This is a genomic window from Streptomyces sp. NPDC003697 (assembly GCF_053587115.1).
Map to the genome: position 1 here is coordinate 1 of NZ_JBSFNN010000016.1, position 108,042 is coordinate 108,042.

89 protein-coding genes and 5 pseudogenes are annotated in these 108,042 nt (G+C 73.4%); 35 read left to right on the forward strand and 59 right to left on the reverse strand.

Translation table 11 applies throughout. The features are described 5' to 3' along the window. Window positions 1-145 precede the first annotated feature (145 nt). From ACWDNY_RS09200 to ACWDNY_RS09215, 4 genes are all read right to left on the reverse strand, one after another. Window positions 146-2,233 (reverse strand): ATP-binding protein, encoded by a 2,088-nt coding sequence (locus ACWDNY_RS09200; RefSeq protein WP_451645094.1) that lies wholly within the window; start codon window positions 2,231-2,233, stop codon window positions 146-148. Further along, a complete protein-coding gene (locus ACWDNY_RS09205; protein WP_451645095.1) occupies window positions 2,230-2,925 on the reverse strand; it encodes a DUF4255 domain-containing protein in 696 nt (231 codons plus the stop codon). The genes ACWDNY_RS09200 and ACWDNY_RS09205 overlap by 4 nt, the downstream gene beginning before the upstream one ends. Then, window positions 2,922-6,152, reverse strand: a complete 3,231-nt coding sequence (locus ACWDNY_RS09210; protein WP_451645096.1) for a hypothetical protein — start codon at window positions 6,150-6,152, stop codon at window positions 2,922-2,924. Before ACWDNY_RS09210 ends, ACWDNY_RS09205 begins: the two co-directional genes overlap by 4 nt. 146 nt (window positions 6,153-6,298) lie before the next feature. Beyond that, on the reverse strand, window positions 6,299-6,988 hold the full coding sequence (locus ACWDNY_RS09215) for a LuxR C-terminal-related transcriptional regulator (RefSeq protein ID WP_451645097.1): 690 nt from the start codon (window positions 6,986-6,988) through the stop codon (window positions 6,299-6,301). Window positions 6,989-7,217: 229 nt separating this feature from the next. Between ACWDNY_RS09215 and ACWDNY_RS09220 the strand changes: the two genes are divergently transcribed. Continuing rightward, a complete protein-coding gene (locus tag ACWDNY_RS09220; protein ID WP_451645098.1) occupies window positions 7,218-8,552 on the forward strand; it encodes a COG1470 family protein in 1,335 nt (444 codons plus the stop codon). Window positions 8,553-8,691: 139 nt separating this feature from the next. Here ACWDNY_RS09220 and ACWDNY_RS09225 read toward each other — a convergent pair whose 3' ends face one another. From ACWDNY_RS09225 to ACWDNY_RS09235, 3 genes are all read right to left on the reverse strand, one after another. Then, window positions 8,692-8,847 (reverse strand): hypothetical protein, encoded by a 156-nt coding sequence (locus tag ACWDNY_RS09225; protein WP_451645099.1) that lies wholly within the window; start codon window positions 8,845-8,847, stop codon window positions 8,692-8,694. A 170-nt stretch (window positions 8,848-9,017) separates the two neighbouring features. Beyond that, the gene (locus ACWDNY_RS09230) at window positions 9,018-9,428 is read right to left on the reverse strand and encodes a VOC family protein (RefSeq protein WP_451645177.1); all 411 of its coding nucleotides are present in this window, start codon (window positions 9,426-9,428) and stop codon (window positions 9,018-9,020) included. Window positions 9,429-9,498: 70 nt separating this feature from the next. Continuing rightward, window positions 9,499-10,422 carry an alpha/beta fold hydrolase gene (locus ACWDNY_RS09235; RefSeq protein WP_451645100.1) on the reverse strand — a complete coding sequence of 308 codons (924 nt, stop codon included), beginning with the start codon at window positions 10,420-10,422 and terminating at the stop codon, window positions 9,499-9,501. A gap of 58 nt (window positions 10,423-10,480) precedes the next feature. Between ACWDNY_RS09235 and ACWDNY_RS09240 the strand changes: the two genes are divergently transcribed. Both ACWDNY_RS09240 and ACWDNY_RS09245 read left to right on the forward strand, forming a co-directional pair. Then, entirely contained in the window at window positions 10,481-10,969 is a 489-nt protein-coding gene (locus tag ACWDNY_RS09240; RefSeq protein ID WP_451645101.1) for a MarR family winged helix-turn-helix transcriptional regulator, read from the forward strand. Between the two features lie 479 nt (window positions 10,970-11,448). After that, window positions 11,449-11,637: a hypothetical protein gene (locus tag ACWDNY_RS09245; RefSeq protein WP_451645102.1), complete on the forward strand. Its 189-nt coding sequence runs from the start codon at window positions 11,449-11,451 to the stop codon at window positions 11,635-11,637. A 605-nt stretch (window positions 11,638-12,242) separates the two neighbouring features. Here ACWDNY_RS09245 and ACWDNY_RS09250 read toward each other — a convergent pair. Then, window positions 12,243-12,398 (reverse strand): annotated as a pseudogene (locus tag ACWDNY_RS09250) (IS1380 family transposase); the annotation flags it as partial. Between the two features lie 106 nt (window positions 12,399-12,504). On the opposite strand from ACWDNY_RS09250, the gene ACWDNY_RS09255 reads away from it, so the two are divergent. Together ACWDNY_RS09255 and ACWDNY_RS09260 are read left to right on the forward strand one after the other, a co-directional pair. Next, window positions 12,505-13,506 carry an alpha/beta hydrolase gene (locus ACWDNY_RS09255; protein ID WP_451645103.1) on the forward strand — a complete coding sequence of 334 codons (1,002 nt, stop codon included), beginning with the start codon at window positions 12,505-12,507 and terminating at the stop codon, window positions 13,504-13,506. A 196-nt stretch (window positions 13,507-13,702) separates the two neighbouring features. Continuing rightward, on the forward strand, window positions 13,703-14,065 hold the full coding sequence (locus ACWDNY_RS09260) for a DUF5335 family protein (RefSeq protein ID WP_451645104.1): 363 nt from the start codon (window positions 13,703-13,705) through the stop codon (window positions 14,063-14,065). Window positions 14,066-14,510: 445 nt separating this feature from the next. On the opposite strand, the gene ACWDNY_RS09265 is transcribed toward ACWDNY_RS09260, so the two are convergent. Together ACWDNY_RS09265 and ACWDNY_RS09270 are read right to left on the reverse strand one after the other, a co-directional pair. Next, window positions 14,511-14,594: a 50S ribosomal protein bL37 gene (locus ACWDNY_RS09265; protein WP_382923987.1), complete on the reverse strand. Its 84-nt coding sequence runs from the start codon at window positions 14,592-14,594 to the stop codon at window positions 14,511-14,513. A 324-nt stretch (window positions 14,595-14,918) separates the two neighbouring features. Then, window positions 14,919-15,731, reverse strand: coding sequence for a maleylpyruvate isomerase family mycothiol-dependent enzyme (locus ACWDNY_RS09270; RefSeq protein WP_451645105.1), 813 nt, complete (start codon window positions 15,729-15,731; stop codon window positions 14,919-14,921). A 344-nt stretch (window positions 15,732-16,075) separates the two neighbouring features. Between ACWDNY_RS09270 and ACWDNY_RS09275 the strand changes: the two genes are divergently transcribed. Together ACWDNY_RS09275 and ACWDNY_RS09280 are read left to right on the forward strand one after the other, a co-directional pair. Continuing rightward, window positions 16,076-16,741 (forward strand): response regulator transcription factor, encoded by a 666-nt coding sequence (locus tag ACWDNY_RS09275; protein ID WP_451645106.1) that lies wholly within the window; start codon window positions 16,076-16,078, stop codon window positions 16,739-16,741. After that, entirely contained in the window at window positions 16,738-18,123 is a 1,386-nt protein-coding gene (locus tag ACWDNY_RS09280) for a sensor histidine kinase (protein ID WP_451645107.1), read from the forward strand. The genes ACWDNY_RS09275 and ACWDNY_RS09280 overlap by 4 nt, the downstream gene beginning before the upstream one ends. Here the strand turns inward: ACWDNY_RS09280 and ACWDNY_RS09285 are convergent. Beyond that, on the reverse strand, window positions 18,104-18,994 hold the full coding sequence (locus tag ACWDNY_RS09285) for a COG4705 family protein (RefSeq protein ID WP_451645108.1): 891 nt from the start codon (window positions 18,992-18,994) through the stop codon (window positions 18,104-18,106). The two genes, ACWDNY_RS09280 and ACWDNY_RS09285, sit on opposite strands and share 20 nt — an antisense overlap. Window positions 18,995-19,145: 151 nt before the next feature. Beyond that, window positions 19,146-19,982, reverse strand: coding sequence for a COG4705 family protein (locus tag ACWDNY_RS09290; protein ID WP_451645109.1), 837 nt, complete (start codon window positions 19,980-19,982; stop codon window positions 19,146-19,148). A 234-nt stretch (window positions 19,983-20,216) separates the two neighbouring features. Between ACWDNY_RS09290 and ACWDNY_RS09295 the strand changes: the two genes are divergently transcribed. Continuing rightward, window positions 20,217-20,918, forward strand: a complete 702-nt coding sequence (locus ACWDNY_RS09295) for a class I SAM-dependent methyltransferase (protein ID WP_451645110.1) — start codon at window positions 20,217-20,219, stop codon at window positions 20,916-20,918. Between the two features lie 90 nt (window positions 20,919-21,008). Beyond that, the gene (locus ACWDNY_RS09300) at window positions 21,009-21,902 is read left to right on the forward strand and encodes a phosphorothioated DNA-binding restriction endonuclease (RefSeq protein ID WP_451645111.1); all 894 of its coding nucleotides are present in this window, start codon (window positions 21,009-21,011) and stop codon (window positions 21,900-21,902) included. Window positions 21,903-21,930: 28 nt separating this feature from the next. On the opposite strand, the gene ACWDNY_RS09305 is transcribed toward ACWDNY_RS09300, so the two are convergent. From ACWDNY_RS09305 to ACWDNY_RS09315, 3 genes are all read right to left on the reverse strand, one after another. After that, on the reverse strand, window positions 21,931-22,953 hold the full coding sequence (locus tag ACWDNY_RS09305; protein WP_451645112.1) for an ADP-ribosylglycohydrolase family protein: 1,023 nt from the start codon (window positions 22,951-22,953) through the stop codon (window positions 21,931-21,933). Window positions 22,954-23,179: 226 nt separating this feature from the next. Continuing rightward, window positions 23,180-23,734: a DUF2231 domain-containing protein gene (locus tag ACWDNY_RS09310; RefSeq protein ID WP_451645113.1), complete on the reverse strand. Its 555-nt coding sequence runs from the start codon at window positions 23,732-23,734 to the stop codon at window positions 23,180-23,182. Window positions 23,735-24,014: 280 nt separating this feature from the next. Beyond that, complete coding sequence (locus tag ACWDNY_RS09315) at window positions 24,015-24,863, reverse strand: DMT family transporter (RefSeq protein WP_451645114.1); 849 nt, start codon at window positions 24,861-24,863, stop codon at window positions 24,015-24,017. A gap of 256 nt (window positions 24,864-25,119) precedes the next feature. Between ACWDNY_RS09315 and ACWDNY_RS09320 the strand changes: the two genes are divergently transcribed. Further along, a complete protein-coding gene (locus tag ACWDNY_RS09320) occupies window positions 25,120-25,677 on the forward strand; it encodes a hypothetical protein (RefSeq protein WP_451645115.1) in 558 nt (185 codons plus the stop codon). A 136-nt stretch (window positions 25,678-25,813) separates the two neighbouring features. Here ACWDNY_RS09320 and ACWDNY_RS09325 read toward each other — a convergent pair whose 3' ends face one another. After that, window positions 25,814-26,581 (reverse strand): class I SAM-dependent methyltransferase, encoded by a 768-nt coding sequence (locus ACWDNY_RS09325; RefSeq protein WP_451645116.1) that lies wholly within the window; start codon window positions 26,579-26,581, stop codon window positions 25,814-25,816. A gap of 401 nt (window positions 26,582-26,982) precedes the next feature. Between ACWDNY_RS09325 and ACWDNY_RS09330 the strand changes: the two genes are divergently transcribed. Together ACWDNY_RS09330 and ACWDNY_RS09335 are read left to right on the forward strand one after the other, a co-directional pair. Beyond that, on the forward strand, window positions 26,983-28,095 hold the full coding sequence (locus ACWDNY_RS09330) for a hypothetical protein (protein ID WP_451645117.1): 1,113 nt from the start codon (window positions 26,983-26,985) through the stop codon (window positions 28,093-28,095). A gap of 185 nt (window positions 28,096-28,280) precedes the next feature. Next, window positions 28,281-28,441: pseudogene (locus tag ACWDNY_RS09335) on the forward strand (MerR family transcriptional regulator); the annotation flags it as partial. A 97-nt stretch (window positions 28,442-28,538) separates the two neighbouring features. On the opposite strand, the gene ACWDNY_RS09340 reads toward ACWDNY_RS09335, so the two are convergent. The 10 genes and pseudogenes from ACWDNY_RS09340 to ACWDNY_RS09385 form a co-directional block, all read right to left on the reverse strand. Continuing rightward, complete coding sequence (locus ACWDNY_RS09340; RefSeq protein ID WP_451645178.1) at window positions 28,539-28,736, reverse strand: hypothetical protein; 198 nt, start codon at window positions 28,734-28,736, stop codon at window positions 28,539-28,541. 579 nt (window positions 28,737-29,315) lie between these two features. After that, entirely contained in the window at window positions 29,316-30,107 is a 792-nt protein-coding gene (locus ACWDNY_RS09345; RefSeq protein WP_451645118.1) for an ABC transporter permease, read from the reverse strand. Continuing rightward, a complete protein-coding gene (locus ACWDNY_RS09350; protein WP_451645119.1) occupies window positions 30,104-31,111 on the reverse strand; it encodes an ATP-binding cassette domain-containing protein in 1,008 nt (335 codons plus the stop codon). Before ACWDNY_RS09350 ends, ACWDNY_RS09345 begins: the two co-directional genes overlap by 4 nt. A 62-nt stretch (window positions 31,112-31,173) precedes the next feature. Next, window positions 31,174-32,022, reverse strand: a complete 849-nt coding sequence (locus ACWDNY_RS09355; protein ID WP_451645120.1) for a DUF4097 family beta strand repeat-containing protein — start codon at window positions 32,020-32,022, stop codon at window positions 31,174-31,176. Between the two features lie 115 nt (window positions 32,023-32,137). Then, the gene (locus tag ACWDNY_RS09360) at window positions 32,138-32,662 is read right to left on the reverse strand and encodes a hypothetical protein (RefSeq protein ID WP_451645121.1); all 525 of its coding nucleotides are present in this window, start codon (window positions 32,660-32,662) and stop codon (window positions 32,138-32,140) included. Between the two features lie 272 nt (window positions 32,663-32,934). Beyond that, window positions 32,935-33,237, reverse strand: a pseudogene (locus ACWDNY_RS09365) (IS982 family transposase); the annotation flags it as partial. Between the two features lie 76 nt (window positions 33,238-33,313). Continuing rightward, complete coding sequence (locus ACWDNY_RS09370) at window positions 33,314-33,823, reverse strand: DinB family protein (RefSeq protein ID WP_345584165.1); 510 nt, start codon at window positions 33,821-33,823, stop codon at window positions 33,314-33,316. 172 nt (window positions 33,824-33,995) lie between these two features. Beyond that, on the reverse strand, window positions 33,996-34,364 hold the full coding sequence (locus ACWDNY_RS09375) for a hypothetical protein (protein WP_451645122.1): 369 nt from the start codon (window positions 34,362-34,364) through the stop codon (window positions 33,996-33,998). Window positions 34,365-34,481: 117 nt separating this feature from the next. Continuing rightward, the gene (locus ACWDNY_RS09380; protein ID WP_451645123.1) at window positions 34,482-34,838 is read right to left on the reverse strand and encodes a DUF1330 domain-containing protein; all 357 of its coding nucleotides are present in this window, start codon (window positions 34,836-34,838) and stop codon (window positions 34,482-34,484) included. 131 nt (window positions 34,839-34,969) lie between these two features. Then, entirely contained in the window at window positions 34,970-35,374 is a 405-nt protein-coding gene (locus ACWDNY_RS09385) for a hypothetical protein (RefSeq protein WP_451645124.1), read from the reverse strand. Between the two features lie 196 nt (window positions 35,375-35,570). Here ACWDNY_RS09385 and ACWDNY_RS09390 point away from each other — a divergent pair, with 196 nt between their 5' ends. After that, window positions 35,571-36,083, forward strand: coding sequence for a glutathione peroxidase (locus ACWDNY_RS09390; RefSeq protein ID WP_451645125.1), 513 nt, complete (start codon window positions 35,571-35,573; stop codon window positions 36,081-36,083). A 52-nt stretch (window positions 36,084-36,135) separates the two neighbouring features. Here the strand turns inward: ACWDNY_RS09390 and ACWDNY_RS09395 are convergent, their stop codons facing one another. Next, on the reverse strand, window positions 36,136-38,073 hold the full coding sequence (locus ACWDNY_RS09395) for an MFS transporter (protein ID WP_451645126.1): 1,938 nt from the start codon (window positions 38,071-38,073) through the stop codon (window positions 36,136-36,138). Window positions 38,074-38,259: 186 nt separating this feature from the next. Continuing rightward, the gene (locus ACWDNY_RS09400) at window positions 38,260-41,079 is read right to left on the reverse strand and encodes a D-alanyl-D-alanine carboxypeptidase (RefSeq protein ID WP_451645127.1); all 2,820 of its coding nucleotides are present in this window, start codon (window positions 41,077-41,079) and stop codon (window positions 38,260-38,262) included. Between the two features lie 378 nt (window positions 41,080-41,457). Between ACWDNY_RS09400 and ACWDNY_RS09405 the strand changes: the two genes are divergently transcribed. From ACWDNY_RS09405 to ACWDNY_RS09420, 4 genes and pseudogenes are all read left to right on the forward strand, one after another. Further along, the gene (locus ACWDNY_RS09405; protein WP_451645128.1) at window positions 41,458-42,210 is read left to right on the forward strand and encodes a GOLPH3/VPS74 family protein; all 753 of its coding nucleotides are present in this window, start codon (window positions 41,458-41,460) and stop codon (window positions 42,208-42,210) included. A 462-nt stretch (window positions 42,211-42,672) separates the two neighbouring features. After that, the gene (locus ACWDNY_RS09410) at window positions 42,673-43,533 is read left to right on the forward strand and encodes a helix-turn-helix domain-containing protein (RefSeq protein WP_451645129.1); all 861 of its coding nucleotides are present in this window, start codon (window positions 42,673-42,675) and stop codon (window positions 43,531-43,533) included. Window positions 43,534-43,800: 267 nt separating this feature from the next. After that, window positions 43,801-43,992 carry a DUF397 domain-containing protein gene (locus ACWDNY_RS09415; RefSeq protein ID WP_451645130.1) on the forward strand — a complete coding sequence of 64 codons (192 nt, stop codon included), beginning with the start codon at window positions 43,801-43,803 and terminating at the stop codon, window positions 43,990-43,992. A 309-nt stretch (window positions 43,993-44,301) separates the two neighbouring features. Beyond that, window positions 44,302-45,374 (forward strand): annotated as a pseudogene (locus ACWDNY_RS09420) (sodium:solute symporter family transporter). A 20-nt stretch (window positions 45,375-45,394) separates the two neighbouring features. Here the strand turns inward: ACWDNY_RS09420 and ACWDNY_RS09425 are convergent. Beyond that, a complete protein-coding gene (locus ACWDNY_RS09425; RefSeq protein WP_451645131.1) occupies window positions 45,395-46,513 on the reverse strand; it encodes an ADP-ribosylglycohydrolase family protein in 1,119 nt (372 codons plus the stop codon). Between the two features lie 267 nt (window positions 46,514-46,780). Here ACWDNY_RS09425 and ACWDNY_RS09430 point away from each other — a divergent pair, with 267 nt between their 5' ends. Then, entirely contained in the window at window positions 46,781-47,593 is an 813-nt protein-coding gene (locus ACWDNY_RS09430; protein WP_451645132.1) for a helix-turn-helix domain-containing protein, read from the forward strand. Next, on the forward strand, window positions 47,590-47,793 hold the full coding sequence (locus ACWDNY_RS09435) for a DUF397 domain-containing protein (protein WP_451645133.1): 204 nt from the start codon (window positions 47,590-47,592) through the stop codon (window positions 47,791-47,793). The genes ACWDNY_RS09430 and ACWDNY_RS09435 overlap by 4 nt, the downstream gene beginning before the upstream one ends. A 10-nt stretch (window positions 47,794-47,803) precedes the next feature. Here ACWDNY_RS09435 and ACWDNY_RS09440 read toward each other — a convergent pair whose 3' ends face one another. From ACWDNY_RS09440 to ACWDNY_RS09450, 3 genes are all read right to left on the reverse strand, one after another. Further along, window positions 47,804-48,361, reverse strand: coding sequence for a L,D-transpeptidase (locus ACWDNY_RS09440; protein ID WP_451645135.1), 558 nt, complete (start codon window positions 48,359-48,361; stop codon window positions 47,804-47,806). Between the two features lie 93 nt (window positions 48,362-48,454). Then, a complete protein-coding gene (locus tag ACWDNY_RS09445) occupies window positions 48,455-51,166 on the reverse strand; it encodes an ATP-binding protein (protein ID WP_451645136.1) in 2,712 nt (903 codons plus the stop codon). 92 nt (window positions 51,167-51,258) lie between these two features. Next, entirely contained in the window at window positions 51,259-53,844 is a 2,586-nt protein-coding gene (locus ACWDNY_RS09450; protein WP_451645137.1) for a bifunctional FO biosynthesis protein CofGH, read from the reverse strand. Window positions 53,845-54,227: 383 nt separating this feature from the next. Between ACWDNY_RS09450 and ACWDNY_RS09455 the strand changes: the two genes are divergently transcribed. Beyond that, entirely contained in the window at window positions 54,228-57,257 is a 3,030-nt protein-coding gene (locus ACWDNY_RS09455) for a BTAD domain-containing putative transcriptional regulator (protein WP_451645138.1), read from the forward strand. Window positions 57,258-57,518: 261 nt separating this feature from the next. After that, a complete protein-coding gene (locus tag ACWDNY_RS09460; protein WP_451645139.1) occupies window positions 57,519-57,698 on the forward strand; it encodes a hypothetical protein in 180 nt (59 codons plus the stop codon). Window positions 57,699-57,773: 75 nt separating this feature from the next. Here ACWDNY_RS09460 and ACWDNY_RS09465 read toward each other — a convergent pair whose 3' ends face one another. The 3 genes from ACWDNY_RS09465 to ACWDNY_RS09475 form a co-directional block, all read right to left on the reverse strand. Next, window positions 57,774-58,415 carry a hypothetical protein gene (locus ACWDNY_RS09465; protein WP_451645140.1) on the reverse strand — a complete coding sequence of 214 codons (642 nt, stop codon included), beginning with the start codon at window positions 58,413-58,415 and terminating at the stop codon, window positions 57,774-57,776. 289 nt (window positions 58,416-58,704) lie between these two features. After that, window positions 58,705-61,062, reverse strand: a complete 2,358-nt coding sequence (locus ACWDNY_RS09470) for an outer membrane protein assembly factor BamB family protein (RefSeq protein WP_451645141.1) — start codon at window positions 61,060-61,062, stop codon at window positions 58,705-58,707. Between the two features lie 189 nt (window positions 61,063-61,251). Next, window positions 61,252-61,977, reverse strand: a complete 726-nt coding sequence (locus tag ACWDNY_RS09475; RefSeq protein WP_451645142.1) for a VOC family protein — start codon at window positions 61,975-61,977, stop codon at window positions 61,252-61,254. Window positions 61,978-62,111: 134 nt separating this feature from the next. Here ACWDNY_RS09475 and ACWDNY_RS09480 point away from each other — a divergent pair, with 134 nt between their 5' ends. Continuing rightward, window positions 62,112-62,738 carry a TetR family transcriptional regulator gene (locus ACWDNY_RS09480; RefSeq protein WP_451645179.1) on the forward strand — a complete coding sequence of 209 codons (627 nt, stop codon included), beginning with the start codon at window positions 62,112-62,114 and terminating at the stop codon, window positions 62,736-62,738. Between the two features lie 147 nt (window positions 62,739-62,885). On the opposite strand, the gene ACWDNY_RS09485 is transcribed toward ACWDNY_RS09480, so the two are convergent. Next, window positions 62,886-63,365, reverse strand: a complete 480-nt coding sequence (locus ACWDNY_RS09485) for a nitroreductase family deazaflavin-dependent oxidoreductase (protein ID WP_451645143.1) — start codon at window positions 63,363-63,365, stop codon at window positions 62,886-62,888. A gap of 226 nt (window positions 63,366-63,591) precedes the next feature. Here ACWDNY_RS09485 and ACWDNY_RS09490 point away from each other — a divergent pair, with 226 nt between their 5' ends. Then, on the forward strand, window positions 63,592-64,257 hold the full coding sequence (locus ACWDNY_RS09490; protein ID WP_451645144.1) for a pyridoxine/pyridoxamine 5'-phosphate oxidase: 666 nt from the start codon (window positions 63,592-63,594) through the stop codon (window positions 64,255-64,257). Between the two features lie 25 nt (window positions 64,258-64,282). Here ACWDNY_RS09490 and ACWDNY_RS09495 read toward each other — a convergent pair whose 3' ends face one another. Next, complete coding sequence (locus tag ACWDNY_RS09495) at window positions 64,283-65,140, reverse strand: GNAT family N-acetyltransferase (protein WP_451645145.1); 858 nt, start codon at window positions 65,138-65,140, stop codon at window positions 64,283-64,285. Window positions 65,141-65,183: 43 nt separating this feature from the next. Continuing rightward, window positions 65,184-65,837, reverse strand: a complete 654-nt coding sequence (locus ACWDNY_RS09500; RefSeq protein ID WP_451645146.1) for a GNAT family N-acetyltransferase — start codon at window positions 65,835-65,837, stop codon at window positions 65,184-65,186. 401 nt (window positions 65,838-66,238) lie between these two features. Between ACWDNY_RS09500 and ACWDNY_RS09505 the strand changes: the two genes are divergently transcribed. Next, a complete protein-coding gene (locus tag ACWDNY_RS09505) occupies window positions 66,239-67,525 on the forward strand; it encodes a flavin-containing monooxygenase (RefSeq protein WP_451645147.1) in 1,287 nt (428 codons plus the stop codon). A gap of 194 nt (window positions 67,526-67,719) precedes the next feature. On the opposite strand, the gene ACWDNY_RS09510 is transcribed toward ACWDNY_RS09505, so the two are convergent. Further along, window positions 67,720-69,051: an MFS transporter gene (locus tag ACWDNY_RS09510; protein ID WP_451645148.1), complete on the reverse strand. Its 1,332-nt coding sequence runs from the start codon at window positions 69,049-69,051 to the stop codon at window positions 67,720-67,722. A gap of 84 nt (window positions 69,052-69,135) precedes the next feature. Between ACWDNY_RS09510 and ACWDNY_RS09515 the strand changes: the two genes are divergently transcribed. Beyond that, window positions 69,136-70,173, forward strand: a complete 1,038-nt coding sequence (locus tag ACWDNY_RS09515; RefSeq protein ID WP_451645149.1) for a GlxA family transcriptional regulator — start codon at window positions 69,136-69,138, stop codon at window positions 70,171-70,173. Window positions 70,174-71,187: 1,014 nt separating this feature from the next. On the opposite strand, the gene ACWDNY_RS09520 is transcribed toward ACWDNY_RS09515, so the two are convergent. The 3 genes from ACWDNY_RS09520 to ACWDNY_RS09530 form a co-directional block, all read right to left on the reverse strand. Beyond that, window positions 71,188-71,670: an ATP-binding protein gene (locus tag ACWDNY_RS09520; protein ID WP_451645180.1), complete on the reverse strand. Its 483-nt coding sequence runs from the start codon at window positions 71,668-71,670 to the stop codon at window positions 71,188-71,190. A 584-nt stretch (window positions 71,671-72,254) separates the two neighbouring features. Next, on the reverse strand, window positions 72,255-72,767 hold the full coding sequence (locus tag ACWDNY_RS09525; RefSeq protein ID WP_451645150.1) for an EF-hand domain-containing protein: 513 nt from the start codon (window positions 72,765-72,767) through the stop codon (window positions 72,255-72,257). A gap of 157 nt (window positions 72,768-72,924) precedes the next feature. Continuing rightward, window positions 72,925-73,293 carry an STAS domain-containing protein gene (locus tag ACWDNY_RS09530; protein WP_451645151.1) on the reverse strand — a complete coding sequence of 123 codons (369 nt, stop codon included), beginning with the start codon at window positions 73,291-73,293 and terminating at the stop codon, window positions 72,925-72,927. Window positions 73,294-73,723: 430 nt separating this feature from the next. Here ACWDNY_RS09530 and ACWDNY_RS09535 point away from each other — a divergent pair, with 430 nt between their 5' ends. Together ACWDNY_RS09535 and ACWDNY_RS09540 are read left to right on the forward strand one after the other, a co-directional pair. Further along, window positions 73,724-74,305, forward strand: a complete 582-nt coding sequence (locus ACWDNY_RS09535) for a sigma-70 family RNA polymerase sigma factor (RefSeq protein ID WP_451645152.1) — start codon at window positions 73,724-73,726, stop codon at window positions 74,303-74,305. Then, on the forward strand, window positions 74,302-75,567 hold the full coding sequence (locus tag ACWDNY_RS09540; RefSeq protein WP_451645153.1) for a maleylpyruvate isomerase N-terminal domain-containing protein: 1,266 nt from the start codon (window positions 74,302-74,304) through the stop codon (window positions 75,565-75,567). Before ACWDNY_RS09535 ends, ACWDNY_RS09540 begins: the two co-directional genes overlap by 4 nt. A gap of 92 nt (window positions 75,568-75,659) precedes the next feature. Here the strand turns inward: ACWDNY_RS09540 and purU are convergent, their stop codons facing one another. Beyond that, window positions 75,660-76,541: a formyltetrahydrofolate deformylase gene (purU, locus tag ACWDNY_RS09545; RefSeq protein WP_451645154.1), complete on the reverse strand. Its 882-nt coding sequence runs from the start codon at window positions 76,539-76,541 to the stop codon at window positions 75,660-75,662. A gap of 46 nt (window positions 76,542-76,587) precedes the next feature. Further along, a complete protein-coding gene (locus tag ACWDNY_RS09550) occupies window positions 76,588-77,088 on the reverse strand; it encodes an SCO4402 family protein (RefSeq protein ID WP_451645155.1) in 501 nt (166 codons plus the stop codon). Window positions 77,089-77,205: 117 nt separating this feature from the next. Between ACWDNY_RS09550 and ACWDNY_RS09555 the strand changes: the two genes are divergently transcribed. After that, a complete protein-coding gene (locus ACWDNY_RS09555) occupies window positions 77,206-78,516 on the forward strand; it encodes an ABC transporter substrate-binding protein (RefSeq protein ID WP_451645156.1) in 1,311 nt (436 codons plus the stop codon). 297 nt (window positions 78,517-78,813) lie between these two features. Here ACWDNY_RS09555 and ACWDNY_RS09560 read toward each other — a convergent pair whose 3' ends face one another. Both ACWDNY_RS09560 and ACWDNY_RS09565 read right to left on the reverse strand, forming a co-directional pair. Then, window positions 78,814-80,538: a hypothetical protein gene (locus tag ACWDNY_RS09560; RefSeq protein ID WP_451645157.1), complete on the reverse strand. Its 1,725-nt coding sequence runs from the start codon at window positions 80,536-80,538 to the stop codon at window positions 78,814-78,816. Between the two features lie 732 nt (window positions 80,539-81,270). Continuing rightward, window positions 81,271-82,656, reverse strand: coding sequence for a transcriptional regulator (locus tag ACWDNY_RS09565; RefSeq protein ID WP_451645158.1), 1,386 nt, complete (start codon window positions 82,654-82,656; stop codon window positions 81,271-81,273). A 433-nt stretch (window positions 82,657-83,089) separates the two neighbouring features. On the opposite strand from ACWDNY_RS09565, the gene ACWDNY_RS09570 reads away from it, so the two are divergent. The 3 genes from ACWDNY_RS09570 to ACWDNY_RS09580 all read left to right on the forward strand — a co-directional run bounded on the left by ACWDNY_RS09570 (window position 83,090) and on the right by ACWDNY_RS09580 (window position 86,277). Beyond that, on the forward strand, window positions 83,090-83,755 hold the full coding sequence (locus ACWDNY_RS09570; RefSeq protein ID WP_451645159.1) for a bifunctional DNA primase/polymerase: 666 nt from the start codon (window positions 83,090-83,092) through the stop codon (window positions 83,753-83,755). Between the two features lie 123 nt (window positions 83,756-83,878). Next, entirely contained in the window at window positions 83,879-84,652 is a 774-nt protein-coding gene (locus tag ACWDNY_RS09575; RefSeq protein ID WP_451645160.1) for an ABC transporter ATP-binding protein, read from the forward strand. Further along, window positions 84,649-86,277, forward strand: a complete 1,629-nt coding sequence (locus tag ACWDNY_RS09580) for a transporter (RefSeq protein ID WP_451645161.1) — start codon at window positions 84,649-84,651, stop codon at window positions 86,275-86,277. Before ACWDNY_RS09575 ends, ACWDNY_RS09580 begins: the two co-directional genes overlap by 4 nt. A gap of 15 nt (window positions 86,278-86,292) precedes the next feature. Here the strand turns inward: ACWDNY_RS09580 and ACWDNY_RS09585 are convergent, their stop codons facing one another. Both ACWDNY_RS09585 and ACWDNY_RS09590 read right to left on the reverse strand, forming a co-directional pair. Then, window positions 86,293-87,258: an alpha/beta fold hydrolase gene (locus ACWDNY_RS09585; RefSeq protein WP_451645181.1), complete on the reverse strand. Its 966-nt coding sequence runs from the start codon at window positions 87,256-87,258 to the stop codon at window positions 86,293-86,295. Between the two features lie 528 nt (window positions 87,259-87,786). Next, complete coding sequence (locus ACWDNY_RS09590) at window positions 87,787-88,479, reverse strand: iron dependent repressor, metal binding and dimerization domain protein (protein WP_451645162.1); 693 nt, start codon at window positions 88,477-88,479, stop codon at window positions 87,787-87,789. A 206-nt stretch (window positions 88,480-88,685) separates the two neighbouring features. On the opposite strand from ACWDNY_RS09590, the gene ACWDNY_RS09595 reads away from it, so the two are divergent. Together ACWDNY_RS09595 and ACWDNY_RS09600 are read left to right on the forward strand one after the other, a co-directional pair. Next, window positions 88,686-89,441, forward strand: coding sequence for an SIS domain-containing protein (locus ACWDNY_RS09595; protein WP_451645163.1), 756 nt, complete (start codon window positions 88,686-88,688; stop codon window positions 89,439-89,441). A 171-nt stretch (window positions 89,442-89,612) separates the two neighbouring features. Next, on the forward strand, window positions 89,613-91,082 hold the full coding sequence (locus ACWDNY_RS09600; protein WP_451645164.1) for a PAS domain-containing protein: 1,470 nt from the start codon (window positions 89,613-89,615) through the stop codon (window positions 91,080-91,082). Between the two features lie 548 nt (window positions 91,083-91,630). Here the strand turns inward: ACWDNY_RS09600 and pdxH are convergent. Next, the gene (gene pdxH, locus ACWDNY_RS09605; RefSeq protein ID WP_451645165.1) at window positions 91,631-92,308 is read right to left on the reverse strand and encodes a pyridoxamine 5'-phosphate oxidase; all 678 of its coding nucleotides are present in this window, start codon (window positions 92,306-92,308) and stop codon (window positions 91,631-91,633) included. Window positions 92,309-92,722: 414 nt separating this feature from the next. On the opposite strand from pdxH, the gene ACWDNY_RS09610 reads away from it, so the two are divergent. Then, a complete protein-coding gene (locus tag ACWDNY_RS09610) occupies window positions 92,723-93,823 on the forward strand; it encodes a citrate synthase 2 (protein WP_451645166.1) in 1,101 nt (366 codons plus the stop codon). Window positions 93,824-93,848: 25 nt separating this feature from the next. Here ACWDNY_RS09610 and ACWDNY_RS09615 read toward each other — a convergent pair whose 3' ends face one another. Beyond that, a complete protein-coding gene (locus ACWDNY_RS09615; RefSeq protein ID WP_451645167.1) occupies window positions 93,849-94,889 on the reverse strand; it encodes an isopenicillin N synthase family dioxygenase in 1,041 nt (346 codons plus the stop codon). Between the two features lie 562 nt (window positions 94,890-95,451). Between ACWDNY_RS09615 and ACWDNY_RS09620 the strand changes: the two are divergent. Continuing rightward, window positions 95,452-95,574, forward strand: a pseudogene (locus tag ACWDNY_RS09620) (IS5/IS1182 family transposase); the annotation flags it as partial. 224 nt (window positions 95,575-95,798) lie between these two features. Here the strand turns inward: ACWDNY_RS09620 and ACWDNY_RS09625 are convergent. The 9 genes from ACWDNY_RS09625 to ACWDNY_RS09665 all read right to left on the reverse strand — a co-directional run bounded on the left by ACWDNY_RS09625 (window position 95,799) and on the right by ACWDNY_RS09665 (window position 107,619). Next, the gene (locus ACWDNY_RS09625; protein ID WP_451645168.1) at window positions 95,799-96,404 is read right to left on the reverse strand and encodes a TetR/AcrR family transcriptional regulator; all 606 of its coding nucleotides are present in this window, start codon (window positions 96,402-96,404) and stop codon (window positions 95,799-95,801) included. Further along, window positions 96,392-97,141 (reverse strand): enoyl-CoA hydratase family protein, encoded by a 750-nt coding sequence (locus ACWDNY_RS09630; RefSeq protein ID WP_451645169.1) that lies wholly within the window; start codon window positions 97,139-97,141, stop codon window positions 96,392-96,394. The genes ACWDNY_RS09625 and ACWDNY_RS09630 overlap by 13 nt, the downstream gene beginning before the upstream one ends. After that, window positions 97,138-98,739, reverse strand: coding sequence for a 4-coumarate--CoA ligase family protein (locus tag ACWDNY_RS09635; protein ID WP_451645170.1), 1,602 nt, complete (start codon window positions 98,737-98,739; stop codon window positions 97,138-97,140). Before ACWDNY_RS09635 ends, ACWDNY_RS09630 begins: the two co-directional genes overlap by 4 nt. 158 nt (window positions 98,740-98,897) lie before the next feature. Further along, a complete protein-coding gene (locus ACWDNY_RS09640) occupies window positions 98,898-100,061 on the reverse strand; it encodes an acyl-CoA dehydrogenase family protein (RefSeq protein ID WP_451645171.1) in 1,164 nt (387 codons plus the stop codon). A 170-nt stretch (window positions 100,062-100,231) separates the two neighbouring features. Continuing rightward, window positions 100,232-102,088 (reverse strand): acetyl/propionyl/methylcrotonyl-CoA carboxylase subunit alpha, encoded by a 1,857-nt coding sequence (locus ACWDNY_RS09645; protein ID WP_451645172.1) that lies wholly within the window; start codon window positions 102,086-102,088, stop codon window positions 100,232-100,234. A 10-nt stretch (window positions 102,089-102,098) separates the two neighbouring features. Further along, the gene (locus ACWDNY_RS09650) at window positions 102,099-103,697 is read right to left on the reverse strand and encodes an acyl-CoA carboxylase subunit beta (protein WP_451645173.1); all 1,599 of its coding nucleotides are present in this window, start codon (window positions 103,695-103,697) and stop codon (window positions 102,099-102,101) included. Then, window positions 103,694-105,391: an acyclic terpene utilization AtuA family protein gene (locus ACWDNY_RS09655; RefSeq protein ID WP_451645174.1), complete on the reverse strand. Its 1,698-nt coding sequence runs from the start codon at window positions 105,389-105,391 to the stop codon at window positions 103,694-103,696. Before ACWDNY_RS09655 ends, ACWDNY_RS09650 begins: the two co-directional genes overlap by 4 nt. After that, window positions 105,388-106,182, reverse strand: a complete 795-nt coding sequence (locus ACWDNY_RS09660) for a TIGR03084 family metal-binding protein (RefSeq protein ID WP_451645175.1) — start codon at window positions 106,180-106,182, stop codon at window positions 105,388-105,390. Before ACWDNY_RS09660 ends, ACWDNY_RS09655 begins: the two co-directional genes overlap by 4 nt. 489 nt (window positions 106,183-106,671) lie before the next feature. Further along, window positions 106,672-107,619 carry an EamA family transporter gene (locus ACWDNY_RS09665; protein WP_451645176.1) on the reverse strand — a complete coding sequence of 316 codons (948 nt, stop codon included), beginning with the start codon at window positions 107,617-107,619 and terminating at the stop codon, window positions 106,672-106,674. Window positions 107,620-108,042 lie beyond the last annotated feature (423 nt).

Genomic DNA, 108,042 nt, shown 5'->3' on the forward strand with positions numbered 1-108,042 from the left:
GGACGCCCTCGTACTGGATGTACTCGGGCTTCCGGCCGGTGCGGCGAGTGGGGGTACCCCTGCTCGAGCGGAGCCGAGAGCTTGGGGGAGCGTGCCGGGCGTCGCGACGGGGCGAACGTTGCCTGCCGCGGCACTAGGCCTGTCGTCAAGCGCCGGTGGCCGCCGCCAGGTAAGGGCCGAACTCGCCCTCCAGGACCAGCCGACCCAGTTTGCGGTACTCCTGCGCGACCGCCGCCACCAGCTGCCGCATGGTGAGCGGGCTGCCGGACTCGGCCGCGAGGTAGGCCGCGGTGACGGCGCAGGCGCGGATGGAGCCGCCGGCGAGTTCGAAGCGGTCCGCGCAGAAGGCGAGGTCGAGGTCGGCGGCCCTCGGCAACCTGTCGCCCAGGCAGCGTTCCCACAGGGCGAGGCGCTGGCCGGCGTCGGGCACCGGGAAGTCGGCGACCACGTCGAGGCGGCGGGTGAACGCCTCGTCCAGGTTGGCCCGCAGGTTGGTGGTCAGCACCGCGATGCCGTCGAAGGACTCCATGCGCTGCAGCAGATACGCCGACTCGATGTTGGCGTGCCGGTCGTGCGCGTCCTTCACCTCCGAGCGCTTGCCGAAGATCGCGTCGGCCTCGTCGAAGAGCAGCACCGCGTTGACCGCGGAGGCCTCGGTGAAGATCCGCTCCAGGTTCTTCTCGGTCTCCCCGACGTACTTGTCCACAACTGTGGACAAGTCCACGACGTACAGATCCATGCCCAGGTCGGCGGCGACGACCTCGGCGGACATGGTCTTGCCGGTGCCCGACTCGCCCGCGAAGAGTGCGATGACGCCGCGGCCCCGGCCACCTCCCGGCCGCATCCCCCACTGCCCGAGCACCTGCTCGCGATGGCGGGCGCGCAGCGCCAGTTCACGCAGCCGTCGGTGGGTGATCGGCGGGAGGACGAGGTCGCCCCAGCCGACCCCCGGCTCCACCCGGCGGGCGAGCCGGTCGAGCCCCGCGCCGTTCTGGGCCCGCACGGCGGTCCGCAGATCGTCGGGGCGGACCGTACGGCCCGCGAGGGCGGCGGTCCGCACCGCCACGTCGGCGGCACGCCGCAACTGCCCGGAATCCAGCCGGTGCGCGGCGACCGCCTGCGCGAGCGCCTCGGCGTCGTCGACCACGGAGCCGTCACCGGCGGCCAGTTCGAGAGCGTGCCGCCAGCGTGCGGCCTGCCGCTCGGGGGCGGGCGCCGGCACGGTCAGGACCACGGGGGTGTCGGCCGCCCACGCCGGGTCCCAGCCGGCGGTGCCGTGCGTGAGCAGGGGGATTCCGCGCAGCGCCGCGCACAACGCCCTCAGCGTGCACGCCCGTTCGGCGGGTTCGCCGGGCAGCGCCTCCAGCGGGCCGAGGACGACCCCGGCACCGGTCAGCCGGGCCTCCAGCGCGGCGACCCGCGCCAGCGCCGGTACGTCGCCGGAGCGCCGGGCGAGCACCACCGCGTCCAGGACGAGCGGGCGCAGCCCGGCCGCATACAGGGCGGCGACCGCCAGCCCCTCGGCATCACCGCCCCGGCTGCGCAGCTGGACGAGACCGGCGCCGGTCCCGGCGGCGGCCGCCGCCCGCTGCACCTGCGCCGCCTCGGCGGTCGGGTCCTCGCGCGCCTCGCCGAGCACCCCGGCGAGCCTGGCGTCGGGCTGCGTGCTCCCCAGGAGGTGCGCGGTGACCCGGTCGGGCACCACCAACACCCGGGACAGCGGCGGCCGTTCCGGCTCGGTGACCTCCACCAGACCGCCCGCGACCAGCGGCGCCCCGGGCGCCAGCCGGAACCGGGCGGACGCCGCCCCGGCCAGCCCGCACAGCTCCAGGGCGAGCCCGACCGTGGGCCGCCGGCGTGTCAGGTCGTCGTTGAGATAGCCGTAGAGCCGCTCGAAGCGGCCATCCAGGTCCGGTGCCACCGCGATCAGGAGCAGGTCCAGATCCAGGGACGACAGGCCGAACCGCGCGGCCAGAGCGCCGAGCACGGAACCGGCCGGCGGCTGCCACGGCTCCCGCCCGGGTACGTCGAGCCCGCCCGGCTCGTCCAGGATGCGGGCCGCCGCTTCGGGCGTGAGGTACTGGCCGCGGTACGGATCGTCGGGATCGGGGTCACCGGCGCGCCGTGTCTGCACGGCGTGCCGCACCCGTTCCTCTACGGCGCGCAGGCGCAGCCAGAGGTGCTCCTCGGCACCGGGGAGGACGGCGGCCAAGGGTTCTGCGGTCTGTGTCACGGCTGCCGGTCCCCCCTTCGGCGGCGCCTGGCCGGCGGGGGACGGTCACGGGGGCCCGCGTAGCCGTGCGGACCGGGGTCGCTGGTCTCCGTGTAGCGCAGCCGGCGGCCCTCCTCCGCGTCCTCGGTGCGCGGGGTGGCGCGAACGACGAGGCCCTCGGTGACCGGCGGTGCGGTGGCCTTGGTGATGCCGGCGAGCGGTGCCCGTACCCGCACGTTGAGGGAGGCCTTCAGCTCACCGCCCATGGCCGACCACACGTCGGAGGCGGTCGGTGCGTCGGCCGACCCGGCGGTGTCCACGCCCACGGTCAGGCCGAGTTCGGCGAGCGTGCCGGTGAGCAGCCGCGCGGGCAGCGTGTCGGTGGCCACCAGGGTCGCCAACACCTGGGACAGCAGCCGGTGTTCGTCCTGCGGGCGGCTCGCCCACGCCGTGACCAGGTACGTCAGCTCGAACCAGCGCGGCGGGGTGCGCCGCGCCACGAGGTGGCCGTCCTCGTCGTACACCTCCCCGGCGCCACTGCCGCGCCGGCTCGCGTCCTCACGGATGTCGTACAGGAAGACGCAGACCGTCGGTGCGCTGCGGCGCGCGGCCCAGTCCCGGGTCGGGGCGTCGAGGACCACCTCGACACCCGATGCCTCAAGGCCGGACTCGCCGAGCAGCCGGCGCAGCCCCTCGTCGACCTCGTGGATCACCGGCGGGTCACCTCGTCCGGCGGCTGCACGCTGCCGTTGACCACCAGGAAGTCGGTCTTCACCGGGGAGAACCCGGGACCGCTTGCCGTGATGGTGCGCGGCCCCGTCTGGTCCTTGGCGAGGATCAGCAGCTGGCCGATGAACGTGCCGTCGGGCAGCGGGATCGTCGGCGCCGCCGCCGCGGTGATCCCCGGCTTCCACTTGAAGCGCACCGGCACGCCCGGCGGGAAGTCCTTGCCACGCACCGAGGTGACGAAGCCGGGCTTGCCGATCGGGGGCACCGCGATGATCCGCGGCTGGAGGATGCGCAGCTTCTGCCGGGTGGTGTTGTCGCTCTTGTCGGCGTCCGTACCGGTGGTGGTGAGCTTGCCGGTGACCTGGGTCTTCATCGCCTTCTTGGGGCTGAGGACCACCCGCACGACGGTGCTCGCGCGCGGCTTGAGGTCCGGCAGCGCGCACACCCAGGACGCGTCGCAGCCCTGCGGCCGCCCGTTGTTCGGGATGCCCTTGGGCAGGCCGATGTGCAGCCGCAGCCCGGTCGCGAGTGCGTTGCGGCCGTTGCGGACGGTGTAGGTCACCACGACTCGCCCGCCGACGTAGCCCGGATCGGGCTGGGCGGTGACCTTCACGCCGGGTCCGGCGTCGGGTGCGGGCGGCTCGGCGGGCACGGTGGGCGTCGGGGTCGGCGCCGGGGTCGGTGTCGGCGCCGGGGTCGGTGTCGGTGTCGGTGTCGGTGTCGGTGTCGGTGTCGGGGTCGGTGTCGGCGTCGGGGTCGGGGTCGGCGCCGGGGTGGCCTCGCGCACCGGGACCACGGTCCGGCCGGCGTTGTCGCTGGGCTCGGGGTCCAGGACCGTGCCGGTCACCGACCAGTCGACGGGCTGGTCACCGGCGGTGAGGCCGGTGAGGGTGACGCTCACCGTGACGGTGGAGCCGGGCCGCACCACGCCCACGTTGCACTGGAGGGTGGCGGCGTCGCAGGTGCCGCCGGGGTGGGTCACCTTGGTGACCTGCACGCCGGCCGGCGGGGCGATGGTCAGGGTGGTGCCCGGGGAGGCGGCGGGGCCGTTGTTCACCAGGCCGACCTGGACCGTGCGGGACTTGCCGACCGTGACCTCGGGGGTGGTGCCGGGCGCGTCGACCGCGAGGTTCACGGACTGCTGGACGCTGGGCTCCTTCTGCCGGCCCGGCAGGGTGCCGGTGAGCGGGGTGAGGTCGCCGGAGTCGACGTCCAACAGGCTCAGCTTCTCCGGGCTGTTGACCGCTGCCTCGGCCCGTGAGCTGATCACCAGGTTCTCGCCGTCGGCCGTCCACGCGGCGTCGCGTGGCTGGAACGGTCCGGTTGCCGAGGTGTCCGGCAGCTGCCGGCCGCAGGCTCCGGGCAGGCCGATGGCGGCGGTGGGCGTCAGCACCCGGCAGTCGTCGCCGGTGAGGGAGGTGAGCAGGATGCCGCCGCCCTGGTCGACCTGGCCGCCGCCGCTCTTGCGGTTGAAGGCGATGCTCAGCCCGTCCGGCGAGAACGCCGGGCTGTCGTCGATGACCTCGCAGTCACCCGGGCAGATCGTGGCACTCAGGTCACGCTGCCGGCCCAGGTTGTCCACCGGCACGGTCCAGATGTGCTTGTTGCCGCCGTTGCCGCCGATGACCTCGTTGCGGGTGAAGGCCAGGGTCGTGCCGTCGGACGACCAGGTGGGCTGGGCGTCGCCGCCCGTCTGCTCCGCGGCCGGCGGGGTGATCTGCCCGGTGATCGCGCCGGTGGCCGCGTCCGCGACGAGGATACGGCCGGCGCCGCCGACGCCGCCCGGGGAAGTCCGGGTGAAGGCGAGGTACTTGCCGTCCGGGGAGAACGTCGGATCGGTGTCCCAGTCCGTCGCGCCGCGTCCCGCGAGCGGCATGGGCTGTGCGTTCTGTCCGTCGGCGTCCGCGATCCAGATCCGCTCGATCCGGCCCTGGGAGCCGTCCTCGAAACGGGTCAGCACGATCCGGCGGCCGTCGGGCGTGTAGTTCTGCCGCTCGGTCCACGGGTCGTACCCGGCCGCGGGCCGGAACAGCGGGTCCCTGGCGGGATCGGTGTCGGTGTCGGCCGCCGGGTCCTCGTTGAGGATCGTCAGGCCCAGGTCGCGCGGGTCGGACCCGTCCGACCGAGCGTCCTGCAGCGTCACGGCGTGCGGGCCGGAAGCCGAGGTGCGCTCGACCACCGCACCGCCGCCGTCGAGCGAACCGGACCAGGTGACCGAGGAGATTTCCCGGTCCTCGTTCAGCACGAGCGAGGGGACCTGGTAGGCATGGTGGGCGGTCGCTCTGAACACATGGTCCCAGTCGCCCTCGCACTCACACGTGATCTCGGGGCTCAGGAACAGCACATCGTCCCCGTCGGGCAGCCACGCTGCCCCGTGGGCACGCCACTGTGCCCGCGCGCCCCCGAGCAGCGGTTCGTCACCGGTCCCGTCCGCGTTCGTCACCCGCAGCCGGGGCACGCTCTGCCCGTCGACGGTGGTCGTGGCGGTGTACGCGATCCAGTTCCGGTTCTCGTCGTCGTTCACCGGGTTCCACACCGGTTCGCCGGCCGTCCCGTACGAGGGGGAGGTGACGCGGGTGGCGGTGCCGCCGTTCAGGGGCCGTACGTAGATCTGCTCTCCGGCCGGCACGTCGCTGTCGCTCGCGTACGCCAACCGCTGCCCGTCGGGGGAGACGGTCGGGCACTCCTCGTTCGCGGGGGTGTCGGTGAGCCGGGTCAGACCGGTGCCGTCGGTGTGCACCAGCCACAGGTCGCGCTGCGTCCCGCCGTCCAGGCCACCGGACTCGGCCGCGTCGAACACCACGGACCTGCCGTCCGGGGTCAGCCGGGGGTGCGCCGCGTCCATGCCGCTGGTCAGACGCCGTACGGAGCCGTCGGCGGACCGGAGGTAGATCTGCGGGATCTTCTCGTCGCGCAGACTCGCGAAGACCATCTGGTCGCCGAGGGCGGACGGCTGAACGTCGTGGTGGGCCGGGCCCGCGCCGAACAGCGGGGTGCTGGAGGTCGTGGTGGCCACCTGGCCGAGACTGCGGTGCCTGGTGCCGGCGTAGGCGATCCGGGTATCCGTGGTGTCAGCGGCCGCGGGCCGCGTCGCGGACCCGGCGCCGCCCTGCCCGGAGGCCGCCGTCACCCCGAGCAGCGGGACGAGCAGCAGCAACGACAGGCCGAGTCTTCCCGGGCGGTACCGCCCGCCGGGGCCGGCGGTTCGCATGGAGGGTCCCCTTCGCGGTCTGGTGCGGCACGTGGATGTGCCCCCGCCACCCTGCGACGTCCGCGTACGACGCGGCAGGGCGGCGGGGCCGTATCCGGGGGAAGCGTGCGGTGTGCTTTCGGGCAGCACCGGCGTACCTCCGAGCGTCAGATGAGCCCGTTCCGCAGCGCATAGCCCACCGCATGGGCCCGGTTGCGCAGTTGGAGGCGGGTGATGATCTCGTGCAACACGTTCTTGACGGTCCGTTCGGAGTACGCGGTCTTGCGGGCTATCTCCGCGGTGTCCAGGCCCTCCGACACCAGGCGCAGCATGTCCGCCTCCCGTGTGGTCAGCGTGGACAGGGACAGGCCCTGCGGATCGAGCGCCGAGCGCTGCAGGCTGCCGACGTGGGAGAGCAGCTTGCCGAGCAGGTCGCCGGGAAGCACTCCCTCGCCGTTGGCCGTCGCGAGGACCAGGTGGAGGAGCCGGTCCTGGTCGGCCTCGGCACGCCGCAGCACCGCCGGGACGCCGCACTCGATGACGCGTTGCAGCGCCCCGGAGCCGAGGGTGCCGACCACGAGGCCCACGCGGGTGGCGGAGTTGAGCCGCAGCCGGTGCAGCAGGGCGGCCACGTCGTCCTCGACGTGGTCCACGACCACCAGCGACACCTGGGCCCCCTCTGCGTCGGCGTCGGCGACCAGCTCGACCTCGGGGCGCTGGCGTAACTGCTGGCCGACGCCGACGCGCAGGATGGGATCGGCGGCGTAGACGGCCACGGTCACCCGATCCGGCCGGCCGGTGCCGGAGACCCTATGCCCGGAGCCGGCGGCGAACTCGTGGGACATGGAGGCAGACATGGCAGGTGTTCTCCTCTGCGCAGGACCTGGGAGGGTACGTCTTCATGGGTTCAGGGGAAGGAAACCTGGGGCGGGACGAACGTCCGAAGGCGGCGCGCGGGAGCCGTCGAGTGACATCAACCACCCACTCCGGTAAGTGGGTTGACGGTCACCTGCGGGCACCACGGCTGCCCGGGTGTTGCCCTCGCGCCCCTCGGCACACTCCTGCGGACGTTCCTACCGTGGTGGCGTGACGCCTTCTGCAGCCTCTTCCGGTCCCGGTGCGCCCGGACTCGACATCCCGGTCGTGACAGTGGCCCCGGGCGGCAGTGCCACGACCAGTCTGACCGTCCGCAACGACGGCGACATCGTCGAGGCCTACAGCCTGGAGGTCGTCGGGGACTGTGCCTCCTGGACCACCGTGGAACCCGCGCGGGTCTCCCTCTACCCCGGCACCTCCGAGACGGTGACGATCCGTCTCGAGCCACCCCGCAACCCGGCGATCCGGGCCGGCGAGCTGCCCCTGGCGATACGGGTCCTGCCGACCGAGCATCCCGACGCGGTACGGGTTCCCGAAACCACGGTGCACGTCGCGGAGTTCCACGAGCTGCGCACCGAGTTGCAGCCGCGCCGCCGGCGCGGCTGGCTGCGCGGCCGCTATCGGCTGGCGGTTCGCAACGAGGGCAACACCCCGGTGCAGGTCGGCTTCACCCCCGGCCAGGCGGGCGAGGAACTGGCGTTCGCCGTCAACCCGGCCGAGCCGAAGCTGGAGCCCGGCGAGTCGGTCGACGTGGGGCTGCGGGTCCGTACGGGCAAGCCCGTGTGGTTCGGCTCCCCGGTGACGTGGCCGTTCACTCTGGCCACCGCCGAGACCGGTGTCCAGGACGGGGCCCCGGCGGCCGAGACCGCCGACCGGCCGCCGCTGGAAGCCGAGTTCGTCCAGATCCCCATCTTCCCGAAGTGGCTGCTCGCCGTGCTCGCGGCGCTGCTCGCGCTGCTGCTCGCCTGGTTCGCGCTGGTCCGCCCGGCGGTGCGCAGCGCCGCGAAGGAGGCGGCCAACGAGGCAGTCCAGCCGCGCCCCATGCCCGCAGGAGAGCAGGGCGGAATCGGGCAGACACCCGGCAACGGTTCCGGCGGCGCGAGCGCCTCGCCCGGCGGTCAGGGCAAGGGTTCCGGAGCGGGCGGCGACGGCACCTCGACCGGGGACGGCACCACGGTCGGCAGCGGTCAGCAGAGCTCGGCGACCATCGACCTGAAGACGTCCAGCGGAGAGACCAAGACGGGTACGTACAAGGTGCCCGAGACGAGCGTCTTCGGTGTGACGGACATCGTGGTCGCCAACTTCCAGGGTGATGAAGGGGTGATGACGATCAGCTTCGGCGACCGCAAGATCACCACGATCGCCCTGGAGACCTTCCGCAACCAGGACTACCACTGGGTCACCCCCATCAAGATCCCCGCGAACGACACCGTGACCATCGAGGTGACCTGTGCGAAGCCGGGCACTCCGGCCACCGGCCGCAGGGCGCAGGGATGTCACGAGGTGCTGAACGTGAGCGGTGTGCTCAGCCGCACGGCGCAATGAACCGGCGCCCCAAGCCTTGAGCCATTTTTGATTAGTGCCGACTGAAGATGTAAAGAGCGGCAACTGATTCCGTCCAGAAATCGACAACTCTGGCCAGAAGACTGGCATCCATCCACAGACGGCACACCTTGGACGGCATTCAGTCGTAGAGGGCGAAGCTGCCGTCGGTGCGGCGGCCGTAGGCGGTGGGCCGGATGCGGGTGCAGTGGGATGTCACCCAGGTGGTGGCCGGAGTGGTGGGGCGCTGGGTGGTGGGCAGCGCGTAGCGCACCTGCTGGGCGGATGACGTCTCCACCTTCGCCCGCTTGCACGCAGCGCGCCGCCGGGCGGGGCCGCCGCCGGCGAAGACAGGGCGGCGGCCCCGCCGAAAGGCAGCGCGCACCCGCGCCGTGCGCGGGCCTTGAACCCGTAGAGGGTGTGCGCGGGAAGCTGGGGAGAGTGGTGGCTGAGGAAGTGGGCGGCTGATCAGTCGCGCTTGGGCCAGATCGGGCCCTGGTCGGTCCAGATGACGCCCTTGTTACGGCACAGGCAGAAGGGGTGGCCGATCGGGTCGGTGTAGACCTGCCAGCCGTAGCCGTTGGGGCCGATGAAGTCCTGCCTTGGCGTCGCGCCGAGGTCAAGGACGCGGCGCTGCTCGGACTCGATCTCGTCCACTTCGAAGTCGAGGTGGAACTGCTTGGGGTGCTCGCTGTCGGGCCACTGCGGAGCGCGGTAGTCGTCCACCCGGATGAATGCCAGCTCGATCTCGCCGAACTGGATGCCAGCCCAGTCCTCGGAGCTGCCTTCCTTGATCGGACGGCCCGTCATCTCGGAGTAGAAAGCCGCCAACTTCATCGTGTCCGGGCAGTCGATGATGAAATCGGTGAGTCGCAGCATCCCGCGATCTTGCCACAAGCGGCCAGATCCCGAAGCCGGCATCAAACGCAGGCGCCGTGCTCGGCAGACCTCAGCGGCCACCGCGCCCATAGTTCGCATCGGGGCAGTCACCCCTACTCGTCCAGCCCTCTGAGGCGTATATCTCCTGCAGGAAGTCCAGGAGGATCCGGGTGAATTCCTCCGGCTGCTCCATGGTCGTGTAGTGGGCGACACCGTCCAGCTGCACGATGCGACCGTTGGGGACGGCCTCCATGAGGGCAGCGACGGTGTTGAGGCAACCGCGTGTGTCCAGGGCGCCGTTGATGGCCAGGACTGGGACGGTGATGTCCTTGGCGCGGGAAGCCACGTCTTCGACCGGAACGCAGTGGTGTGGCTCGTCCGGGGTGTGCTTCATGAGGGTGCGCATCGCCATCTCCCGTACGTGGCGAACGATTTCGGGGTCGACGTCGTCGAGGGTGCGGGAGGGGCCCGGTACCCACTGGGCGATGCTCTCCAGCCAGCCAGGGATGTCGCCGGCGGCAAGGGCGTTGGCCTGTGCCTCCTGGTTCGCGGCAGACCACGGGTCGCTGAGGTCGGGCTCGCCGATGCCGCGGCCGCTGACGACGACGGCCCGGACAAGTTCGGGGTACTCGATCGCGGTGTCGATGGCGATGAGCCCGCCCATCGAGACGCCGACCAGGGTCGCCGGAGTGCCGCAATCGAGGTGCTGCAGCAGCGCGGCAAGGTCGTCGGCCTGCCGGAACGGCTTGCTCGCGTTCGCGGAGAAGCCGTGGCCGCGGGCGTCGGGGGCGATGACCCGGACGCCCGTGGCGGCCAGGCCGGGGATCAGGTTCTCGAACTGGGTGTGGTCCGCGAAGCCGCTGTGCAGCAGTACCACCGGCCGGCCGTCGCGAGGGCCGGCGTCGCGATAGGCGAGCAGGCCGTCCTCTGACGCGTAGGTGTCGAACATGGGCGTGGAGCCAGCGGCCGGTGCGGGTGTCGACGTCCCATTCATGACAACAAAGGTGTCACATTTGTTGTCCATATGGCAACCGGGGTGTCATCATGATTCAGTGACCGAGACCGACCGCCTCCTCTCCCCCGAAGAGCTCCCGGAACGGCTGATGGAGGTCTTCGCCCTCGTCGGACCGCTCTACCGTCGCGTCCAGCGCAAGATCGAGCTAGAGGCCACCCAGGGTCTCTCCGTCGGCGTACGCGCCGTGCTGGACCTGCTGCGCGAGCACGGGCCGATGACCGTCCCCCAGATGGGTCGAGCCCAGTCGCTGAGCCGCCAGTTCGTGCAGCGGATGGTCAATGACGCCGCTGCAAGGAAGCTCGTCGAGAGCATCCCGAACCCCGCGCATCAGCGTTCCTCGCTGATCCGACTGACCGACGACGGCCACGCGGCGATCACGGCCATAGCCGCCCGCGAGCACGCCCTGCTGCGCCAGGCGGCCGGCGACCTCACCGACACGGACGTCGCCGCCTGTGTCCGGGTGCTGGGTCGGATGCTGGCGCTCTTCGACGACGTCGATGTCGCGAACGCCGAGCCGCCCTGCTAGCTACCGGCCCATGAAATCAGGTGATCAATACAGTGCTGCCGCACCAGTGGATGCACATGCGGACAGGACACGGAACGAAGGGCACCCGCGAGTACGACTGGGCCTGGCTCGATGTCCGCGCGGACGACACCCCCAACGGACACGGAGATTCAGGACCAGCCACGACCGCGCCCAGAGGTCCGTGGCGAGCACCGACCGCGAACCCTTCACGGGTCCGCGGTCGCTGCTCGTGCTGAGGGGGAAGTTCGTCGTGGAATACCGTGACGGCCGGTTCAAGCGGTGCCGGCCAGGCGGCATCACTTCACTCGAACATGACCGTTCCTCCCCGGCCTTCCGGGATGCCCGCTCCTGCCCCGGTCGCCTTCATCCCCCCGTCGGCCGTGTCTCCCTTCGGCCCCAGGCCTGCCGTCTCTGCCGGGCGGGCCGGAGGGGCCGCGTGGACCGTCGGGACCGGAGGGGCCGGGGGGACCGGAGGGGAGTTGATCGGCAAGGTGCCCCCGGAGGTCGGCGTTCTGCACCTGCATTTCGTCGAGCTCCATCTGGTGGGCGAGGAGGGCGGCTGCCTGAGCGATGAGCACGACGATCAGCGCGGCGCCGAGCACAAGGGGTCGCCCTCGTTTTCGCGGCGCTTCGTTTTCGATGCTCACTTTATCCTTCACGTTGCGTGACAGCGGGACTGCATGGAAATAACGTGGGATTCTGTCGCCCTAACTACTGGTCGGCGCAGGTGGGGCGACGGCGTCCTTTCCGTCCTTGCCGTCCTTGCCGTCTTTCCCGTCCTTCCCTGGCGGCCCCTCGTGACCGTTTTCGCCGTCCTTTCCGTCCTTGCCGTCTTTCCCGTCCTTCCCTGGCGGACCGACGGGGCCGGACGGGCCGGGAGGACCTGGGGGACCGGACGGCCCGGTCGTGACGCGTTGGTCCACGAGGTCGACATGCTGTGCGTGCAGATCATCGATCTGCACATGCTGCGATACGATTGCCGCCGACTGCACGAGGAGTGTGATAATCAGCGCTGCTCGGATTGCTAGACGCCGCCGCGATCTCCCCGGCGCTTCATACACGTCGCCCACATTTCACCTCCCGCTATCGGCGAAAGTGTAAGTGGCAGAGAGTTCCATAAGACGGACCTCTCGCCGCCGCGTGTCTGACCAGGCGACCTCGAAAGTCCCGAATTGCATCTCCGTGCGAGCGGAGGTGAGCGGTACGAGACCGGCCCCGGGCACCTCCACGGTCCCACGCCGCCTCCCAGACCAGGTACTCGCACCGTCCATGTCGCATGCTGCGCCCAGGCGATCTCGCGGGCCGCAGCCCTGGCCGCCCGCATCCGGCCCAGGGCCGCCTCGTCGATTCGGTTCAGCACCCGCCGTGCCGTGGCCGGGGAGGCCACCGGCCCGAACAGCTCAGCCTGGTCCCGCAGCACGGCGAGATCGAGATCGAGCAGGCCCGCGCCGCTGATCCGCCCGGCCCTGCTGCGCGACCGGCAAGGTGTTGAAATCCGGATGATGCGAAAGGAACAGGGGCGCTAGCGTGCGCGTATGGATCTTCAACCTGGAAAGACCGTGCCCGCCGTTCCCGTTCCTCTCGATGCCGAACTCCAGGTCGCTCATGACGCCTACCTGGCGGAGGAACCGGACTTGGCGCCGATGAGCCTCGAGAAGCTGTCGGTGATCCGCGCGGAGGTCGACGCCGCAGTGGCGGCGCTCGAGGACCTCAGCCATGGCGGGCGCTTCACCGTCTTCCAGCCTTCGGTGCCCGGCCTGGACGGCGCCCCCGAGATCCCGCTGCTGGTGTGCACACCCTCCGGCGCGCCCGCATCGCGGCCGGCGCTCTACTTCATACACGGCGGCGGCTTCTACTGTGGCGATCACCGCACCGGGCTCGACCAGATACTCGAGACGGCCGAGCGGTTCGGGGCCACGCTGATCTCGGTCGGCTACCGGCTCGCGCCCGAGCACCCCTACCCCGCCCAGATCAACGACGCTTACGCCGGTCTGTTGTGGGTCGCCGACCACGCGGACGAGCTGGGCATCGACTCGGAACGCATCGTCGTCACGGGCTTCAGCGCCGGCGGCACCCTCGGCGCCGCGCTCGCTTTGACCGTGCGCGACAAGGGCGGTCCCCGCCTGCTCGGCCAGCTGCTGATTGCCCCGCTGCTCGACGACCGCAACGACAGCGCCTCGGCCCTGCAGATGGACGACGTCGAACTCTTCGACCGCAGCCGCAACGGGTTCGCCTGGAGCTCGCTGCTCGGCGACGCCCGGGGCGAAGCTGACGTGCCGCAGTACGCTGCGCCCGCCCGCGCCACCGACCTGGCCGGCCTGCCGCCCACATTCCTCGACGTCGGCTCCGCCGAGTGCCTGCGCGACGAGATCCTCGCCTACGCCGACCGGATCTGGCAGGCCGGCGGCGAAGCCGAGCTGCACGTGTGGCCCGGCGGAATCCACGGTTTCGACCGGAAAGCCCCTGAGGCGCGGATCAGCAAGGCCGCTGTCGCGGCACGCCGCAACTGGCTGGAGCACCTTCTCGCCACCAGCTGACGGTTCACGTGGGTCCGGCAGGCCGTGCCCGCCCCCGCTCCGCCCGTACCGGAGCCCGCCCCGTGGGGCCTCGGCCCGGACTCGTCCAGGCAGGTCCACCAGGGCCGCACGGCTCGACCTGTCAGGCCGAGGCAGTCGCTCAGGGTTGCGGCTACCGTCGTGAAGAGAGCAGATTGCCACCGGAGGAGGAACGACGATGGCCGGCACCGAAACGCTCGACCGCAGCACCTGGGAGACCGCCCTCAACCAGATGACCGAGGAACACGAGGGGGAGTTCGTCACCATAGAGGTACTGGACCCCGAGGTCGGGCACCAGTACGCAGCCAACCGGCTGCCCTTCGCCACCATCGTGTACGACCCGAAGGACGACGTAGTGGTCGTCTCCGTCGGCGGACGGTCGCCGCGCTACCCCGTCGTCCTGCGACACCTGGTGTGGCACCCCACGGAGATCGACGTCGCCACGCAGGACATTCCCGAGCCGGCGGTCCGGACAGTCGACAAGGACGGCACCGCCACGCTGATCACCTTCTTCCCCCAGGAGTCCGGCACGGAGTCCTGACCCCTGAGGCGCGCCCGCCGCCGTACGAGAGGACGTTCCAGCCCGGAGCAGTGGTACCCGACGTCCACCCGAGACGACACTCGGGCGCACGGCATGCCCGACCTCGGCCGGCGGCAACGAAACGGGCCGCCGACGGAGTCGGCGGCCCATCACGAAAGGTCGAGGCTGAAGCAGGTGTCGCAGGTTCGAATCCTGCCGGGGGCACAGCCAGAAGGGCCAGATCACGAGGGGTTTTCCTCCCGGGCCGGCCCTTCGTCGTGTCCGGGGTCGTGCCATGGACGCGCCACTACGCGCCCGCAGGGTCCCTCTCTGAGAGCCCAGAGGCCGCTCCCCCGCCGTCCCGGATCACGACTCCGAAGCGGTCGGCGATGGCCCGGTCACGGTCGCCGGTCATGTGCACTCGGTCGAATCGGGCGGACCATGCGAACGGATGGGGAACAGCCAGTCAGGCGTTGGGGCGCTTGCCGTGATTGGCCTTCTTCTTCCTACGGGCACGTCGCTTGTTGCCTCGTTTGGCCACGGTGCACATCTCCCTGATTCGGAACTTTCCAGGCGTTGGCCAGTCTAGATTCGGCCCGGAGTGTCCGCATCACGGTGCCGCGGGCGCACCGCACGTAGCCCGGCCCCCCGTCCCGGAGCCATCACTGGCTTCTGTCGAACGCAGACGACCCAAGCCTCCCGAGCTGAGAGCTTGGGAAGCGCCGCAAGCCGGACTTGGCCGAGCGGAACTACAGGCCGTAGCGCTCGATCAGCGCGCCATCGGGTCCAGCGTGCGAACGCGCGGCGCCGGCATCACTCCTCGCACCTCGAGGAAGCTCAATGTGCTCCCTGGGCGGGACCAGGCAAGCGTCCGTCATGGTGCGGTGAACAATGCGGGGAAACCTGGCGCGAGCCAGGGCTTGTGTCCCCAGGCGAGGACCTTGCCGCGGGCGATGGCACCGGTGGCACTGCGCCTGCCCAGTGCGAGCAGGAAGAACGTGATCGGTTCGATCAGGATCGTGCAGTCGGGACGGCGCGGGGGCTCGTCGTGCACGGCCACCGTGCCGTTGGTGAACGTCACTGTGAGCCGGGAGAGGCCGCGCACCCTCAGCTCGTAACAGGCACTGTGCCCGTCAGCCGCTCGTGCATCGACGACACGGGGCATCGCAGTGAGCAGAAACGGCATCGCCAAATCGACCCTGTCACGGTCGATCATGTGTGGTCGGCCAAGTGCCGCTGCCATGTCATAGCCGTGCCCAAGCATGTGGGTCAGCAGGTAGGAGCCAAGGGTTCCCAAGTCCATGGGCCCCAACGGTGTCACCGTCGGTGTGTCCGCCGACCGCAGGCCGGCCGCCTCGGTGAATGCCCGCGCATGCCGGACGATGTCGCCCGCCAGGACGGAGGTGTCGCGTTCGGGGAAGGAAACCAGCGAGGCTGCGTTGGCCTCCGCAAGTCCCCCTGGTGTGCCGTCGCCATACACCTGCTCACGCCCTGCGGCAAGGGCAGCCATCAACTCGTTGGCCAGGACCAGGTGCGCCGCAGACTCTCCAACCGTCCACTCAGCACCAGGAATGGGCACCGTGGCATCTGGACACGACCGGAGCAACCCGGCTATCTCCTCGGCAACGAGACAAATGGCTTCAGGCAGCCGCGATCGCGTGGCGGCCTCACGATGAGGGGCGGTCATAGAAGTGAAGCGTGGACCACGCCTTCGCATCTGTCCATCCGTCCCCGTACACCGATCGACCTGCGAGACAGTCAGGACGAGGGCTGCAAGCATCTACGCCTGACACCAACGACGCCGGACGGGGACATACAGGTCCTTCCAGGCTCATGGGAACGATCCTCACCCCGCGACCGTCTACAGTGTCGTAGACCGTCCACGAGATGGTCGACGGTGGGCGGCGTTCACCGTGCCGGCGCTGGTCGCCACCGGCCGGCTCGGAGCGTGCCTGTGTGCAGCCGCCCCCTGGCTGCGCGCCCCCTGCTCACCGACATGACCACCCCGACTCGGATTACCGGCGGAGGACCATGCGACAGAAGATCCTGGTCGTGGAGGACGATCACGCCCTGCGTGACGTGCTGCGCCGCGGTCTGTACGAGGAGGATTTCGACCCGGTCCCGGCCGCCGACGGCGCCACCGCCCTGCGTCTCGCCACGGACCACGTCGCGGCGGCCGTCCTGGACGTCGGTCTGCCGGACGCCGACGGACGGGACGTGTGCCAGGCGATGCGCGCCAACGGCTTCCTCGCCCCCGTGATCTTCCTGACCGCGCGCCACCGGCTCACCGACCGCCTGTCCGGCTTCTCCGCCGGGGGCGACGACTACCTGCCCAAGCCCTTCCACCTGACCGAACTCGCCGCCAGACTGCGAGCAGCCGTCAGGCGGGCGGGCAGCACGGCGGTGGCCTCGACCGGTGACCTGGTCCTGGACGCGGTGAACCACACCGTCACCGTGCACGGCGCCCAGGCCGTCGCTCTGTCCCCCACCGAGTTCCGGCTGCTGGCCACGCTGGCCGCAGCGAACGGGACCCTCGTACGCCGCCGTGACCTGGTGGGGGCCGGCTGGCCCCAGGGCGCACAGGTCAGCGACAACACCCTGGACCAGTACCTGAGCCGGCTGCGCCGCAAACTGCGTGAGGCGGGCAGCAGCCTGACGATCGGTACGGCACGCGGCATCGGACACCGCCTGTCATGAATCATGCCTCGCGTGTCCGGCGGCGCCTCGCCCCGCGCACCCTGCGCGGCCGGCTGTCGCTGGTGGCGCTGACCACCGCGGCCCTGCTCATGACGATTCTGACCGTCGTCTTCAACACCGTGATGGACCGGCACCTGCAACACCAGGCGGACGACGAACTGCGCAACCGGGCGGCAGCGGTGGCCACGACCGTCGACACCATCGGACCGCGGGTGCGCGTCCTGGAAACCGTCAACGACCGCCTCCTCGACGCCAACGTGTGGATCTACGCCGGATCGCGCCTGCTGGAGAAGCCGCCGTCCACCACGCTCGGCGGCCCGCCCACCCGAGCCGCCGACCGGCTGGCCGCCCAGCCGAAGGACGCCTGCGCCACTGTCCGGGCACACGGTCACCGGCCCGTCCGGCTGTGCGCCCAGCGTGTCCCCGGCCGCCGCGCCACCGCGACCGTCGTCACCGCCCTGGACCTGACTCCGTACCGCAGTTCGGCCGACACCCTGCTGGTGGGATCACTCGTCCTGGACGCCGTAATGCTCGGCTGCACCTACGTACTCACTCGCCTGGCCGTCGGCCGGGCACTGCGCCCGGTGCGGACGATGACCGACCAGGCCACCCAGTGGAGCGCCGTGGGGTCCGACGAGCGCTTCGGCACGGAGGATCACCCGGCCGAACTCGCCCGCCTCGGTGCCTCCCTGGACGCACTTCTGGACCGGATACGCACCGTCCTGCGCCACGAGCAGCAGTTGACGGGAGAGCTGTCCCACGAGCTGCGTACGCCGCTCACCCGCATCGTCATGGAACTCGACTGGTGGCGCACCCGCCGCCGCACGGACGCCGAGACCCGCGCCGCCCAAGAGGTGATCGCCGAGGCCGCCCAGTCCATGCGCGTCATCTGCGACACGCTCCTGAACGACGCCCGCGAGAACGCGCTGCAACCGGCAACGGTCCCCGGAACAACCGACGTCCTCCCCGTCCTGGACCGCCTGCTCCAGCGCCTCGACACCCCGGACCAGGTGAAGACCGCGGTGGAGGCGGAAGCACCGAAGCTGGGGGCGGGTGTCGCCCCCGCCCCCCTCGAACGCATCCTCAGCCCCCTGCTCGCCAACGCCGCCCGCTACGCCCACTCCCGCGTGACCGTGTCGGCGCGGCGCATCCCCGGCGCCGTGCGGATCGACGTCGTCGACGACGGCCCCGGTGTGCCGAAGACGTTCGCGGACGACCTGTTCCAGCCCGGCCGGCGCGCCGATCCCGGCGACGGACACGACGGCGCGGGCCTGGGGCTGCCGCTCGCGCGACGCCTGGCCCGCGCCGTGGGCGGTGAGGTGTCCTTCGACCCCCTGCACACGCCCGGGGCCAGGTTCACGGTCAGGCTGCCCGCCGGGTGACCGGTGCCTGGCCCTCCTGCACCGACCGGCGTTCCTGCACGTGGGCGCAGGCCATCAGTCCGAACAGGACAGCGAGGAGCACGGCGGACGAGCCCGCGGTACCCAGATCCAGGCCGCCCTTGGCGACGGGCTTGGTGAGGAAGTCGCCGGCGGTGGCGCCCAGCGGGCGGGTGAGGACGAAGGCGATCCAGAACAGCAGCACGTTCGGCACCGCGGGCACCCTCATGAGCGCCACCAGCACGGCCAGCACCCCGGTCACGAGCAAAGCGCCGCCCAGGTAGCCGAGGCCGGAGCTGTCGGAGAGGAAGTCGCCCATCGACGTGCCCAGGGTGTTCGAGACGAGGATCGCCGCCCAGAACAAAGCTTCACCTCTGAAGGTGACGATGTCGCGGATCTGGAACGTCATCCCGCTCAGCTTCCAGGCGAGGAAGATCGTCAGGAGGACCGAGATCAGGATCGCCGCTCCCTCCGGATAGCCGAGACCCAGGCCCTGCGGTCCCCAACCCAGCTTCGTCTCACCGTTCGAGAGGTACTTGGCGCTGGCGTCGCGGTTCATGAAATCGGACATGGTCGTGCCGGCCATGGAGGTCGACAGGATCACGGTCCAGTAGAAGAACGGGTTGTAGTGGCTGGAGCGCAGCTGGACCACCAGCGTCACCACGAAGACCAGGAACAGCGCGACCGTGGTCAGGAAGTAACCGAGCTTCAGGGTCTGCGCGAAGAGGTCGCCCGCCGTCTCACCCAGGGTCGTCGCGGCGATCTTCATGATCCAGAACGCCAGTGTGACCTCGGGCAGCTTCTTCATCACCGACTTGGTCGTACTCGACGTGGCCGCCACGTCGAGGTCGGTGAGGACCTCCGGATTCTCCATTTCATGTCTCCTGTGCGGTCGAACGGCAGGGCGCTCTTCCGGCGCGACGGGAGAGCGCCCTGCCGCATGTGCCCGCCGCCGGCGGCGGGCAAGATCTCCGACCGTGGCACAGGATGCCTGAACGCATCCTGAACACCCGGCGTGTGCCAGGTCAGGCCGCGCGTCGAGATGCAGGCTCAGGCTCGGCGACGTCCTGGCGCGTCACACTCAGGTGGACGACCAGGCCGAGAATGACGGCGAGGAACAGCGCGCTGGTGATCACGGTGCCCAGACCCAGGCCACCGTCACCGGTGGGCTGGGAGAGGTAGTCGCCGACCGAGGCGCCGAGGGGGCGGGTGAGGATGTAGGCGATCCAGAAGCTCCACACCGCGTTCAGACCCAGCGCGAAGTGCGCGATGGCCACCGCGGCGATGGCTGTCGCGAACAGGACGGCGGACAGCCAGTACCCGAGGTCCATGCGCTCGGAGACCAGGTCGCCGGCCGCGGTGCCCAGGGCGAAGGTGAACAGCACCGCAAGCCAGTAGAAGGACTCACGGCTGGTGGTGTCGATGCTGTGGATGGACAGCGTCCGCTCACGCCGGTACCAGACGACGAACACGATCGCGAGGAGGATCGCGAACACCGTCGTACTCGTCTCCAGCGGCACGCCCATGTTGTCGGTGAGGTTGTCACTGACAAGGGTGCCGACGACGCTGATCAGAGCCACGGCGAGCCAGTACACGCCGGCCCGGTACGCCGTCGTACGGAACTGCATCACCAGCACCACGGCCAGCAGCGCGCTCATCAGCACCGACACACCGGTCAGGCCCAGACCGGCCTTCTCGTTCAGCAGGTCTGCCGCGGTCTCCCCGACTGTGGTGCACAGCACCTTGATGATCCAGAAGTAGAGGGTGACCTCGGGCACCTTGTTCCGGCGCAGCCGGTCGACCGGTGCGGCGGACCCGCCCGCCTCCGGACCCGGCGATATCTCGGATGTCTCATACGTCATGGGCACGGAGGCTGCCACCGGACACCTGAACGCATCCTGACTGCCGCGCGACACCACGCGCACACGGCAGCGGCCTGGTAGCCCCGATGGTTCCGGCCGTGGCGAGGCCGGTCGCCGCCGGAGCGACCGTCTGGGTCCTGGCCGTCGCCGCAGTCCCCGGAGGCGAACGCCCGCAGGTTCGAGGCCCTTCTATGGTGAGAGTGACGTCTGCCGTCCCACGGAGGAATCGCGAGCATGACGAACGCGGAGGAACGTGCGACGCGGGTCCGCGAGGTGCGCCGCCGGCTCACGCGGGAGGGGCCGCCGTGGACGCGGGACCAAGAGGGAGACTTCGGGACCGTCACGGTGCCCGAGCGGCACTGCGACCAGTTGCGCGATCTGATGGTCTCCGAGGGGGCCGAGAAGGTCGTCGAGGTCGGTCTCGCGTACGCCGGCTCCGCGCTTGCCATCGGTGAGGCACTGGCAACCGTCAACCGTTCGCTCCCCCGGCACGTCATCATCGACCCGTTCCAGGAAAGCGCGTACTCCAACGCCGGCTGGGAGCTGCTGTGCTCTGCGGGGCTGGACTCGATCGCCACGCTCATGCTCACTCCTTCGTCGATCGCGCTCCCGCAACTCCTCACCGAAGGCTTCGTCGCCGACGCGGCATTCGTGGACGGCAGTCACCGGTTCCACGAAGTCTTCGTCGATCTCTACTTCCTGCGCAAGATCGTCCGCCCCGGGGGCCTGATCGCCATCGACGACGACTGGTGGCCGTCCGTGCACACGGCCGCGCAGTACTACGAGCAGAACCTGGGGTGGACGGTGATCCCCGACGCCTTCCCCGGCGAGACGATCGGCGTCGGACCTCAGGGCGGACACCCGGCCCGGTGCAAGGCATACCGCTTGCCTGCCCCCTCGTTCGAGCCTTCCTTCGAGGACTTCCGCCCGTTTTGACCCTACCGAGGAGAGCACAGGCGGAGGTGGGGGTATGTCCGCCCCCGCCCACGCCGTGTGCCTGAGAAGGCCCGTCTACGATCAGCGGCCATGGACTGGCTGGAGCGGATCGCGAAGCTGAGGCAGTGGACCAGGAACGGCACCCGCGCTCCGCACAAGCCGGTGCTGCTCCTGTACGCCCTCGGCCGGTTCCAGGAGGACGCCGAGGGCGATCTGCGGTACACCGCGGTGGAGCAGGACCTGCAACGCCTGCTGACCGAGTACGGCCCGCCCCACAGGACGACGCCCGCCTACCCCTTCCATCACCTGGTCGGCGACGGGGTATGGGAAGTGCGCACCGATCGCGGGCCCGGCAGCCCCGGAAGCGGAGTCCGGGACCTCCGGGAGACGGGCGCCACCGGACGACTCGCGCCGGACTTGAGAGCGGCGCTGCGACGCGAGCCGCAACTGCTCGGCAGAATCGCACGAATGCTCCTCGACCTGCACTTCCCACCCTCCCTCCACAGCGAGCTGTGCGAAGCCGTCGGCCTGGAGCTGGAGCCGGCGGAGACCGAGCGGCTCTCGAGGGGACGCAGGCAACGGGACCCGCGGATGCGGGAGCTGGTACTGACCGCCTACGAGTACCGGTGCGCCTTCTGCGGCTACGACGGCAGGATCGGCGCGGTGCCGGTCGGGCTGGAGGCCGCCCACGTGCGGTGGTGGGCGTTCGGCGGCCCCGACGACATCGAGAACGGGCTGTGCCTGTGCTCGCTGCACCACAAGCTCTTCGACAAGGGTGTCCTCGGTGTGGGAGACGGCCACCGCGTCCTGGTCTCACAGCGCTTCGTGGGCCACAGCGCAGCCGCCCGCGAGCACGTCACAGCCCTCGCGGGCCGTCCACTCGTCGGTCCGCAGCCCGGCGCGCTCCCTGTTGCCGCGGCTCACCGCGACTGGCACACCCGGCAGGTCTTCCACGGCGAGCCGCGCCCCGCCACGACTGCCTGAGCGCTGCGTCCGGCCTTTCAGACAGGCCCTAGGCGTCCCAGAGCTCTCCCAGGGCCAGCAGTTCGTCCCGGTGCTCGATCCGGTCCGCCCACTGGGCGGGCCAGGCGTCGGCGCCCAGCCAGGCGCCCGCGAAGGCGCCGGTGAGGCAGGCGATCGAGTCGGAGTCGCCGGAGGAGCAGGCGGCTCGGCGCAGGGCGGTGACGGGCTCGTCGGGGAAGAGCAGGAAGCACAGCAGGCCGGTGGCGAAGGCCTCCTCGGCGACCCAGCCCGCACCGGTGGCCAGGCACGGGTCGGTCTCCGGTGAGACGCTGCGCACGGCTTCCTGGAGCCGGCCGAGGATCTCCAGGCACTCGTCCCAGCCGCGCGCGATGAAGTGCTCGGGGGTGGGGTCCTGGGAGCGGGTCCACAGGTCGCCGAGCCAGGTGCGGTGGTAGCGGGTGCGGTTGTCGTAGGCGTACGACCGCAGTCGGCCGACGAGTCCGGCGGGGTCGGTGCCCTGGGCGAGCAGGTGCACGGCGCGGACGGTGAGGTCCGAGGCCGCCAGGGCCGTCGGGTGGCCGTGGGTGAGCGCGGCTTGCAGCTGGGCGGCGCCGGCGCGCTGTTCGTCGCTGAGCCCGGGGGCGAGCCCGACGGGGGCCACGCGCATGTTGGCGCCGCAGCCCTTGGAACCGGTCTGGCTGGCCTCCTGCCAGACACGCCCGTCCGCCTTCAGCAGATTGCAGGCGGTCAGGCATGTGTTGCCCGGGGCCCGATTGTTCTCCGGCGACTCATACCAGTCGACGAACTCCTCGCGCAGCGGCCGCTCCAGCCGTTTCGGGGCGAGCATGCCCCGGCCCAGGGCGGTCCTGAGTGCGCGTCCGAGGGCGAGGGTCATCTGCGTGTCGTCGGAGACGAAGGCGCGCTTCGGCAGCTCCATCTCCCGCCAGGGACCGCACTTCGCAAGGATCGAGGGCACGTCGTCGAACTCGGTCGGGAAGCCGAGAGCGTCCCCGAGGGCGAGCCCGATCAGTGCTCCGGTCGCGGCGCGCTTGCCCACGGTCGTCGCGGTCATGGAAAACCCCTTCCCCCGCTTATCGTCAGAGCGACCATAAGCGGGGGAAGGGGTTCCTCACAACCTCCGGAGCCCGTCCGTGATCCGGCCTGATCCAGTCCGAAGGCCCCTGTCGGGTCCGCTCGGCGCCGTCTCCGGGGGGATCCGGAGCCGCTCTCCCACCGCCCCGGATCGAGGCCCGGAGCCGGTCGGCGATGCGCGGGCTCCCGGTGACGCGGCTGCCGCGTCACCCCTCGTCGCCCGACTCGCCCGTTGAGAACCGGCCGTGCCAGACCGCCTTCGCGCCCGAGTCCCCGATCCGGTACACCTCGACGGCTGCGCCGACGGCCACGACGAGAGCGAGCACCAGCACCGCGATGCGCACCGGAACGGAAGAGACCCGCCGAGCCACAGCGGACGCCCCGCCCGCCGTGGATGGTCCGGTCGCATCGCCGCGCTCACGCGTCCAGCCGGAGCCGGCGCGGCCGAGCAGCCAGGCGGCGATGGTCAGCACGAACAGAGCGATCACCCAGGGAGTGAGATCAGAGCCCATCTCGGCGTGCTCCTCCACCAGCGCGGTCTCCCGCACTCGTTCTTCCAGCCACTCGCCGGATTCCGTGGTCAGCACCACCAGAACGAGGGTGACCAGCCCCAGCACCGGCAGTACCCAGCCGAGCCGGCGCGCTGCGGACGGCCACAGCAGACAGACGAGGAGGGCCAACGCTGTCAGCGGGACCAGCACCACGGCGCTGTGAACGAAGAGGGGGTGGCCCGGAAGGCCGTTGATCAGCCCAACATTCACGGAAGCTCCTTCGGCGCCTTGGTGTCGGGCGAGCGAGGTCACTCGCCCCGGTACGTCATTTCCCACATTGCGTTACAGGTGTGGTCCGGGCACAGGAGATGCGCGTGCATATGGAGTACCGAACAGGGTGCAGCGCCACCCCCGCCGAGGCCGGAGTCCGGCCACGCGGCGCATGGGGCGGCGCCGTCAGCCGCATCGGGTCGCGCGGTGTGCGTCCGGGGCGGGCCGGACGGCCGGAGCACGCGCCGACGCGGTGCGGCACCCGCCGGTGAGCCCATGGTCAGGTGCGCACCAGTGGCGACCTGTCCAGGATCACGATGCCCGTCACAGCCAGGGCCGCGCCGAGGATCTGGACGGCGAGATGCCCGGACGTGGCCAGGCGTTCGTGGAAGACGGCGGCTCCACTCAGGACGGCGCCGATCGGCTCGACGGTGTCGATGAGCGGAAGGCTGACCGCCAGGGATCCGGCCTGGAACGAGCTCTGCGCCACCAGCAGCCCCGCACCGCCGACGAGGAGCAGTGCGTACGGCTCCCAGTGCGCCAACGCGGCCGGGCCCCGGTCCCGGAACAGACCTGCCGCGCTCTTCGTCAGCGCGTCCAGCAGCGCGAAGAGGAGCCCGGCAGCGGTCGCGTAGACCCCCGCACGAACCCGGCCGGAGGTCCGGAGGCCGGCCGACACCAGCACGGTGACGCAGGCCGCGACCACCGCAAGGAGCGGCAGCCAGTCCCGCACGCCGGGCCGGCCCCCACCCGCGGAGTAGGGCAGCACGGCCAGGAAGGCGGCCACTCCGCCGGCGGTGCACACCGCGCCCGTCACGTCCTGCCGTGTGAGCCGCCGACGGCGTCGCCGGGCCAGGAGCGGCAGGGCGAAGAGAAGGTCCGTCGAGGCCAGCGGCAGCACGAGCGCCAGGGGGCCGAAGGCGAGAGCCGCGCCCTGGACGACGAACGAGGCGGCCGACAGGACGATACCGGCCAGCCACAGCGGCCGATGGGCCAGAGCCCGGATCAGCCGGGGCCGAAGGGACTCCTTCGCGGGCATGACCACGGCGGCCTCCTGCTGCAGCACGGCCGCCACGGCGAAACAGCAGGCGGCCAGGAGCGCGGCCGATACGGCAACGGCGATGGCCATGATCACAGGATGCTCGCCGCCCGGCGTGGCCGCACACCAGTGGGACCGGCTGAGCGGGGTGACGGATCGACGCAGGGGACGTTCGCCTCACGGAGCGCGGACGTCTCGCCGGTATGCAGTGAGCGGTGCGTTTTCCCCTGGCTGGGCTCACGATGTCACGCCCTGGATGTGCCCGACATGCCGCCTACGGGGGCTTTCGTTACGTTCGTCGCAGGTCGGTCGCCCGGCCGACGTCCGTGAGACAGAGAGAAGTGACATGCCCACGCGTACCCTTGCTGTGACCGCTGCCGGCGTAGGCACGGCGGTCCTTGCAGCCACCGGTATCACCCATGCCGCGACCTCCCAATCCGCCCCGGCGTCCCCGTCCGTCCACCACCCGGCCGCGGCTGTCCATCGGGCGGCCCAGCCCGACCGACGAGCCGCCCCCGCCGCGGCGCCCGCGAGCGTCGTCAGCGCGAGCGAGGAGAAGGGCGAGGGCCGCGACCGCGACGACGGCGGACACGACTACGGCCGCCAGGACGAAGGGTGGATCCAGTTCAACGAACGCTCGTACTCCGCGTCCACCGAGGGCTGCATCACCGCCGCCAGCGGACTGGGCTCCAGCAGCTTCAACGTGTTCAACGACAGCCGCAGGACCATCGAGGTCTTCCGCGGCTTCACCTGTGACAACGGCGCTCCGGTCGCCACCGTGGGTCCCCACGGTGAGACCAACGGCGTGGTGACGCCTACCGTCCAAGGGGGCCTGTTCGGCCTGTTCGGTGACGACGGCGTCGTGGGCAGCTTCCGGGTGCTCCACGACCACGACGAATGGTGACAGCACCGCCCGCGGCGCGGTGAGGAACCCGGCCCGCCGTAATCGGGCCGGCGTTCCCACTGGCGTGGGACGGTCACTGGCGACCAGGGTGACTCCTGGACAGATCGGCGAGTGGTCGGCAAGACGCCGGCATCGCCTACTCGGCCACGTGCGCCACGAGCAGCGGTTGGAAGAAGCCCGTCTCGTGCGGCATCCGCCACTCGGCGTCCACGAACCCCGCATCGGCCACGAGGCCGGCCAGCCGGTCTCGGCGGAGCGCCCAGTAGACGGTCCGGCGGACCTTGACGCGGAACTCTCCGCCGGTGGGCAGTAGTTGGAAGTGCTCCACGTCGTAGTGCTCACCGTCCTCGTGCCAGTGCCAGAGTTGGAAGGTGACGGTCCGCTCCTTCCCGTGCGGGGCCTGGTGGACCTGCGGAGGCGTCGAGGGGGGACGGTTGCGCAGCAGGTCGTCGTAGGGGCGCGTGCTGAGGAGCAGCACACCGGTGGGACGCAGTACGCGGCGCATCTCCACCAGGGCAGCGTGGACGTCCCGCTCCGTCAGCAGATGGGGCAGGGCGTTGTCGGCGCAGACGACGGCGTCGAACCGGGCGTGGGGGAACGGCAGGCGCCGCATGTCGGCGACGGCCGTGCGCAGCGGCACACTGCGGTAGGCCGCCTCACGGGCAGCGCGGGCGACGGCGCGGGCACTGAGGTCCGTGCCGATGACGCGGTGCCCGCGCAGCGCCAGACCGATGGCCTGTGTGCCGATGCCACAGGAGCAGTCGAGCACAGACGCGCTGTCCTGGGCTATGAGGCCGTCCAGGGCGACTCCCTGCCGGCGAATGCCTGCGTCCCAGTCGGCGTAGACCAGGTGGTAGTCATCGGCCAGCTCATCGTAGAAATGCGCTACCGAGGTCTCGAGCATGGCAGGAGACTAGTGCGCGCAACGTCCGGCGCGAAGCCCCCGGAGCGATCATGGCCCGGAGCCACGGGTGGGGCTGGTGTCGGTGGGCACCGGCGACCACGCAGGGCGCGGACCGGCCGCAGTAGCAGCAGGTTGGACGGCGTACTTCTCGGTGCCGTTCCTGCCGTGCCCGACCACTGCCGGGTGGCGTACGTGACCTTGATTGCCGTACGGTCTGCCGGCTCCGGACGCGGTGGGTCCGGGTCGTGCGAGGCGTCGCCCCCGCCCGCCGGAACCGCGGGACGGCCCTCGGCCTCCGAAGTCGATTACCGACCAGGAAGGCGGGTTGAGCTGTGTGATGATGCACGAACGATGACCGGCCCTGGGGAGGGGCCGGGTGCGTGAGAAGGGCGGGGCCCGTCGTGGGCAAGGGTGGGGAGTCCATACCGGACGAGGAGTGGGACCGCTTCCTTCGTGAGGCCGAAGCGGGGATCAAGGACGCGCCCGAGGAGCCGTCGGCGCGGGCCCGGATGGTGGCGCGGCGGTTGCGGGAGGAGTCCAGCCGACCGGAGCCGTGGCGGGGTCACCGACCGGCCCGGCGGCAGGGGGGCAGGGGCTGGTACGCGGTCGGTCTGCTGGCCGCGGTCGCCTTGCTGGTCGTGGCGCTGGCTCCGGGGCGGGTGGCCGGATGGTTCGGAGCCGGAGTCGGAGGCGGCGGAGGTGACGGGAGTGCGCCGCTGGCCGCGGAGTCGGAGCGTCCGAGTGCGCCGCCGCCGACGGAAGTGGCAGTCCTACGTCCCACTGTGGATCAGCCGTTCAGGGGGTCGCCGGCGGCGCAGTGGGGGGACGGGACGGCCGGCATCGGCCTGCCCGAGGCGCGGGCGACCGGCTGGATGAGCAAGGGGCAGGTCGCGCAGGCGCTCGGGAAGAGCCGGGACTTCCTCTCCGCTTCCAGTCTGGATCCCGGCGTGCTGCGCGGGGAGCGGCCGACGAGGGCCATCGCGTTGATCAATCCTCGTCAGCAGGACGTCCAGGACTACCTGGCCACCGCGTTCCGTGCGCCCAGCCGGGAGAACGATCCTCGGCTGCTGTTCAGCCGGTTCGACAGGACGGAGGTGCGGCTTGTCGGGGATGTGGTCAAGACACGAGGGCGGATGACGTACCGGGAAGGCAAGCGGGGCGCGGTCGAGGTGACCACCGACGTCACGTACGTCTATCCGGTCGTGCACGCCGCGGCGGGAAGCGATGACGTCGCGCGCACGATCGTGCGCCGCGAGGTCGTGATGAGCTGGGACGACCCGGCGAAGGTCGTCACCGAGCCGGGTACGTTCTCCCTCGTCTCCTACCGGGCGGACACCACCAACGGCGGCTGCGACACCTTCACCGGCTACCTCACCCCCGAGTTCGGCGCGGAGCGCACGGTCCCGCACGCGGGAGACGGCCCCGAGGTCGACCCCTACGACCGGAGTACGGCGATGGACACGCTCATGCGGGAGGCCGGCGACGCGAGGTGCGGGACCGCCACACGGTCGTGAGGCCCGGTCGCAGGAAAGCGAGGCGGCGGACGGTCCGGCCGCCCTCCCCCGCGGACCGCGCCACCGGCCCCGCGTGCGCCGCCTCCCCCCGCTCGGCCCTGACCCGACCAGCCGCGCCCCGTCGGGGAGTTGACCTTCCCCCTGCGTCAGGCTTCAGGCTGTTGCCCCAACGAAAGGGGCGCCGTGTGAGCTACTCCGTGGGGCAGCTGGCGGTTTTCGCCGGGCCACGGTGCGTACGCCGCACCACCACGACCGGGCGGGGCTGCTGTCGCCCAGTGGCCGCAGCCACGCGGGCTACCGGCTCTCCGGCGATGCCGACCTGATCCGGCTCCAGCGGATCCTCTTCCGTGTCCTGCGATCGCGTGCACGCCTGGTTCTGCGTGGCAGGACCGCGACGGGTCCGGATCGAGTGATCCGGACCCGTCGGTGGCTGGACGCTGCCGTCAGAGAGTGGCGGCCTGGACGGCCGTGCCCGCCGCGACACCCTCGTGGGTGGCGACGGCCAGGACGTCCGTGGCGACGGCTGCGACCGGCGTCTCGACGCAGAGACCGGCGGAGCCGCCGGCCGCGAGGCCGCCGGAGACGTTGTCCAGAGCGGCGTCGGAGAGCTCGGCCGTCGCAACCTGGGGGGCGGGGTTCATCACGCGCGGTTCCCTTCGAATGAGCACTTGTGAATGGCAGCGTTCGCTCGCTCGGTTTCCGGTAACCGCGAATCCGACTGCGCGAGCTGGCGCCACCCGAAGGATCAAATCAGGTCGGCCAGGGGCCGGCCAAGCCGCCCGCGCCCCGGCCGGAACACAGAGCCGATCACGCCTTCACCACTGTGAACACGCAATGGCCGAACACGCCGACTCCTTCACACGGCCCCCTGAGGAGGTCCGGACATCACGCTTGCCACCGGCACCCGGAGCGGTGACTCACACACCGAAGCCGGACGCTCACAAGCCGTTCATGACGGTCTCTCAGCTTTGGAGTGACCTCCCGGTGAACTGTGTGAGGGTCCGTCGGATTTTTCGCATCCCCCGAGTCCGCCACTCCATCGAGCTGCACTCCCCGACCTGCTCCGTGGCTCAGGGCCTGTCCGACCATTCCCGTCTGCCGCGAATGGTCGGACAGGCCCCAGCTCCGAACCCGGCCTGCGGAACGTGCGGAGACGCGGCCCGCACTCCGTACCCGACCACGGCGGCGCGCTCCGGCACCACGTCGGCGCGTTCGCCCGTCTACTTCGGGTCGCGGGCGAACAGCGACCTCGACCAGAGGTGGCCGAGCAGGGCCAGTGCCAGGCACCAGGCGACGGCGAGCCAGCCGTTGTGCCCGACCTCGGTGCCGAGCAGCAGACCGCGCAGGGTTTCGACGGCGGGGGTGAACGGCTGGTACTCGGCGATCGGCCGGAACCAGCCCGGCATGGTGCCGACCGGAACGAAGGCGCTGGACAGCAGCGGCAGGACCATCAGCGGCAGGGCGTTGTTGCCGGCCGCCTCCGCGTTCGGGCTGGACAGGCCCATCCCGACCGCGATCCAGGTGAGGGCCAGGGAGACGAGGGTCAGCAGCCCCACCGCCAGGATCCAGTCCAGGGCCGTGGCGTCGGTGGACCGGAATCCGATGGCCACCGCGACGGCGCCGACGAGGACCACGCTCAGCACGCACTGCAGCACGCTGCCGGCGACGTGCCCGGCGAGGACCGCCCCGCGGTGGATCGCCATCGTGCGGAAGCGGGCGATGATGCCCTCGGCCATGTCGGTGGAGACGGACACCGCGCTGCCGATCGTGGTGCCGCCGATGGTCAGCAGCAGGATGCCGGGGACGAGGTAGGCGAGGTACTCGGAGCGGTCCGCATGCCCGTCACCGATACCGGCGCTCATCACGTCGCCGAAGACGTAGACGAAGAGCAGGAGCAGCATGACCGGCGTGAGCAGCAGGTTCAGTGTCAGGGACGGGTAGCGGCGGGCGTGCAGGAGGTTGCGGCGCAGCATCGTGGACGAGTCGCGCACGGCGAGGGCGAGGGAGTTCATCGGGCGTCCTCCTTGGGCTGGTCGGTCCGGCGGGGCACGGTCGAGCCGGTCAGGGCGAAGAACACGTCGTCGAGGTCGGGGGTGCGCACGGTCAGCTCGTCCGCCTCGATGCCGGCCGAGTCCAGCCGGTCGAGGACGGCGCGCAGTTCGCGCTGGGTGCCGTCGCTGGGGATGCGCAGCGACAGGGCCTTGTCGTCCCTGGTGGCCTCACGCAGCGCCAGGGCGGCGGACCGGTAGGCGGACGGGTCGGTGAAGCGCAGTCGGACGTAGCCGCCGGGGATGAGCCGCTTGAGCTCGTCGGCGGTGCCCTCGGCGGCGATCCGGCCGCCGTCGAGCACCGCGACGCGGTCGGCGAGTTCGTCGGCCTCCTGGAGGTACTGCGTGGTGAGGAAGACGGTGACGCCGCCGGTGACGAGTTCGCGGATGATCTGCCACATGGTGTGGCGGGAGCGCGGGTCGAGGCCGGTGGTCGGCTCGTCGAGGAAGATGACGCGCGGGTCGCCGACGAGCGTCATGGCGATGTCGAGGCGGCGCCTCATGCCGCCGGAGTAGGTGGAGGCGGGTTTCCTCGCGGCGTCGGTGAGCTCGAACCGCTCCAGCAGCCCGGCTGCGACCCGCCGCCCCTCGCGCCTGGGCAGGTGGTGCAGGTCGGCCATGAGGAGCATGTTCTCCTCGCCGGTGATCAGGCCGTCGACGGCGGAGAACTGGCCGGTGACACCGATCGCGGCGCGCACCTCGTCCGGTGACGTGGCGATGTCGTGGCCCGCTACCTGGGCCTGTCCGCCGTCGGCGGTGACGAGGGTGGACAGGATCTTCACGGCGGTGGTCTTGCCGGCGCCGTTGGGCCCGAGGAGCGCGAACACGGACCCGGCGGGGATGCGCAGATCGATGCCGTCGAGGACGGTCCTGTCGCCGTAGGACTTGCGCAGGCCGACGGCGGAGAGGGCGGCGGGCGGCTGCCCACCGTCACCCCGTCTGAATGTGGACATGACAGACGAAGGCATGGAGCCCTCCCGTTCGAGGAGTGGGGCGACTGGGGCGAGTGGGCGGACCGTCGGGCCTGCGGTCAGGCCCGGGCGCGGCGGACGTCGATGTTGCCGTACCGGGTGCGGGCGCGGACCTTCACGGTGTCCTCGCTCTCCTCCGGGGCCCCGGACGCGGTGAGGGCGTTGCGCACCTGGCCGGAACCCGAGCTGACGTCGAGCCAGGCGGCGGTGCCCTCGCGGACGCCGACGTCGATGGCGCCGTAGGAGGTCTCCAACTGCACGGTTCCGCGCGCCACTTCGCCGACACGCAGGGTGCCGTGGGCGGTGGTGGCGGTGACCGACTCCTCGGCTCGCGCGATGTCGATGTCCCCGTTGGCACCGCTCACCCGCAGCTCGCCGGTGGCGGCGCCGACGGTCGTGGTGCCGTGCGAGTTCTTCAGGACGGCGGGACCGGCGACGAAGCCGACGCGCAGGCTCCCGGAACTGGTCGTGATCTCCGCCCCGCCCTCGACCCGGTCGACGGTGATCGATCCGTGGGAGGCGGTCAGCTTCAGCGGGCCGGTGGTGTCCAGGCGGACGTCACCGGCCGAGGTCTTCACCCGGACCTCGCCCAGCCGGCCCTCGCCGAACACCTGGGCCCAGGCGCCGGTCATGTCCACGTGCGAGCCGGTGGGCAGTTCGACCGTCACGTCGACGGTGCCGGTGCGGCCGAGGCCGAGCAGCGCGGGCTTGGGCGTGCGCACGGTCAGGACGCCGCTCGCACAGGTGACCTCGGTCTGGTCGGCCGCCCGTACGTCCTGCTCCTTCTTCGGGTCGCGGGGCCGTACCTCGACGACGGTGTCGAGGCGGTCGCCCGCGGTGAACTGGATGGATCCGGCCTCCACGCGCACGCTGGCCGAGATCGGTTCGGGGGTGTCGAAAGCAGGCATGGCTGTCCCGTCCTCCTGGGTCTTCGGGGCGTCCCTGCTGATGGGACGTGATGTGGGGGGGGTGAGGTGGGTGGTGTGAGGTGGGTGGTGTGAGGTGGTGCGGGCGCCGGCGCGGCTAGCGCACCCAGCCCGTGAAGCTCTGTCCGACGGTGCGGGTCCTCTCCGTCGTACGCGGCCGGCTGCCGCCGTCGACCGCGGCCGACACCGCGCGCACCAGCCAGGCGTTGACCGACAGGCCCTCACGGCTCGCGGCCTCCTCGGCGCGCGCCTTGAGATGGGCCGGCAGGCGCAGGTTGACGCGGGCGGTGCCGCCCTCGTCGCCCTCGGCCGGAGCCGAGAGCGGCGCCACGAGCGCTTCGGCCGGCGCGGCGGGCTCGGCAGGGGCACCGCCGTCGGCCGGCGCCGGTGTCACGACGAAGTCGGGGTCCAGCCCGCGCAACCGCACGTCGACCGAGCCGGGGGCGAGTTCGCGGGTGATCTCGTCCATCGCGGCGGAGAGCACGTTGAGCAGGGTGAGCCGGGTCGCCGACTCCAGAGGGGCGGTGAGTCGCTCGGCCAGCTCGCGGGCTTCGTCGCCGCCGGCCTCGGCGGCCACCGCCAGTTCGCGGCGGAGGGCGTCGACATACGGGGTGAGGTCCATAGCGCCATCATGGCACCACAGTGATGCCACCGCAAGCCACATAGCGGCGTTTCCGGATGCACCATGGCAGCGCCCGCTCGCTACCTGGGAACATGCGCCGGCATCCTTCGCGCCCCTTCGCACGCGACGACATCAACCCAACACCTCAAGGACCGTCCTAAACACGGGAGAGCATCCAAGGGCGCTGGCCGGCACCATGTGGCGTCTACGCGACGTCACATGGCGCCATTCGGCGCCAAGGGGTGCCATGTGACGCCACCGCGGGGACGCCCCAGCGTGCGGGTAAGGCGCCGGATCAGATCAGCCGCCTTGCGCAACCGCTTGTTACAGCCGGGCTGCCGGGTCAGGTAGGGAAACAAATGACGCAGGTGAGCGCGGGCGTGCCGCAGCCACCGGGCCTCGGAGGTGAAGCCCAACATGGCTTGCATCATCGCCGGCGTCACCAGCTCCGGGTCGCTGAGCCGCAGCGCGATACCCACGGCCGGCCGCCACGGGGCCCACTGCGGCGATCCCTTCAGCAGATCGTCGGTCTTCACATGAAGTGCGGTGGCGAGGGAGTCCAACTCCGTCTTCACACAGTGACGTTGGGTTTCCTCTCTCCAGCCGCGCAGGCGATGCTCCGGAAAAGATCGGTATCTGGCTCCTGCGGACTCAGGCGCCCACGGTCCCGTCGACACCCTCACGGAGAAAGTCCGCGTGCCCGTTGTGACGGCCGTACTCCAGGAGCACGTGCACCATCACCATCCGCAGCGAGACCTCCTCGCCCCATCGTGGCTGATACCCAGCCTGGTCCAGGGACTCAGCCTCCCGCTCGATGCGGCGCGAGTTCTCCACCTCGGCCTCCCAGGCTGTGAACGCCTCGTCCCTGGTCGACGCGCTCGCGTCGTACGCCGCCTGGAAGTCGATCTTGTCGGACCAGACCAGGGGCACGTCGTTGTCCTCGAACACTCGACGGAACCAAGCACGCTCCACCTCCGCCATGTGTCGCACCAAACCGAGCAACGAAAGCGTGGACGGCGGCATCGACTGCTGGCGCAGCTCCTCGTCGGTAAGCCCTTCGCACTTCATGGCGAGGGTCGCGCGGTGGTAGTCGAGGAAAGCCCGCAGCGTGTCACGTTCGCTTCCAAAACTGGGCGGTCCTATGCGACTGTCGCTGGTCACTGGTCATGCTCCTTATCCGTGCCTGCGTGCAGGGCCAGTATCTGCTCCCGTCGACTGTCACCAGACGAGGGCCGTCAACCCGACCTGACCGTCACCACGGAGGTCACCAGTCACAGGATCAGAAAGGCTGATCGCTCAACCGTAACCACAACCGCCCCCTGGAATCGATCACCTAGCCGGCCGAGTCGACCAGGGTCTCGAACCCCGAGTCGTCGCAGTAGGACACGGCACGGCCCTCGGCGTCGGTGTCGCCGGCAACCGCGGCGACGGTGGCGTCCAGGACGTCGCTGCCGTCGGCGGCGATGCCGTCCCCGCCGAGCCTCCTCGAAGCGCTGATGGCGGCCTGCCCGGCTGACGCCACGTCGTCGGACTCGGATGACGGGGCACTCCGTGCGTCATCGGCACCGGCGTCCGCCACGGCTCGTCGGGCGTCCTGCCAGGATCCCAGCTTGGCGCAGTAGTCCTCCTGCCGCTCCCTGGAGCGCGCCGGTTCCTCCGACGAGCAACTGCTCATCAGGACGGTGACCACGACAACGGCCACTGCTCGCGTGACCCCTCCTGTGCTCCTGCCTTGCCGCAGCACGGACGCCCCTCCCCGAAGTCGTCGACGGGGAGCAGTGGATCACGAGGCAGGAGCGGGCCGAACGGCCGCTGGTCCTCACGCCGGAGGCTCACCGGGCACCGCCTGCCGGACGGCCGTCGCGACGCCGGTCGGGTCGTAGCCGTCGGGGACGCCTTCGACCAGGATGATGTCGCCCCGGATGTGCCGGGAGCGCAGGGGGGCGATCTCCTGGTAGGCGGGCGAGTCCCACCACGCCCGTGCCTCGGCGACCGAGGGGAAGCCGATCATCACCACCGCCCCGGGCCAGTCGCCCTCCTTCGTCTCGTGCGGCGTGCCGTGCACCAGGAAGCGGCCGCCGTACGGCTCGAAGGTGTCCGTGATCCGCTCGATGTACTCGGCGATCTCCACGTGCGGAGCGGCCTCACGCAGGTGGGCTATGGCGTAGGCGGTCATGGCTACCTCCCGGTCCGTCGGGCTGCGTACACCGGCCATCCTGGCCGCGGGCCGTGCCCGGGGTCGATGACGCGGGAGGTAATGCCGTGCCCGTGGGGTGGGCAGCCCGGCAGGGGCGGACTGACGTGATGTCAGGGTTCGATCCGCCGGGTGTCTCGTCCCACGGAGATGATCAGGGCGGAGACGGCGGCCGTCGCGGCGAGGCTCCCCGTCGCGACCATCCCCACGCCGACCATGAAGAGGCCGCTGGCATCGTCCGACCAGTCGGCACAGGCGGCCACGGTCAGGCCGGCCGTGGTGCCGAGCACCGCGCTCGCGAAGTGGCGCCGGGATGCCACCCGGTACACGGGTACGAGCAGGCTGAGTACCAGCCCGATCACCTGCCACGCCTCGTACGGACCGGTCGTCGACCCGTCGGGCCGCACGTCCCGCTGCTGGTCCCAGCCCAGCCAGGCCGCCCAGAGCGCCAGTGACACTCCGGTCAGGAAGAGGGCCGGGGCCAACCGGCGCACGGATGGGGCGAGTCGCTGTTCCATGGGCCGAGCGTCGCGGCTCGCGACCTGGCCGACCAGAGCGAACGTACTCACCTCGACCCGAGTACACGAACCATGGGCGGAGGGTGATGTCGAGGACCGGAGCCGCGCCGCACGCCGCCGGGCCGGGCGCAGGGCTTGCGCCGCGGCTGTGCGGGTGGGGCGGTGGTTCGGGTGGGGGCGCGGTTAGCATCCGGGCATGACTACTGCAGAGAGCAACGGCGCCGCTCCCCTCGACGTGGGGATCGGTGCCCTCCAGGGCGGTTCCGCGGATCTCGCCCAGTACGCCGGCCGGGTCGTCCTCGTCGTCAACGTGGCGTCCAAGTGCGGGCTGACCCCGCAGTACGCGGGGCTGGAACGGCTGCACGAGCGGTATGCCGCGCAGGGCTTCACCGTGCTCGGGGTGCCCTGCAACCAGTTCCTCGGGCAGGAGCCGGGCAGCGCGGAGGAGATCGCCGAGTTCTGTTCGGCGACGTACGGCGTGACCTTCCCGATGACAGAGAAGGTCGAGGTCAACGGGGAGGGACGGCACGCGCTCTACGAGCGTCTCACCGGTTTCGCCGACGCCGACGGGCACGTCGGCGACATCCGCTGGAACTTCGAGAAGTTCCTGATCGGGCGGGACGGCGAGGTCGTCGCCCGCTTCTCCCCGCAGACCGAGCCGGAGTCGGCCGAGGTCGTCGCGGCGGTCGAGAAGGAGCTGGCCGCCTGAGGGCTCCGGTGCTCCGAGCGCGTGGGGTGGTCCCGTCCGCCGGGCGGCGGGGTCACTTCAGCTCGTCGGGGCACGGCGTACCGCGCGGGAGCTGGTACGGCGCGGCCAGTCGGTACGTGCCCGCCCGCGGCGCGACCAGCATCGTCCACCGGTCGCCCATCTCGTCCTGCTCGGTCTCCGTCAGGCAGCCGTTGACGTTCTCGTACGTCTTCGGCCCGTCCTCGGCCCGGTGCCTGGAGGCGTCGGTCTCCTGCGGGGCCTCCAGGCTCCTGCCCTGCTCGTCGACCAGGCTCAGCCACGGCGAGTAGGGGATGCGGATGAGGACGCGGCCGGCCCTCTTCACCTCCAGGGTCATCTCGCCCTGCTCGGCGCGGTCGACGACGGCGTCGGGCTCGGCGAGCGGGGTCGGGTCGATCACCCGGAACAACCGCCAGTTGGCGTCGCCCCAGACCTGCTCCAGGTAGGGCATGCCCCGCTGCACGAGCTCGCGTTCGCGTTCGCCCCCGTCGCCGTCCGGGTCGTCCTTGGGCAGCACCACGTAGTGGACGGCCCACCGCCGCAGCCACTCGTGGTAGTTGGCGGAGTTGAGCGTGTCGTCGTAGAAGAGCGGATTGCGTTCCATGTCGGCCTGGCGGTTCCAGCCGCGGGCCAGGTTGACGTACGGCGCCAGCGCGGAGGCCTCGCGGTGCGAGCGGGCGGGAACCACCTCGACGCGGCCCTTCTCCGCGCCGATCACCTGGAGCTCGTTGACGAGCGGCGCCAGTTCGCGCGCCCAGGACGCCCGGGGCGTGGTGTTCACGATGTCGTCGGCCGACTTGTAGCCGATCCATCCGACGAAGCCGGCGAAGGCCAGCACGATCGCGTACCACTTGCGTGAGCGCGGCGCGGCGTACGGCAGCGCCGCGACCAGAGCGACCCCGCCGAAGAGCATCGCCAGCCGGGTGATGTTCGAGCCGATCTGGGAGCTGATGAGCCACACGAGGACGACGGACAGACCGTAGACGGCGGCCGTCAGCCGGAGCGTCAGCCACTGCTTCGGCACCAGGACGAGCGCGAGCACCGAGTACAGCAGGGGCAGGATCACCGAGCCGAAGGACATCGGCTGGGTGCCCGAGAAGGGGAACAGCCAGGCGGCGACCGCCACCACCGCGGCCGGCGCCAGGCCAAGCGCCCAGGCGCCCGGGCGGCGCTTCTGCAGGAACAGCGCCACCGCGACGAAGCCGACGAACAGGCCCGCCACGGGCGACGCCATGGTGGCGAGCGCGGCCAGCGGGGCCGCCACGAGGGCCTTGGCCCACCGTTTGAAGCGCCAGCGGTGGGGCCAGCAGAAGACGGCCGCGACCGCGCCCAGCGCGAACATCGTGCCCAGGCCGAACGTCACGCGGCCCGAGAGCGCGTTGCACAGCAGCCCGAACACGCCCGCCAGCGCGGCCCACAGCGGGTTGCGCACCCCGGAGGTGTCCACGTCCGGGCGGCGCCGGGGGTGCGGCAGGGTGCGGATGAGGAGCAGCGTCAGCAGACCGGCGGACGCCGTCCCGGCGACCATCATGGTCGTCCGGACGCCGAGGACGGACATCAGGTACGGCGACACCACGCTGTACGACACCGGGTGCATGCCGCCGTACCAGGCGAGGTTGTAGGCCGAGTCGGGGTGCCGGCCGACGAACTCCGCCCAGGCGTCCTGCGCCGCGAGGTCGCCGCCGCTGTTCGCGAAGGTGAAGAACCAGACGAGGTGGAGCATGCCGGCGAGGGCGGTCACCGAGAGGACGGGGTGCCGCAGCATCCGCTCCCGCGCGGCCATGACGGCGGCCCGGACACCGCCGCGCCGCTGTCGCTCCCCACTCTCCCCGTGGCCGCTCCGGCCGGTGCCGCCGGCCGGGTCGGCGCCGTCGCCGGCGCCGCTGCCGTCAGGGGCGGGCGGGCGTATTCGCGGCCCGGTGCCCGGGTCCGGATCGGCGTCGTCCGCGCGTGTCGGCTCCGCAGTGGCCACCTGAAGGCACTCCCCGTGTCCCGTCTTCTGTTCTCGGTCGCTTCGTGTGCTCTTCCCGGCCGCTTTCCCTGTCGTTCCCCCGGCCGCCCTCCGCGACCGGCGGCGTGCCCCGGTTCGCGACGCTAGCACGCACCCCGCCCAGGGACTCCCGGGTGGGGTTCCCTGGGCGGGGCGGGGTGGCGCGGGTCAGCCGACCCGGGTCAGCTTGTCCGTCCAGGCCGGCTCGACGAGGTCCTTCGTCAGGGCGACGGGGACCTGGACGGCGCCGCTGGTGCCGCCGTCGCCGACGGTGAGCGTGGCGACCCTGGTGCCGGGCTTCGCCACGTGCGGCACCCGGTCGGAGGCGAACGACAGCTTCACCCGCAGTCCGGCCCAGCCGACGGCGGTGACGTCCTCGGTGACGGCGACCGGGGTCCGGCCGCCGAGCCCGTCGTCGACGTATCCGACGACGTCGCCCTTCTTCAGGATCGTGGCCGGCTTCAGCGCGTCCTGGGCGGCGCGGATCAGCTTGTCGGCCGCGTCCAGGGCGCCGCTGAGGATGGTGTTGTCCTCACCGCCCGGGCCCTGGCTGAGCACCGCGCCGACGACGGTCTTCGTGTCGTCGCCGACCTTCTTGGTGGCCGCGAACACCAGGTTGCCGCCGGCGGCCGTGGTGGTGCCGGTCTTGATGCCGATGACGCCGTTGGAGCCCACCAGGCGGTTCCAGTTGGGGTGCTTGGCGCCCTTGTAGTCGACGTACTCCATCATCTTGGCGATGTCGCGGAAGGAGGGGTCCTTCATCGCCGCCTTGGCCAGCTTCACCTGGTCCACGGCCGTGCTGACCGTCGTCTTCTCCAGGCCCGAGGGGTCGGTGTACGTCGTGTTCGTCATCCCGAGCCCCTTGGCCGCGTCGTTCATCTTGCCGACGAACGCCTTCTCGGAGCCGGAGTCCCACCGCGCGAGCAACCGGGCCACGTTGTTCGCGGACGCGATCAGGACGCCCTCCAGGGCCTCCTTCTGGGTGATGGTGTCACCGGCGTGCACCTTGACCGTCGACTCGCCGTCGTTGGTCGCCTGCCGCTCGGCGGGCTCGTCCACCTTGATCTTCTCGCCGTCGCCGTCCTTCAGCGGGTGGTCCCGCAGTATCAGGTAGGCCGTCATCACCTTCGCGACACTCGCGATGGGCGCCGGCTTCTGGTCGCCGGAGGAGCCGAACGTGCCGATGCCCTGGACGTCGAGGGCGCCCTGCCCGTCGGACGGCCAAGGGAGGTCCGCCTTGCCCCCGTCGAACGTGTACGTCTCCTCGGCCGTGAGGTCCAGGGTGGGCGCCGGCAGCGGCCGCAGAGTCTGTACGACCGCGAAGACGACCACCAGCAGAAGGACCAGCGGCGTCCAGATCTTGACGCGGCGTACGAAGGTGCGCAGCGGGGTGGGCGGGGGCGGCGGAGTGTTCGTCAGCTCGGCCAGCAGGTCGAGCGGCGGCTTCGGCGGCAGCGGCTGCTGGGTGGTGCGCTCGGGGCCGAGCTGCGGGACGGGCCGCGTGGCGTCGGCGGGGACGGCGGGACCCGCGGTGCCGGCGGGGGCGCCGGGACCGGTGGTGCCGGACTTCGGCTTCCGGGTCGCCGGGGCGTCGAGCGGCTTCAGCGCGACGAACCTGCTGGTGCGCTCGGCGGCGGTCTCGGACCCGGGTGCCTGCTTCGAGGGCTCGGGGGTGCGCTTCGGGGACCCGGGTGCCTGCTTCGTGGGCTCGGGCGTCTTCTTCGAAGGCTCGGGAGTCTTCTTCGAGGACTCGGAGGTCCGCTCGGAGGGCTCGGGTGCCTGCTCCGGGGACTCCGGTGCCTCCTTCGGGGTCTCCGGTGCCTGCTTCCCGGAGGACCTGGCCGCGCCGCCCAGCTTCAGCATCGTGGTCGGCTGGTCGACCGGCGGCCTGGCGGCGGGGCCCAGCTTCAGCATCGTGGTGGGCTGGTCCACGGGGCGCTCGGCGCCGGAGCCGCGGCCGGCCGCGCCGGTGCTCTCGTCGGCGCCTTCACCGTCGCGCGCTTCCTCGCGGTCGCCCCGGCCGTGGTGCTGGTCCTCGTCCTCGTCGGGCTTCCGGTCGTGCTTCCGGCTGCCGTCCGGGAGGCGGTCCTGGCCGGCGGGGTCGGACGCGAGTCGCGGGGCGGCGTCGGCTTCCGGGCCGGCCGCGGCGACACCGGTGGCCGAACCGTTCCGGTCGGTGGCCTCCGTGCGCCTGCCGTCGCCGGGCGCCGCCCTGTCCCGGAGGGTGGCCGCGTCGTCGCTGTCCTTCAGCTCGCCGGACACCTGCGGGTCGGCCGCGGTCTTGGAGGCGGCGGCGGTTCCCGGCGCCGGAATCGCCGACGTCCCGGTGGAGATCTCGTCGGCCTCGGTCGCGTTCCTGCCGGAGCCCCCGGTGGTCCCGGTGCTGCCCTCGTCCCGCGCGTCCCCGGCATCCGGGTCCGCCGCCCGGGCGCGCTCGTCCGCGGCCTTCGACGCGTCGTCCGCCGCGCTCTTCGTACCGGCGCCGGAGGCCCCCTCGGCCTCGTCCCGGACGTCGGTGGTCTCCTCGGCGCCGTCCGCACCGGCGTCCGTGGAGCCCTCGTCGGAATCCGTGGAGCCCTTGGTGTCCGCGGAGTTGACCCAGGCGGCCACGGCGGCGCGCAGGCGGGCGTCCCCGAGGCCCCCGGCCCCCGGGCGGGCCTCGCCGCCGTCGCGGTCGCGGTCGCCCTCACCGGAGCCGGCCTCACCGGCGGTGTCCGGCGCGTCCTGGCCCTCCGGGCCGGCGCCCGCGTCACCGGACTCGTCCCCGGCCGCGCCGCCCTCCCTCGCCGGGCCGCCCTTCCGGGTCGCCCCGGCCGCGTCGTCGGCGTCACCACTGCCGGCAGCCGCGTCTCCGGCGTTTCCAGCGTCCTCGGCGTCCTCGGCGTCCTCGGCGTCCCGGCCGCCCTTCGCCGGCGTCGGCACCGACAGCACCTTCGTCGCCGTGTCGCCGCCGGACCGGCTCGCGCCCGCGCCGGACTTCCCCGTCATGGAGAGCCGAGGATCGCGCGCCCCGCGCGCCTCGTCCCTCGTCTCGGGAACCGGAGCCGCGCTCCCGGACGCCGGTTCCGCCGACGACTCGCGCTGCTTCGACCTCTCGGGGGACTCGCCCGCCACCGATGCCTCCTCCTCGCGCCGCACGCCCCGCGTGCGGCTACCGAACCGTGAACTGCCGCCCGGACCACGGGGCCTGACCCCGACGGCCGTACCGCTGTCCGAACCATGTACCAGTGTCCTGTGACGCGGGCCGAACCCAAGCGGTAGACGAGAACGACATACCTGCCGGTTCCCTTACGAACCGGTCACGCACCCTCGACAGACCAATGTGAGAGGGGTCACCCTGTCATTCATCCACGCGGGGAGGCATGGATGGGCAGGAGCCGCAGAACAATTCCGGAGGAGCTTCTGCTGCTGGCACTGGACCCGACCACGGGTACCACTGCGCAGCCGCAGTCGCTCGACCTCGGTCTGGCCGGAGCACAGCTAGTGGAGCTGGCGCTGGCCGGACGGATAGCCCCAGACGGGGATCGTATCGCCGTGGTGGTGCCACGGCCGACAGGAGATCCAACTCTGGACTGCGCGTTGGAGTTGCTGCGAAGGCGTGGCGCTCCGGTACGGGCGGTCCACTGGATCGGCGGGCCGCGTCTGGGGTTGCGCCAGACCTACCTCTCGCATCTGGAGCGGTGCGGCATGGTCGCCGCCGTGCCCGGCCAGATGTGCGGAGTGCTGCCGACCACTCGCTACCAGGCCACGGACACGGCCATCAGCCGGGAGATCAGGTCCCGGCTGGACAACGCGATCCGCACCGGCGTGCCGCCGGACCCGCGGACGGCGGCGCTCGCCGCGCTGGCGCACGCGGTCGGGCTCGGCAAGCACCTGTACCCGGGCAACGAGGGACGCTCGTCCCGTTCCCGGCTGCGGGACCTGATCCGGCACGACCCCATGGGCGGCCTCGTGGCGCACGCCGTGATGGACGTCCAGAACGGCGCGGGGGCGCAGCCGCGCCGCAGCCCGGGGCCGGCCGCCCGCCAGACCGCGGGAGCCGGGCCGGCGACGGAAGCCGCGCGCGGTGTTCCGATGCAGCCGCGCCGGGGATCCATGGCGCGTGCCGTGGCCCACTGAGCCGCGGCGCGGCGGCCCGGCGCGCCGGAAGCTCACGCCACGGTCCGCCCGGCAGGACAGCGCACCACCCGGCGCCGCACCGTGGTCCCCGGACCCCCGGTACGGGAGCCGCTGGTCCCGGCGGGGTGGCCAGACCGCACGGTCTCGCCACCCCGCCCGGACGTATGCCGTGTGCGGCACCGAACGGGGCCCCTGACCGCGCGCGGTACCCGAATCGGCCTGGGGCCGTGCGGGAACCGGCCGCGCGCGACACCGAACGAACCCAGCGGCCGCACCCCGTGCCGAACGGACCCGTGGCCGTGCGCGGGACCCACGGGGCCCGGGCGTCCGGGGCGCGGACCCACGGACCGCCGGTCGCCCGGCGCATATCCGGCGTTTCCCAGCGGTAGGAAGCACTCTGGTGGCAATCTGCTCACCAGCAGATACGCAAAGTAGAGGCACGCAGCCGGAGGTGCACGTCCCGTGGCGTCCAATGTCAATCCCACCGTCAGGCGACGCCGGCTGGGCCAGGAGCTGCGCAGGCTCCGCGAGCTCAAGGGCATGACGGCCGAGGAGGTGGCCGAGCGGCTGCTGGTGTCGCAGTCGAAGATCAGCCGCCTGGAGAACGGCCGGCGCAGCATCAGCCAGCGCGACGTGCGTGACCTGTGCGGGGTGTACGAGGTGGAGGACCACCGGGTCGTCGAGTCGCTGATGCAGATGGCCAAGGACTCGCGCCAGCAGGGCTGGTGGCACTCCTTCGGCGACATCCCGTACAGCGTCTACATCGGCCTGGAGACGGACGCGGCCAGCCTGAGGGTGTACGACCCGCAGGTGGTCCCCGGTCTGCTGCAGACCCGCCAGTACGCGGAGGCGCTGATCGCGGGGGCGCTGCCGGAGACGGCGCCCGCGGACATCGAGAAGCGCGTCCAGGTCCGGATGCGGCGGCAGGAACGAATCTCCGCCGCCGAGAACCCGCTGCGCCTGTGGACCGTCCTGGACGAGGCCGCGCTGCGCCGGGAGGTCGGCAACCGCGCCCTGATGCGGGAGCAGCTCGAGCACCTCGTCGAGCAGTCGCAGCTGCCGCACGTGACCGTGCAGGTCATCCCGTTCGACATGGGCGCGCACCCGGGTCTCAACGGCCAGTACGCCATCCTGGAGTTCCCGGACGCGGCCGACTCCAGCGTCGTCTACATCGAGGGCGTCACCAGCGACCTGTACCTGGAGAAGGCGAACGACGTCCAGAAGTACAGCGTGATGTACGAGCACCTGCGGGCGCAGGCCCTGAACGTGGAGCAGTCGCGCCAGTTCATCGCGGAGATCGCGAAGGAGTACGCCGGCCGCTGAGCTGCGACTCCTCGACGGGGGCTTGAGCAGCCCAACACCGGGTCCCCGACGGCAGGGTGCCGCACAGTACACCGCCGCCGGGTCGGGGCGGAAGACCGCTCTGGAATATGCCATCCGGTCGAGTGAATCGTCTCTTCGCAGGTCGGAGTTGGCGAGTAGCGTCGATCACGCCATCGAGCAACAACGTTGGCGCAAACCGCGCTGTGGGTTCCAGCCGAACGCGTCGTGCGGTGACAGCAACTCAACAACTGGCAATGCGGAGCGGAAATGGCAATTCGTCAGGGCGCCACGGACACGTGGACCAAGTCCTCGTACTCCACGGGCAACGGCGCATGCGTCGAGGTCAAGTCACCGGTGGTCGCGGCCATGGCGGTCCGGGACTCCAAGGTTCCCGAGGGCCCTGTGCTGGCCTTCCCCGCCGACGCGTGGAACGCGTTCGTGACGTCGATCAGGGCCTGAGGCCCGAAGGGGCCCGCGGCCCCGGCGCGGGGCCGCGCCGCGCGGCACGGCCCGGCGCGCCCGGCCGGGCTCGTCCGCCGGCGCGGCCTCCGGGCCGGGCGGCAGGAGCACGCACCACAACTTCCACGAACCACAACTTCACAGACAGCACACCAAGAGCCCCCTCGACGAGTCCGCCGTCCTCGCCGAGGGGGCTCGCCTCCTGCCCGCCCCCGGCCGCCCGGCGCGGCCGCCGCGCCGGGGCCGGCCGCACGCTGCCCGGCCGCACGCCCCCGGCCGTTCGGCGCCCGCTCCGGCTACTTCAGCTTGATGGACGCGATCGGCGTCTGGCCGCACAAGCGCGTAAACAACGTGAGCGACTTCTTCACCGCGGGCGGCAAGATGCCCTGGTGGCTGCCCGGCATCTCGCACCACATGTCGGGCTGCAGCGCGGTGATGTTCACCGGGTACGCGGGCATCGCCTACACCTACGGCGTCACCTCCTTCGTCACCTGGTCCTTCCCCATCGCGCTCGGCATCGCCATCGGGGCGCGGCTGTTCGCCCCGCGGATCAACCGGCTGCGGTCCCGTCTCCACGTGGCCTCCCCCCTCGAGTACCTGAAGAACCGCTACAACGTCTCCACCCAGCAGGCGCTCGCCTGGTCCGGCATGCTGCTGAAGATCGTCGACGTGGGCGCCAAGTGGGCGGCGATCGCGACGCCGCTGTCCGTCTTCACCGGGGTCTCGCTCAACCAGGGCATCCTCGTCACCGGTGTGATCACGGCGATCTACTGCACGATCGGCGGCCTGTGGGCGGACGCACTGACCGAACTGGGGCAGTTCGTCATCCAGTTGCTGGCCGGTGTCTCGATGTTCGTCGCGGTGCTGCTCGAACTCGGCGACCGGCACATCGGGGCGAACGCAGCGGGCTCGTCGCGGCCCGGGAGACGACGGTGGTGTTCCTCGGGCTGTCGATGGCCGTGGCGACCCAGGTCGACTCGCCGACGTTCAAGGACATCATCACGGTCGTCATCAAGTGGGTCGCCGGTCTGATGGGGCCGATCGCCATCCCGATGATGCTGGGGCTGCTGCGTCCGTTCCGGCGGTCGGGGCCGACGGCCGCACTCACCAGCTGGGCGACGGGCCTGCTGGCCTTCTGGCTGGTGAACTACCCGGTCAACTGGAGCGTCGACGGCGGGGGGCCGCTGCAGTACCAGGTGTCGGTGCCGTCGGCGGCGTCGCTGGTGCTGTACATCGTCATCGGCTTCGTGAAGCCGGAGGACATGCCGGAGCGGCTGGCGGTCATCGAGCGGGTGAACACGGACGACGACTCGGCGGCGGTGGCGGTGCCCGCCCCGGCCGCGGCGGGAGACGACGCGGTGGGGCTGACGGCGAAGGACTGAAGCGTCCTCCGGCCCGCCCCCTATGCTTCCCGCGGGTAGCGGGCCAGCCAGCCCGGGGACGATGCCGCCGGGGTGTGCAGCGCGGGGCCCTGGGTCATCTCCATGGCGAAGTCGTCCGCGAGGAGCAGCACCGTGGGACGGCCCTCCAGCTCGGCCAGCCAGGCCGGCGGGAGGGCCGTTTCGCCGTGCAGGGCGCCCAGCAGGCCGCCGGTGAGGGCGCCCGCCGCGCCCGACGGCCCGCTCTGGTTCACCGCCAGGCACAGGCCGTGCCGCACGTCCTCCCCGACCAGCGCGCAGTACACGGCGACGGCCAGCAGGCCCGCCGCCGTCCCCTCCCCCGCCAGCTCCTCCACCCGGCCCGGGTGCGGCAGGCCCTGCCGGACCGCGCCCAGCGCCTGCTGCAGCGCCTCCGACACCGGCTGGTGTCCGGGGCGTACGGCCAGCAGCGCCAGCGCCTTCTGCACGGCGCCGTCGAGACCGTCCCCGCGAGCCAGGGCGTGCACGATCACCGCGTACGCGCCCGCCGCCAGGCAGGCGACGGGATGGCCGTGGGTCTGCGCCGCGCACTCCACGGCGAGCTGCACCACCAGGTTCGGCTCCCAGCCGACGAGCAGGCCGAAGGGGGCGGAGCGGGCCGCCGCCTCGGGGCCGTCGGCACCCGGGTTCTTGGGCACCTCCAGCGTGCCCATCGTCTCGTCCCCGAGGCCGAGCAGCAGGGTCCGGTCCGGGTCGCGGCGGGCGTAGAGCCACTCCTCGCGGGCCAGCCAGCCGTCCTCCTTGCGGCGCTCGTCGGGCCCCCAGTCCCGCTGTGTGGCGGCCCAGCGGAGGTAGGCCCGGTGCAGGTCGGTCGGCGGGTGCCAGGCTCCGCTGTCCCGGCGCACCTGGGCCCGTATCAGGCCGTCGACGGAGAAGAGGGTCAGCTGCGTGAAGTGCGTGACGGCCCCGCGGCGCCCGTAGGCGGGGGCCAGGTCGAGCAGCCCGTCGGCCCCGTACGCCTCACGTACGGCGGGCAGGTCCAGCCGGTCCACGGGCGCCCCCAGGGCGTCCCCGACGGCCACGCCCAGCAACGTGCCGCGCACCCGGCTGCGGAAGTCCTGCTGTTCGGTACGGCCCCAGACGGCACCGGACGTCGAGCCCACCCAGTCCTCCTCACGGCACCGTCCGCACGTACGCCAGTTGAGCACTGTAATCGAACGGGAACGGTCTGTTCACGGACCGCATCGGAACGGTCCGGGCGGCGACGGTCGGCCGTCCGGGAGCCGATCAGTAAGGTCAGTTTCCGGCTCATGTCACCCGGAGTCGCCATTCGTCCCTACGCTGAGCAGCGATCACTACCGCACGCAACGTGACGGTGCGGGCGCGGGGCGCAGTCCTCCGGCGCCCGTACGCCGTCGGGAGGGCAAGCCATGGAGGACGAGGAGGCCGAGGTCGTCCTCAGGACGGTCGGCCGGCAGATCAGGATGTGGCGGGAGGCCGCCGGGCTGAAGCAGGCGGAACTCGGGGCCGCGATCGGGTACGGCGACGACATGGTCTCGTCGGTGGAGCGCGGGCGCCGGATCCCGAAGCCGGACTTCCTCGACCGGGCCGACGAGGCGCTCGGCGCGGGCGGCAAGCTCTCCGCGATGAAGGAGGACGTGGAGCGGGCGCGGTACCCGAAGAAGGTCCGGGACCTGGCCAAGCTGGAGGACGAGGCGGTGGAGTTGGGGGCCTACGCCAGCCACCACGTCCACGGGCTGCTGCAGACTCCTGAATACGCCCAGGCGTTGTACGCCATGCGACGGCCCGCGTACACGGAAGACGAGATCGAGCGGCACGTCGCCGCGCGAACGGCACGGAAGGCGGTCTTCGACCGGGTGCCGCGGCCGCAGATCACGTTCGTGCAGGAGGAGGTGACGCTGCGGCGGCCGATCGGGGGCCGGACGGTGCTGCGACGGCAACTCGAACACCTTCTGGAAGTGGGCCGGTTACGGCACGTCGCGATCCAGGTGATGCCCACGGACCGTGAAGACCACGCAGGGATGGGCGGCTCACTCCAGGTGCTGAAACTCCGGGACGGTAAGACACTGGGGCACTCGGAGGCCCAGCTCCACAACCGCGTGATCAGCGACCCTCGGGAGGTTCAGATCATGGAAATGCGCTATGGAATGATCCGGGCGCAGGCCCTCCCGCCGCGGGAGTCGCTGGCCTTCATCGAGAAAGTCATGGGAGAAGAGACATGACCTCCGCGAACGGTTCCGCGCTGAAGTGGTTCAAGAGCAGCTACAGCAGCAATGACGGCCCTGAGTGCGTTGAGGTCGCCATATCCCCCTGCCCCTGCACCGTCCACGTCCGCGACTCCAAGGACCGGGACCGCGCCCGCCTGGCGTTCACGGACGCCTCCTGGACGGCGTTCGTCCGGTTCACCGGTCACTCCGCCTGAGGCGGCGCCGCTACTTCACCACGGTGACCGGCGTGCCCCCGGTGGCGAACGTCCACAGCTCCGTCCCGTCGGCCTTGGGCATGCGGATGCCGCTGGTCTGCGTGCCCGCGGCGGGGGCCGGCGGCGAGGCGCCGTCGACGGCGTTGGAGAACGCGATCGACAGGCCGGACTTGGCGGCGAAGTACACGATGTGCTCGATCGCCACCCCGTCGGAGCCGGTCGTCGAGTCGCGTCGTTTCGAGACCGTGTAGGTGCCGGGGTCGGGGCTCACCGTGCCCGGCCAGACGACGAAGGTGCGGGAGGCGGCGTCGCCCGCGTCCACCAGCCACACCCGGTGCTGCCCGAGGGAGTAGACGATCCGCCGCCCGGCACCGGAGCCGGCGGGCACCGCGGGCGGTGCGGGCGGCTTCGGCTTGGGATGCGCGCTCGCGGACGTGGACGGCTTCGGCCGGGCCGAGGCCGTGGGATGCGGTCCCTGGCCGGCCTGCACCGCCAGAGCGGTGACCGCGGCGACCGCCCCGAGGGTCAGACCGCTGACCCAGGCCCACGAAGGTATTCGGGCAGGCACGGGCACGCATCTCCTCAGCTGTTCGGCCCCTCCGCCGGGGGTCGGATCATCGTACTGTGAGCGGCCCGCCCATCGGCTGCACAGTCCCCGCGGTCACTCCTCGTCCGGCACGGCCCGGGCGCCGTCCCGGCCGGCCATGCGCGCGAAGGCGGGGTTGGCGGCCGCCTCGGACTCCCGGCACTCCGCCTCCGCCACGGCGCCCTCGGCGCGCAGGGCCCGGACGAGGTCGTGCAGCACGATCGCCTCGTTCCACTCGTAGGCGCCGCCCCGGTAGACGTCCAGCGCCGCCTCCAGGTCGGCGCGCGCCTCCGCCGGCCGGCCCAGTTCGCGGTGGGCGACGCCCCGCAGGTGCCGGGCCATGGCCTCGGCGTACGCGTCGCCGGCCCGCCCGGTCACCTCGACCGCCTCGGTGAGCGGGCCCAGAGCGTCGGCGGGCCGGCCCTGTCGCAGGTGCAGCCAGCCGACGTCCCGCTGGGTGTGGGCGTGCCACATCTCGTGCCCGAGCCGGCGGAACACGTCGAGGGACGCGTGGGCCGCCGCCCAGGCCTCGTCGAAGCGGCCCAGGCCCGCGTAGACGCGGATGCGCGCGTTGTCGATGCGGCCCACCCACAGGCGCTCGCCCATGGGGCCGAAGAGGTCCTCGGCCTTGTCGTACGTCTCCAGGGCCTCCTCGCGGCGGCCGAGCAGCCGGTAGATCTTGCCGAGCGCGTACAGGCTCGCGCCCTCCCAGACCCGGTCTCCCAGGATCCGGAAGTCGCGCACGGCCCGCTCCAGGAGCGGGGCGGCCTCCTCGGGCCGGCGCAGATAGCCGAGCGTCTCGGCCAGGGTGCGGCGCAGGCGTGCCTGGGCGCGCCGGTCCCCGGACTCCTCCGCCAGACGCAGGGCCTCCTGCTGGCTCTCCCGTGCCTGCTCCGGCTCGCCGCGCCAGCGCTGGAACTCCCCCAGCTTCTCCAGCGAGCACAGCACGTGCCAGCGGTCGTCGTCGGCGCGCAGTTCCCGGACGGCCGTGGTCATGTGGTCCAGGGCCGCGCGGAAGTCGCTCCTGGCCGCGTGGGCGCGCGCCACGACCATCCGGTCGCGGGCGGTCAGCGGGACCGCGGGGTCGGCGGTGCCGCCGGGCAGGAACACCTCCAGGGCCGTGTCCGGCATGGCGTCGGCGAGAGCAGCCGCCGCCCGCCCGCGCCGGAGGCTGCCCACCACGCGGGCCCGCCGCTCGCCGTGCGCGTCGAACAGCCACCGCGCGGACTCGGCGGACAGCCGCACGTCGTCGAGGAAGTACGTGAAGCCCTCGGCGAGTTCCGCGCCCTCGGCGTCCAGCCCCAGGCGCCGGGCGCGGGTGATCGCCCACCGGATCCGCTCGTTCTCGCCGGCCACCCAGACCCCGGCCGTCTCCCGGGCCAGGTTCCCGGCGCGCTCGCGCGACGCCTCCGCGCCGAGTTCGGGTGCGCGGGCCGCGGCCAGGTGGACGACCGCATCGCGGTAGGCACGCACCAGACGCTTCTCGGCGTCGTGCCGCTCCTGGGGAGGCAGGGCGTCGTACTGCTCCCGCGCGAAGACGCGCACCAGGTCGTGGAAGCGGTAGCCGGACTCCTCGTCGTCCCCGCGGTGCGCCTCCATCAGCCCCACGGCGACGAGTTCGTCGGCCACGCCGCCGGCCGCCGCCGGGTCCGGCAGGCACCACCGGACGTGCCAGTCGGTGAGCGTGCTGACGGGAAGGGAGGCGAGCAGTCCGGCCGTCACCCGGGCCGGCTCCGGCAGGTCGCGGTAGGTGAGGGACAGGCAGGCCTGGAGGCTCTCGTTCCCGTGGACCAGTTCGTGCAGCCGGGCGCGTTCGTCCTCGAGCCGGGCGCGCATCCGCCGCAGCGTCAGGTCCTCGCGGGTCGCGATCTTCGCGCCGACGATCCGCAGCGCCAGCGGCAGCCGACCGCAGAACTGGACGATCTCCAGGGCCGTCGCGGGGTCCGAGGCGATCCGGTCCCGGCCCGCGTGTGCGCTCAGCACCTCCATGGCCTGGTTCTCGTCGGGGAGCCGGACCTTGACCCGGTTGCGCGGGGTGATGTTCCCGGCGGACAGGGCCCGCCTGCTCGTCACCAGCACCGAGCACCCCGGCCCGACGGGCAGAAGTGGCTGGATCTGCTCGCTGCTGTGCGCGTTGTCGAGAAGGACGAGCAGACGCAGGTTGTTCGTGAGGCTGCGGAAGCGCGCCGCCCGGTCGTCGGTCCGGCGGGGGATGTCCTCGGGGGCCGCCCCCAGAGTCTGGAGGAACTCGCCCAGGACCTCCCCGCTGTCGCGCGGGCTGTCCGCGTCCCCCCACAGGTTGACGTAGAGCTGCCCGTCCGGATAGTGCGCCTTCACCCGGTGCGCCGCGTGCAGGGCGAGTGCCGTCTTGCCCGTGCCGCCGGCTCCGTGGACGACGATCACCCTGGACTGCCCCACGGCCGGGTCCCCCGGCAGCGTGCCGCCGGTGGGCGTCGGCACGTCCCGGAGCCGCTCGACGAGGCTGGCGCTGAGCATGCCCCAGTCCACCAGGACGTGTTCGGGCGGGAGCTGGTGCGGCACGTTCGCCGGGCGCGGCTCGGCCCGCGCGCCCTGCGAGCCGTCGGAGTCGTCGGCCTCGTCGACGTGCCGGTGCATGACCGCCGTGAGTCCGGCCGCCACCGCCACCGCGCCCGCGAACACACCGAGCGCCAGCCTGCCCTTCAGCTCACTGAAGATGAAGTCGCCGGACATGCCGGTGACGGCCAGCACCACGGCGGTGCCCGTCACCATCAGTCGCCTGCGGCCCGTCCGTACGTCGCTCGCCACCCTGCGCCCCCCGGAGTCAACGTGGCGGGATCATGGCATGGATCAGCCCGCTCGTCAGGTACGCGAGCGTGGATCGAGACAGTGCGCCGCGCTCAGTCCAGCACCGGCAGCAGCTCCGGCAGGTGGCCGTCCGACGCCGCCGCGGCCCGCCGGCGCTCCTCGGGCACCTCGCCGTAGAGCGTGGTCCGGGGCTTCGCCGGCCGGCCCGCCGCCCCGGCGACCGCGACCAGGTCCTTGACCGACTTGTACGAGCCGTACGACGAGCCGGCCATCCGGGAGATGGTCTCCTCCATCAGCGTGCCGCCGAGGTCGTTCGCGCCGGAGCGGAGCATCTCGGCCGCGCCCTCGGTGCCCAGCTTCACCCAGCTCGTCTGGATGTTGGAGATGTGCGGGTGCAGGAGCAGGCGGGCCATCGCCGTCACGGCCCGGTTGTCGCGCATGCTCGGGCCCGGCCGGGCGATGCCCGCCAGGTAGACGGGCGCGTTGGTGTGGACGAAGGGCAGGGTCACGAACTCGGTGAAGCCGCCGGTCCGCTGCTGGATCCGGGCCAGGGTGCGCAGGTGGCCGAGCCAGTGGCGGGGCTGGTCGACGTGGCCGTACATCATCGTCGAACTGGAGCGGATGCCGAGTTCGTGCGCCGTCGTGACGACCTCGATCCAGGTGGCCGTGGGCAGCTTGCCCTTGGTCAGCACCCAGCGGACCTCGTCGTCGAGGATCTCGGCGGCCGTGCCCGGGATCGTGTCCAGGCCCGCCTCCCTGGCCGCCGTCAGCCACTCGCGCACGGACATCCCGGTCCGCGTCGCGCCGTTGACGACCTCCATCGGCGAGAAGGCGTGCACGTGCATGCCGGGGACGCGCTCCTTGACCGCCCTCGCGATGTCGAAGTACGCCGTGCCCGGCAGGTCGGGGTGGATGCCGCCCTGCATGCACACCTCCACCGCGCCCACGTCCCACGCCTGCTGGGCGCGGTCGGCGACCTGCTCCAGGGAGAGCGTGTAGGCGTCGGCGTCCGTGCGGCGCTGGGCGAACGCACAGAAACGGCAGCCGGTGTAGCAGACGTTGGTGAAATTGATGTTCCGCGTGACGATGTACGTCACGTCGTCGCCGACCGCCGCCCGGCGCACGTCGTCCGCGATGCGGCACAGCGCGTCCAGGGCCGGGCCGTCGGCGTGCAGGAGGGCGAGGGCCTCCTCGTCGGTCAGCCTCGTCGGGTCGTCGGCGGCGGTGCGCAGGGCCGCGCGCACGTCGGTGTCGATGCGCTCGGGCACCATGCCGGGCCGGGCCGCCTCCCGCAGGGCGCCCCAGTCGCCGTACACCTCGTCGAAGTCGTCGCGGCGGTCCGTGGTGCGTCCCTCGGTGTCGATGGTGCGGTGCAGGTCGGTGCGGCCCGACGCCTGGAAGACCTCCTCGGGCTCCTGCCACGGGTGGCCCTCGACGACCGCGTCCTCGCGGGCGAGGCCCGTCTCGGGGTCGGCGAGGGCACGCACGTGCGGCAGCAGCCGCGGGTCCAGCCAGGGCTCGCCGCGGGTGACGAACTCCGGGTAGACGCACAGCCGTTCGCGCAGCTCGAAGCCGGCGGCCCGGGACTTCTCGGCGAGCTGCTCGATCTGGGGCCAGGGACGTTCGGGGTTGACGTGGTCGATGGTGAGCGGGGAGACGCCGCCCCAGTCGTCGATGCCGGCGCCGATGAGCCGCCCGTACTCGGCGTCCACCAGGTTGGGCGGGGCCTGCAGGCAGGCGGACGGGCCCAGGACGAGCCGGGCGACGGCGACCGTGGCGACGAGGTCGTCCAGTTCGGCGTCGGGCATGCCGCGCATGGCCGTGTCCGGCTTGGCACGGAAGTTCTGGATGATCAGTTCCTGGATGCCGTGGTGGGCCCGGGAGATCCTGCGCAGCGCGAACAGCGACTCGGCGCGCTCCTCGTACGTCTCGCCGATGCCGACGAGGATGCCGGAGGTGAAGGGGACGGAGGAGCGCCCGGCGTCCTCCAGCACCCGCAGCCGCACGGCGGGTTCCTTGTCGGGGGAGCCGTGGTGCGGGCCGCCCGGCTCGGACCACAGCCGGGTGGCCGTGGTCTCCAGCATCATCCCCATCGAGGGGGCGACCGGCTTCAGGCGCTGGAAATCCGTCCACGTCAGGACACCGGGGTTGAGGTGCGGCAGCAGCCCGGTCTCCTCCAGGATGCGGATGGAGATCGCGCGGACGTAGGCGACGGTGTCGTCGTAGCCGTGCGCGTCGAGCCACTCGCGTGCCTCGGGCCAGCGGTCCTCGGGCTTGTCGCCGAGGGTGATGAGGGCTTCCTTGCAGCCGAGTTCGGCACCGCGGCGGGCGATGTCGAGGACCTCGTCGGGGGACATGAACATCCCGTGCCCGTCGCGGCGCAGCCGGCCGGGCACGGTGACGAAGGTGCAGTAGTGGCACTTGTCGCGGCACAGCCGGGTCAGCGGGACGAAGACGCTCTTGGAGTAGGTGATGACGCCGGGACGGCCGGCGGCCTGAAGGCCCGCGTCCCGCACCCGGGCGGCGGAGGAGGCGAGGTCCTCCAGGTGCCCGCCGCGGGCCTGGAGGAGCACGGCCGCCTCGGCCACGTCCAGCGCGACGCCGTCGCGGGCTCGTTTGAGGGCGCGCCGCAGGGAGTTCTCGGTGGGGCCGGTTCCGGAGGCCGCGGAGGTCGTCATCCTTCGAGCATACGATTGCGGTGATCAGTGCGAACGGGCGTGGCCGGTCCGCCCTCCCGGCGTCGGCCCGGTGTCCTCCGGGTGGCGGGGCGCGCGGACCTGATGGGGGGTGCGGCCCCTTCGGCGGGTCCGGCCGCGCGATGCCGTCGTCCGGCGCCCGCCGTCCGGGTTCCGCGGTGCACACGTGGTGCGCACAAGGACCGCACACGATCCACGCGGGCCGGTGCGCGGCGGCGCCGAAGCCCCCGCGGACCTGTGTGAAAACCCCGTCCGGGCCCCGTTCCTCCGGTGCGCCGCCTGGTGTCCGGCGTCTGCGGCTGCTGACGCAACCCGCCTGAACAAGGCAAACTGACGTGGTTGTTCGGCATATCCAGGGGGACGGCATGGAGGGTCTACCGCGAGTACCGGAGCAGCGGCGTTCCGGCTCCCCGCAGGAGCCGGCCCGGCTGCGCTTCGGCGTGCTCGGCCCGGTGCGCGCCTGGCGCGGCGACGCGCCGCTCGCCACCGGCTCCCCCCAGCAGCGCGCCCTGCTGGCCGCGCTGCTGCTGCGCGAGGGCCGCACGGCGACGGCGGCGGAGCTGATCGACGCGCTGTGGGGTGAGGAGCCGCCGTCCCGGGCGCTGGCCGCGCTGCGCACGTACGCCTCCCGCCTGCGCAAGGTGCTGGACCCCGGCGTGCTGGTGAGCGAGTCGGGCGGTTACGCCGTACGGGGGGCGGACGAGGACGCGCTGGACCTGACGGTCGCGCGGCGGCTGACCGCGCAGGCCGAGCGGGCCCGGGCCGCGGGGGACCTGTCCCGGGCGCGCGAGGTGCTGAACCGCGCGCTGGCCCTGTGGGACGGGGAGCCGCTGGCCGGAGTGCCGGGCCCCTACGCGGAGGGCCAGCGCGTACGGCTGCAGGAGTGGCGGCTCCAGCTGCTGGAGGCCCGGCTGGACATGGACCTGGAGCAGGGCCGCCACGCGGAGGCCGTTTCGGAGCTGACGGCGCTGACGGCGGCGCATCCGCTGCGCGAGTGCCTGCGGGAACTGCTGATGCTGGCGCTGTACCGCAGCGGCCGGCAGGCGGAGGCCCTGGCGGTGTACGCCGACACCCGGCGGCTGCTCGCCGACGAGCTGGGCGTGGACCCCCGCCCGGAACTGCGTGAGCTGCAGCAGCGGATCCTCCGGGCGGACCCGGCCCTCGCGGAGCCGTCGGCGCCGGTGGCCGAGCCGGCGCACGTGCCGGTACGTCCCGCGCAACTGCCCGCGACGGTGCCGGACTTCACCGGCCGGGACGCCTTCGTGGCCGAGCTGGGCGACGTGCTGGCCTCGGCGGAGGGCCGTGTGATGGCGGTGTCGGCCCTGGCCGGCATCGGGGGCGTGGGCAAGACGACGCTGGCGGTGCACGTGGCGCACCGGGCGCGGGCCGCCTTCCCGGACGGGCAGCTCTACGTCGACCTGCAGGGCGCGGGGCCGCGGGCGGCGGAGCCGGAGGCGGTCCTCGGCTCCTTCCTGCGGGCGCTGGGCACCGCCGACCCGGCGATCCCGGACACCCTCCAGGAGCGGGCGGCGCTGTACCGGTCGGTGCTGGCCGGCCGCCGGGTGCTGGTCCTGCTCGACAACGCCCGGGACGCGGCGCAGGTGAGACCGCTGCTGCCGGGCACCGACGGCTGCGCCGCCCTGGTCACGTCCCGGGTGCGCATGGTCGGCCTGGCCGGCGCCCACCTGGTCGACCTGGACGTGATGTCGCCGGACGAGGCGCTGTCGCTGTTCACGAAGATCGTCGGTGAGGATCGGGTGGGGTCCGAGCGCGAGGCGGCCCTGGACGTGGTGGCGGCGTGCGGTTTCCTGCCGCTGGCGATCCGCATCGCGGCGTCCCGTCTGGCCGCCCGCCGTACCTGGACGGTGTCGGTCCTCGCCGCGAAGCTGGCCGACGAGCGGCGCCGTCTGGACGAGCTCCAGGCCGGCGACCTGGCCGTGAAGGCCACCTTCGAACTCGGCTACGGCCAACTGGAGCCGGCCCAGGCCCGGGCGTTCCGCCTGCTGGGCCTGGCCGACGGCCCGGACATCTCCCTGGCGGCGGCCGCGGCGGTGCTGGACCTGCCGGCGGCGGAGACGGAGGACCTGCTGGAGTCCCTCGTCGACACGTCCCTGCTGGAGTCGGCGGCGCCCGGCCGGTACCGCTTCCACGACCTGGTCCGCCTGTACGCGCGGGCGTGCGCCGAGCGGGACGAGCACCCGCCGGGCGAACGCGCCGCGGCACTGTCGCGGCTGCTGGACTTCTACCTGGCCACGGCGGCGGACGCGTACGCGATCGAACGGCCCGGGGACCGGCTGGTGGACCACCTGGAGCGGACCCGGTACCCGGGCCTGACCTTCCCGGACCGGCACCGGGCGCAGGACTGGCGGCACACGGAGGCGGTGTCCCTGCTGGCCTGCGTGCGCCAGGCGGCCGGCCCGGCCCGGCAGGACCACGCCCGTGAGACGGCGGCCCCCGCGCCCCGGGCGGACGGCGGGAGCGGCACGGCGGGAGCAGGCGCGGCGGTCCTCAGGCGCGCCGTCGACACCCTGTGGGCGTCCGTGGACCTGGCCGAGTCCGGCACGAACTCCAAGGCGTACGAGGGCGTCGCGTCCCTGCTGCGCGAGGCCGCGCGGCGGTCCGGGGACGCCCGGGCGGAGGCCCGCGCCCTGATCATGGTGGCGTACGTCCACCACATCACCGGGCGCTTCGACCTCGCCGTCGAGGCCGCGGAGCAGGCCGCGGCCCTCAGCGCCGGCGCCGACCCGCTGACGTCCTGCTGGGCCGACAACACGCTCGGCGTGATCGCCCTCTACCAGAGCCGCTACGACGACGGCGAGGCCCGCCTGACCCGCGCCATCGAGGGTTTCCGCGCCTGCCTGGACCGCCCGGGTGAGGCGAGCGCGCTGTGCAACCTCTCGCGCATCCACCTGGCCACCGGACGCACCCGCAGCGCCGTGACCCTGGCCCGGCAGGGCACCGACATGTACGACGCCATGGGCCACGCCCTCAAGGGCGCCAACGGCCGGTACGCGCTGGGGCTCGCCCTCACGCAGAGCGGGCGGACGACGGAGGCCGCGGCCCGTCTCCAGGAGGCCCTGGCGGTCTTCCGGGACAGCCGCCAGCAGCTCTGGGAGGGCATGTCGCTGTTCCGCCTGGCCGAGGTGGACCTCGCCGCGCAGCGCCCCGCGCAGGCGGCGGCCAACGCGGAGCTCGCCCTGGGCGTGCTGCGCGACACCGGCGGCGCCTGGCGGCGGGGGAACGTGCTGGTCGTCCTCGGCCGCGCCCTGCACGCCATCGGGCACACCGGCCGTGCACAGGTCTGCTGGCGGGAGTCGCTGGACATCTTCGAGGCGCTGGACGCTCCGGAGGCCGCGACGGTACGCGCACTGCTCAACCCGCTGGCCGTGGCCTGAGCGCCCCGGACGACGAAGGGCCGTGCGCCGGCCGTCCCTTCCGTGGCAGGCTTCCGTGGCCCCCACGGTGGGCGTTCATCATTCGTTTATCGCCGTCCGCCACTGTGAAGTGGTCGAACCGCCGCGTCGGGGGGCAGGCGGGCGACCTTCGGGCCGTGCCCCAGGGCGAGCGGCCCGAGCGGCCCGGCCGGCGGCCGAACGGGGGAGTCGCCGGCCGGGCACCGCACCATCGAACCGAGCCCTAACGGGGAGGCAGCCGTCATGAGCGACGACCTGAGAACCGAGAACATCCACGCGACCGACGCGAAAGCGGACACCCTTCGCACGGACAACATCCACGCCACCGGTGAGCCGCTGACCACCGAGAACCCGCTCAAGGCGGACGACGGCACCGGCGAGGCCACCACGGACAACATCCACGCGACGGGCGAGCCCGTCTGACAGGTCTCCCTCACACGGGGCACGACCGCGGCGGCGCGGAGGGGAGCCGCCGCGGTCGACGTGTGTCCGGGGCCGTCAGTCCACCGGCTCGGCCCGCGGTACGGCCTCGCAGTGCTCGTAGCCGGACACGCGGGAGACGTCGAAGGGGATGACGGCGGTCCTGGTGCCGCCGGCGGCCACCGCGACCTCCGTCACGCCGTCGTCGACGGGGAGGGAGGCCCCGTCCAGGAAGTGCACCACCACCCGGAAGTCCGCCTCGCGGCCGTTGGGGTTGGTGACCTCCACCTCGGCCCACGGCCTCGTCCCGGTCGGGCAGCTCAGGAGCTCCACCGTGGCGTCCTTCAGGCCGTGGCCGGGCGATGAAGCGCTGGGGGTGCGAGCGGGGCGGCGGTGAGTGGATCCGTAGCCGGTGCCCCCGCCGCTGGTGGAGTCGCTGTCGGCTGCGCTTCCGCCGCTGGAGGAGTAGCTGTCGCCGCTGCTCGCGTCGCTCGTGGGGTAGCTGTCGCCGCTGCCCACGTAGTCGCTGCTTCCCCCGCTTCCGCCGCTGGAGCCGTACGACGACGAACCGTCGTGGTCCTGGCTGGAACTGCTGCACCCGCCGCCCGAGCCGCCGCCGTGCCGGCTGCTGTGCCCGTGGCCCCGGGAGAAGCCCGTCAGCGCGAGCACCGTGACCGCCAGAACCACCGTGAACCTGAGCCCCCGCCCCCGTATCCCCATGGGCCCACCTTAGGGGCTGTCCGGCCTGTCGTGCCGGAAACCCGGATCCGGCAGGCCTGATCCGCGCGGTGCCGCCGGTCTCCTCCGGCTCGATCCGCCGGACCGCCCCCGGGGCCGTGCGCCCGGCGTCGCCTGGCGGACGGTGCGCACGGGGAGTAGCGTCGTGAGCGGGAACGGTGACCGGTGCGCGACCGGCCGCCGTCCGTCCGAGAGCGACGGCCGCCGTCCGGGCCCTTCCGTGAACCGGTACGACGGCCGTCACCCGCCCACCCGGCGGGGAGCCGGCCCGTCACGTGGTGCGCGCGGTCCCCGTGCCCTTCTCCGCGTCCAGGGCGTACACGCAGCGGTCCTTGCTGCACGCGTACACGACGCCGTCCCTGACCACCGGGGAGCCGGTGATCTCGCCGCCGGTCGCCAGCTTCCAGCGCAGCCGGCCGTCGTCGGCCTTGAGGGTGTACAGCAGGTGGTCGGTGGAGCCGAAGTGGATGCGGCCCTCGGCGACCGCCGGGGACCCGACGATCTCGCCGCCGGCCTGGAAACGCCACTTGGGCGTGCCCGTCACCGCGTCCAGCGTGTACAGGCCCTTGCCGCTGCCGACGTGCACGTGTCCGGCGGCGACCAGCACCGGGTCGATCGCCGCCCGGGCCTCGGTCGCGATGCGCCAGCGGTCGCGGCCGTCGGTGGCGTCCAGGGCGTAGACCGTGCCGAGGTAGTCGGTCAGGTAGAGGCCGCCGCCGGTCACGGCCGGGCCGGGTACGAAGGCGGGCGGGCACAGGAAGACCGCGGGGGCCTCGAAGTGCCAGCGCACCCGGCCGCTCGCCACGTCCAGGGCGAGCACGCGGGTGCCCGCCGAGACGTAGACGTAGCCGTCGGAGGCCGGGGTCAGCCGGACCGGGACGCCGCCGCAGGATGCCGCGTCGCCGATCGGGTAGGACCAGCGCTCGTCGCCGGTGCGGGCGTCCAGGGCGCGCAGGCGGGCGTCCTGCCAGACGTACACCGTGCCGTCGTGGAGGGCGGGGCCGGCCTCCGGCGACTCGAAGTCGGCCTGCGCGCCGGTGATCTCCCACAGTCTGCGGCCGTTGGCCGCCTCCCAGGCCTGTACGCCGCCGCCGCGGGTGCCGGTGACGACCGTGCCCCGGTCGGCCTTGAGGGAGTACACCCAGGCGTCCGTCTGCAGCCGCCACAGGTCGGCGCCCTCGCGGGCGTCGAGGGCGAACAGGGTGGGTCCGTCGGAGGCGTGGACACGGCCGTCGGCGACCGCCATCGACCAGGCCACGTCGCGGGTCTTGAAGCGGCGGCGGCCGGTGGCCACGTCGAGGGCGTGCACCTCGAAGGAGGTGACGTAGACGAGGTCGCCGGCGACGGACGGGGTCCCCCACACGTCGTTCGACATGCGGAAGCGCCAGGGGCGCCAGCCGGCGGCGGCCTCCGGGGGCGCGGCCGGCACCGGCGGCACGGCGCCGTCGACGCCGTTGACGCCGGGGCGCGGCTTGGACCAGGACGCGGCCAGGCCGGCCTCCGGCGGGGGCGCCTTGACGGCGGCGGCGCGGGCGTCGGCCACGCGCGGCCCGGGGCCGATCGGCACCGGGGCCCCGGCCAGCCGCACCGGGCCCGTGCCGGGAGCGCCGGCCGGCGCCGGGACGAACGGCGCGGGCACGGACGGCCCCGGGACGACGGGGTCGTGCGCCGGCGGGGGCGGCACGTGGGGCCGGCCGCCGCGGGGGCCGGCGGTGGCGGGCCGGCCGGGCGGGCGGCCGCCGCGGCGGCCCTCGATCAGACTCACCGCCCGCTCGGGCAGCCACGCCGAGGCGGTGCCGCTGTCGTCGGAGCCGGAGCCGAACAGGTGGGGGGCGAGCTGGGCCTGGAGGTCGGCCGGGGTGGGGCGGGCCGGCGCCTCCATCTGCATGCAGGACTCGATCAGCGGCCGCAACTCGTCGGGCAGCCCTTCGAGGTCCGGGCCCTCCCGCAGCAGCATGAAGACCGTCTCCACCGGGTTGGCGCCGTGGAAGGGCGCGTGGCCGGTGGCCGCGAAGACGAGGGTGGAGCCGAGGGAGAAGACGTCGCTGGCGCCGGTCACGCTGCGCGAGTCCTTCGCCTGCTCCGGCGACATGTAGGCGGGCGTGCCGACGGCGACGTTCGTCATCGTCAGACGGGTGTTCGACACACCGGAGGCGATGCCGAAGTCGATCACCCGGGGGCCGTCCTCGACGACGAGGACGTTGGAGGGCTTCAGGTCCCGGTGCACCAGTCCGGCCCCGTGGATCGACTGCAGCGCCTCGGCGACGCCGGCGGCGAGCCAGCGCACCGCCTGGGCCGGGAGCGGCCCGCACTCGGTCACTATCTCCTCGAGGGAGGGGGCGGGCACGTAGGCGGTGGCCAGCCACGGCACGGCGGCGCGCGGGTCGGCGTCGACGACCGCGGCCGTGTAGAACCCGGAGACGGCCCGCGCCGCCTCCACCTCCCGGGTGAAGCGCACCCGGAACAGCTGGTCCTCGGCCAGTTCCGTGCGCACCGTCTTGATCGCCACGCGCCGGCCCGACGCCGAGCGCGCCAGATAGACCAGCCCCATGCCGCCGGCACCCAGCCGTCCCAGCACCTCGAACGGCCCGATCCGCCGCGGATCGTGCTGCGTCAGCTGATCCACCACTTGCCTGCCACCTCCCCGTACGAGCCGCGCCGCCCACCTGTGGACGCGACCGAAGTGCAGCGTCTCACCACCGCACCGCCCTGGCGGCACGCACCCCGATTCTTCCTGTCCCGGGCACTGGTTGCGAACCCGGCGACGAATCGGGGTGTCCCGCCGCAAACCCCCCGTTTCACCTCGGAAGGGCGTCCTTCACCTCTGGAGCACGGCGAAGGACGCCCCCTGATTGTCGAGGACGACGGCCACGGTTCCGTACGACGTCTCGAAGGGCGGTGCCTGCGTCCGGCCGCCGAGCCGGTGCACGTCGTCGAGGGCCGCCTCGCAGTCCCCGACCCGGAAGTGGACGAGGAAGTGGGGCGGCATCTCGGGCGGGAAGACGTCCACGACGGGCGCGCGGCCGAAGTCGGGCTCGGCGCCGGGGCCGAAGAGGGCGTCGTGGAAGAGGGTGCCGTAGAAGGCGTTGGCGCCTACCGTGTCGCGGGCGTACAGCTCCGCCCAGGCGAACGAGCCCACCGCGTGGCGCCGGCCGAAGCCCTGGTGCCGGCCCGGCTGCCACAGGCCGAAGACCGCGCCCTCGGGGTCGGCCACGAGGACGGCCGTGCCGAGGCCGTCCAGCGACAGCGGCGGCGTGACGGTCTGCCCGCCGCCGGCCCGGATCCGCGCGGCCAGCGCCCCGGCGTCCGGGGCGGCGAAGTACACCGTCCACACGGTGGGCAGCCGGCCGTCCGCCTTGTGCGCGAGCGCGGCGACGGGCTCGCCGTCCAGCCGCGCCCACACCGAGCCGCCCCGCCCCGCCTCCTCGAAGGCCCACCCGAAGAGCTCACCGTAGAACCGCTTGCCGGCCTCGACGTCGGGGAGCTGCGCGTCCACCCAGCACGGGACGCCCTCCGTATACGCGGATGCCCAGTTTTCGGCCATACCGTCAAAGTAACCGGGCCGCCCGCAGGCCGCAGACCAGGCACAGCGTGCTCCTCGTGCCTCCGACCCCCGTTTGCAGTCGGCCGAATCGCGCTCCCACCCCCCGTCGGTAAGCTGACGGCATGACAGGACAAGTGCGTACCGTCGACGGCCGCGTGGCCGGCCGGCGTGGGCAGGCGACCCGGCAGAAGCTGCTCGACTGCCTCAGAGAGATGCTCAGCTCCTCCCCCTACCGGGACGTCAAGGTCATCGACGTCGCCCGAAGGGCGGGCACTTCGCCCGCGACCTTCTACCAGTACTTTCCGGACGTCGAGAGCGCCGTCCTGGAGATCGCCGAGCAAGTGGTCCCCGAGGGGGCCAGGTTGGCCGAGCTGCTCGAGGGGCGCTCCTGGGCCGGCAGGGCCGGCTGGCAGACCGCCCAGGAACTGGTGGAGGGCTTCCTGGAGTTCTGGCGCGCGAACGACGCGATATTGCGCGTGATCGACCTCGGCGCCGCGGAGGGCGACAAGCGCTTCGCCAAGATCCGCGCCAGGATCCTGAATCCGGTGATCAGCTCACTGGCGGACACCGTGGCCGAACTCCAGTCCAAAGGGCGGGTCGACAAGGACGTGAACCCGACCGCGATCGCCGGTTCGCTCGTCGCGATGCTCGCGGCGGTCGCCTTGCACCAGAAGGGCTTCGGCGTGAAGCAGGCCGACCTCAAGCTCAACCTCGCACTGCTGGTCTTCCTGGGTGTCACCGGGAGGAAGCCCACGCGGTAGTCCCCACGGTTCCGGGCCCGTTCCCACGCCCCACGTCCTGTCAGGCAGGCGGCGGTTCACTGCGGTGAACCGCCGCCTGCCGCGTTGTGGGGGCACGGCCCGGTGAGCCGGTCGTCGTGCGGCCGTCACCCGGCGCCTCCCGCGGGTTCAGCGCCGCACGAGACGGAAGAGGCGGATCTCCCGCTCCACGCGCGCCTGGTACACCGCGTACGGCGGCCAGCGGGCGACGACGGCGTCCCAGGCGGCGGCGCGCTCCTCCCCCGCCAGCAGCCGGGCCCGCACCGGGATGTCCTCGCCCCTGAAGCCGATCTCGGCGTCGGGGTGGGCGAGCAGGTTGTACGTCCAGGCCGGGTGGCCGGCCCGCCCGAAGTTGGACCCGGTGACCACCCAGCCCCGCCCGCCGTCATCCGGCAGGCAGGTGAGCGGGGTCCGCCGGGGCAGACGGCTGCGGGCACCCGTGGACGTGAGCATCAGACCCGGCAGCAGCGCCTCGGCGAGCATCGCCCTCCCGCGCGTGAGGCGGTGCAGGGCGCGGTCCAGCGCGGGCACGACGTGCGGGCCGACGCGTGCGAAGGCCCGCGTGGAGGACACCTTCCGCACCGTCCGGACCCCCAGTCCCGCGCTCACCGGGCCACCCTCCTCCCGTCGACGGCCGGCCGGGCCCGCGCCGTCCGGTGCCGGGCACCCGTCCGTCGCGACCGCCCTACGGGTACGGCGGGCGGCGCCCCGCTCCTTCGGGACCGGCCACCACCAGACTGCGGCCTGCCGGCGGGCTCCTCAACCGCAGGGACCGACCGACCGGGTCCGGCGGTGACGGCGGTGCGGCCGGACGGCCCCGGGGATACTCGACGGCATGGGAACCGATCTTCACGAGCTCCTGAGGTCACTGCGCGTCTGGGACCCGGAGGTCACCGAGCTGCCCCCGCTGGACCCGGCCACCGCGCCCGCCGGGCCCCTCGCCCTGTTCACCAAGTGGTTCGCCGAGGCGGTCGCCGCCGGGGAGAGGGAGCCGCACACCATGTCGCTGGCGACCGCCGGCGAGGACGGCCAGCCGGACAGCCGGATCGTGATCCTGCACGGCGCGGACGCCGACGGCTGGTCCTTCGCGTCCCACTCCGGCAGCCGCAAGGGCCGCCAACTGGCCGCCCGCCCGTACGCGGCGCTCACCTTCTACTGGCCGGTCCTGGGCCGCCAGGTCCGCCTGCGGGGCCGCGTCGCGGCGGCCCCGCGGCAGCAGTCGCAGGCCGACCTCCACGCCCGTTCGACGGGGGCCCTGGCCGCCGCGCTCACCGGCCGCCAGAGCGAGGTCGTGGGCTCCCCGGCGGAGCTGGCGCGGGCTTCCGAGGCGGCGTGGGAACAGGCCCGGCGCGAGCCGGCCGCCGAGGTCCCCACCTGGACCCTGTACCACCTGCGGCCCGAGGAGGCCGAGTTCTTCCAGGGCGACGAGCGGCGCCGGCACACCCGGCTGCGCTACCGGCGCACCGGGGACGGCTGGACCCGCGAGCTGCTCTGGCCGTGACGGGCCGCCGCGCCCGTGCCGGGCGTCAGCGGAAGTCGTGGACGGCGAAGTCGGACACCGGCCGGTACCCGATCCGCTGGTAGAGCCCGTTGCTGGTCGGGTTGGCGAGGTCGGTGAACAGCAGCACCTCCCGCACGCCCGTGCCGAGAGCGGCCCGGCTGACCTCCGCGGTGACGGCACCGGCGTACCCGCGTCCGCGCAGCCCGGCCGGCGTGTACACCGCGGACACCCGGATCTGACCGGCGGCCTCGGGTGTCGTCCCGGCCATGGCGACGGGCCTGCCGTCCGGCAGCCGCCAGAACATCACGTCGCCCCGCTCGACGCGCTGGCCCGCCCACTCGTCCGGGGCCAGGACAACCCGTTCCCCGACGGCCGCGCAGAACTCCTCGTACCAGCAGGCCAGTTGCTCCCGGTCCTGCGCACCCGCCACCCGCGCACCGCCCGGCGGGGCGGGCCGCGGAGGGGTCAACTCACCGAGCCGGTACAGCCGCAGCCGCCGGTGGAGGACTGCTTCGCCGCCGGTGTGCCGCCGCCAGGCCGCGGCGAACGCGGCGGCGGTGTCGCGCTCGGCGTTGACGCCCGGCAGGGCCCGCCCCGCCCCGGCAAGCCGCGCGGCCAGCGCGTCCGCCTCCCCGTCGGTCAGGGAGGTGAGGACGATCGGATGGGGCGGCGTCCGCAGGAAGGCCGCCCGCACACCGCCGCCCCCCGCCAGGACGCCGAACTCGGGAGCCCCGGCCCCGTAGATGTGCTCTCCGCGCAAGCGCAGGTTCTCCGTCACGGTCAGGTGCACGGTGTGCCGCGCGGGCCGTGAGCGGAGGAAGTCCCCGGCCCGGTCCAGGAACTCCTCGAGATCGCCGGTGAGGTACCAGTCGTCGGAAGGCATGCCCCATCTTCCCGCGCCGCCCGGCCGGGGCGCCGGGGGTCGTTCACCGGGCGGTACCGCGCTCCGTGTTCGCGTTCGGATCCGGCTCCGGTTTCGGGTGCGGGTCGGGCTCCGGGTCCGTGGTGAGCCGCGCGTGCAGGTGCGCGTCACGGTAGGCGTCCCGCCGGCCCGCTTCGAACAGTGCCCCGCGCAGCGTCCCCTCGTACCGGAACCCGCACCGCTCCGCGACCCGGCAGGAGATCCCGTGCCCGACGGCGTGGTCCAACTCCAGGCGGTGCAGGCCCAGTTCTCCGAACGCCCAGCGCGCGACCAGGCCGAGGGCCCGGGTGGCCACCCGCTGCCCGCGCGCCTCGGGCAGCACCCAGTAGCCGATCCGCGCGACACGGAGGGGCCGGCGGATCTCGGTGACGCCGATGTGCCCGAGGATGGTGCCGCCGGCCGCGTCCGCGATGCGGAAGGACACCCCCGTGCCGTCCGCGAGGCGGGCCGCCCGCGCCAGGAGCGCCTCACGGGCGCCGTCCGGGTCCGTGATCGGGACGATCGGGGTGTTCCACCGCTGGAACTCGGGGTCGCTGGTGCCCCGCAGGAAGGCGTCGACGTCGGCGTCGGACAGCGGGTCCCACGGGCGCAGGAGCAGCCCGTCCCCTTCCACGCGTGCCGAGAACAGGTTCCGGGAGTCGCGGGGGTCGGCGTTCACCGGGCCATTGAACACCGCGCCCTCCCGGGTCGCCCGCCGCCCCGTCACGCCGTGCGCCCGGCGGGATCGAGCCGGGGCGGACGGACCCCGCGCACGGGCCCACCGGGCGGCGGGATCCGCACCGGGCGAGGCGGCCCAGGCGGGTCCGCCCCGACGCCACCCAGGCGCCCTGAGGACACCGCCGCCCGCGCGCTCCCACGCCTCGACGCCCGCGCCCCCAAGCCTTCACGCCCCCACGTCTCACCGACGGCCGGTGCGGAGCGCGCCGGGTGACCGGGTCGTCCCTCCCGCACTCGGGCTCCGTCGACTCCGCGCACTCTTCCCACAGGCGTGATCAATCCGCAACCAATTCCGGTCTTGACCGAGACCCATCAATCGGGTGCGTGATTACGCTCGCGCTCATGGCCGACTCCACAGCGCCCCACCCGACGGCGCCCGAACCGACCGCACCCCACCCGGCGACGTCCGCCCCGGCGACGTCCGACCGCACGTCCGGCACCCCCACCGCACCGAACCGGGCCGACCGGCCCGTGTACGTCGTCGGCGGCGGACCGGGCGGGCTGGCCGCCGCCCACGCGCTGCGCGCCCGGGGGATCCGGGCCGTGGTGCTGGAGCGGTCCGACCGGGTCGGGGCCTCCTGGCGGCGTCACTACGACCGGCTGCACCTGCACACCACCCGGCGCCTGTCGGCCCTGCCGGGGCTGCCGATGCCGCGCCGGTTCGGGCGGTGGGTCTCACGCGACGACGTGGTGCGCTACCTGGAGAAGTACGCCGAGCACCACGAGTTGGAGATCGTGACGGGGGTCGAGGTCTCCCGGATCGAGCGCACGCCCGACGGCACCGGCTGGCTGCTGCGCGCCTCCGGTGGACGGGAGCTGACCGGCGGGGCGGTCGTCGTCGCGACCGGCCACAACCACACGCCCCGCGTGCCCGACTGGCCCGGCCGGGACGCCTGGACCGGCGAGTTCCTGCACGCGTCGCAGTACCGCAACGCCCAGCCGTTCGCCGGCCGTGACGTCCTCGTCGTCGGCGTGGGCAACACGGGCGCGGAGATAGCCGTCGACCTGGTGGAGGGCGGGGCGGCCCGGGTGCGGCTGTCCGTGCGCACCGCCCCGCACATCGTGCGGCGGTCGACGCTCGGCTGGGCCGCGCAGTACACGGGCGTGCTCGTCCGCCGGCTGCCCACGGGGCTGGTGGACCGGCTGGCCGGGCCGCTGGCGCGGCTCAGCGTGCCGGACCTGTCCGCACACGGGCTGCCCCGCCCGGACACCGGCCTGTACAGCAGGGTCAGGCAGGGCGCAATCCCCGTGCAGGACGTCGGCCTGATCGACGCCGTGCGCCAGGGCAGGGTGGAGGTCGTGGCCGCCGTCGACGGGTTCGAGGACGGCGCGGTCGTGCTCGCCGACGGCAGCCGCCTCACCCCGGACGCGGTCGTCGCCGCGACGGGTTACCTCCGCGGCCTGGAGGACCTGGTCGGCCACCTGGACGTCCTCGACGCCGGCGGCCGGCCGGTCGTCCACGGGGCCCGCAGCCCGCGGAACGCGCCCGGTCTGTACTTCACCGGCTTCACCAACCCGATCAGCGGCATGTTCCGTGAGATGGCGATCGACGCGGAGAGGATCGCCAGGGCCGTCGCCCGGGCGAGCGCCCGGCACGCGGACCGGCAGGTGTCCCGCCTGCCGGTCTGAGCAGGCGATCCGCGACCCGCGCCCGCGGGCGGCCGGCCCCGGGACCCGCCCCGCGCCCAGGCGCACGGGCGGTCCCGGAGTCCGGCCCACGTGCCCGGGTGGACGGGCGACTGCGGAGGTCGGCCCACGTCCTCGGGGACGGCGATCCCGGAAACCGCCCCGCGCACCCGGGGTGCGGCGGTCCCGGAAGCCGCTCAGGCGAGGGCCGGGTGCGCCACCGGCGGCCGGCGCCGGATCACCAGGGCCATCAGGGCCGCCGCCGCGCACAGCGCCCCGGAGGCGTACCAGACCACGTCGTAGCTGCCGAAGGCGTCGCGGGCGGCGCCGCCGAGGTAGGCGACGAGGGCGGCCCCGACCTGGTGCGAGGCGAGCACCCAGCCGAAGACGATCGCGCTGTCCTCGCCGTAGTGCGCCCGGCACAGGGCGAGGGTGGGCGGGACGGTCGCGACCCAGTCCAGGCCGTAGAAGACGATGAAGAAGACCATCGGCGGATGCACCGACGGGCCGAGGAGCAGGGGCAGGCACAGCAGCGACACGCCCCGCAGCGCGTAGTACACCGCGAGCAGCCGGCGCGGTTCGAAGCGGTCGGTGAACCAGCCGGAGGCGATGGTGCCGGCGACGTCGAAGACCCCGATGACCGCGAGCAGCGAGGCGGCCGCCGTGATCGGCATGCCGTGGTCGTGGGCGGCGGGCACGAAGTGGGTCTGGATCAGGCCGTTGGTGGAGGCGCCGCAGATCGCGAAGGTGCCCGCCAGCAGCCAGAACGGGCCGGTGCGCACCGCCGAGAGCAGCACGCCGACCGTCCGGCGGGCGGCGCCCGGCACCGGCTCGGGCCTGGGCACGAACTCCGTCGCCCCGTACGGCTTCACGCCCACGTCCGCCGGGTGGTCGCGCAGCAGCAGCCAGACCAGGGGGACGACGGCGAGGGCGGCCAGCGACACCGTGACCGCCGCCGGCCGCCAGCCGTGGGCCTGCACCGTCCAGGACAGGACCGGCAGGAAGACCAGCTGGCCGGAGGCGGACGCCGCGGTGAGGATGCCGCTGACCAGGCCGCGGCGCTCGGTGAACCAGCGGTTGGTGACCGTCGCGGCGAACGCCAGCGCCATCGAGCCGGCGCCGAGGCCGACCAGCAGGCCCCAGGACAGCCACAGTTGCCAGGGCGCCGTCATCCACACGGTCGCCCCGGAGCCGGCCGCGATCACGGTCAGCGCGCCCGCGACCACCCGGCGGATGCCGAAGCGGTCCATCAGCGCGGCGGCGAAGGGGGCGGTGAGCCCGTACAGCGCCAGGTTGATCGAGACGGCCCCGCCGATCGTGGCGCGTGACCAGCCGAACTCCTGGTGCAACGGGTCGATGAGGAGGCCCGGGAGGGACCGGAAGGCGGCGGCCCCGGTGATCGTCACGAAGGTGACGGCGGCGACGAACCAGGCCCGGTGCGGTGACATCGTGCGGCGCCGCCGCGGGCGCGGCGCCTGCCGGTCGCCCCGGGCGCGCTCTGCGGCTGCGGTGTCGGTTGTCTGGGTCACGCTCCCGAGCTTCCGTTCCGGAGCCCGTCCGCACGAGTGGCCCGAAAGACAGCATTCGTCAGGATCGGGCCATACGATCGGCTCATGGACACGGACCCGGGCCATCGCCCCCACCGCGTCGTCGTGCTCGCCCTCGACGGCCTGCTGCCCTTCGAACTGGGCATCCCGCACCGCGTCTTCGGACTCCCGCGGGACACCGCCGGCAGGCCGCTGTACGAGGTCGTCACCTGTTCGGTGCGGCCGCCGGGGCCCGTCCTCACCGCCGCGGACTTCACGGTCCGGGTGCCGAACGGCCCGCAGGCCCTGGCCACCGCCGACACCGTGATCGTCCCCGCGTCGTACGAGCTCGGCCCGGTCTACGAGGAGGGCGTGCTGCCCGGGGAACTGGCCGCCGCGCTCGCGCTGGTCCGGCCCGGCACGCGACTGGCCTCGATCTGCACCGGCGTGTACGTGCTGGCGGCCGCCGGGTACCTCGACGGGCGGCCCGCCACCACCCACTGGGCGGAGGCGGACCGGCTCCAGCGCATGTTCCCGCGGGTCAGGGTGGACGCGGACGTGCTGTTCGTCGACGACGGGGACGTGCTGACCTCCGCCGGCGTCGCGGCGGGCGTCGACCTGTGCCTGCACATGCTGCGCCGTGACCACGGCACCGCGGTCGCCAACGACGTGGCCCGCCGCACCGTCGTACCGCCCCACCGCGACGGCGGGCAGGCCCAGTACATCCACCGGCCCGTGCCCGATCCGCAGCAGTCCACCACGACCCGGGCGCGCGCGTGGGCGCTGGGGCGGCTGCACGAGCCGATCCAGCTGCGGGACATGGCCGCGCAGGAGTCGATGTCCGTCCGGACGTTCACCCGGCGCTTCCGGGAGGAGGCGGGTGTCAGTCCCGGCCAGTGGCTCACCCGGCAGCGGGTGGAGCGGGCCCGGCACCTGCTGGAGTCCACCGGCCTCTCCGTCGACCAGGTGGCCCGCGACGCCGGGTTCGGCACGGCCCAGTCGATGCGGCAGCACCTGCAGGCGGCGCTCGGCGTCACACCGACGGCGTACCGCCGGACCTTCCGGACCGGCGCCGGGAGCGACGATCGGGCCGGCCACCGCGGCGGCCGGCCCGACCCGGTCTGAGCGAGTCCCAGCAGATCCGTCCCGGTCTGAGTGGGTCACAGCGGGTCTGAGACGGTATGAGATGTCCTCGGCGGGTCCGAGCTGTCTTTTGGGCCGACATCGGCCGGTCTCGGCCCGTCCGGGTCGGCCCGGATGCCCCGAAAAGTTGTCCACAGCCTGTGGAGAAACGTCGCCGCACGGCGGGCGCACCCCGATGCGCGGGATCGCCGGGCGGGGAAGGGGGAAGTCCGGCTGGCGGCGCGCTCGTGCCCGCCCCGAGCACGGCACCGCGCGCCGCCATCCGGCTCCGGCGCACCGGTTCCCGCCCCCGTGACCCCGGGGAACCGGTCGGCGCCGGCATCACGACCCACACTCGTCGAGGGCTTCCGTCAACCGAGCCCTCGACGTCCCCTCGCGGCGAATCGCTGCCCCTCAGCGTGATCAGACAGCGATCGACCGTCAACACCTGCACGACGACTTGCCCGTTGTGCGCCTTTCGTCACGGGTGCGCACGGAAGCACGTCCGGCGCACGACGGTCCGGCCGGGTGGGGGTGCCGGCGCTTTCTGCCACCGTGCACCGGCCGCCGCGGCAGGCAGATCCCACGAACGGGCGGCGGCGACACGCCCGGCACGGGCCCTGCGGGGCGCCGACGGGAGACCCTGCGCCGATCCGGACGTCCTGCACGGGGCTCGGACGGTCACACCCGTGGCCCGGCACGCCGGTTCCGGACATCCTGCGCGGGGCCGTACGGGCGCCGCACCCGGGGTGGCCTCACAGCCGGGCCGGGAGCGGCCTCACAGCCGGCCGGGAGCGGGAGCGGCCTCGCCGCCGGGTCCCGGGCGGCCGTCCGGACCTGCCCGGCCCGGACCTGAGGGCTGTCCCGCAATCCCCAGGCGGGCGCACGACGACCGCTACGGCACCTCGCCGCGCTGCCGGATCGCCCGAACACACCCAGTACGAGGACGGCCCTCCGCCGTGCGATGCACCGCATCCGACGCCGCACGCCGATCCACCGCGGATCACAGGACAGCCCTCAGACGGCCTCGTACGCCAGGCCCTCGCAGGACGGCTCTCCTCCGCAGGTGGCCGGGACTGCTGCCGCGTCCCCGGTCCGGCCGCAGCGGTCCAGCTCGCACCAGATGCGTTTGCCCGCGCCCTCGGGGCTCCAGCCCCAGCGGTCGGCGAGGCCGTCGACCAGGGCGAGACCCCGGCCGCCCGTGGCGTCGTCGTCCGCGCAGCGGGGCACGGGAGCCCGCGTGCTGACGTCGGCCACCTCCAGGCGCACGGTCGCCGCCTCCGCCGCCGGACAGGGCAGGCACAGCCGCAGCACGGCCGGACAGCCGGTGTGCACCACGGCGTTGGTGACGAGTTCGGACACGAGCAGGATCAGCGTCTCGGCGAGCGGCTCGTCAGGCTGTATCCCCGACCCGGCAAGGCGCGAACGGGCCCACCTTCTGGCCCGCGCCACCTCCGCGGGGTCGGGCCGGATCTCCAGTTGGACTTGAAGCACCTGCACCTGCACCGCTCACACCATCCGAACCGGCGGATCATGACCCCGGGCCTCCCCAGCGCCACGATCGTAGCCATTTTCTGCATGGCCAGGACAAGGGCTGGAGTCATGATCACGGACCGTGACTCCCTGACATGACAGCATGGTTGACGTTCCGTCACCGCAACAAGCGCTTCGGGCATATTCCCGCGCGAAGGAGTACTCGTGCGGCATACTGTGCGACGCTCACCGCGGGATGTCGAACACGCGGGCGACGAACGCCGGCCGGCCCCGCGAACAACGGCACGCACCCCCGGGGACGGCCCCGCCCCCAGGGCGGCGCCGGACTGGTTCGAACCCGGAACCACGCGCATCCCACACAAGGTACCCGAGCGAGGCGGTGACTCCGGGACGTGACGGGTCACGCCCCGGGACACCACCCCGCATCAACGCTCCGTGATCACGTCAGGCCACGGTCCGTGACATCGTGGGCCATGGCTCACGGTTGCCGCAATCGGGCGCGGATACCGGCGCACGGCCGGCGCACGGCCGGTGAACCGTCGTCCCTCCCGATGGGACGACAGGCCGTCACCCGGCGCCCTGCGTCCGCCCTATTCGGTCACGGTGAAGTACCGGGCGAAGGCCGGGACGATCTCCGCCTCGGCCACCACGCCGTCCCCGTCCGTGTCGAGCGCGGCGGCCACCGCACGGGCGGAGTCCTCGCGGACCCCGAGCGCCCGGAGCACCCGCGCGGTGTCGTCGACGGTGGCGGACCCGTCGTCGTCGATGTCCGCCACGCTCAGGGCGGCGTGCAGGAAGGGACGGGCGATCTCGGCGAAGCGCTCCGGGTTGTCGCGCAGGCGCTTGACCGCCCCGCCCACGAACTCCTCGCGGGTGATGCGCTGGTCGCCGTCGCGGTCCGCGATCCCGGCCATGCCCTGCCAGAACGCCTCGGCGCCGGCGTAGAGGGCCTGCCCCTTGTCGGACCGGGCCGCCGTACCGAACTCCGCGAGCAGGGACCTGGCCGCCACCCCGAAGTCCGCGCGGTCGATGTAGCCGTTGCCGTCCTGGTCGAAGACGGCGAACCGGGCCGCGATCCTGCGCTCGTACTCGCTGCTGACCATGTCTTCCGGGCCGCCTTAGGTGTGTCGGGTCGTCTGGCACGGAGCGTACGACGCCAGGGGGCGCGCGGGGACGGGAACACCATGCTTGTGCCAAGACCGGGGGAATTCCTGGACAACGGTGTGGCGCGGGCCGGTGCCGCGGCACTTGCGTTTCCGTTCAGGCGGACAGCGGCTCCTCGTCCAGCGCCGCAGCGAGGTCCGGGTAGACGTCGAACAGACGGCGCACGCCGAGGGCGCCGAGGACACGGTTGACGTGCGACCCGTCGACGGCGCCGCGGGCCGGGAGAATCAGCCGCAGGCTGCCCTGGCAGGAGCGGATCAGCCGGCGGGCGGCGATGAGCACGCCGACGCCGCTGGAGTCGCAGAAGAAGACCTCGCCGAGGTCGAGGACGAGATGGTGGCGCCCCTGGGCGACCACGTCGTGCACCCGCTGGCGCAGCACCGGCGAGGTGACCAGGTCCAGTTCCCCGGCGACCCGGAGCACGACCCACTCGCCCTCTTCTTCGCCGGTCACCTTGAACGTCACGGCCTGCCCTCCGTTCGCCGGAAATGTCCCGCAACCGCCCGGAAACGGAAGCAGTTCCTACGCTTCTTTCCGCGCGGCTGCCCAGCGGCCGTTCCCCCAAACCCCTTACAGCAAACCGGTGTCACACCGGTGTCAATCAACTGAGGCCTTGTTCCAGTCACCTTCGGTCGTGTTCCATCGTGTTCCGTCATGTTCGACGGGGGTTGGTGGTAAACGGGAGGGGTGGGCGAGGCGGAACACCCGCCTCCACCAGCGGGCGCTGCCGTGTGCGCGCCCACTAGCACCTGCGGCTCGCCGGGGGGCGCACATTGGCACAAAGGGGCGTGCGCTGTCGGACGTGCCGACTACATTCGGGAAGACGACGCACGCACGCTGGACACGGGGACGGACCGAGCACAGGCAGGGCAGGACCGGACGTGGAGGGGGCCGCATGGCGGCGAAGGACGCACCGCCCCGCTGGGACCGCACGATGCAGCAGCGACTGGCCCGCGGAGAGGCTGCCGCCCTCGGCGAGCTGTACGACCGCTTCGCCTCGCTCGTGCACGGGCTCGCCCATCGGGTGCTGGGCGACGAGCGGGCCGCCGACACCGTCACCCGCGAGGTCTTCGGCCACGTCTGGGAGCACCCGGACGCCTACGACCCCCGGCAGGGCACCCTGCGCTCCTGGGTCGCCGGGCTGACCCACCGGCTCGCGGTGCAGCGGCTGCGCACCACCGAGACCGCGGCGCTGGCCCGCGGCGGCGACGGCTCCCCCGAGGAGCTGGAGCGCAAGGTCCGCCGCGCCTCGGCCGCCGCCCGCGCCGACTACATCGTCCACTCCATGCCGGCCCCGCTGCGGGCCGCCCTGGAGCTCGCCTACTTCCAGCGCCGCGACTACCGCCAGACCGCCGCCGACCTGGGGGTCACCGAGGAGGAGGCCCGCCACCGGCTGCGTCTCGGCCTGCAGTTGCTGTCCACCGCCCACGAGGCCACTCCTCCCGGCGCACCGCCCGGATACGGGGGTGCGGCATGAGCGGAACGGGACCGTTCGAGACGTACGGCCGGCACGGGACCCGTCCCGGGGACGCGCACCCCGCGGACGGGCACACCACGGAGGAGCACCCCGTGGACGAGTACCCCCGGGGCGGGCCGGCGGCGCGGCGGGCGGAGCCACCGGCGCTGGAGCATCCTGTCCTGAAGTCGCTCCTCGGGGCCTGGGCGCTGGCGGCCTGCTCCCCGGAGGAGACGACCGCCGTCGAGGAGCACCTCGGCGAGTGCGGCGGCTGCGCGGACGAGGCGCTGCGGCTGCGCGAGGCGGTCGGTCTGCTCCATCCGCCCGAGAGCCTCGACCTCGACCCGGGCCTGCGCACCCGGGTCCTGCAGAGCTGTCTGGACCGGCGGCCCCCGCGCATCCCGGTGCCCGACTGGGTGGCGCCCTACGACGCCGAGACGGCGCGCCTGGACGCACTGCTGCAGGACATAGGGGAGAGCGAGTGGCACGCGCCGGTGCGGCTGCGCTGGTTCGAGGGCGACGGCGCCGCGAGCCGCCGCACCACCGTCGCCGGGGTCGTCGCCCACCTGATGAGCGTCGACGGACTCGTCGCGGTCGCGCTGGGACTCGACGACCCGCTCGGGGACGTCACCGCCCACGCTCCGGCGCCGACGGCGCGCACCGAGGCGTGCTGGCGGGCCCCGCGGGTGGCGCGGACCCGGTCGGTGCGGACGCCGTGGCGGGAGCAGACGCACGCCCTGGTGCGGGCGGCGTCCCTGACCGGGGAGTCCTCCGCCCCTCCCGGGCGGCCGGCCGTCCCCTACGGCGACTTCGAGCTGCCCCTGTCCGACGCGATGCTCGACCGGGCCTTCGAGTGCTGGGTGCACGCGGAGGACGTCGCCGAGGCGGTGGACTACCCGTACACCCCGCCGGCCCCGCGGCACCTGCACCGGATGATCGACCTGGCGGCGCGGATGCTGCCGGCCGTCCTCGCAGGCCGCCGGCAGTCCGGGCTCGCCTCGCCCGGCCGTGTCCGGCACCTCGTCCCGGCGGGAGCGCCCGGACGCAGTCTCCGGCTGGAGATCGAGGGACTCGGCGGGGGCGAGTGGCTGATCCCGCTGGACTCCCCCGGCGCGGCGGGCTCCACGGAGTTCGAGGTGGCCCACGTGGCGCTGGACGGGGTGGAGTTCTGCCGGCTGGCGGCGGGGCACATCTCGCCGCTGGACGCCGCCGCCGGGCAGACCGGGGACCGGGAGGCGATCAGGGACGTGCTGTACGCGGCGGCGTCCCTGAGCCGCCTGTAGGAGCTGTCCGGCCGCGCGCGGTCACCATCGCGCGGCAGACGGAAGGTGTCAGACAGGCCTTGGCGACTCGTCACCGGCTTCTCACCGGCGCCTCAGGCGAACACCACCGTGCGCCGGCCGTTCAGCAGGATCCTGCGCTCGGCGTGCCACTTCACCGCGCGCGCCAGGGCCTGGCACTCCACGTCGCGGCCCACCGCCACCAGCTGGTCCGGCGTGGCGTCGTGGCCGACCCGCTCGACCTCCTGCTCGATGATCGGGCCCTCGTCGAGGTCGGCGGTGACGTAGTGCGCGGTCGCCCCGATCAGCTTCACGCCCCGCGCGTGCGCCTGGTGGTACGGCTTGGCGCCCTTGAAGCTCGGCAGGAAGGAGTGGTGGATGTTGATGATGCGGCCGCTGAGCTGCTTGCACAGGTCGTCCGAGATCACCTGCATGTAGCGGGCGAGGACGACCAGCTCGATGTTCTCCTCGCGGACGAGCTCCAGCAGCCGTGCCTCGGCCTCCGGCTTGGTGTCCCTCGAGACCGGGATGTGGTGGAAGGGGATGTCGTAGGAGGCCACCAGCTCGGCGAAGTCGGTGTGGTTGGACACCACCGCCGCGATCTCCACCGGCAGCGCTCCGATCCGGGCGCGGAAGAGCAGGTCGTTCAGGCAGTGCCCGAACTTGCTGACCATCAGCACGATCCGCATCTTCTCGTCGGCCCGGTGGATCTGCCAGCCCATCTGGAAGGAGTCGCCGATCGCCGCGAAGCTGGCGCGCAGCTTGTCCACCGTCAGCGGGGGCTCCGCCGAGAAGTGGACGCGCATGAAGAACAGTCCCGTGTCCTGGTCTCCGAACTGCTGGCTGTCCACGATGTTGCATCCGGTCATGAACAGGTAGCTGGACACGGCGTGGACGATGCCCTGCCGGTCGGCGCAGGAGAGGGTGAGGACGTACTGGTCGGCCTGGGCCGCGGGCCGCGGGGACTGCTCGCTCATGCCAGCCAGGATCTCATGTCCGCCCCGGCCCGCGGGGCGCCGTCCGCTACGCGGACCGGGTCATGATCTGCAGCACCTCGAGACTGCGCGGCGGGGCGTCCGGGTCGTCCCCGTCGCTCACCGCCATCCGCACGTGCGCGTCCCGCGCCGCCCGGACCGCCTCCGGCCAGGCCTGGTGCTCCAGGTACGCGGCCACCGGCGCGTCCGGGCCGACCTGGTGCATGATCCGCAGCACGCGCAGGACGGCCGTGTCGACGAGCGCCGCCTCCTGGGAGTCGCGGAAGATGGTGCCGACGTACTTCTCGGCGGACCAGCTGTCCAGCCAGGTGTCCTCCACGAGGCGGTACACGGCGTCGGTGACGTCGCCGTACCCCTCCACGCCGGTGAGCCAGACGTCCCGCTGGAAGGGCTGGTCGGAGAGCATGTGCAGCGCCGAGCGCACGTTGCTGCGCCAGCGCCACCACGGCATGTCGTTGACGGGCATACCGCCCATGGTGGAGGAGCGACGGCCGCGACGGGAAGAGTTCTCCGAACCTTGCACGGTCAACGATCGTACGTTCCCCGTCGCCCCGGCCTCACCGGCCCCCGTAATTCACCTGGGCGTCACCGTCCGTTGAGCAAAGGTCACTCTTGGGTTAGTGATGTGACGGAATCGTGCGTGCCCATGACCGGCAGGCAGCACGAGCGCAGCACGTTCCTCCCCGCCTCCCCCCGGCCCGCCAGACGACGGTCCGCACTGGGCGCCGGCGCCCTGGTGGCCTGTGCCTCGCTGGCGGCCGGCTGCGGGCTCGTCCCCGGTGCCACGGGGGGCGCCGGGGACGGGCCCGTCACCGTGATGACCTGGGCCCCGGAGGACGCCCGGGCCACCAACAAGCCCGGCATGCCCGCCATGGCCCGGGCCTACGCCCGCTGGATCAACTCCCACGGGGGCGTCGACGGCCGCGAGCTCAGGGTGCTGACCTGCAACGAGAAGAACGACAGCGTGTCCGCGGCGAAGTGCGCCCGGCGGGCGGTCAAGGAGAACGTGGTCGCCGTCGTCGGTTCCTACAGCCAGTACAGCGACTCCTTCTTCCCCCCGCTGGAGGGCGCGGGCATCCCCTACGTCGGCGGCTACGGCGCGACCACCGCCGAGTTCACCCGGGCGCTGTCCTACCCCGTCAACGGCGGCCAGCCGGTGCTGCTGGCCGGTCTCGGCAAGGAGCTGGCGTCCGACTGCGGCCCGGTGGCCCTCGTCCGGCCGGACACCATCGCCGGCGACGAGCTGCCCGGCCTGCTCGACGCGGGTCTGGAGTCCGGCGGCCACGCGCCCGCGCACGACCAGCGCGCGGCGGAGGACGCCACCGAGTACTCCGGCCAGGCCGACCGGGCGCTCGAGCGGGCGACCGCCACCCCGGGAAGGAAGGGCTGCGTGATCCCCGCGCTCGGCGACCGCACGGGCATCTTCATGGACTCCTTCCGGCGCGCCCGCGAGGACCATCCCGCGGTGCGCACCGCGACCGTGCTCGGCAGTGTCGACCAGACCGTGATCGACGCCAGCGGCGGGAGGACGGGACCGTACGAGGGGGCGTACATCACCGGCTGGTATCCGGTGGCCGGCGACCCGCGCTGGGACGCGATGAAGAAGGTGATCAACGAGGAGGCCTTCGGCGACAACCGCATCGACCCGGCGGACGCCGGCGTGCAGACCACGTGGATCGCCTACACGGTGCTCCGGGCGGTCCTGGAGCGGATCGGCGACGGGGACGTGACCGCCGACAGTGTGCGCCGCACGCTCGACGACGGGCTCACGGTGCGGACCGGCGGTCTGACCCCGCCGCTGCGCTGGCGCTCCCGGGACCTGTTCGCCGCGGTCGGCCTGCCCCGCCTGGTCAACGCCGACGTCACCCTGCAAGTGGTACGGCAGGGGCGGCTGGTGTCGGCGACGGAGGGCTTCGTCGACATGGCGAAGCCGCTGGAGAACGCGGACGTGGACTGAGACGGCCCCGCGGCCCCGGGCGGCCCCGCCCCGCGCCCTGGTCCGGGACCCTGGCCGGCGTGGCCGCCGCCGTGCCCGCGGGCCCGGACACACGGCGGGCTCGGGCTCGGTGCGGTCCGCGCCGGGCCCGTACCGGTCCGCGCCGGCCGCGTCGTCGTCGGAACCGCGGCGGCCGAGCCGTGGCCACCGCCGTGCCCGCGAGCCCGGACACACGGCGGGCTCGGGCTCGGTACGGTCCGCGCCGGGCCCGTACCGGTCCGCGCCGACCGCGTCACAGGGCCCCCGGCGGGACTCCCGTCACAGCTGGGTCGGCTGACGCTGGGTCAGGCCGTAGGTCGCCGCGATGCCGTTCCACAGCTGTGCGGCCTTCGTCTTCTGCGCGCTGGCCACGCCGCTCGAGCGGTTGCCGGCCTGGGCCTCCCCGGTGACCCGGGCCTGCCCCTTCTTGCAGCCCTTCTTGCCGCCCACCTGGCCCGCCCAGGCCGCGTAGTGGTTGTCCGCCGACTGGGACGCCTTCCACGCGTTGGTCAGCGCGGAGGTCAGCGCGGCATGGTTCGGCAGCTTGTCGGTGGGCAGCTGCGCCAGACGGGTCACCAGCTCGCCGCGCTGCCTGGCCGCGTCACGCAGGTCGGCGGCCGCGTTGCCGAGGTTCCTGCAGCCCTTGACGTCGGCCACGGCCTGGATGACGGAGGCGCGGCTGCTGCCGCTGTCGGCCAGCAGCTTGTCCAGGTCGACCGCCTGCTGCCGGGCCGGGTCCGCGGACGCCGGCGCGGAACCGCCGGGCGTCGCGGGCGCGGTGGCAGAGACGGTCTGGTTCTTGTCGTCGGCCCGGTCGTCGTCACCGCCGCCGCCGCTGAGCAGGGCGCCCGCACCGACGCCGAGCACGACGATGCCGGCGCCGACGGCGGCGATCAGCGGCACGCGCGAGCCGCCGCGGCGGCCGCGGCCGCCTCCGTCGCCGCCCTGGCCGCCGTACGACGGTCCGCCGCCGGGGCCGGGCGGGGTGTGCGCGGTCCGCGCGCCCCGCGGCTCCCCGAAGCGGGGCAGCTGCTGGGTCGACCCGCCGGGCACCTCGCCACGAGACCCGTCGCGGAAGAGGTTGTCGAACTCGGCGGGCGTGTGCGGGCCGCCGTACGACGGTCCGCCGCCGCCCTGGGCGTCCACGGGCGCGATGTACTGCGTGGCCTCGGCGTCCGGGTTGCCCCCGGGTGCCGCGCCCGGCAGCGGGCCGGGCCCGCTCTGCGGTACGCGGCCGAGGTACCGGGTCGCCTGGTCGCCCGGTGCCTCCGGCGGCAGGGCGCCGCCCGGCACGGGCGGTATGTACTGTGTGGCCCCCTCGTCGCCCGGCGCGGCGGGGACCGGCGGCAGGTACTGGGTGGCACCTTCGTGGGCGGGGGCGGCGGGGACCGGCGGCAGGTACTGGGTCGCGCCCTCGTCGGCGGGCGGAAGCGGGGCGCCGTGGCCGGCCTGCGCGTGCGGGGCGCCGTGACCCGCCTGGCCGTGCGGGGTGCCGTGGCCGGCCTGCGCGTGCGGGGCGGGCTGCCCGGCGGAGTAGCCGTACGGGTCGGCGCCGGCCGGGGGCATGGGGCCCGGCTGCCCGGTCTGCTGGTACGCCGACTGGCCCGCGCCGTGGTGCGTGCCCTGGTGCGTGCCGTAATCCGCGCCCGGGGCGCCCTCGGGCGGCAGCGCGCCGGCCCCGTGCTGGACGGAACCCTGGTCCGGCGTTCCCCACTGCGCGGCGGCCTGCTGCTGGTACGGGTCCGCCGCACCCCATGACTGCTCGGCCGGCGTCTGCCAGCCCTGCCCGGGCTGCGGGGACGGGGCCTGCTGCTGGTCGGGTCCCCAGGGCTGGCCCCAGGCCTGGCCTCCGGCCGGGGCCTGGCCGGCCGGCTGCGCGGGCGGGCGGCCGCCGGGCGTGCCCGTCATGCCCGGCAGCAGAGGCTCGCCGCCGTCGGAGGGCAGCACGATGCCTTCGCGCGCGGGCCGCGCCGAGGGCTCCTCGCCCTGTCCGCTCTGCGTCACCGGGACTCCTGTATATGGGGGACCTTCGGAATCGTCGGCTCACGCTACCGGGTCCCCGGAGCCGGGTGCCACGCAGTACGCGACCTGACCTCCTTCCCTGTGACCGCAGTAACAAAACCGGCCCGCCGCACGCTGATTACTCCCGTTCCGGCCCGACCGGCCACCGTCCACCACCCGTTGACGCAGCCGCCGCCCGATGACGCAGCCACCGCCGGCGCCCTCGACGGCCGCGAAGCCCCCAGGTGGCCGTCCGCCCGGGCCGCCGCTAAGTCGCCCGCCCGGCACCGCACTCGACGGAATGCGAAGCACGCCGCCACCGCCCCCGGGTGGCCGTCCCGCCCCCGGGAAGCCCCGGCGGCCATCCACCGCCGTCCCGCCCCGGCCGCCGCGAAGTTCCCGGCGGCCCTCCGCCCCGGCCGCCGCGAAGTCACGCGTAGTTCCGCCCGGCACCGCACTCGGCCGGACACGGGCTCCCGCCGCCACCGACCCGTCGGGGCCCCGGCAGCCGTCCCGCCACGGTCCGCCGCGAAGCCCCCGGCGGCCCTCCGCCCCGGACCGCCGCGAAGTCACGCGAAGTTCCGCCCGGCACCGCGCACGGCGGGATGCGGGCCGCCGCAGCGTCGGCGCCCCCGGGCAGCCGTCCCGCCCACGGCCGCCCCGAAGCCCCCGGCGGCCCTCCGCCGGGCCCCTGGGAAGTGCCCTGTCCGGTACCGCACTCGGCGGAATGCCGGCTCACGCCGCCGTCTGTACCTCCAGTCGTGCGCCGAACTCCCGTACCGCCGGCTCGTCGCGGTACGGCTCCAGGCGCTGCCGGAAGTCCTCCAGATACTCGGCGCCCCGGTCGGAGCGCAGCGTCTCCAGCAGCCGCACCGCCTTCAGGGCCGTGGTGCAGGCCTGTTCGATCTCCCGCTGCTGGACCTGCGCGGTGGCGAGCAGCAGGTGGCCGATGGCCCGCCGCCGTGCCCGCGACTCGGGGTGCCCGGCCAGCGCCTCCTGCGCGCGCCGCGCCGCCGCCTCCGCCTCGCCGAGGTCCCGGTGGCAGTGCGCCAACTCGTCGGCCAGGTAAGCCTGGTCGAAGTGGGCGATCCAGACCGGGTCGTCGCCCGAGTCCGCTTCGGCGGCCTCCAGCGCGCCGACCGCCCGCCCGGCGGACTGCTGCGCCGCCCGCAGGTCGCCCATCAGCGCGTGCCCGCGCGCCTCGGCCGCGTGGAACATGGCCTCCGCGCGCGGAGTGACCCGTCCGCGCGTGCCCTCCTGCGCCGCCCGCGCCAACTGTGCGATCTCGCGCGGGTTTCCGAGCTGCGCGGCGAGGTGGCTCATGGACGCGGCGAGGATGTAGCCGCCGTACCCGCGGTCCCCGGCCGCCTGGGCCAGCCGCAGCGCCTGGATGTAGTACCGCTGGGCGAGCCCCGGCTGCCCCGTGTCGACGGCCATGTACCCGGCGAGCTCCGTCAGCCGGGCGACGGCGGCGAACAGCTCACGCCCCACCGCCTCCCGGTACGAGCCCGCGAGCAGCCCGGAGACGACGCTGTTCAGGTAGTGCACGACCACGGGGCGCACATGGCCGCTGCCGTACTGGTGGTCGAGCTCGGTCAGCGCCTGCGTCATCGCCCGCACCGCGGCCACGTCCGCCCTGCCCACCCGGGGTCCGGCCGTGCGCGCCACCTGGGCGTCCGGCCCGGAGATCAGCCAGTCGCGGCTGGGCTCGACCAGCGCGGAGGCCGCGACGGAGGAGCCGGACAGGAAGTCCCGGCGCCCGACGTCGCTCCGCCACAGCTCGCAGACCTGCTCGATGGCCCCCAGCACGGTCGGCGAGAACTGGAGCCCGACTCCGGAGGCGAGGTTCTTGCCGTTGGCCATGCCGATCTCGTCGATGGTGACCGTGCGCCCCAGCTTGCGGCCCAGCGCCTCGGCGATGATCGCCGGCGCCCGCCCGCGCGGCTGCTGGCCGCGCAACCAGCGGGCCACGGACGTCTTGTCGTACCGCAGATCGAGACCGTGCTCCGCGCCGCACATGTTGACCCGGCGGGCCAGCCCGGCGTTCGAGCATCCCGCTTCCTGGATGAGCGCCTGCAGCCGTTCGTTCGGCTGCCGCGCGACAAGCGGCCTTGCCGCCATGGCGTACCCCCTGCTCATGGCGGTCGCCCGGGGCGCTGCCGCCGGCGGCGGGAGGGGCTCCCGCGCCCGGCCCCTCGGGCCTCGGCGCGGCCGCCCTCCCGTCCCCGGCGGGTCCCTCCGGCCGACCCGCCGTCTGGCTGCGGTGCCTGCCCGTGCACCGAGTTGTCGTGTCCTCCGCAGCCGGATCCCTCGCGTCCCGGCGAACCGGTCCGGCTGTCACGATCAATGCCCCGCCGACATACCGACAATGCGAGGCATGCGAGGATTGCCGGGGTAAAGGCGGATGCCACCCCACAGCGGACTACCCAGCGCCGCCGTCGTTCCTCGCGCGCGCCCCCGCGGATGCACCCGTGCGCCCCGGGCGCGGAACCGGTGCTCCTCCCCGCGCGCGGGCCGGCCGTAACTCCAGGTGGACGCGGGAGTTGAGTGGGTCGTGGAAGAGACGATCCCGGGCACCGAAGCCGCACAGATTGCCGGACACATCCCGCAGCAGCGTGGGGAGTCGCTGCTGGACACCGCCGCCCGCTACGCCGAGGAGCGCCACTGGGACGTGTTCCCCGGCACCTGGCTGGAGGCCGTCGACGGCCTGCGGCGCTGCTCCTGCGGCGCGCCCGCGTGCGCCGCTCCCGGCGCGCACCCCGCGCGGGAGGACTGGGCGGCGCAGGCCACGGGCAGTGCGACCGCCGCGCGCCGGATGTGGCAGCGGCAGCCGGCGGCGTCGATCCTGCTGCCCACCGGCCGCACGTTCGAGGCGATCGACGTGCCCGAGAGCGCGGGCTTCCTCGCGCTGGCCCGGATGGAGCGGATGCGGCTGACCCTGGGGCCGGTGACGCTGACGCCGGACCGGCGCATGCAGTTCTTCGTGCTGCCGGGCGCGTCGGCGCGGATGCCGGAGCAGGTGCGCGCGCTGGGCTGGTCGCCCGCCTCCCTGGACCTGGTCGCGCTCGGCGAGGGGGCCTACGTGGCGGCGCCGCCGACCCGGTACGGGACGGGCGGCGCCGTGCAGTGGGTGTGCCGGCCCACCGCGGCGAACCGGTGGCTGCCGGACGCGGAGGAACTGGTCCCGCCGCTGGCCTACGCGTGCGGCAGGGACCGCTGACGGCACCTCCCGCGTCGCCCGGCCGCAGGCGGGCCCCCGGCGGCCGTCACCCCGCGCTGTTGCCCCTGACCCCTCGTGGTGGAGCACCCCCGTAGGGTTGGCCCCTGACGGAGGGAGCGGGGAGTGGGTTCAGCAGCCGTGCGGGTGCGGGGGCTCTGGAAGCGGTTCGGGCAGCAGGTCGCCGTCGCCGGGATCGATCTGGACCTGCCTGCCGGGAAGTTCATCGGGCTGGTCGGGCCCAACGGCGCCGGGAAGACGACGACCCTGTCGATGGTGACCGGGCTGCTGCGGCCCGACCAGGGCACCGTCGAGGTCGTCGGGCACGACGTGTGGCGCGACCCGGTCGCCGTGAAGGCGCGCATCGGGGTGCTGCCCGAGGGCCTCCGGCTCTTCGAGCGGCTGTCGGGGCGTGAACTGCTGTCCTACTCGGGGCGGCTGCGCGGCATGCGGGGGGACGAGGTGGACCGCCGGGCGGCACAGCTCCTCGACGTGCTCGACCTGGCCGGGGCCCAGCACAAGCTGGTCGTCGACTACTCGACCGGCATGCGCAAGAAGATCTCCCTGGCGGCGGCCCTCCTGCACAATCCCGAGGTCCTCTTCCTGGACGAGCCGTTCGAGGGCGTCGACCCGGTGTCCGCCCAGACGGTCCGCGGCGTCCTGGAGCGCTACACCGCCGCGGGCGGCACGGTCGTGTTCTCCTCGCACGTCATGGAGCTGGTCGAGTCGCTGTGCGACTGGGTGGCCGTCATGGCCGCGGGCCGCATCCGCGCCCACGGCCCGCTCGCCGAGGTGCGCGGTCAGTCCCCCACCCTCCAGCAGGCGTTCCTCGAACTCGTCGGCGCGCAGGGCCGCGACGCCGGCTCGGACCTCGACTGGCTGGGCGGCGGGGCGCGATGAACGCCGCTCCGCACGCGCCGGCGCACCCCGCCGGCTCCGGCACGCCGGTCGTCCCCGTGATCGTCCGGCTGAAGCTGTCGCTGCTGCGCAACGGCCTGCGGCGGTCCCACGGGCGCCGCGCCGCGTACATCGCGTCGATGGTCCTCGTCCTGCTGTTCGCCGCGCTGCACCTGCTCGGGCTCGTGGCGCTGCGGGGCAACGCGCACGCCGCCTCCGTGGCCGTCCCGGCCGCGGCCGTGCTGGCGCTCGGCTGGGCGGTGATGCCGCTGTTCTTCCCCAGCGGCGACGAGACGCTCGACCCGACCCGCCTGGTGATGCTCCCGCTGCGGCCACGCCCGCTGGTCCGGGGGCTGCTCGTGGGCTCCCTGGTCGGCGTCGGCCCGCTGTTCACGTTCCTGGTCCTGGCCGGCTGCGTGGTCTCCGTGGCGCACGGTGCGGCCGGGTACGCCGTCGCGGTCGTCGCCGTCGCCCTGGCGCTGCTGGGCTGCGTCGGCCTGGCGCGCGCCGTGGCCGCCGCCAACCTGCGCCTGCTGACCAGCCGCAAGGGGCGGGACCTCGCCGTGCTGAGCGGCCTGGTCATCGCCGTCGGGGCGCAGCTGGTCAACTTCGCCGCGCAGCGGCTGCAGACGCAGGGCCTCGCCCAGCTCGACCCGGCCGCGGAGGTGCTGCGGTGGGTGCCGCCCGCGACGGCGGTCGGTGCGGTGGACTCGGCGAGCCGGGGCTCGTACGCGGTCGCCGCCGTGCAGTTGGCCCTCACCGTCGCGGCCGTCCTCGCGCTGCTCGGCCTGTGGGGACGCAGTCTGACCCGGCTGATGACCGCCGGCGACGCCTCCACCATCCAGGCCGCCGGGCCCGCCGCGCGCGAGCGGTCCTCCACCGGCCCGGCCCGGCTGCTGCCGTCCGGCCGCACCGGCACGGTCATGGAGCGCAGCCTGCGGTACGTGTGGCGCGACCCCAAGACCAAGGCGGCCTGGATCACCTCGCTCGCCATCGGCCTGATCGTGCCGGTGTTCAACGCCGTGCAGGGCACCGGCAGCCCGTACTTCGCCTGCTTCGCCGCCGGGATGCTCGGCATGCAGATGTACAACCAGTTCGGTCAGGACACGTCCGCGTTCTGGATGGTCGCGCTGACCATCTCCTCGCCGCGCGACGCGTACGTCGAGCTGCGCGGACGGGCGCTGGCCCTGCTGTCGGTAACCCTGCCGTACGCCACGCTCGTGACCGTGCTGACGACGGCGCTGCTCGGCGACTGGTCCCGGCTGCCCGAGGTGCTCGGCCTGTCCTTCGCCCTGCTCGGGGCGATGCTGGCGACCGGTGCCTGGGCGTCGGCCCGCTTCCCGTACTCCATCCCCCAGGAGGGCTACAAGAACGTGGCCCCCGGGCAGGCGAACCTCGCCTGGATCTCCCTCGTCGGCGGCATGGTCGCGGCGGCCGTGCTCTGCGCGCCGGTCATCGCCCTGACCGTCTGGGCGCACGTCGGCGCGGGCGGCGGGGCCTTCGGCGGGCTGCTGCTCCCGGTGGGAGCGGCGTACGGCGCCGGGCTCACCCTGCTCGGCCTGCGCCTGGCGGCGCCGCGGGCGGCGGCGCGCCTGCCGGAGATCCTGGCGGCGGTCAGCAAGGGCTGAGGGGGCGGTCGCGGCTCACACCGTCAGCACCGCGTCCAGGAACGGCTCGACGGCCGCGCGCCAGGCCTCCGGCTGGTCGTAGTGGACGAGGTGGCCGGCGTCGGCCACCTCCGCGTACTCGCCGCGGGGCAGCACCCGGACCATCTCCTGGGCCTCGGCGCGGCCGAGTTCCCCGTCGAGGCCGCGGACGACGAGGGCGGGGCACTGGACCTGGGCGAGCTCCTCCCAGTGCGCGTCGTACACCCAGGCCTCGCGGGACCTGAGCATCTGCGCGGGCTCGAACACGGGGCGCCAGCCGTCCGGTCCCTCGTGCATGACCTCGGCGTAGAAGTCGCCGCGGGCCGGACTGGGACGCTCCACCCACGGGTCGTCCTCGCCGAACCACTTGCGGACGTCGGCGAGGGTGGCGAAGGGAGCCGGCCAGGTCGTGAACCAGTCCTCCCACTCGCGCTGGGAGGCCGCGCCGAGCGCGGAGGCCCGCATGTCGCAGATGACCAGACCGCGCACCAGGTCGGGACGCCTGGCGGCGAGCTGCCAGGCCGTCAGCGCGCCCATGGCGTGGCCGACGAGGACGGCCGGGCCGAGCCCGAGCTGCTCGACGGCGGCCTCGGCGTCCTCCACGTAGGCCTCGCGGGTGTAGGCCGCCTGCGGGGGTTTCCCGCTCTGGCCGTGGCCGCGCTGGTCCAGGGCCACGGCCCGGTGCCGCTCGGCGAGCCAGCGGGCGGTGCCGGCCCAGTGCGAGGCCCGGCCCATCAGGCCGTGCAGTAACAGCACGCCGGGGACCCGCGCCCCGGAGCCCGTGTCCTCCGCGGCCGGTTCGCCCGGCGCCGGCACCGGCACCGGCGGTCCGCCCTCGGCGAGCCCGGCCGCACCGGTCTGTTCCGGTACGAAAGGCGCCGGGTCGCTCTTGGGAGGATCGGCGAACTCCCAGGCGGCCAGGTGTACGCCGCCCGCCCCGGTCACGTCGATGCGCCGCGCCATTGGTTCCGGCACCCCCCTTGCTTCCCTCGGGCCGGTCGTTCCGACCGGTGCCGACCGGCTCCGAATGACTCACAGGCTATCGAATGCACATTCGAAAATGCGGCCTCTGGCGGTAACACCCCTCGTTCGAGTGACGCCTCGCCAGGCATGATCGCCGCCGCCGGGGGGAGATCTTCAACGGGAGGCGGACCGCTCGGGGAAAAACGGTCCGAGGGGGACGACCCTGAGAGCTCGGGGCTCCGGGTCGACACAGGGGAGGACGGGCCCCGGTGCCAGGCGGCACCGGGGCCCTCCACATCTCCGCGACGCATCCTCCCCACCCCCTCCACGTCGTACGCCTCGCGCCACAGCCTTGCACGCGTGGCGCCCGAGCGCTGCGATTCGACGCACTGGACCGGGATGTGGCGGCGCCGGCCGGGTACGCCCCGAGGGCCCCGCGCCCACCCGAACGCACCGGCCGCCGGGACCAGGACGACGCTGCGTTGCCGACAGGCCGCGACGGCGGCCGGCGGCGTCCCCCGGCAGGGGTCAGCGCTTGGCCACGAAGACGTGCGAAGCGGTCTCCGCCGCCAGCTCGGCCGCCTCACCGCCGCTGCCGACCAGCACGCCGCCCGCCGACTGGGTCACGCTCACCACCGCACCGGGCTGCACGCCCGCACGACGCAGCGTGTACATCAGCTGGGCGTCCGTCTGGATCGGCTCGCCGATCCGCCGCACGACGACCGTCTTGCCGTCCGGGCCCGGGGCCAGGTCCGCCAGCGACACCATGCCCTCGTCGAGGAACGGGTTCGACCCGTCCGGCTCGCCCAGCTCCTCCAGGCCGGGGATCGGGTTGCCGTAGGGCGACTCGGTCGGGTGGCGCAGCAGCTCCAGCACCCGCCTCTCGACGGCCTCGCTCATCACGTGCTCCCAGCGGCAGGCCTCGGCGTGCACCTGCTCCCACTCCAGGCCGATCACGTCGACCAGCAGGCACTCCGCGAGCCGGTGCTTGCGCATGACACGCGTCGCCAGCCGGCGGCCCTCCTCCGTCAGTTCCAGATGGCGGTCCGGGGCCACCGACACGAGGCCGTCCCGCTCCATCCGGGCGACCGTCTGGCTGACGGTCGGACCGCTCTGGTCCAGCCGCTCGGCGATCCGGGCGCGCATGGGGACGACGCCTTCCTCCTCCAGCTCGAGGATGGTGCGGAGATACATCTCCGTGGTGTCGATCAGTCCGGACATTGTGCCCCTCGATTACCTCTGCCGAAGGCTCGACCGCTCTCGGCGATGTGCGCTGGCCCTGGACTCAATTCTGACGCATGGCGCCGACAACCGGGCCGGCCGCGCGCGAGCCGCCGCCCGCGACTCCCACGGCCGCACCGTATTGACACGGCTCCGGTCCGGACCGCACCGTGATCCGCGACACGGACACCTCGAAGGGGCATCGCATGAGCGACCGCACTCCGGCCGGCCAGTTCCTCGACGCCGCCGTCGCACTGCTCCAGCGGGTCCACGACGAGGAGGCGGAGTCGATCGCGGCGGCCGGCACGCTGCTCGCCGACACCGTCGCCTCGGGCGGCCGCCTGTTCGCCTTCGGCGCCGGCCACTCCTCCCTCGCCGCTCAGGACGTCGTCTACCGGGCCGGCGGCCTGGCCCTGATGAACCTGCTCGCCGTCCCCGGCGCCGTCGGCGTGGACGTCGTGCCGGCCACCCTGGGCTCCGCCCTCGAACGCGTCGACGGCCTCGCCACCACCGTCCTGGACTGCTCCCCCCTGCGGGCCGGCGACGCCCTGGTGATCGTCTCCCTGTCGGGCCGCAACCCGCTGCCGGTCGAGATGGCCTCCTCCGCCCGCGCGCTCGGTGTGAAGGTGATCGGCGTGACCTCGGTGGCGTACGCGCGGGAGACGGCGTCACGGCACTCCTCGGGCACGTACCTGAAGGACCACTGCGACGTCGTCGTCGACTCCAAGGTCGCCCCCGGCGACGCGGAGCTCACCCTCGACGCCGTCCCGGCCCCCTTCGCGCCCGCCTCCACCGTCGTCACCACGGCCATCCTCCAGGCCGTCATGGCCACGACGGCGGCCGACCTGGCCGAGCGCGGCATCGAGCCCCCGCTGCTGCGCTCCGGCAACATCGACGGCGGCCACGAGTGGAACAACCGGGTGTTCGAGCGCTACGCCGACCGGATCTTCTACCGCCGCTGACCTCGGCACCGTCCGGCGTGTAGGGAGTCACCCCCGGGGGAACCCGTGCGTACAACGATTCCTTCAATCTTGCGGGAACTCGATGTGTGCTGCGTCACGTTCCAGTTGAATGAGGGCGAGTGAGTGAACGGACGCGCCGTACCGTGCGGACGCAGCCTGCAGGGGGTCCAGGTGAGTGCATCCCGGCGTAGTGGGACCACCGACGAGCTGGGGCCGGACGAGCCCGAGCGCGACGGCTCGGAGGCCCCGGACGGCTCGGACCTGTTGGCCGCCCTCCTCGACGGCATGGACGCGGCGCTGTGCGCCTTCGACGCCCACGGCGTCGTCACCCACTGGAACCGCGAGGCCGAACGCATCCTCGGCTGGAGCGCCGCCGAGGCCGTGGGGCGCCACGGCTTCGCCGGCTGGGCCGTCCGCAGCGCGGACGCCGAGGAGGTCGAGCGGCGGCTCATGTCCGCCATGCACGCGCCCGGACGGCAGGTGAACGAGTTCGCCCTGGTCACCAAGGACGGCGGACGCGTCCTGGTGCGCACCCAGTCCGCGGCCGTCCGCGGCCCCGACGGCCGGCCCGCGGGCGTGTACTGCGCCTTCAGCGAGGTGCACACGCAGATCGACCTCGAACGGTCCATCGCACTCAGCGAGGCGCTGTTCGAGGACGCCTCCTGGGGTGTCGTCCTGGTCGACGCCGACCTGCGCCCCGCCGTCGTCAACGCCTACGCGGCCCGCGCCCTCGGCACCGGCCGCACGGCGCTGCTCGGGCGCCCCCTGGGCGATCTGCTCACCCAGGGCTTCGAGGAACTCGAGAGCGCGCTCACCCACGTCCTCGCGGAAGGCGCCCCGCCCGCACCCGCGGAGATCTGGGTCGCCGTGCGCACCCAGGAGGGGGAACGGCGGCGCTGCTGGCGCAGCGGTTTCGTCCGGCTCGCCTCACCGCTCGCCGAGGAGCCGGTCCCCCTCGGCGTCGCCTGGCTCTTCGTCGACGTCACCGAGGGCAAGCAGGGCGAGCAGGAGGCCTCCCTGCTGCGGTTCCGCACCAACCAGCTGCACCGGGCCGCCCGGGCCGCCGCCGAGTGCGAGGACCCGGCGGAGGCGGCCACCGTGCACCTCGACTTCGCACTCGCCGGCTTCGCCGACGACGCCCTGCTCGACCGGGTCACCGAGGGCGCCCCGACCGACACCGAGGCGACGGGACCGGTGCGGCTGGTCCGCGTGGCCGCCACGCCCTCCGGGGGCCCGGGCCCCAGCTCGCTCACCGGGCAGGCCGGGCTGCCCGTGCGGTACCCCGCGGGCCACCCCGCCCTGCAGTGCGCCGAACGCGCGGGGTCGGTGCGGGCCACCGCCGGTGGCGTCTCCGCCGAACAGGCACGCGAATGGGCGCTGGTCCGCCAGTGGCCGGCCGGCTCCGTGCACGCCCTGTGCGCGGTGCTGCGCAGCCGGGGCCGGACCCTGGGCGTCGTGACGTTCCTGCGCGGTTCCGGACGCAGCCCCTTCGAACGCTTCGACGCGGCCTACGCCGAGGACGTGGCCGCGCGCATCGCCACGGTCCTGGACCTCGCCGAACAGCTGAGCAACGGGACGGACAACGCGGCGGACGACAACGGGACGAACAACGGGGTGAACGGGGCGCGCGGGCGGACGTGAGGCATGCGCCCGGCCCCGGCCGGACGGGGGATGTGTGCGCGCCACCCCGGCCCGGACGGGCGAACGCGGCTGCGGCCGGACGGCGGACGTGCGGGCATGCGCAAAGGCTCGGCCGGACGGGCGGACGTGGGGCGCATACCCCCCGGTTCCGACGCGGGAGGCCGGTCCGGCCAAGGCCGTCCTGCCGCGCGCCGGTCCGTGAAGGGGTGCCGGGCGCGGGTCCCGCGAGGCGCCCGGGGAGGGCCCCTTCCGGAAAAAAGGTGTTGATAGGTGGCCGAGGGCTTCCTAGGGTGTGCGGTACACGAGAAGGGAGGTGGTTCGGCAGATGTATGAATACCGGACGCGTGAGGTGACTGCGGGCTAGCGGCCCGTCACCCCATTCAGTGCGGTGCCGGACCAGCACGCGACAGTCGCGTGCAGCCGGCCCAATCCCAAGCAGTCACCCGACCCGCGGGCTGCCGGTACGTCCGGCCGGCTCCTCCCCGGAGGAACCAAGCCCGCGGGTCGTCTGCGTTCGCGGAACGACGGCGGGCAGGAGAACGCGGACGTCAGGGGCTCAGACGCTCCACCCGCCAGCCGCCGCCCGGCGCGGTCACGTACCGCAGGCGGTCGTGCAGCCGGTTCTCGCGGCCCTGCCAGAACTCCACCGACCGCGGCTCCACGCGGAAGCCGCCCCAGTGCGGCGGGACGGGGACCTGCTCGCCCTCCGGGTAGCGGGCGGCCAGACCGGCATAGGCGGCGTCGAGGTCCGCGCGCGAGCCGACCACCGACGACTGGGCGCTGGCCCAGGCGCCGAGCTGGGAGCCGTGCGGGCGGGTGCGGAAGTACGCGGCGGTCTCGTCCCGGCCGGTGCGGCGGGCCACCCCCTGGACGATGACCTGGCGGGCCATCGGATGCCAGGGGAAGAGCAGGGAGACGTGAGGGTTCCCGGCGAGGTCGCGGCCCTTGCGGGACTCGTAGTTGGTGTAGAAGACGAAGCCCTGCTCGTCGAACGCCTTCAGCAGCACGGTGCGGGAGCTGGGGCGGCCCTCGGCGTCCGCCGTGGAGACGACCATGGCGTTGGGCTCGAACAGCCCGCCCTCCGTCGCGGCCTCCCGGAACCAGCGGGCGAACTGGGCCACGGGGGTGTCGGCCAGCTCCTCCTCGGCGAGGCCCTCGGCCCGGTAGTGCTTGCGCATGGAGGCGAGGTCGAAGGGGACGGCTTCTCCGGCTTCTCGGTCGGTCACGCGGTCATCCTGCCGTATGGACGGCCCGCACCCGAGAGGCGCCCGTCACACCGGCCGGCACCGGTACGGGCCGCGCCGTCCCTCCCCTGCGTGCCCTGGGCCGGTGGCGCCGTTCCGGAGCCCCCGGCCGCCCGCCGCCCGGGATCCGCCGCTCTCCATCCGGGGCCCGGGTGTCCTTCGTCACTGCGTGGCACTGAGTGCCGGACACCCTCCCCATCCGTGGCACTCGGGGATATCGTGCTGCTTCCCGGCTGGGTGACCGCCGACCGAACGGGGCATCACTGGGAAGACCGCCCCGGACCGCGAGTCCCCCGCACCCGACCGCGGATCCGCACGCACGCCACTTCTGACATCCGACACATGGTCGTCGTCCCCCGCGCACCATCTGTCGCACACATCATGAGGAGCCGCCTGATGTCCGACTTCGTACCCGGGCTCGAGGGAGTCGTCGCGTTCGAGACGGAGATCGCCGAACCGGACAAGGAGGGCGGCGCCCTCCGGTACCGGGGCGTCGACATCGAGGACCTCGTCGGTCACGTCTCCTTCGGCAACGTGTGGGGGCTGCTCGTCGACGGCGCCTTCAACCCCGGTCTGCCGCCGGCCGAGCCGTTCCCGATCCCCGTGCACTCCGGCGACATCCGGGTGGACGTGCAGTCCGCGCTGGCGATGCTCGCGCCGGTGTGGGGCCTGAAGCCGCTCCTCGACATCGATGCCGAGGAGGCCCGCGACGACCTCGCCCGGGCCGCCGTGATGGCGCTGTCGTACGTCGCCCAGTCGGCGCGCGGACAGGGTCTGCCGATGGTGCCGCAGCGGGAGATCGACAAGGCGCGGTCCGTGGTGGAGCGCTTCATGATCCGCTGGCGGGGCGAGCCGGACCCGAAGCACGTGGCGGCCGTGGACGCCTACTGGACGTCCGCCGCCGAGCACGGCATGAACGCCTCCACCTTCACCGCCCGGGTCATCGCCTCCACCGGCGCGGACGTGGCGGCCGCCCTGTCGGGCGCCGTGGGCGCCATGTCCGGGCCGCTGCACGGCGGCGCCCCCTCCCGTGTGCTCGGCATGATCGAGGAGATCGAGCGGACCGGGGACGCGGTGGGCTATGTGAAGCGGGCGCTGGACCGGGGCGAGCGGCTCATGGGCTTCGGTCACCGCGTGTACCGGGCGGAGGACCCGCGGGCGCGGGTGCTGCGCCGTACCGCCCAGGAGCTCGGCGCCCCGCGCTTCGAGGTCGCCGAGGCCCTGGAGAAGGCGGCCCTGGAGGAGCTGCACAACCGCCGGCCGGACCGGGTGCTCGCCACCAACGTCGAGTTCTGGGCGGCGATCATGCTGGACTTCGCCGAGGTGCCGGCGCACATGTTCACGTCGATGTTCACCTGTGCCCGGACGGCGGGCTGGTCGGCGCACATCCTGGAGCAGAAGCGCACCGGCCGGCTGGTGCGCCCGTCCGCCCGGTACGTCGGCCCCGGCCCGCGCAACCCGCGGGAGGTCGAGGGCTACGAGGACATCTCCGACTGACCCGGGGCCGTACGGCGAGCGCTGATCACGCGGGGCTCAGCAGCCCCGCGTGGTGGCGCCGGGCCACGAGCGGGTGGGCGCGGAGCTTGCCCTTGAGCTCGTTGTAGCCGTACTCCGCGTACAGCGGGTTGTCCGGGTCGTTCGTGACGCCGGGCGCGGTGGAGGCGTGCGCGAAGGGCAGCGGGGCGACGCGGGCGTCCAGGCGGGGGTTGTAGAAGAACGGCACGGAGAACCGCTCGGTGGCGCCGGGCGGGGAGACGACCCGGTGGTTGGTGGCGAGGAGGTAGCCGTTGGTGGCGACCTCCAGCAGCTCTCCGAGGTTGACGACGAAGGCGCCCGGGATCGGCGGCACGTCGTGGAACCGTCCGTCCTCGCGCTGCACCTGCAGTCCGCCGATCCGGTCCTGGAGCAGGAGCGTCAGGAACCCGTAGTCCTTGTGGGCGCCGACGCCCTGGTCGGTGCCGTCGCCGGCGCTGCCGGGGTAGCGGACCAGCTTCAGGTGCGGGTGGGCGTGCTCGCCGAAGATCGGGTCGTAGAAGCCGGCGGGCGCGCCGATGGCGGCCAGGAGTTCGTGGAGCAGCTTCCCGGCGACCTCGCTGAGGCGGTCGATCCAGTGCAGCGCGGCGGTCCGCAGTCGGGGCAGGGCGGCGGGCCACTGGTTGGGGCCCTGCAGCCACCAGTAGGCGGGGTCGCCCGGCCCGGGGACGCGGGCGGGGCGCTCGGCGCCGATGTCGAGCTGGTCGCGCCAGTCGCGGGCGCCGGCGGTGCGCTCGTCGCCGGTGCGGGTGTAGCCGCGGAAGTGCGGCGAGTTGACGTTGTCGAGGGCGCGGCGGTCGGCCTCGGGGAGCCGGAAGAAGGCGTGCGTCGCGCCGAGCAGCGCGTCGGTCTCCCCCGGGGTGACGCCGTGGCCGACGAGCTGGAAGAAGCCGACGTCGTGGGCGGCGCTGTGCAGCTGGGCGTGCAGCAGCGCGCGGGCCTCGGGGCCGCGGTCGGCCGCGGCGAGGTCGATGATGGGGAGCTGGTCGTAGGACGGGTTCGCCGCCGTGTGGGTGACCGGATTCGTCATGAGTGCGTCCGCGGGGTGTACGGGGCCCGGGCCGCGGCCATGGGTGGGCGGTGGCCCCGGGGTGCCGGGTGGGAGTACCGGATGAGGTGAGCGGGGCGGCGGAAGGCCGCCGCGCGGGGGCTGGATCAGTCGCTGATCAGGCGGAACGCCGACAGCCCATGCTCGTGACGCGCCCGTAGTCCACGTGGCGGCGTCGCACGAGCATCTCAGACATGCGAGGAGAGTACTGCGGAAGCCCCGGCGAGGGTGTGACGCAGATCACGGGCCGGGACGCGGGGAGGCCGCCGGTGGACGGACGCGGGCGGGGCGCACGGGGACGGGCCGGGGACGCCGGTTCGGGACCGGGGTTCGGCACCCCGGTCCCGAGGCCGCCGGGCCCGCCGCCCGGGGTCGGGGGCGGCCCCGAACCCCGCCACCGGACGGGGCAACCGTCCCCGAACCCCGGGTGAGATCCCCAAGCCGCGTCTCGGCAAGCCGTGCTCGCTGGCCGAGTGGTTCCAGATGCACGGGCGCCTGGTGCCGGACGAGCTGACCGAGGAGTTACGCACTGGTCGAGCCGATCGTGAGGGCGTGGGAGCCGCCGAACCATCGGCTCAATGACAGCCGGGTCATGCTGAACGGGATCCTCTTCAAGGCGCGCACGGGTGTGCTGTGGGGGGACGTGCCCGAGCGGTTTGGTACGGGGGGTGGGCTGCACAGCCGTTACAAGCAGTGGGCGGACGCGGGCGTCTGGGACGAGATCATGGCAGCCTTGCCGAACACGGGCCAGCCGGTGTGGACGGCGTCCCTGGTGCCGCCGCTGCGGGTCGAGGGGCGCGTGGACCCGCGTGTGATGACCGGAGCTGAGACGGCCCCCGGAGAAACAGGTCTCCCGGGCCCCGTCGGCCAACCCGTCGTACGGAGTCCGCGTCAGCCCAGTGCCCCGTCCAGGAGCGCCGACCACTGGGCCACCACCCGCTCGCGGCGGGCGCGGTCGTCGGTCAGGAGGTTGGCGAGGCCCAGGCCGCGGGCCATGTCGAGCAGGCCCTGGACGCTCTCCCGCACCCCCGGGCCGGACTCGTCGGCGCCGAGCAGCTCGACCGCGATCCGGTGGGTCTCGCGGCCGACGCGGGCCTCCAGCTCCGTCACGCGGGAGCGCAGCTGCTCCTCGTTGGAGGCGGCCACCCACAGCTGCAGCGCGGCACGGAAGAGCGGGCCGGTGTAGAGGTCGACGAGGGCCGAGACCACCGCGCGGCGGTCACCCGCGGTGGTCGGGAACAGGGCGCGCAGGGCGGTCGAGCGTTCCTCGGCGACGTACTCGACGGCGGCCGTGAACAGGTCCTCGCGGGTGGGGAAGTGGTGCTGGGCGGCGCCGCGGGAGACGCCGGCGCGCTGGGCGACGACGGAGACCGTGGAGCCCGCCCAGCCGCGCTCGGCGAGGCAGGCCACGGCGGCCTCCAGGAGCCGCTGCCGGGTGACCCGGCTGCGGTCCTGCTTGGGAACGCGGTCGCGTTCCGCTGTGCTCACACCACCCATGAGGGGTCCCGTCGTTCGAGGAATGCCGCCATGCCCTCACGCGCCTGCGCGGAGGAGAACAGCCGGGCCGAGAGGGCGGTCAGGGCGTCCGCCTCCCGGTCGAAGGCCTCCAGCACCCTAGCCGTGAGCAGCCGTTTCGTCTCGGCCAGGCCCTGCGGGGAGGAGCGGCGCAGCCCGTCCAGGACGGGTTCGAGCACGTCGTCGATGCCGTCGGCGGCGTCGGCGCCGTCGGTCGCGGTCACCAGGCCGATCCGGGCCGCCTCGGCGGCGCCGAAGCGTTCCCCGGTCAGGCAGTAGCGGGCCACCGCGCGCGGGTCGGTGCGGGCCAGCACCGGCAGGGAGATGACGGCGGGGGCGACGCCGATGCGCACCTCCGTGAACGCGAAGGTGGCGCTGTGGCCGGCGACGGCGATGTCGCACGCGGCCAGCAGGCCGAGGCCGCCCGCGCGGACGTGTCCGGTGACGCGGGCGACGACCGGTTTGGGCAGTTCGACGATCTGCCGGAGCAGGGCGACGAGTGCGTCCGGGCGGGGCGGGTCGCGCAGGTCGGCGCCGGCGCAGAAGGTGGTGCCGGTGTGGGTGAGGACGACGGCGCGGACGGCGTCGTCCCGGGCGCAGTCGGCCAGCGCGCCGGCCAGTTCCCCGACGAGCGCGGCCGACAGCGCGTTGCGGGTGTCCGGCGCGTCGAGGCTGAGTGTCTCCACGGCCCGCGTGCGGGTGCGTCCGACCGATGTCATGGTCCCTCCTCCGGCCGCGGCTGCCGCCCGGCGCGCGCGTCCCTCAGTTCCCGGCGCAGGATCTTCCCGGAGGCGGCCCGGGGCACGGCGTCGACGAAGACGACCCGGCGGACCCTCTTGTAGGGGGCGACGCGCTCGGCGACGTACGTCATCACCTCCGCCGCACCGAGGCCGACGGCGCCGGGCCGGCGGACCACGCAGGCCTGCGGGACCTCGTTGCCGTCGCCGTCGGGGACGCCGATGACGGCGGCGTCGGCGATGCCGGGGTGGGTGAGCAGCAGGGCCTCCAGTTCGGCGGGTGCCACCTGGAAGCCCTTGTACTTGATGAGTTCCTTGACGCGGTCGACGACGAAGAGCCAGCCCTCGCCGTCCACGTGCCCGACGTCCCCGGTGTGCAGCCAGCCGTCGGTGTCGATCATCGCGGCGGTGGCGTCGGGGCGGCCGAGGTAGCCCTTCATGACCTGCGGTCCGCGGATCAGGATCTCGCCGGGCTCACCGGGCCCGAGGTCCTTGCCCGGGTCGGTGAGGGAGACGATGCGCATCTCGGTGCCGGCGATGAGCTTGCCGACCGTGCCGGCAGGGGCGTCCCGCATGGCGTCCAGGGGCACGACGTGGGTTCCGGGCGAGAGTTCGGTCATGCCGTAGGCCTGGCCGACGGGCGGCAGGCCCAGGCGCCGCGAGCAGGCGGCGGCGAGCGCGGCGTCCAGCGGGGCGGCGGCGCTGACGACGTAGCGCAGGGACGACAGGTCGTACCCGGCGACGGCGGGGTGCTTGGCGAGGGCGAGCACGATCGGCGGGGCGACGTACAGGCCGGTGATGCGGTGGTTCTGGATGGCCGCGAGGAAGGTCTCCAGTTCGAAGCGGGGCAGGACGACGACGGTGGCGCCGCGACGCAGGGGGGCGTTCATCAGGGCCGTCAGCCCGTAGATGTGGAAGAAGGGGAGGACCGCCAGGATGCGGTCGCCCGGCGCCGCGGTGATCGCCGGTTCGAGCTGGGCGAGATTGGTGGCGATCTGCCGGTGGGTGAGCATCACGCCCTTGGGGACGCCGGTGGTGCCCGAGGAGTACGGCAGCGCGGCGACGTCCTCGGCCGGGTCGATGTCGACGACCGGTTCCGGTGCGGTGGAGGCGAGCATGCCGGTCAGGGAGCGGTGTCCGGGCGCGGTGTCGCAGACGACGATCTCGCGTATGCCGCCCGCCCGTTCGGCGGCCGCGCGGGCGGCGGGGAGCAGGGCGGAGACGGTGACGATCCAGCGGGCCGCCGAGTCCCGCAGCTGCTTGGCGAACTCCTCGGGGGTGGCGAGCGGGTGCACGGTGGTGACGGCGGCACCGGCGCGTGTGGCGGCGTAGAAGGCGATCGGGAAGGCGACGGTGTTGGGGCTGTGCAGGGCGAGGACGTCGCCCTTGCGGACGCCGGCCTCGGCGAGGGCGGCGGCGGCCCGCCGGTGGAAGCGGTCCACCTGGGCGTAGGTGAGGGTGGTGCCGTCCGTGCCGTCGATCAGCGCGGGCGTCTCGCCGAAGGCGGCGGCGCCGCCCAGGACGGCCTCATGGATGGGGAGTTCGACGGCCGGGACATCTGCGTACTCGCTGCGGAACACGGTTCCTCCTCGCACGGCGGTGTGCTTCGGGGACGGCCTGCGGCCGGTCCGGTGGCAGGCACCGGGAGGCCCGTCCGGACCGGCCGGCCCCTCCCGGGGCCTTCGGCCCCCGTCCGGACCTTCCCTCCGGGCCCGTGGCCCGACGCGCCTTCGCGGCATCAGTACGACTTGGGCAGGCCCAGTGTTTGGTGGGAGACGTAGTTGAGGATCATCTCCCGGCTCACCGGGGCGATCCGCGCCACGCGTGCGGCGGTGACCAGCGACGCGAGCCCGAACTCGCGCGTGAGGCCGTTGCCGCCCAGGGTGTGCACGGCCTGGTCGACGGCCTTCACGCAGGCCTCCGCCGCCGCGTACTTGGCCATGTTGGCGGCCTCGCCGGCACCCAGGTCGTCGCCGGCGTCGTACAGGTGGGCCGCCTTCTGCGTCATCAGACGGGCGAGTTCGAGCTCGATGTGGGCCTGGGCGAGCGGGTGGGCGATGGCCTGGTGGGCGCCGATGGGGGCCTTCCACACGGTGCGTTCGCGGGCGTACTCGACGGCCCTGGACAGGGCGTAGCGGCCCATGCCGATCGCGAAGGCGGCGGTCATGACACGTTCGGGGTTGAGCCCGGCGAAGAGTTGCAGCAGCCCGGCGTCCTCTCCCCCGCCGACGAGCGCCTCGGCGGGCAGCCGTACGTCGTCCAGGACGAGCTCGAACTGCTTCTCGGCGGCGTTGAGTTCCATCTCGATGTGCCGCCAGGTGAAGCCGTCGGCGTCGCGCGGGACGATGAACAGGCAGGGCTTGAGACGTCCGGTGCGTGCGTCCTCGGTGCGGCCGACGACGAGGGTGGCGTCGGTGGCGTCGACGGCGGAGACGAAGACCTTGCGGCCGGTCAGCAGCCAGTCGGCGCCGTCGCGGCGGGCGGTGGTGGTGATGCGGTGGGAGTTGGACCCGGCGTCGGGCTCGGTGATGCCGAAGGACATGGTGCGGGTGCCGTCGGCGAGGCCCGGCAGCCAGGCCCGCTTCTGCTCCTCGGTGCCGAAGCGGGCGATGACCGTGCCGCAGATGGCGGGCGAGACGACCATCAGCAGCAGCGGGCAGCCGGCGGCGCCGAGCTCTTCGAGGACGACGGACAGTTCGGAGATGCCGCCGCCCCCGCCGCCGTACTCCTCGGGCAGGTTGACGCCGAGGTAGCCGAGTTCGGCCGCGGCCGCCCACAGCTCGTCGGGGTGGCGGCCCTCGGCGACGACCCGGGTGAGGTAGTCGCGGCCGTAGCGCCGCCCGAGGGCGGAGACGGCGGAGCGGAGGTCTTTCAGTTCGTCGGTCTCGATCACGGCGGACATGGGGGCTCCCAGGGAGGAGGGGCTGCGGGTCGGCTGTGCGGGTCGGCTGGGGTGGCGGCCGCTGGGGGTGCGCGTCGGGTGCGGGTCGGCGCGGCGGCCGGGCGGCGGCTCGGCGGGGGGTGCGGCTCGGCGCGGCGGCGGTGGGACCGGGTGCCGGTGCGGTGCGGCCCTCAGGGGGCGCTGTCGTCGACGACGGCCAGGAGGGCGCCGACGTCGACCTGCTGCCCGACGGCCGCGTGCAGGGCCGTCAGCGTGCCCGTGACCGGGGCGGACACCGTGTGCTCCATCTTCATCGCCTCCAGCCACAGCAGGGGCTGCCCGGCGCGGACGGCGGCACCGGTGCTCAGGCCGTCGGCGACCCGGACGACGGTGCCGGGCATGGGGGCGAGCAGGGAGCCGGGCGCGCGCTGGGCGGCCGGGTCGGGAAAACGCGGCAGGGCGGTCAGGGCGGTGGCGCCCACGTACACCCGGTCGCCGTAGCGGGCCACCTCGAACCCGCGCTGCACGCCGTCCACTTCGAGGACGACGAGGTGGGCGTCGGCGTGCACGACCCGGACCCCGTCGGCGGCGAGGCCCGCCCGGGTGTGCCGGTAGCGGACCTCGTGCTCCTCGCCCGCCAGGGCGTACCGCTTGACCTGCGGCTGCGAGGGCAGGTTGCGCCAGCCGCCGAACCGGGAGCGGCCGTGGGCGTCGGCGAGCGCGGCGGCGAGCGGGGCGTACGAGTCGGGGCGGGGGGCGGTGAGGGCGGCGAGGTGGCGGTCGTAGAAGCCGGTGTTCATGCGGCCGCCGGTGAACTCCTCGTGCCGCAGCGAGCGCACGAGCAGGTCCCGGTTGGTGACGGGGCCGTGGACCGCCGCCCGTTCGAGGGCGCCCGCGAGCTTGCGGACCGCCTCGGCGCGGGTGGGCGCATGGGCGACGACCTTGGCGATCATGGGGTCGTAGTGGACGCCGATGGTGTCGGCGTCGGCGTAGCCGGTGTCGAGACGGACACCACCGGGCACGGCCAGGCGGTGCAGGGTGCCGGTCTGCGGGGCCCAGCCGGCGGCCGGGTCCTCGGCGTAGAGGCGGGCCTCGACGGCGTGGCCGTGCGCCCGGGGCGGCTCCCCCTCCAGGGCGTGACCCTCGGCGACGCGGAGCTGCAGGGCGACCAGGTCGACGCCGAAGACGGCCTCGGTGACGGGGTGTTCGACCTGGAGGCGGGTGTTCATCTCCAGGAAGTGCGCGCGGCCGTCGGCGACGAGGAACTCCACGGTGCCGGCGCCCACGTAGTCGACGGCGCGGGCGGCGCGGACGGCCAGCTCGTGCAGTTCCCGGGTGAGGCCGGCGGTCAGGCCGGGGGCCGGGGCCTCCTCGACCACCTTCTGGTGGCGCCGCTGCAGGGAACAGTCGCGGGTGCCGAGCGCCCACACGGTGCCGTGGGTGTCGGCGAGGATCTGCACCTCCACGTGCCGGCCGCCCGCCTCTCCCCCGAGGTAGGGCTCGACGAAGACCTCCCCGTCGCCGAACGCGCTCGCCGCCTCGGCGCGGGCGGCCTCCAGTTCGGCGTCCAGGTCCGCGAGGCGCCGCACGATCCGCATGCCCCGCCCGCCGCCGCCCGCCGCCGCCTTCACCAGCACGGGCAGGTCGGCCTCGGTGACCCGCTCCAGCGGACGCAGGCCCATCAGCGCCTTGGCGCGGGTCTTGGACGCCATCGCCTCGATCGCCTCCGGCGGTGGCCCGATCCAGGTCAGGCCCGCGTCGGTGACGGCCCGGGCGAAGCCGGCGTTCTCCGACAGGAAGCCGTAGCCGGGGTGGACGGCGTCCGCGCCGGCCGCGACGGCCGCCTTCACGATCAGGTCGCCGCGCAGGTACGTCTCGGCGGGCGCGGCGCCCGGCAGCCGTACGGCGGCGTCGGCCTCGCGGGTGTGCAGGGCGTTCCGGTCGGCGTCGGAGTGCACGGCGACGGTGCTGATGCCGAGGTCGCGGCAGGTGCGGAAGACCCGGCAGGCGATCTCGCCCCGGTTGGCGACGAGCACAGAAGTGATCACTGGTGACCCCTCACATCCGGAAGACGCCGAAGCCACCGCGCACGCCCTCGAAGGGCGCGGTGTGGATGGCCGACAGGCACAGGCCGAGGACGGTACGGGTGTCGCGCGGGTCTATCACGCCGTCGTCGTACAGCCGCCCGGACAGGAACATCGGCAGGGACTCGGACTCGATCTGCTGCTCCACCATGGCCCGCAGCGCCGCGTCGGCCTCCTCGTCGTACGGCCGGCCCTTCGCGGCCGCCGACTGGCGGGCCACGATGGACAGCACGCCCGCGAGCTGCTGCGGGCCCATCACGGCGGACTTGGCGCTGGGCCAGGCGAACAGGAAGCGCGGGTCGTAGGCGCGGCCGCACATGCCGTAGTGGCCGGCGCCGTAGGAGGCGCCCATGAGCACGGACAGGTGCGGCACCCGGCTGTTGGCGACCGCGTTGATCATCATCGCGCCGTGCTTGATGATGCCGCCCTGCTCGTACTCCCGGCCGACCATGTAGCCGGTGGTGTTGTGCAGGAAGAGCAGCGGGACGTCGCGCTGGTCGGCGAGCTGGATGAACTGGGCGGCCTTCTGCGACTCCGCGCTGAACAGCACGCCCCGCGCGTTGGCGAGGATGCCGACGGGATAGCCGTGCAGGGTGGCCCAGCCGGTCGTCAGGCTGGCGCCGTACAGCGGCTTGAACTCGTCGAAGTCGGAGGCGTCGACGATCCGGGCGATCACCTCGCGCGGGTCGAAGGGGGTCCTCAGGTCGCCCGGGACGATGCCGAGGAGTTCGTCCTCGTCGTACCGGGGCGGTTCGGCCGGGCCCGGATCGGGGTGCGCCTTGCGGTGGTTGAGGCGGGCGACGACGCGGCGGGCCTGGCGCAGGGCGTCGAACTCGTCCACGGCGAAGTGGTCGGCGAGGCCCGACACGCGCGCGTGCATCTCCGCGCCGCCCAGGGACTCGTCGTCGCTCTCCTCGCCGGTGGCCATCCGCACCAGCGGCGGCCCGCCGAGGAACACCTTCGCCCGCTCCTTCACCATGATCACGTGGTCCGACATGCCCGGGACGTAGGCGCCGCCGGCCGTGGAGTTGCCGAAGACGACGGCGACGGTGGGGATGCCGGCCGCCGACAGCCGGGTCAGGTCCCGGAACACGGCGCCTCCGGGGATGAAGATCTCCTTCTGGGACGGCAGGTCGGCGCCGCCGGACTCGACGAGGCTGACGCAGGGCAGCCGGTTGGCGAGCGCGATGTCGTTGGCGCGCAGCGCCTTGCGCAGGCTCCACGGGTTGGTGGCGCCCCCGCGCACGGTGGGGTCGTTGGCGGTGATCAGGCACTCCACGCCCTCGACGACGCCGATGCCGGTGACGAGCGAGGCGCCGACGGCGTACTCGCTGCCCCAGCCGGCGAGCGGCGACAGCTCCAGGAACGGGGTGTCCGGGTCGAGGAGCAGTTCGATGCGCTCGCGGGCGAGGAGCTTGCCGCGCCGGCGGTGCCGTTCGACGTACTTCTCGCCGCCGCCCGCGAGCGCCCTGGCGTGCTCGGCGTCGAGGTCGGCGAGTTTGGAGAGCATCGCCTCGCGGCGGGCGCGGTAGTCGGGGCCGTGGACGTCCAGGGCGGACGCGAGGACGGTCACAGGAGGGCCTCCGGGATGTCCAGGTGGCGGGAGCGCAGCCATTCGCCGAGCGCCTTGGCCTGCGGGTCGAAGCGGTGCCGGGCGGCGACGCCGGCGCCGAGGATCCCCTCGACGACGAAGTTGAGGGCGCGCAGGGCGGGTAGGACGTGCCGGGTGACGGTCAGCGGGACGGTTTCGGGCAGCAGCTCCCGGAACCGGTCGCAGGTCAGCTCGTGGGCCAGCCATCGCCAGGCGTCGTCCGTGCGCGCCCACACCCCCACGTTGGCGTCGCCGCCCTTGTCGCCGCTGCGGGCGCCGGCGACGAGCCCGAGGGGCCCGCGCCGGGCGGGCCCGGGCGGCAGGGGTTCGGGCAGCGGCGGTTCGGGCACCTCGGCGAGGGCGCGGGTGCCGGGGGCCCGGGGCACGGGGACACGGCGGCCGTCGGGGAGGACCGCCACCTCGCCGACGGTGTCCCGCGCGACGTGGACGGCCTCGAACACGCCGTAGGGCGCCGCCTTCCCGGGCGGGGCGAGGACGTGGAAGCCGGGGTAGCTGGCCAGCGCCAGCTCGACGGCGGCCCGGCCGAGGGAGCGTCCCACGGCGTCCGGGTCGCGGTCCCGCACGACGAGGCGGAGCAGGGCGCTCGCGGTCTCCTCGGTGGCGGCGTCCGGCCGGTCGGTGCGGACCAGGTCCCACCGCACCTCCGCAGGGCGGGACCCGTCGGCGGCCAGGGCGTCCTCCATCTGCCCCCGCACCAGGCAGGCCTTGCGGTCGACGTCGAGCCCGGTGAGGACGAAGGTGACCTCGTTGCGGAAGCCGCCGAGGCGGTTCAGGCCGGCCTTGAGGGCCGGGGGCGGGGCCTCGCCGCGCACGCCCTCGACGCGGACCCGGTCCGGGCCGTCCTGGGCGAGCCGGACGGTGTCCAGCCGGGTGGTCACGTCGGGGCCGGCGTAGCGGGCGCCGCCCGTCTCGTACAGCAGCTGCGCCGTGACCGTGCCGACGTCGACGACGCCGCCGGTGCCGGGGTGCTTGGTGATGACGCAGGTGCCGTCCTCGTGGATCTCGGCGAGCGGGAAGCCGGGGCGGCGCAGCCGGTCGAGGGCGTGGTCGGTGAACAGGGCGTAGTTGCCACCGGTGGCCTGGGTGCCGCACTCCAGGACGTGCCCGGCGACGACGGCGCCCGCGAGGCGGTCGTACTCCCCCGGCTGCCAGCCGAAGTGGGCGGCGGCCGGGCCGGTGACGAGGGCCGCGTCCGTCACGCGCCCGGTGACGACGACGTCCGCGCCGGCGCGCAGGCAGGCGGCGATGCCGAAGCCGCCGAGGTAGGCGTGGGCGGCGAGGCTGTCCGGGTACCGCTCCCTGAGGTCGTCGCCCTCGACGTGGGCGACCCGGACCGGCACGCCGAGCCGGCCGGCCAGCTCCCGCACCCGCTCGGCCAGTCCGGCCGGGTTGAGGCCGCCCGCGTTCGTGACGATCTTCACGGACCGCTCGTGGGCGAGGCCGAGGCACTCCTCCAGTTGCCGCAGGAAGGTGCGGGCGTATCCGGCGGCGGGGTCCTTGAGCCGGTCCCGGCCGAGGATGAGCATGGTCAGCTCGGCGAGGTAGTCGCCGGTGAGGACGTCGAGCGGGCCGTCGGTGAGCATCTCGCGCAGGGCGTGGAAGCGGTCGCCGTAGAAGCCGGAGGCGTTGCCGACGCGCAGGGGCGCCGCCGTCACCGCTCGTCCCCCAGCGGCGGACGGCCGGAGCCCGGCGGGCCGGCGAAGGCCTGGGCGATGTCGAGCCAGCGGTCGGCCGCCGGGCCGTCGGCGCGCAGGGCGAGGTCGCTCCGGTGGGCGCGCTGGGTGACCAGCAGACAGAAGTCGACGGCGGGGCCGGTGACGCGCTGGGGCGCGTCCTCGGGGCCGTACGCCCACACCTCGCCGGAAGGGGCGGTGAGCTCGACGCGGAACGGGTCGGCGGGGACGGGCAGTCCGTGCACGCCGTGGGCGAAGTCACGGGTGCGCACCCCGAGCCACGCCACGTGCCGCAGGCGGTCGGTGGGGGTCCGCGCCACCCCGAGCGCGTCCGCCACGTCCTGGCCGTGGGCCCAGGTCTCCATCAGGCGGGCGGTGGCCATGGAGGCGGCGGACATGGACGGGCCGTACCAGGGGAAACGGGCGCCGGGGCGGGCCTCGCGCAGCGCCTTGTCCAGGGCGGCGCGCCCCTCCCGCCACCGGGCGAGCAGATCCCCGGGCGGCCTGCGGGCGCCCTCCTCGGCACCCTCGTCGACGAACGAGCCGGGCGCGGCGAGCGCTTTCCCGGCCAGCGCGCGGAAGGCGTCCTCGTCGGTGACGGCCAGCAGGGCGGAGTGGTCCGTCCAGGCGAGGTGGGCGATCTGGTGGGCCACGGTCCAGCCGGCCGCGGGGGTGGCGAGCGCCCACCGCCCCGGGCTCAGCCCGGCCACGACCCGGTCGAGCTCCTCGCTCTCCTCGCGCAGATCGTCGATCACGGTCGTCGGGTCGGACACGAGGACGCTCCCCTCGGGGCACGGCGGTGTGCGGCGCGGTGTGGTGTGACGCGGTGTGGAGCATGGCAGCGCCCGGAGAAACAATCAAGCATGCTTGCATGAATTTCCCCGGGCGACGCGCCCCGGCCCACGGCGCGGGAGCGACCGCGAGTGCCCGGGCCGCATGCCGGTGGCGGGCGCGGCCGAAGCGCCGACGGGCGGGCGGGGCCGGTCCGCCCCCGCCCGTCCGCACCGCTCCGGAGCGCGCTCGGCCACCAGGCAAGAAGGCGCGGGCCTGCCAATCGCGGGCGCGCCCGGCCGACCCGGGCCGGAAGGGTGCGCGGGGCCTGCCGATCGGGGCCGCGCCCGGCTCACCCGAGGGGGCGCGGGGCCTGCCGATCCGAGCGCTCCCGAGCCACCCGGCTGGGCGTGGGGCGCGCGGGCAGGCGCGCTCTCGGGCCGGGGGGCGGGGCGGCTCCGGGGGTGTGCCGGACGGCGGTGGGGCCGAGGTCAGGGGGCCAGGTCGGGTACGGGTGGCCTGCGCCGTCCCACCTGGGTCCGCACCGCGCCCATGCTCGCCGCGATGACCAGCGCGACGGCGAGCGCCTCGGCGGCGGACATCGACTGGTGGAGGACCAGGAAGCCCGCCGTCGCGGCGAGCGCCGGCTCCAGGCTCATCAGGATGGCGAAGGTGGAGGCGGGCAGGCGGCGCAGGGCGAGCAGTTCGAGGGTGTACGGCAGCACGGAGGAGAGCATCGCGACCCCCGCGCCCAGCCCGAACGTCACCGGATCGGCGAGCTTCGCCCCCGACTCGGCGATCCCCAGCGGCAGGAACAGCAGCGCCCCGACCGCCATGGCCAGGGCCAGCCCGTCGGCCTGTGGGAAGCGGCGGCCCGTGCGGGCGCTGAAGACGATGTAGGCCGCCCACATGGCCCCGGCGCCCAGGGCGAAGGCGACCCCCGCCGGGTCGAGGCCGCTGAAGCCGCCGCCGCCGAGCAGGAACACCCCGGCGAGGGCGAGAGCGGCCCAGACGACGTTGATCGCGCGGCGCGAGGCCAGGACGGACAGGGCGAGCGGACCGAGGACCTCCAGGGTGACGGCGGTGCCCAGCGGGATACGGGCGATCGACTGGTAGAAGAGCCCGTTCATCGCGGCCATGGCGATGCCGAAGACGACGACCGTGGCCCAGTCGGCCCGCGAATGCCCGCGCAGCCGCGGGCGGCAGACCAGGAGCAGCACGACCGCGGCCACGAGCAGGCGCAGGGACACGACGCCGAGCGCACCGGCCCGGGGCATCAGGGTGACCGCCAGAGCGCCGCCGAACTGCACCGAGACGCCGCCGGCGAGGACCAGGCCGACGGGCCCGAGGGAACCGCCGCGGTGGGGCGCGCCACCCGGCGCGGAGGCGGCCGGTGCCGGTGCCGACGGCGACGGGGTGGCGGGACTGGGGATGGTCACGGGCGGTCCAGGGAGCGGCTCGGAGTGTGTGGTGACGTTTGTCCATCAAGATGTACTACCGAGTCCACGGTAATGGACCCGGTCAGGCGTGTGAAGCCTCCACGCCACTGTCCCACAGGCCCAGGAGGCGGGCCATGGCTCCCCACCGCACAGCGAGGACGTCCGCCCCGTCCGCCCGTCCGCCCCGTCCGCCCGTCCGCCCGTCCGCCCCGGAGGCGGTAGCGAGAGGCACCTTCGGACCGTGGCCGCACCGCGCCCGCCCCGCACCCGGCCGCCCCGCCGCATCCGCACCCACGCACAGACCCCCCGCGCCCGCCCCGCCGCACCCGGGAGCGGACGAGAGGGGACGTGCCGGGGGGTGCCCGCCCGCAGCGGCCGGCGCGTCGACGCGGGGTGCGCTGCTGAGAAGCCTCGTTCGCGCCG

Coding starts and splice junctions, on each gene's coding strand:
- ACWDNY_RS09380 (WP_451645123.1), bottom strand. CDS start 34,838: ATGACCGCCTACGCCATAGCCCACCTGCGTGAGGCCGCTCCGCACGTG.
- ACWDNY_RS09290 (WP_451645109.1), bottom strand. CDS start 19,982: ATGACGTATGAGACATCCGAGATATCGCCGGGTCCGGAGGCGGGCGGG.
- ACWDNY_RS09230 (WP_451645177.1), bottom strand. CDS start 9,428: ATGCTGCGACTCACCGATTTCATCATCGACTGCCCGGACACGATGAAG.
- ACWDNY_RS09565 (WP_451645158.1), bottom strand. CDS start 82,656: ATGGCGGCAAGGCCGCTTGTCGCGCGGCAGCCGAACGAACGGCTGCAG.
- ACWDNY_RS09305 (WP_451645112.1), bottom strand. CDS start 22,953: ATGACCGCGACGACCGTGGGCAAGCGCGCCGCGACCGGAGCACTGATC.
- ACWDNY_RS09295 (WP_451645110.1), top strand. CDS start 20,217: ATGACGAACGCGGAGGAACGTGCGACGCGGGTCCGCGAGGTGCGCCGC.
- ACWDNY_RS09435 (WP_451645133.1), top strand. CDS start 47,590: ATGACCTCCGCGAACGGTTCCGCGCTGAAGTGGTTCAAGAGCAGCTAC.
- ACWDNY_RS09505 (WP_451645147.1), top strand. CDS start 66,239: ATGGCCGACTCCACAGCGCCCCACCCGACGGCGCCCGAACCGACCGCA.
- ACWDNY_RS09345 (WP_451645118.1), bottom strand. CDS start 30,107: ATGAACTCCCTCGCCCTCGCCGTGCGCGACTCGTCCACGATGCTGCGC.
- ACWDNY_RS09515 (WP_451645149.1), top strand. CDS start 69,136: ATGGACACGGACCCGGGCCATCGCCCCCACCGCGTCGTCGTGCTCGCC.
- ACWDNY_RS09300 (WP_451645111.1), top strand. CDS start 21,009: ATGGACTGGCTGGAGCGGATCGCGAAGCTGAGGCAGTGGACCAGGAAC.
- ACWDNY_RS09460 (WP_451645139.1), top strand. CDS start 57,519: ATGAGCGACGACCTGAGAACCGAGAACATCCACGCGACCGACGCGAAA.
- ACWDNY_RS09325 (WP_451645116.1), bottom strand. CDS start 26,581: ATGCTCGAGACCTCGGTAGCGCATTTCTACGATGAGCTGGCCGATGAC.
- ACWDNY_RS09535 (WP_451645152.1), top strand. CDS start 73,724: ATGGCGGCGAAGGACGCACCGCCCCGCTGGGACCGCACGATGCAGCAG.
- ACWDNY_RS09640 (WP_451645171.1), bottom strand. CDS start 100,061: ATGTCCGCCGTGATCGAGACCGACGAACTGAAAGACCTCCGCTCCGCC.
- ACWDNY_RS09350 (WP_451645119.1), bottom strand. CDS start 31,111: ATGCCTTCGTCTGTCATGTCCACATTCAGACGGGGTGACGGTGGGCAG.
- ACWDNY_RS09450 (WP_451645137.1), bottom strand. CDS start 53,844: ATGACGACCTCCGCGGCCTCCGGAACCGGCCCCACCGAGAACTCCCTG.
- purU (WP_451645154.1), bottom strand. CDS start 76,541: ATGAGCGAGCAGTCCCCGCGGCCCGCGGCCCAGGCCGACCAGTACGTC.
- ACWDNY_RS09355 (WP_451645120.1), bottom strand. CDS start 32,022: ATGCCTGCTTTCGACACCCCCGAACCGATCTCGGCCAGCGTGCGCGTG.
- ACWDNY_RS09540 (WP_451645153.1), top strand. CDS start 74,302: ATGAGCGGAACGGGACCGTTCGAGACGTACGGCCGGCACGGGACCCGT.
- ACWDNY_RS09495 (WP_451645145.1), bottom strand. CDS start 65,140: ATGCCTTCCGACGACTGGTACCTCACCGGCGATCTCGAGGAGTTCCTG.
- ACWDNY_RS09265 (WP_382923987.1), bottom strand. CDS start 14,594: ATGTGCACCGTGGCCAAACGAGGCAACAAGCGACGTGCCCGTAGGAAG.
- ACWDNY_RS09430 (WP_451645132.1), top strand. CDS start 46,781: ATGGAGGACGAGGAGGCCGAGGTCGTCCTCAGGACGGTCGGCCGGCAG.
- ACWDNY_RS09415 (WP_451645130.1), top strand. CDS start 43,801: ATGGCAATTCGTCAGGGCGCCACGGACACGTGGACCAAGTCCTCGTAC.
- ACWDNY_RS09270 (WP_451645105.1), bottom strand. CDS start 15,731: ATGACCGCCCCTCATCGTGAGGCCGCCACGCGATCGCGGCTGCCTGAA.
- ACWDNY_RS09255 (WP_451645103.1), top strand. CDS start 12,505: ATGGATCTTCAACCTGGAAAGACCGTGCCCGCCGTTCCCGTTCCTCTC.
- ACWDNY_RS09585 (WP_451645181.1), bottom strand. CDS start 87,258: ATGGCGCGGCGCATCGACGTGACCGGGGCGGGCGGCGTACACCTGGCC.
- ACWDNY_RS09490 (WP_451645144.1), top strand. CDS start 63,592: ATGGGAACCGATCTTCACGAGCTCCTGAGGTCACTGCGCGTCTGGGAC.
- ACWDNY_RS09385 (WP_451645124.1), bottom strand. CDS start 35,374: ATGGAACAGCGACTCGCCCCATCCGTGCGCCGGTTGGCCCCGGCCCTC.
- ACWDNY_RS09275 (WP_451645106.1), top strand. CDS start 16,076: ATGCGACAGAAGATCCTGGTCGTGGAGGACGATCACGCCCTGCGTGAC.
- ACWDNY_RS09320 (WP_451645115.1), top strand. CDS start 25,120: ATGCCCACGCGTACCCTTGCTGTGACCGCTGCCGGCGTAGGCACGGCG.
- ACWDNY_RS09210 (WP_451645096.1), bottom strand. CDS start 6,152: ATGCGAACCGCCGGCCCCGGCGGGCGGTACCGCCCGGGAAGACTCGGC.
- ACWDNY_RS09455 (WP_451645138.1), top strand. CDS start 54,228: ATGGAGGGTCTACCGCGAGTACCGGAGCAGCGGCGTTCCGGCTCCCCG.
- ACWDNY_RS09630 (WP_451645169.1), bottom strand. CDS start 97,141: ATGACATCGGTCGGACGCACCCGCACGCGGGCCGTGGAGACACTCAGC.
- ACWDNY_RS09315 (WP_451645114.1), bottom strand. CDS start 24,863: ATGGCCATCGCCGTTGCCGTATCGGCCGCGCTCCTGGCCGCCTGCTGT.
- ACWDNY_RS09280 (WP_451645107.1), top strand. CDS start 16,738: ATGAATCATGCCTCGCGTGTCCGGCGGCGCCTCGCCCCGCGCACCCTG.
- ACWDNY_RS09405 (WP_451645128.1), top strand. CDS start 41,458: ATGGGCAGGAGCCGCAGAACAATTCCGGAGGAGCTTCTGCTGCTGGCA.
- ACWDNY_RS09235 (WP_451645100.1), bottom strand. CDS start 10,422: ATGAATGGGACGTCGACACCCGCACCGGCCGCTGGCTCCACGCCCATG.
- ACWDNY_RS09615 (WP_451645167.1), bottom strand. CDS start 94,889: ATGACGAATCCGGTCACCCACACGGCGGCGAACCCGTCCTACGACCAG.
- ACWDNY_RS09475 (WP_451645142.1), bottom strand. CDS start 61,977: ATGGCCGAAAACTGGGCATCCGCGTATACGGAGGGCGTCCCGTGCTGG.
- ACWDNY_RS09400 (WP_451645127.1), bottom strand. CDS start 41,079: ATGACGGGGAAGTCCGGCGCGGGCGCGAGCCGGTCCGGCGGCGACACG.
- ACWDNY_RS09580 (WP_451645161.1), top strand. CDS start 84,649: ATGAACGCCGCTCCGCACGCGCCGGCGCACCCCGCCGGCTCCGGCACG.
- ACWDNY_RS09215 (WP_451645097.1), bottom strand. CDS start 6,988: ATGTCTGCCTCCATGTCCCACGAGTTCGCCGCCGGCTCCGGGCATAGG.
- ACWDNY_RS09625 (WP_451645168.1), bottom strand. CDS start 96,404: ATGGGTGGTGTGAGCACAGCGGAACGCGACCGCGTTCCCAAGCAGGAC.
- ACWDNY_RS09555 (WP_451645156.1), top strand. CDS start 77,206: ATGACCGGCAGGCAGCACGAGCGCAGCACGTTCCTCCCCGCCTCCCCC.
- ACWDNY_RS09610 (WP_451645166.1), top strand. CDS start 92,723: ATGTCCGACTTCGTACCCGGGCTCGAGGGAGTCGTCGCGTTCGAGACG.
- ACWDNY_RS09360 (WP_451645121.1), bottom strand. CDS start 32,662: ATGGACCTCACCCCGTATGTCGACGCCCTCCGCCGCGAACTGGCGGTG.
- ACWDNY_RS09390 (WP_451645125.1), top strand. CDS start 35,571: ATGACTACTGCAGAGAGCAACGGCGCCGCTCCCCTCGACGTGGGGATC.
- ACWDNY_RS09525 (WP_451645150.1), bottom strand. CDS start 72,767: ATGGTCAGCAGCGAGTACGAGCGCAGGATCGCGGCCCGGTTCGCCGTC.
- ACWDNY_RS09595 (WP_451645163.1), top strand. CDS start 88,686: ATGAGCGACCGCACTCCGGCCGGCCAGTTCCTCGACGCCGCCGTCGCA.
- ACWDNY_RS09465 (WP_451645140.1), bottom strand. CDS start 58,415: ATGGGGATACGGGGGCGGGGGCTCAGGTTCACGGTGGTTCTGGCGGTC.
- ACWDNY_RS09260 (WP_451645104.1), top strand. CDS start 13,703: ATGGCCGGCACCGAAACGCTCGACCGCAGCACCTGGGAGACCGCCCTC.
- ACWDNY_RS09340 (WP_451645178.1), bottom strand. CDS start 28,736: ATGAACCCCGCCCCCCAGGTTGCGACGGCCGAGCTCTCCGACGCCGCT.
- ACWDNY_RS09590 (WP_451645162.1), bottom strand. CDS start 88,479: ATGTCCGGACTGATCGACACCACGGAGATGTATCTCCGCACCATCCTC.
- ACWDNY_RS09285 (WP_451645108.1), bottom strand. CDS start 18,994: ATGGAGAATCCGGAGGTCCTCACCGACCTCGACGTGGCGGCCACGTCG.